This window comes from Gammaproteobacteria bacterium, from assembly GCA_021648145.1.
Lineage (GTDB): Bacteria > Pseudomonadota > Gammaproteobacteria > JAADGQ01 > JAADGQ01 > S141-38.
The window spans coordinates 115,343-230,685 of record JAKITI010000001.1 but is presented as its reverse complement, the minus strand read 5'-3'; the positions used below and the strand labels follow the sequence as shown (position 1 = coordinate 230,685).

Sequence of the window (115,343 nt, the reverse complement as noted above, 5' to 3'; positions counted from 1 at the left end):
AATATGGAATTGTTTTTCCAGTAACCATTTAGAGTGATGTTATTGCTGTCTGCGATAAACGTGCCATTAATCTCTATGTCTTGTGAGCTAACATTGCCAGACCCAGTACTGTCAGGTCGAAAGGTGTTGCCGCTTTTAATGTAAAGCTTTTCGGTGGTATAAGCTCCAAATATATCGACCGTTAAATCATTGGCATTGCTCACATCATAAAAAATATCTTCATCGCCGCTGGTGGAACTATCATACAGGCTCAGGTCGTTATTGCTTATGGTCTGATTGTCGTCGCTGCCGATGGCTAAGTGTTTTTCAAGTAGTTCAACCCCCGTGATGTTGCCTGTACCATCGTATCGTGTCACTGCTACGGCCTCACGGATGTCTGTTGCTCCATCAATAAAAATGGTAATCACATCGCCGCTAACGAGGACATCAATATCGGAAATTGTCCAGATTCCACCGACCACTGTTTGCGTTTGCGGCTGTAAGGTACCATTGACGGCGAAACGCACTGTACCCGTTTCGCTACAGTCGGTTACCTGATCCACTCGTTTACAGCTGCCGGAGAGGGCGATTGTCGGTGCAGCCTTGTAGGTGGCAATGACTGCAGACCAACCCCAAGCAACGTTACTCAAAGAACCATCAGCGCGGTAAGCACCCGTTGTGGATACGGTTTTGTATTCAATGCTGAGATTGCCTGGAAACAACCCGCCATAGATCACAGACTCCAATAGAGTGTAGCCACTGCCTGCTGTAAAAATGGGGGAGTTATCATCATCTGCACCTATCGCGCCAATCAGCAGTTCATTTGTCTGTGTCGTAATGGCAGTATCTCCAGAAGATACGGTGACGGGAGCTCCGGAACCTCCGAAATTCCCACTGGTTTGATCAAGCGGCGAAGCAGGTAACAACCCTGAAAATTCATGAATACTGACCGCCGCACCGGTAGCATTCCCGCCAGGATCAGTGGTTGTGACAGTAATGTTGTTGCTGGTGCCAAGCGCATTAACATTGTGTGCAGAACAGATAACGGTATACACAAGCGCAACAGAGCTGTAACTGCTTACATCTGTTGAATAACTGTTTCCGGCATCATCACTGCATGTAAATACCACACCGGAACCAGAATATGCCCACGATATAGAAACAATAATGCTATTGCCAACCGTGACAGAAGCCGTTACCGGAATAGTAATGGCGGTTGTGCTCCAAGAGTGATCCAGAGCATACCCACCCACCTTCTGCACATATGAAATAGCACCATTAGCCTCACGGACAGGCACCAACATAATCAGCAAAAATGCCATGGCTGCACCGTGATACCTATACTGCGGTTCGAGTGCTCGCACCAAACTTGCTATTTTTTCAACCATTGCAATGCTTCTTTGGCGCTACGCTGATCAAATTTTATACGAAATTTCACATAACCCCCTTCACGGGTGTCATTGCTACGTGAAAAATCTTCATCATAAAAGCCTGTGAAGTTATAACCGAGACTGATCCAGATGTTATCGACCATCGAGTGGCCAATAGAGATACCGCTGCTGTAGTCATAATGATTAAGTTTTCTGGCACGTAGAGCAGCACCATGAATACCAGCATCCCAATCTGACAAAATATCGTAACGCATTTCAAACCCTGTCAGATCGGTAAAACTTGTGTATCTGAGATCATTATATTGTTCGTTAACAATCTTGGCGGCATATTGAAGTGATATCTGCCAGCGATCCATTTTATAGTTTGCATTAAGACTATTAATGACCCGCCAGTTGTTTTCATCTTGAGTTCCACCACTCACATCACGCTGCTTCAAGTCAAGTTTATCAAGAATAATCCAACGGTTATGATCATATTTTAAAGCAGGTCTGTAAGCTAGGCCGAGGCGAATATCACTCTCTTTTTGACTGATTCCTGTTGTTGCTTGTTCACTGCGTGAGTGCACTAATGTCGTCAGTGTTGATAGTTGGTTATTAGGGTTGCTTTGCATTGAGGTGGCCAGTTGCCGACGAGTTTCTTTGGCGCTATTACGCGCTTCGAGTCGGGTGCTCCACATCCAGCTGCCAGGCGCATAGGTCAGACCAACGGAGCCAGCACTGAAATCATTCGCCTCAAGGGGCGTAAGTGAGTAATCAGATGAAGAGTTGAGGGTTTTAACCTCTTCAGCGCCTATATTCATGTTCCACCGATCTGTAAGTTTCCACTTTTGTCGTCCACTGACGTTGGCGCTCGTGGTGCCTCCTTGTTCATTAAACGATTGTTTGATACCGGTGTATATTTCCCCCCCTTGCCAAGGGGTTGATTTAATTCCAGCCAGAGTATTTCGTGTTTTTTTCACTTCACCATCGGTAAACTCTTGCTCAACAAATAGTGTACTTTTACGAGTGATTCTATAGTCAACACCCATGCGGGTTCTATTTGGAAAATCAAGGCTGTTGCCTCGTCTTAAGTTTTGTTCACGATCAATGCGGGTGACTATTTTACCGTCTATGAAGCGGTGGCTCATACCTGTCGTAATTTGTTGTGAATCATTTTTTCTGCCGCTGCCACGTCTATCCCGAGCGGATCGTAACCCCAAACGCAAATGGGTATCGCCAATTTTTCCCTGACCTTGTGCTTCAATCACATCTCTGCGCGACTCATTGGCGCTGCTTTCCTGACGATAGGCCAGACCTTTAATGGTCATGTTATTCGTGGCTTTCAGGAGGGTTTCAGCCCCCATTTTTCGCATATTATCTTCAGAGCTGTTGGTTTGGCCCAGACCAAAACCACTCCCCTGATCACGGTAATAAATTTTGCTGACTGTTTTATCAGTCTGATGCTCAATTTCAGCCAGATAAGCGCTGCCTTGAATATCAGAGCGTGTCTCTTTTTTATCGCGGGTGATCGCAGCTTCAATGCGTAATTTGATTTTTTCTGAAAGTTGATAAGTGATATCCGTGCCACTAAGTTTGGCTTCGCCTCCTGTGCGACCTTCGTTGATGTGTGTGATACCCATTGCCAATTTTTCATTCACATTGATCTCAGCGCGGCCACCGTAGGTCGTGCTGCGATCTGTGGCATCAAAAGATTCATATTTCACCACAATGAATTGTGGGTTAAAATTTTGATCTGTACTGAATAGAGGTTGGCGAAAAGTGATGATGCCAGTGCGATAATCAATTTGATAATCCAGGTAACGAGTCATTTCAGTGGTGGATAAAATGACTTCACTGCGAAAGCGATCACGCACCTCAATGATAATATTTTCACTATTCATCGCGATATTATTGCGTGTGAGCTGATAGGGCCCCGTGAGACCTTTACCACGAAATTCATCTTTGACAAAGGCTTGATTGCTTCGACTGCCGAAAACAACCACATCAAGGTATTCATCCTGATAGCGTGTTTTAATGCCAGTGAGGGTGCGTTGGTATTTTGCCAGTTTGACATCATTCAGCCCTGTTTGGTAATCACCAAATAGAGCATAGAACTCATCACGTTCCAGTTTCAAATAGAGTTTCTCACTGCTGGCGGCAGCAAAATCGCTGGATGCTTTATCGCCATATAGTGTGTAGTAGCGGTCTGGATTAATGGTCTGAAATAGTTCGGGGTCATTTTTTTTAGGGCGAAATTTATTGCTGTCATAGGCAATTGTCATCAACCATTTCCCCAGTACTTGGCCTTTGGCAAAAAAGGCGATACGGTTCTCTTTGTAGAGATGATCTTTGTCTGTGCTGACTGTTAATGGTGTCGAGTTCTTGCTCAATGTTTTGTAACCCACGGAGCCTTCAGCAATACCGACCAATACCCAGCCTCCACTTTTTGCTATAAGCCTGGTGGTCAACTTCTTTGTGGAGTTATTAGTCAATGGCAGTGAAATTTTAACTTTGCCAGATTCAATGGTGGGATCCAGAGTAATCAGTGCAATGCCATCTTCATGAACGAGATACTCTTGTCGATTATTTGATGCACCTGGCATAACATCAGTATTAAATTTGTTAGAGCGAATTGCTTTATAGGGTGGGGCGATTCTGTACTGACCGCTGATACCTTTACGTACGGGGTATCCACCTTTGTCGAGCAGACGAATCGCGATCACGGGAGGGGTGATGCCATCGGCAATCAAGGTTGATTTCTCTTCGACAATTTCAGCATCGACAGGATCAGTCGAAAAATGAACAGTGCGAATAAAGCTCTGAATGATCTGGCCATTTTTGTCTTTAATCGTGACATCGAAAATATTATCGCCATCCTCTAGATCGACACCTGACCAGCGGCTCATAGAGATACCGCTTTGATCTTTCAACATGCCATCAAAGTTGACTTTTTCTACAGATTTTCCGTTTTGTAATAAAGTGACTTGTTGTCCATTCAAATGTTTAATGACAATGCGAGTACTGGCAATGTCGGGCAAGTCATTTTTTTGTGGATAAACCCACTCAATTTCTGCTTTTTGTTTCGCTAGCCATTGCCGGTTAAATTGTGGTGTTTGAGTGCTTTTTTGCAGGGTATTGATGATGGGCGCTTGTACGTGGCTGCCTTGAGTGATCACCTCCATTTTTTCACCGCGCAGAGCTTTAATAGAAGTACTCTCTTTTGTTGTGACCATTTTTTCACTATAAATATCAAGTTCTACACGACGATTGGCTTTGCGGCCTGCTTTGCTTGAGTTGTCGGCAACAGGGTTGTCAGAACCTCGACCTTCAATGGTGACTTGACTGGGTGTGAGCCTGAGTATGTCGCGCAGCTCATTGGCGATGGTGAGCGCGCGATGTTCAGAGAGACCGTAGTTATCACCGAACCGTTCTTTAGCGGATCCTTTCCGAAACAGTGAATGATCTGAGTGTCCAGTGGCATGAATTTTTAAATTTTTATGCTGTTTGATTTGTTCTGCAAACTTGACAAGGTATTGCCTGTTTTCTTTGCTGATTTTGTCGTCACCCGATTCAAAACTTATATTCAATATAATTTTTTCAATAACTTGTTGTGAGCTTTGCGTTGTTTTAACTCTGATTGAGTGGTCGATCACTGGAGTACGTTGATTGTGTTTTTCCGGCGTGTTGAACATCATGAACGCCTTACTGAGTAGTTCCGATGAACTGTTTTGTGCGATGCCTTGCACACTGAAACGAAGCTTTTGGTTCCAGTCACCACTTTTAGAACCCAGGCGAAAGGTGAGCATGTTGCGATTAATATCTGGCTCAGAAATTGTTTTCATTTCCAGTGTGCTGCTGCCTGCTTTATATTCCGTGTTGGTCGGGATCATGAAAGTCAGACGTATATCGTCGGTGGCAACCGTTTCACTGTGCAGTGAAACCTGATATTCAATCTCGTCGTTATTGAGCAGTTCAGAGCTACTGATTTGCAGTGAAATATTGCCCAGTGGATTAGGTTTGAGAGCGACATGGAAATCAGCTCGCCATAGTGTGCCGCCTTGTATATCTACAAATTGTGACCAGGCGCGACCGGTAAAGCGAGTGTTCTCTTCGTGCAGCATGGCTTCATATTTCTGTGGCAGGGTATCAAGATCAAGCTGAACAACATGATTGCCTGGAGTAATGTTGTTGAAGCTGTACATCCCATACTCATCGGTGATGGCATAACGACCATCTTCCATGTAAATTCTAACTCCAGCCAGCCCCGATTTTCCTCTGCTTTTCTCCAGATCGCTTCCAATGATCACTTGCCCCATAAGAATGGCACGGCTGCGCATTAACTCCTCAATGATTTGAGTGTTAAGTTTGGCGGTATTGGAAGTGACAGCACCGCCATTGGCAATGGCGTGACTGGTGCTTGTGGCTTCACCACGCCGAGCAGCACCTACGGCAGCAATATAATCAATGGTATAAGTTTTTTTGCTCTCCATGGTTTCCAGACTAAAAATAAGCGCTCTGCCATTAGCAGAAATAGCTGGAGCTATAGTTCGTATTTTATTGATTTTTACTGAATTAGTTTTCAGTCTAAATCCGTGAGGCAAGATATCGGTCAGGGTCACGTTGTTGATGGTTTCGCTATCTACATTTTCAAGCTTCACGGTGTAGTGGATGAAATCACCCAGCGAAATGTTAGCGGTGTTGGCCGTGCGCTGTATGTATATATGACTTTTGGGCGGGTTGACTAGAATAGTACGGACAGGGCTGTCACTGCTATCAGTTTTATCGGTGTAGTTGATGTTGATTTTACTGTTACTATAAACATTAAGTACACCGTTATTTTTTGTAGGGGTGTCATCAATATTTTGTGTGATATAGCCGCTGAATATGCCGCTATTAATCTCTGTTTCAGTTAATTTCAAGCGCTCTTGTTCACCATTCACTTCTATCTTAAAATCAATCTCTATGCTCTCTTTTTTGCTCGGATCAATATTTTGATCCGCATCGCTGAGTTTGATAAATATGATTTGATTGTGTATGAAATCAGTCGCAGATTTAACAAAAATAGGGACAGATGTCGCACTGACTCCTGTCGCCTCGATCATGGGTGGCTTGATTAGGGAAAAATTGCCATCAGACTGCATAAACTCAGTTGGGTTGACCGTGAGCGGAAAGGCATCATCATCTTTTGAGTATTTCAGCAACTGTAAAACACTTTGGCTCCGTGCAGCCAGGGGCAGGGAAGTTGCCCGGCGGGTGATGTCTGCGTTATTGGCGCGATAGTCAATGATGATATCGTTGGAAGTGATGTTTGAATCAATAGGAATATTGAGTGTTACGCTGTAGGTTTGGTTCTCTTGAACAGCTATTTTTCCTATATCGTACAGGCGGGTTGTTATGCCATTATCAGTGCTTTGTGATATCAGTGTGGTGTGGTCATCCACTAGGAAAAAACTGATGTCGGCGGGATAATTGATACGTAGACGACCTTCTCTTAACTGATTGATTCCATCATTTTTGACCTCGATATTCAGAACGATACTATTGCCCGGAAAAAGGTTGATTCCATCCATACCACTCACAGTGACTGATCCTTGATTCAAGTGCTCTCGATTTAGCACGACGAACTGATTACTGTTAGATGATTTGGAAAATTGTAGCCCGGCATTGACCTGATATTTGATGTTTGCAGTATTGCTAATGACGGTATCAGCTGACGTGAATGCTGCGCTGGATGATGACAAAAATATCAACAACAGTGCCGCTATGGTTTTATTAACCCTCGTAAAATGAGCTTCCATCTCATAAATTTTTAAGTCGTTTACTGAATTTCAGCTCTGATTTTTACTGTGGCTGATTGGCCTGCCGTAAGCATGATGCCTGTCACAGTGATGTCTTGACTTGCTACTGTAGCTTCATCACCATCACTGATATCGGTCAAGGCCGTGGCATTACCGGAATAAAGATTAGGGATCGTCAATTCGATTGATCTACCGGCGGAAAACTTGCGTGCATCATCGGTTGGCATGGCTAAATTACCATTTAATGTATCGGTGATAACTATGGCATCTGCTTGCGATGCACCGGTGCCATTCGTAACAGTAATAACGTATTCAATGATTGCACCTGGAATGTGAAAAAAGGGGGCGGTCGTAGTATTCACTGGATCCCAAATAACGGAGGATGTTTTTGTGATGGTCAATACTGCTGTTTGTATGACAAAAGCCAAAGAGTCAGAGTGTTCAGTATCATTAGCAATATCACTGGAATGAGGGCCTGAACCATCTGCATAGATGTATTGTTTTGTGGTGACTACATCAGTGGCCTCAGCAGGAATGGCACTTCCGTCAGAGAGTAAGGCTGATGCCATCAGGTTGTAAATGGCGCTCTGGGTATTCGTGGCGGTTGCTGGAATTTTTCCGATCAGGAAGACTACGGCTGAGCCGTTGGCGGCAATATCATTCAGTTGTGTACCTGCTGTATCTGTTCCCACACCATCCCACGTACCATTACCATCATCAATATGAATTGCCAATTCGGTCGCTGTGAAATCTGTGGTTCCTGCCTCATAAGCAAGGTTGAAGTCAAAAATTTCATTGCCTGTGTTGGTGACTGTGAACTTCAGGGCATAAAAGTTAGCATCACCTGGGGTACCATTAATATTAACCGCACCAGTGACCGTGAGATCAACCTTGGCATCCACCATAAAAGTAACAGCGGTACTGGTGATATCTGTCTGGGAAACGCTGTTGACTGTATAGCCAACGGTGGCTTGATTGCTGATATTGGTGCCAGAAGCTGTCAAAGCCATGGCATTAGATGAACTTGCTAAAAATATCAGTACGATAATAGCGCTGATAGATATTGTTATTAATCGTTGAGCGACCATAACTCTCTTCCTTGTGTTCTATATTATCCGTGAGTTTTTAATAAATAGTGTTCGCTTATTCCAGCTTGGCACTGAACTGCACAGCCCCTTTGTCTCTCGAACCCACTGACTCGATAATCCAGCGAACATGGGTGTAGTCTTTATTGGTGGCCGCACGATGTGTTCCATCACTGTTTTTGATCATTAGTTTCTCTGCGACATCAAAACTCTTACCGCGATCAAATGAAAAAATAACTGGAGCACCACTTTGCTCTGCACTGCCGTCAATATAAATAAGATTTTTGGGAATCGGGTTGGTAATCGCGACCTGGTCGGCTGCTTGATCGCCTTTGTTGTAATACTGGGTTGTGTATACAACCTTGTCACCAGGAACAATGCTCTTTGGATCAATGAGCTTTATTACTTTTTCATTGTTCTCATTGGTGATTTCAACCTCTTCGAATACAGTCATCGTAAGTTCGATCACACCTTTTTCACCCGCCAAAACAGTGCTGGAAGAAAAAGTGAATATAACGATAAAAGTAGCGATGAATGGTAATAACTTTCCTTGTTTCATGAACATGACCTTGTTGACGAAGCTTTATCAAATAATTCCCTGACTACTATTATCGGTATTGTTTTTTATTACTTAAATAGGTGAAGCTGGGGGGGGGAGCGTCATAAAATTTTTTTAACGCAGTTGAGGTGGGAAATATGAGTTGTTCAAAGCTCTCTATACTGCGCGAATTCAGGAAACGGTTGCATCACCATATAATATCTATAATTGGAAACTTGAATTATTATGAATATGCTTTAAAATTTTTAATGTTTTTTTGTGCTAGAGGGACTTTATCTTTAAGGGTTGTTATCGGACTATTACCCTCAAAACTGCCTTTTGATACGATCATCCTTCAACAAGGAACAAACTATGACCTCGAGCAACCTTTATTACGAATACAAAATAAGAAGTGGAGACACTTTTTCCGGTATTATCCACTACATGTTTGGCTATACTCAGGGCGCTACTCGTTATGCGGAAACGGCTCAGTACCTGCTCGCACTGAACCCTCATATAAAAAACCCAGATTTCATCAGAAAAGGCGACATGTTGCGTCTGGGGGTACTGCCGCCCGTCAGCCAACTCACCACAGCAAAGCCAATCATACCCCCTCGGTTTATCGCGGAGCATGTGCATAACGATGATATGCAAAACTTTTCGGTGCTTGCCTGGATGGAACACAATGCAAATTTTTTAACCATTCCTGGCGGTATTGCCATGGGCACTGCGGGAAATTTACTTAGCCCCGGCAATGTCAGCTTGATTAATAAGGTCAGTGATCATTACGCCGATTACAAATCCGGCAATATAACCAAAGGACAATATGATTCTCGGCGCAAAGCCTCACTGAACCGGCTCAAAAAAAACATAGGGCTGTTTGAGAAAATGATATTCGGTAAACAGACCACCCACGAAAGCATCCGCATTGCCCGAGCCGGTGGTATTCCGGCAACGGCTCACATCGAACGACATGCTGGCCGCTTGCAAAGGCTGGCGGGGCTCAGTCGACACGGCGGCCTTGTGCTGATGGGCGTGGGGTTAACCGCCGCCTGTATGAAAATCGCCAATACTGCGGATACAAAAGAAAAAAACGAAGTATTTGTTGAGACCATTGCCAGCGCGGCAGCGGGGGTGGTTCTAGGCTCGGCTATTGGTCTGTTTTTAGTGTCCAATCCGATTGGCTGGGGAACCGCGATTGTACTGGCAATTGGTAGCACCACCATAAGTTATGGGGCAGGAAAGGGGGCGACACTGGCTTATGACAAATACGGCAGCCAGGTGGATTTTGTCTCAGGTACTGGAACCGACAAGATATGCCAATGATGAACTCACTGATAGACATTCTACTTGCCGTTTTCATAGTTCTGTTTTTCATGATGCTGCTCAATATTGCATTTATCTTTATCATGCACATTTTAATGCCGCGCAAGGTATTAGAAACCTACTTCAAGGAGCCCCATTTTAACGTAGTCGACCTGGAAAGTATGAGCCGTTCAAAGAGCCCTTACTGAATAAAAATTCAATATTTAAGTGACTTTACAGTCAGTATCATAGAAAATGGCGCTCATTAAATGCTGGGCGCACTTGGAATGAAAAAGTATTTCCTCCTGTTTTTTTTCTCTTTTTTTCTCATACAATCAGCTTGTTTGCAGGCGGCAAATTTTGATACTTCATTCAAATTTTCCACGATTGAGAGCGAGCACTTCAAGGTGCATTATCACGCCGGACTTGAAACCATTGCCAAGCAAATAACGACCATTGCTGAAGAGGAGCACCCGCGTTTAGTCAAAACATTTGGCTGGACTCCTGAAAACAAAACCGACATCGTGATTATTGATGAGATGGATATCACGAATGGCTCAGCCACATCATTACCGCGTAACATCATTAGAATATTTCCTGTTTTTCCATCAAGTGCTTCGGTATTAAGCGGTCATGATGATTGGTTAAGATTGCTGTTTATACATGAATACAGCCACATTCTATCTCTGGATTCAGCGCGTGGTTACTCGAAAGTGATGCGTTCCATTTTTGGAAAACCTGTCTCTTCATTCGAAGTTTTAGGGTTATCACCTTTGCTATTTTTTTTCACGGTTTCCCCCAATAACTATTTACCGAGCTGGTGGCATGAAGGCATTGCAACCTGGTCTGAAACCGAATTTACACCGGCAGGGCGAGGGCGCAGCAGCTATTTTGATATGATTTATCGCATGGCGATCAGTGAAAATAATATTCCATCAATTGATCAAATCAATGGTGATATGCCTGATTGGCCCGGGGGTTCAATGCCTTATATTTTTGGTTTGGCACTGCAAAAATATATGATTGATCAATATGGTATTGAAACTGTGGCAAAGCTCAATAAAAAACATGCAGGACGTGTTCCATATTTTATTAATGGTGCGGCTGAGCAACTGTTTGATGGGAAAAGCTACCTTGATCTATATCAGGAAATGGTTGATCAAATGCAACAAGAGCAGAGTTTACAAATTCAAAAATTGCAAACAACGCCGTTGACAGAGATGGTGGTGCTGGATTTGAAGGGGCAACAACTCAATGCGCCTCGTTACAGCCCTAATGGTAAGTTCATTGTTTATCAAAAGCAGGATCCTCACCAGCATTCATTGATTATGGTTGCCAATAGTGATGGTTCTAATGAAAAGGTGCTGACGAGAGTCCACTCAACTGAGCCGAGCCTATCCTGGTCATCAAACGGTGAAAAAATCTACTTTAGCCAGATTGAAGTCAATCATGGCTTTAATATATATCAGGACTTATACCACTATGATTTAGTGCAGGGGCGTTTAAATCGTATGACTAATGGCTTACGGCTTCGTGAGCCGGATGTGTCACCCGATGGAAAGCAACTGGTTGCTGTGATGAATTCACGGGGTCAACAATCTCTGGTGATTTTACCTGCCGATTCAAACCATCTATTAACAGATCCATCTGAACTGAAAGTTATTAGCGATGAAAAATTTACCGCGATTAATTCACCACGATGGTCACCCGATGGTCGCTCCATTGTTTATACCGCAAAGAACAACGAAGGTAGCAGTCGCCTTTTTCTTTATCATATTGATGAAGATCGACATGAACTGCTTCAAGCAGGCTATTTTGAAATTTCTCATCCAGACTGGACGGGAGATGGTCAGGAAATTATTTACAGCAGTGATAAAACCGGTGTATTTAATATTTATGTGTACCGCATTAAAACAGAACAAAATATTCAACTCACGCATCTACTAGGGGGCGCTTTTCAACCGGATATATCTGCCGATGGCCAACAAATTATTTTTTCAAATTATCAATCAACAGGCTTTTCACTTGCAACGGTGAATTTTGAGTCCAACCATTGGTCTCGTCCCACCCCTGTTACGATTCAACATGCTTGGAAGAGCGATTATTATTCAAAGCCCGATCAACTCCAGAATCAACAAATAGGACCTTTTAAAACAACACCGTACTCTGTACTCCCCAGTTTAGCGCCGACCTTTTGGTTTCCTGTGGCCAGAACAGATCATCAAGGCGATGTGTTTGGTTTATTCAGTGCCGGGCAAGATGTTTTAGGTTATAACCGCTGGTTCCTTGAGTACGCACATGGCATTGACAGCAAAGAAAATTATTACAATGCAACCTATGTAAATAACTCTTTCTATCCAACACTGACCCTCAAAACATACAATCAGTCATTTAGATACGTTGATTATTTTATTGATGGTTATGAAAAAGAGAGAAAGTCATCCGTAGCATTGAGCTTTCCATTGAATCGTTTGGAATCAAATCATTTTTTTACGTTGGGCTATGAGCAATCAAGAGCTCAATTGGTTGAATATATGGAGACGGAAATTCCTGAAAATTCTCATGATTTTAAAGAGAAGAAAAATAATTTTTTTGCATCATACTATTTTTCTAACAGAAAAAAATATCCGTATTCGATCTCTCCTGAAGAAGGTTATCAATTGAAATTCACTTTTCGAAACTATGGTGGAATTTCAGGGGGTGATTTAAAAGCAAAAGAGTATCTAGCTTCTTTTAGCAATTACTTGAAAATGCCATGGGCTAAGCACCATGTGCTTTATGCAAACGTAAAAATAAAGCGTGGACATGGTGAAAAACAATACTCTAAAATCGGTGGATCAACTGGATTTGAAGAGTTGCCTTTGAGAGGCTATCCAAGGCAGTATTATTTAGGGAAATATGCTGCAACAGGAACGCTTGAGTACCGATTGCCTCTGAGTCAATTTTTTTCAGGTTCGGGAACATCACCTCTATTTTACAAGCAGTTGCATGCTGCATTTTTTATTGATCAGGATGAGGTGTGGGAGAGTGGTTTTCCTTCGGGTGATGATATCAGAACCAGTGCAGGTTTTGAGATTGCGATGGATTTAGTGTTGGGTTATCAAACACGCATCAGTCCAGCACTCGGTTTTGCTCATGGATTTGACCGTAATGGTAAAACCATGCTCTATTTCAGATTACAAACAGATATCTAAATTTAAAAAATGAAATTTAAAATTATTCCTGTGACATCCTACGTTCAAAACTGCTCACTGTTATGGTGTGAAAAAACACTTCAAGCGGCGGTGATTGATCCCGGCGGGGACATTGATAAAATTTTAAATGCGGCAACTGATCTGGGGGTTGAAATAAAAATAATTTTAGCTACTCATGGGCATCTGGATCACGTAGGGGGTGTTGCTGAAATGGTTGATCGCTTAAAAGTGCCTGTTGAAGGGCCACATAAACAAGATCAATTTTTGCTTAACTCCCTTCCACAGCAGTGTGAAATGTTTGGCTTTCCTGTGGTCTCCAGCTTTACACCGAATCGCTGGCTACAACAAGGTGATGTTGTTGAGTTTGGGAACATAAAGTTAGAGGTCTATCACTGCCCCGGGCACACACCTGGGCATATTGTATTTTTTAATAAAAATGAAAAATTAGCCTTTGTAGGGGATGTTCTGTTTAAAGGCTCAATCGGGCGAACTGATTTCCCCAGAGGAGATCACGAGATGCTTTTACAATCAATTCGGGAGAAGTTATGGCCATTGGGTGATGAGGTTCGGTTTGTAGCGGGGCACGGTCGAATGTCTACTTTTGGATATGAACGGCGTACCAATCCTTTTCTTTCTTAGATACTCAACAACGTCCTAAACATAGTGAAGGCGCGATCTAAAGATATAAAGAATTGGGGTCAATCATTGGGCTTCCAGCAAGTTGGTATTGCCAATATTGATTTGAAACATGCGGAAGAAGATTTCTTGAGGTGGTTAAAAGCAGGTTTCCACGGTGAAATGAACTACATGGCAAAACATGGCACCAAACGCAGCCGTCCTGAAGAGTTATTGCCTGGCACGATCAGTATCATCACCGTTCGAATGGGTTATTTTCCCTACGAGGGTGCTGACCCGTTCAAGATATTAAAAAACCCTGATAAAGCCTATATTTCACGCTATGCGCTTGGGCGTGATTATCACAAAATGATGCGCCAGCGACTTAAAAAACTGGTCAATAAAATTGAAACCATCGCCAAGCCTTTTGCAAATCGAGTTTTTGTTGATAGTGCCCCTGTGATGGAAAAACCGCTGGCGGCACAATCTGGCTTAGGTTGGATTGGAAAACATACTTGCCTGATTAACCGTGATGCAGGATCATGGTTTTTTCTTGGAGAGATCTATACCGATTTGCCTCTGATGGCTGATGAACCCAGCAATAATCACTGTGGAAGCTGTACGGAATGCATTGAAGTTTGCCCTACTCAGGCGATTGTTGCACCTTATCAATTGGATGCACGCCGCTGTATTTCCTATCTCACCATTGAAAAACAGGGTTCGATTCCAGAAGAGTTCAGGCCGTTAATGGGAAATCGTATTTATGGATGTGATGATTGTTTGCTCTTTTGTCCCTGGAATCGTTTTGCTCAATTGAGTCAGGAAGCTGACTTTAATCCCCGTCACGGATTGGATTGTGCTGATTTAATCGAGCTGTTTGGCTGGAGTGAAATAACCTTTTTACAGCGAATGGAAGGGTCGCCCATTCGGCGTATTGGCCATGAACGCTGGCTCAGAAATATAGCAGTCGCGCTTGGCAATACATCATCTGATCATCCAATGGTCACCCAAGCTTTAAAGAAAAAACTGGAGCATCCATCTGAAATAGTCAGGGAACATGTTGTTTGGGCATTAAATCAGTTCGATATTTAATGACCTTGGCAGGGTTACCGACTGCAATTGCACCCGCAGGTATGCTTTTTGTAACAACTGAGCCGGCACCAATGACTGCACCCTGACCAATCGTTACGCCACTCAGCACAATAACACCGGTACCCAGCCAGGCCTCATCTTCAATCACAATCGCTCCTTTAGATGAAATGGGCTGTTCATGAATAGGCTTGTCTGGGTAGACTTCGTGATCATAAGAGTAAAAAGCACAGTTGGCTGCAATCATGACCTGCTTGCCAATAATGATTGGCTCTTTATAAGCATTCAGTTGATTGCGAGGATGGATGCTGGAGTGGGCTCCAATAGTAATATATCCACCTTTTCCTGTTTCAAGCGTGCTATTTCGGTAAATACGAACATCATCATTTAACTGAATTGAACCGCCGCCATCATTTTGAAAAATAACACAGTGCTCATCAATAAATGTTTTAGGCGCGCCTTTGAAGTTCGAATGATAAAGGATTGCGGTAGGAGCAATGTAGCCAAATTCCCCCATACCAGAGAGCGCTTCACGCTTATAGTGGGGTGGAGTCACCCAACTGGCAAGGCGCATCGCTTGCCGCCCGAAGCAACTTAAACTACTGCGTCGCATCCAGAACCCGGCCCATCTGCGTTTAAGTTTTCCAAATTTAGGTGTGCTGTTTTTACTCATGCTTTATATTATCTGGTTTGCTGTTTAATGATTTTAATGTTACATAATTTAATATTTAAAACAAACAGTCGGTATTTTTTAGCGCCATGCGAATTCAGCATTTACCTCCACAACTTGCGAATCAGATTGCTGCGGGTGAAGTGGTTGAACGTCCCTCTTCTGTAGTAAAAGAGCTATTGGAAAATAGCCTTGATGCAGGTGCGAGTCAAATTGATATCGACATTGAACAGGGGGGGCTTCGCTTAATACGCATCAGGGATAATGGCTATGGTATTCATAAGGATGATCTCAGCCTGGCATTGAGCCGTCATGCGACCAGTAAGATAGCGAGCCTGGATGATCTGATTAATGTATCTACTTTGGGTTTCCGTGGTGAAGCGTTGCCTAGTATTGCATCGGTTTCACGTTTAATTTTAACGTCGATGCAAAAAGAGGCTTCCCAAGGCTGGCAAGTTCGTGGCGATGGTCGAGAAGATCTGTTGGACTTAGCACCCGCAGCGCACAATATTGGCACAACGATTGAAGTGCGAGATCTTTTTTTTAATACACCCGCACGGCGTAAATTTTTGCGTACAGAAAAAACAGAATTCAAACACCTTGAAGCCGTTGTCAGACGCATTGCAATGGCACGTTTTGATGTAGGTTTTAATTTAACGCATAACAATAGAGTTGTTTACTCACTGCGCCCCGCTCATACGATAAATGAACAAGAGAAGCGTATCGCAACACTTTGCGGAAAACCCTTGATGGAAAGTGCGTTGCACCTTGAGTTTGAAGGCACAGACTTGCGCCTTTCGGGTTGGATTGCCCAGCCGACTTTTTCACGTAGTCAGGCCGATATGCAATATTTTTATGTCAATGGGCGTGTGATTCGAGACAAGGTGCTGGCTCATGCTGTGCGCCAAGCGTATCAGGATGTCATTTATCACGGCAGGCATCCGGCCTATGTTTTATACCTTGAATTACCTGCCTCAGAAATGGATGTGAATGTGCATCCCGCCAAACATGAAGTCCGTTTCAGTGAAAGCCGAATGGTGTATGACTTTTTACTGAGGTCAGTCAAGCAAACCCTGGCACAGGTGAGGCCTGGTCAAGAGGGTGAAGTTATTGAAAATGAATCGACGGCTTCAGAAGCCACTCGTCACCCCGTAGTGGACTATATGCCTTCTAAACAGCAATCCATGCCCCTTGCGGTCAATGAACATATCGCAGCATACAAAGCGTTCTACTCACCACGCTCATCGGGTTCATTATCCCAGCCTTCCAAGGCAGGGTCACAAATTAAAATGGAAAATTCTGGCGATGATGAAGTTCCACCTTTAGGTTTTGCAGTGGGGCAGATTCATGGCGTTTATATTTTGGCACAAAATCAAGCGGGATTAGTGATCGTGGATATGCACGCGGCGCATGAACGCATCACTTATGAGCGTATGAAAACACTGATGGGTGATGGGAAAGTAGTGGCTCAACCACTTCTTGTTCCCGTCACGTTGAATGTGAGCGAGCAAGAGATGATGCTGGTTGAAGAGCATGAAGCCATACTCAAAGCACTCGGCTTGGGTATTAATCCATTAGGAAAAACATCACTTGTGGTGCGTGAAGTTCCCGCCATGTTACGTCATGCCGATGTGGAGCAACTGGTGAGAGATATACTGGCGGACTTGAATACGTATGGCACCAGCACACGAATTAAAGAAGAGATTAATCAAGTGCTGAGCACGATGGCCTGTCATGGTTCGGTGCGGGCAAATCGACAATTAAGTATTGTTGAAATGAATAGTTTGTTACGAGATATGGAGCGCACCGAGCGCAGCGGCCAATGTAATCACGGCAGGCCAACCTGGATACAGATGGGCATGAATGATCTCGATAAACTTTTTATGCGTGGGCAATAGTTATAACTCAAAATACAATTAAATTGCACCATTGATCGCTTCTCTTACTGAGCGGTACAATACGACTAATGTTTTATCAAATACCCATTTTATGACTTCATAGGTAATTTCACCTAATTTGTATAAAACTTGCCCTGCAAATACCAACATATGCCCAAGAAGACCTGCAACTTGTTTAGAATATTTAACAGATGCTTGTGCAACTTTCACTAACGTTCTTGAAACCAGATCATAAAAGGTTAAGGATGAACCTATGGTCGCTTGTGCCAGTATCGCGCTATAATATCCCGCATCTTTTAATAGGGTGATCAAAGCTGAACTGATTTTATCAGCCCAATACGCACTATAAGAGGCTTGGTGGCGGTGGTCGTAATCAAGGCGAACAGGGGTATTTAAAAAATTATCAGAGCGCCTTTGCAATGCCCCCCAATCACTACTATTTGCTGAATTTACATAACCTGGGGTACCATTTACGCCCATTTTATGGGCGTTAGGGCTAAAGCCTTGCCCGCTATTTAAACGAAATTCGGTGCCGTTGTAAGGTGCGTGAATAAAAGGCCATAACGGTACTTTAGGCACAGGATCGGCGCCGTGTGTACAGCGAAATATGTTATCAAGCCTTGCGGTTGTTTGTGCTGAAAAACCCTGTAAACCAATGCGTGGCGCACCAAAGGTATATAAGTTAACCGGCATGTTGTATGCGTTTTTTAGCCAGTCAGCAGTTAAACCTGCTAAAGCACCACCTAAACTATGCCCAACACAATGTACGGTACGAATAGCACCCTGCGCTTTTGCTTGCTTAATATATTGCGTAAAAGCTGGCTTCATGGTGTTAAATGTTTTGTTGAAACCCGCATGCACTGTTGCACCTGTTTCAGAGCCAGTAAAACCAAAATGAGCATCCGTTAAACCATCGTGTAATGAAGCAGTACCTCTAATAGCAATAACATGATCGCCTTTGTACATGCCCTTTCCTTGACCGATCAATGCAAAACCTGTGGTTTTATTAAAAAGATGCGAAAAAAAACCACCCGACACACCTTTGATGGGGCCGTTGGATAGATCAAAATCAAAGTGTTTTTCTGATTTTTTTGCTTCCAAACTCTGAATCGTATATTTTCCAAACCGATCTGGTTTTTGAATTTGATACGCAGTTTCTGCTAACAATGAAGCTATGTGAGGGGAAATAGTTGGCATATATTAATCCTTTAGAAATGTTTTGTAGTTAAATTAATTTTTTAAAGAGTTACCAGCGACAAATACTTTTCACTAAATATCCCCATCTAGGGTCTTCAATATTTTGAAATTCTAATTCTTCTTCGGTATCATTTAAATCGCAGTTCAGTTGACTTAATCTCTGAGTAACAGCTTGGCTAGGCTTGATTCCTTTAGCTAATGTTCCCCAAAGAAAATAACGTTTACCTTCATACTCTACATCTATAATTTGTCTAATACTTGATTCGTCGAACATAGAACCTGGTTTTCTTGAACGAATATTTTTTTCCGCAAAAGAAAACTTTCCTTCTGTATCTGTTAAGGTTTTATCTATAAGTTCATTATCATCTCCATACGTTAAGCCTCGAAAAACTTCAAGACCTACAACAGCTTTTCCTTTTTCAGTAATAACACCATGAACTTCAGGCGACAAATGAACATCATATTTTTTAAATAAACCAAACATATTTCCTACTGCCTGTGTTGAAAGTAAAAGAAGAGATCCTATAACAACAAGTATCACAATAAAAGCTGTGCGTCTTTGATGAAAAAAAGTTTTGTAAAAAGAGAACACTATATTAATCCTTAAAATTAATTTTTAAAGAGTTACCAACGACAAACACTGTGCACTAGGTAGCCTGCTTGTGGATATTCATAGCTATCAAACTTAAACTCTTCTTCTGAAGTAGTTAACTCACAGCGTAAATTTGCTAGACGTTCCGTTAATGCCAAATTAGGCTCAGTACCTATTGCTTGTGTATACCACAACATATAGTCTTTATTTTTATTTTTCGCAACGACAACTTGTCGGATTCTTGATTCGTCAAACATAGAGCCTGGTTTTCTTGAGCGAATATTTTTTTCCGCAAAAGAAAACTTTCCTTCTGTATCTGTTAAGGTTTTATCTACCAATTCTTTTTCATCGCCATAGGTTAAACCCCGAAGAATTTCAAGACCAACAACAGGTTTTCCCTGATCAGTAATAACACCGTGAACTTCAGGCGACAAATGAACGTCATATTTTTTAAATAAACCAAACATATTTCCTACTGCCTGTGTTGAAAGTAAAAGAAGAGAGCCTGTAACAGCAAGTATCACAATAAAAGCTGTGCGTCTTTGATTAAAAAAAGGTTTATAAAAAGAAAACACTATATTAATCCTTAAACTAAATTTTTAAAGAGTTACCAGCGACAAACACTGTGCACTAGCTAGCCTGCTTGTGGATATTCATAGCTATCAAACTCAAATTCTTCTTCTGAATTAGTTAACTCACAACTTAAATTATCTAGACGTTCCGTTAATGCTAGATTAGGCTCAAAACCTATTGCATGGGTATACCACAAAATATATTTTTCACCTTGATAATCTACATCTATAGTTTGCCTAATAGTCGATTCGTCAAACATGGAACCAGGTTTTCTTGAACGAATGATTTTTTCCGTAAAAGAAAACTTTCCTTCCGCATCGGTTGTAGTTTTATCTACCAATTCTTTTTCATCGCCATACGTTAAGCCTCGAAAAACTTCAAGACCTACAACAGCTTTTCCTTTTTCAGTAATAACACCATGAACTTCAGGCGACAAATGAACGTCATATTTTTTAAATAAACCAAACATATTTCCTACTGCCTGTGTTGAAAGTAAAAGAAGAGAGCCTGTAACAGCAAGTATCACAATAGCGACTGTGAGCCTTCGATAAAAAAAATTTTTGCAAAAAGAGAACACCATATCAATCCTTAAGTTAAATTTTCAAAAAAACGCTAGTACCTCTTCTTAAATCTCACCAAACATTAATTTAAGTTACAAGCAATCAAGATTACCCCTGCCCCCCACAGGTTACTGTGACAGCTTACTAAATACACTAATTATTCACGTTGAATGTGAGCGAGCAAGAGACGATACTGGTTGAAGAGCATGAAACCATACTCAAAACACTCGGCTTGGGTATTAATCCGTTAGGCAAAACATCACTTGTGGTGCGTGAAGTGCCCGCCATGTTGCGTCACGCAGATGTGGAGCAACTGGTGAGAGATATACTGGCGGACTTGAATACGTATGGCACCAGCACACGAATTAAAGAAGAGATTAACCAAGTGCTGGCCACGATGGCCTGTCATGGTTCGGTGCGGGCAAACCGACAACTAAGTATTGCCGAAATGAATAGTTTGTTACGAGATATGGAGCGCAGCGGCCAATGTAATCACGGCAGACCAACCTGGATACAGATGAGCATGAATGATCTCGATAAATTTTTTATGCGTGGGCAATAGTTATAATAACTCCATATTTTTCTACTTGGCTTTATAGACTATTCCACGCTTGATTCTGATCATATCGAACAATGGATTTAACGTCGAAGGCATGCTTTCCGACGAACCGAGAATAAGGTAGCCACTAGGATTGAGTGCTTTAGAGAATTTTTTTATAATTTCTGCTTTGTTTTCCTGAGAAAAGTAGATAAGAACATTACGGCAGAATATAACATCAAATTTACCCAGCCCTACAGGGCTGTCAAGCAAGTTAAATTCTTTAAAGGTCACACGTCTGGAAATTTTATCTTTAACTTTCCATTTATTGCTGATAGGGCTAAAGAATTTTTCTTGTCGATCATCGCTTAAACCTCGTGATATGGATAATAAATCATAAGTTGCATTTTTTGCTTCGGACAGTACCGTGGACGATATATCAGTCGCGGTGATTTTGATGTTATTGGAAAAACTTCCAGGGTTACTTTTTAAATACTCTTCAATCGTTATACTGATTGTGTAAGGCTCCTGCCCTGAGGAGCAGGCGGCCGACCATATATTTAATGAGTTATTTTTTTTAATCTCGGGAAAAATTATATTTTTTAAGGATTCAAAAGGGTGTTGATCACGAAACCAACTCGTTTCATTGGTTGTCATTGCATCAATAATCTGTTTTCTTAACGGAATATTAGCTGGATTTTTCAGACGATTTGTCAGCTCAGTGATAGATGAAATTTTATGCTCACCCATTAAACCTTTGATGCGACTATTAACCAGGTAATGACGGTTATTACCTAATACAATACCGCATGATTTTTCAAGAAACTTTTGGAATTCGGTATATTCTTGTGAAGACATCTCATTGTCTGCCATAGTATTAGCTCACGTATAGTTGGGGGCATACTGCCTTATTAGCCTGTTTGTGGGTAGCTCTTTAAGCCAGAGCTTCTCTTCGAGCCAGATCAATTGCTTCACAAGCATTAAGCACTGTTTTAGCGAGTTCATCGGGGTTGTATTTAGCAATAAATTTATCGGCACCCACTTTTTCAACCATGGCATTATTAAATACACCACTTAATGAGGAGTGAAGAATGATGTACTTTCCTGCAAGCCGATCGTCTTCACGTATTTTGGTCGTAAGTGTGTAACCATCCATTTCAGGCATCTCTATATCAGAGAGTACAAGATCTACTTTATTAAACATTTCTGTGTCATTCGTATGCCAGTCAATAAGCATTTCAAGCGCTTCACGTCCATTTTTAGCTAAAGTACATTTCATACCAAGCTGCTCTAAGGTACGTTTCACCTGATTTCTTGCAACGCTTGAGTCATCAACAACAAGCACATGGATTTCATCCAACTCATCAGTGCCCCTCTCTTTTCCTTGCTCAAGAATATCATCAGAAGGCACTGTGGTTGTGGTGATGATTTCAGCTCTTACTTTTTCTACATCAATAATTTCTATCAGCTCTTTTTCAATTTGGGTCACGGAAATGACGTAGCTGTCTTTTCCTGCGCCTGCTGGAGGGGGCAGTATTTCTTCCCATGGTTTATTCACAATTTTGTCAACACTCCAGACTATGAAGCCGATCACGGCGTGGTTAAATTCACTCACAACAATAAATTTATCGGATATATTTTCAATGGGCTGCAGGCCAATGGCTTTACCCAGATCAATGACTGGAATTGTTTTTTCTCGGATCGTGGCAACACCACAAATCATTGAATGAGTGTTTGGAACATGTGTGAGAGGAGGGCACTGTATGACTTCTTGAACTTTAAATACATTAATGCCGTAGCGCTGTTTACCTTCGAGCCTGAAGAGCAATAGCTCGATACGGTTATGCCCTACAAGCTGGGTTCGCTGGTCGACACCTGCCAATAGATCTGCCATTTAATAATCCTTTATTAATATTTTTTGTTGCAATGGAATTAAGTATCGGCCTGCAGAGTATTGCCTTAAATTCTAGCGACAATTTCGTGTACGTTCCTTATCTGGCTTTAAAATTGCATGTTTGTTTGCAATGAATGAGTTTATAGAAATAGGTAAAAGAAATGAACAATATAAAATTTTTTTCTCAATACATCGCTTTTGTCATGCTTTTAATTTTTTCGGATGTTTATGCGACTGAATTTCATTCTCATGACGTAATAAAAAAATCCGTCAGTAATTTTTTGGAACTCAATATCAATAAAAATGAGTATCAGCAGCATGAAATTAAAGTGGATTCTATTGATTCACGTTTAAAATTAGTAAAGTGTGATCTTCCATTGGATATTGCTCGCTCTATGGGGCAAAGGCCGTCTGGCCGTATTACAGTCGGGGTTAAGTGCAAAGGTAAACAGCCATGGTCACTCTACATCCAGGCATCAATTAAGATCTCTGATATGGTTTTAGTCACGAGTCAATCACTGCCCGTAGGTTCAATGATTGGCATGGATAATGTGACTTTGGTTCAAAAAGATATCAGTCGTTTGACTCAGGGTTATTTTAAAAATACCCAAGAGGTGGAAGGGAGCTTTGTGAAACGCCCTTTAGCCAGTGGAGCGGTATTAACCGCATCAAATATACGCCCTCCTAACATTGCAGAGCGTGGTGAACGCGTCATTATTTTGGCGAAAGGGAATGGGGTTGTGGTTCGTATGCAAGGCCAGATATTAAAAGATGCGGTCGCAGGCGAACGAGTGCAAGTAAAAAATTTACTGTCAAACCAAATTATTGAAGGCCGCATCTATAAAAAAGGTGTGGTGGAGGTCGCAATGTAGGTCTGAACATCTTAAGTTTCCTGCAAGCACGCCGTTACGTGGAGAGGGTAAACAATAGGTAATTAAACGATGAATGTTCAGTTTTATGGCAACCAATCCATGCCGGTTTTTTTAAGAAAGAAAACGATTAATGAGCCCAGTACTTTTGATCTAAACCGTGTTAAAAGCATTCAAAGTTCCCAAGTAAATGGAGAATACCTAGTTGATTTTTTACGTGTTTCAGAAAAATTATTTTCTTTTGAAAAATTACTTAACCATACGTTTATAAAATGAAATGACTAAAAAAACTTCAAATCAATCTGTTTATCTGGCTTTTGGTGGTTTGTTGATTAAACAGTTAAAACTATCAATACGCTTATTGAAATGTTTAAACAAAGAGTATGATGAACTTAAGATTCGTTCTCTGACTCATTTGCAAAACATTGCAGAAATGAAGCAGGATTATTTGGTGGAATTAGAGCAGTTAACTCAAAGTGTTTATGAGATGATTGAAAAAAACTCATACCCTGTTAATCGAACAGGTGCGGAAGCTTTTGTTAACGAGTGTGAGGCTAATGGCATGCAGGGTGTGAAAAAACAGTGGCAAAATTTAGCTCATGTCTTGAAAAAATGCCAAAAACAGAATCAAGTGAATGGCAATATTATCCATATGAGTCGAAAAAATATTCATCATGCACTCAATATTATCTATAACGAACCGATTGAAAACTCTTCATACGAGCCTTCTGGTCAGTGTGTACCTAAGCATACTAAACGTATGATGAATGTCGTTTAGTACCCCAAAAAATATTATTCCAAACGAACATTATCAATATAGAATGTGCGTGAAGGTCTGTTTTTTTCTAAGTATAAGATAAATCGACGTATTGATTTAATATTTAAGTTTCTACTTTTCAGGCTTGTAGCAATAGTGTCAACAGGAATACGAATTTCATTCATACCTGGGTTCATTTTCTGTGAATAATTGAAACGATGTTCGTAATAAATGGGGGCACGTTCATCACTGTCATCAATGCGAATAAAAAAATTAAAATTTTGATCGCTCGGGTTAAATAGATTGAGAGTAAAGTATTTATAATTTGACCAATCTGCATCATAAGTTAAAAAATAAATGCCGCCCCAGCCTCCTTGCCCAGTAGTGATACGTAGTGCTTGATTGCCATGAGTCGCATTGTTGGCCTGTAATTCAACACGAGTTGGAGTATCCGAAGTTCCTCCTTGTGTCTTCCATAAATAAAGATCCATATCACTTTCAAAGTCCCCAAACATAGGGAACTGCTGTTGTTGCCAATAGATGCTGTAGCCTTTTATTGCAATGGGATAACTCAAAAAAATAATTATGCCCAAAGTCACAACAGCATGCCCCCAGCGGAGACGAATCTGATTTTTTTGCCAGAGGTAAATTCCAGATAACGCTAGCATAATTCCCACCAAATCAAGCATGACATCTTCCCAACTGGCCTCACGCCCGATACGTGCCTGAATCCACTCTATAGCAACTGCTAATACAACTGAGATAGTTAATGCGATCAGGTAACGGCGGTTTCCAAAATGTTTGGGGATATTAGAGAAGAGTGACAAGGTGAAAATAGCAAACGCGGGTAGATGAGCTGTATTTAAAACTTCACTTGCAAACTCATTATAGCCTCCAAAAGAGTATGGGAGAAATGCAATTATTATTGCAGAAACACAAATAATGAATAAAATCAGACGTGGCAATATATAACTTTGATGTAATGAATTTTTTTTCATTACCCAATAATGGAGTCTATAATTTGTGTAAATACATGGTAGACACCAGCATAACCCTGATGAGCGTAAGGGGATAGTTCATACCACTTTTGTGCAACAGGGTAGAAAAATAGTGAGAGTATTAATAAGGTGCCCGTGCTATAAGACCATTTCAGATAAGACGCTTTTGTATGTCGCCATATATAAATTCCAATGAGTGCGAGTGTGACACCGATGAGACCGAGTTGACTGTCTTCCCAGCTTGCAGTTCGACCCACTAACGTTTGCAACCACTCAACGGCAAAAACGAGAAGTACCGAGAGAGTCAGCGTAATGGTATAGCGCCAATGTTTGTGAAACTTTGGCACATTGAAAAAAATAGCGACCGTAAATATGCCAAATGCAGGCAGATGTGATGCATCAAGAGCACCATACGTTTCAATCTCTAGCGGTGAGAATGCAATGTATGATGCAATAATGCTGAGTAATAATAAAACTAAACGAGACAATTTTTATACTCTTTTTTTGTATGACTTCAATTAGATTGAATTTTTTTCAAAAGTTCTTCAACCGTCTGGAAGCGGTCAGCCGCTTCGGGTAACTTTTTAATGACGCGCAGTTTTTCAGCGCCATCAAGTTTATAGGTTTGCGGCTCTGTTTGAATAAGTTTTAGTATGGCCATTTGATCCATATTAGGATCTGCCCCAAAAATGATTCGGAATCCTTGGCCACCGCCATCAATTTTTTGAATGCCTATGGGCTGTGCCATGAGTTTTAATTCGGTCACTTTCAATAAATTCTTAGCCGCATCGGGTAACAAACCAAAGCGATCGATCATTTCAATTTGCAGTTCATTCAAATCATCAACATGAGCGGCACTCGCAATTCGCTTGTAAAGCACCAGTCGGCTATGCACATCGGGCAGATAATCTGCGGGCAATAACGCAGACACTTGCAGGTCAATTTCAGTTCCATGTTCCAATGAGCGCTCCAGCTCGGGCTGATTGCCTGATTTAAGCGCATTCACAGCACGTTCGAGCAGCTCCATATAAAGAGTGAAACCCACTTCATTGATTTGCCCACTCTGCTCATCACCTAACAGTTCACCCGTACCACGAATTTCCAGATCATGAGTTGCAAGTGTAAAACCCGCTCCAAGCTCTTCTAATGAGCCGATGGCATCAAGCCGTTTTACAGCATCCTTGCTCATGCTCTTTTTCGGTGGGGTAACCAGGTAAGCATAAGCTCGGTGGTGTGAACGTCCGACTCGGCCTCGAATCTGATAGAGCTGTGCCAAGCCTAATTTATCGGCACGATTGATGATGATGGTGTTGGCTGTTGGAATATCAATACCACTTTCGATGATGGTTGTGCACACCAGAACATTAAAACGCTGATGATAAAAATCCATCATCACCTGCTCCAGTTCACGCTCACGCATCTGCCCATGTGCAAATTGAACGGTCGCTTCAGGCAACAGCTCTGAAATACGAGTGACCATTCTTTCGATGGTTGCGACTTCATTATGAAGAATATAAATTTGGCCGCCCCGTTTCAGCTCACGCATGATGGCCTCCGTCAGTAAATTATCATCCCACTCCGTGATGAATGTTTTTATGGCGACACGTTTGGCCGGCGGCGTGGCAATAATCGAAAGATCACGCAGATCCGCCATCGCCATGTTCAATGTACGTGGAATTGGGGTGGCGGTGAGTGTGAGTAGGTCAATTTCAGAGCGCATGGATTTAAAACGCTCTTTCTGACGTACACCAAAGCGGTGCTCTTCATCAATAATAGCCAGCCCGAGATTATTAAATCCGATACTCTTTTGTAGAATTTTATGGGTCCCTATGATGATATCAACCTGACCTGCTGCAATCTCTGCAATTGTTTCATCCTGCTGTTTTTTGGATCGGAAACGAGACAAAACGGCAACTTTTATGGGCCAGTCGGCAAAGCGATCTTTAAAGTTTTCATAATGTTGCTGAGCCAGTAGTGTTGTCGGGGCGAGTACGGCGACTTGCTTACCATCCAGAGCGGCGATAAAGGCGGCGCGCATCGCGACTTCTGTTTTACCAAAGCCAACATCACCACAAACCAATCGATCCATTGGTTTTTGAGATGTCATATCACTAATGATAGCCAGAATGGTGCTGGCTTGATCCGGGGTTTCTTCAAATGGAAAGGCAGATGCGAAAGCGGCATACTGCTCTTCATCAAATTGATAACGATAACCTTGGCGTGCGGCACGTCTTGCATAAATATCGAGCAGTTCAACGGCCACATCAGAGACTTTTTTCGCCGCGCGTGTTCGGGCTTTTTCCCACTGATCACTGCCCAATTTATGCAGGGGTGCATTTTCAGCGCCGGTATAGCGATTAATAAAGTGCAATGATGAAACTGGCACGTAAAGTTTGTCGCCTTTGGCATATTCAAGCACCAAAAACTCTCGCTCCATATCGCCCATGTCTAGGGTTTGTAACCCTAGATAACGCCCAACGCCGTGCTCTTCATGCACGACAGGAGAGCCGATGGTGAGCTCGGTCAAATTACGAATAATTGTGTCGTTATCGCGCCCTTTATTTTTACGACGACGACGCTGCATGACCTGCTCACCAAAAAGCTGTTGTTCGGTGATAATTGCAATGGCGGGTTCGATGCTGCATAGGCCATCATCCAATACCGCCACCGTAATGCCCAGTGTTGTATTGTTCTCAAGAAAACTTTTCCAGCCATCAAGTGTGACTGGGTGTTGCTGATGTTTTGCGAAGAGTTCGAGCAGGGTTTCTCGTCGCCCCGGGCTTTCAGCAATAATCAGGCAGCGTCCATCAAAATTATCTAAAAATTGCGTGAGTGTGGCAAGCGGTTGCTCGGCTCGTGCATCGACCGTTAATGAAGGTAATGGGCGGATGCCATAGTTGATTGTATGGCCACCTTCAGGTAGTGGCTCTTGCTGAAAACGAATGCGAGGGTATTCATGCAGTTGTCCGAATAACTCCTCCACGCGTAAAAATATTTCAGCAGGCGGGAGTAGGGGGCGTTCAAGGTTATATTTGTTTTGATTGTAACGTTGGTTGGCCTCTTGCCAGAATGTTTCAGCAGCAGCGTCAATTTTTTTATCTGTTAACAGCAATGTATTGCTGGGAAGGTAATCAAATAATGTGCTTGTTTTATCAAAAAATAGAGGCAGATAATATTCAATGCCTGAAGGGGCAAGCCCTTTGTTTACATCACGATAGATCGGACTGTTTGATGTATTTCCTTCAAAAGCTTCGCGGTATGCCAGGCGAAAGTGAGTGATACCTTCTTTATGCAGTGGAAACTCTCGTGCGGGCAGTAAACGAATCTGTTTAACACGCTCAATCGAACGCTGGTTTTCTGGGTCAAAAGTACGAATGCTGTCGACTTCATCATCAAACAGATCAATGCGATAGGGCAGTTTCGAACCCATTGGGTAGAGGTCAAGAATGCTGCCACGCACTGAAAAATCACCGTGCTCTGTCACTTGAGAAACGCATTGATAACCCGCTTCCTCCAGCCGCAAGCGCATTTGATCCATATCAAACTTTTCACCTTCATCCAGCAGCAGTGTGCTGGCATCAAGAAAGCTGCGAGGTGCCAAGCGATGCATGGCGGTTGCAATCGGTACGATCAATACACCGCGCTTTACTGAAGGAAGGCGGTAGAGTGTGCTTAAGCGCTGCGAGATAATATCTTGATGAGGGGAAAATATGTCATACGGCAGAGTCTCCCAATCAGGGAAAGTTAAGATCGGCGCTTCTTCGTGATCATCTGTAAAAAAACGAAGCTCATAGGCTAAACGAGTGGCGGCTTGCATATCGGTTGTTAAAACCAGCAGCAGCCCTGAGTGTTTCTGAACCGCTGATGCAACTGCCAAGCCCAGGCTACTGCCGTGTAACTGCCCCCATTGCAGAGAGTCATTCTGTTTTTTAGGTAACGCTGGAGTAAACGGGCTCAGCGAATTTGTGCTCTGTTGATCTGCAGGTGAAGCCATAACGATTGATTGTTGGTGAGTTGGATATATTATGTGTAGTGAATCGGGTTCTGTACTGTTTGGTTTGCCAGCGGAGAACGATTGAGTATTTTACCAAAAGCGCTTGTCAATTTTGATAAAACAGGCTTTTTGGTTTTATAGGTGACTTCGTACAAATCTTTTGTTTTGCTCTGCTCCAGTAAGTAGTCATCACTGGTTTTTAGCTCATCAACTAATTTCAGTTCAATGGCACGTCGTCCGAACCAATGCTCGCCTGTGGCTACTTTTTCAATATTGACGATGGTGCGATTTTCAGTGATAAAGTCTTTAAAAAGTTCATGCGTATCTTCAATATCTTCTTTAAATTTAGCACGGGCTTTATCCGTATTTTCACCTAAAAGGGTGAGTGTTCTTTTGTATTCTCCCGCAGTGATCATTTCATAATCAATATCATATTTTTTCAATACTCGATTGAAGTTGGGAATTTGAGCGACCACCCCGATGGAGCCGAGAATGGCGAATGGAGCGGCAATGATGCGGTCTGCGACACAGGCCATCATATAACCACCACTGGCAGCCACTTTATCAACTGAGATCGTTAGTGGAATTTTCTTGTCTGTAATGCGCTGTAATTGAGATGATGCGAGTCCATAAGCGTGAACCATGCCGCCACCACTTTCTAAATGAACAAATACTTCATCACTGTGTTTTGCACAGGTGAGTATTGCCGTAATCTCTTCACGCAATGTGGTGACAGCAGAAGCTTTGATATCGCCATCAAAATTCAGCACAAAAATAGAGTCGCGTTTTTCATCACTCTTCTCAAGTGCTTTGATTTTGGCTTTTTGAGTTTTATGGTGTTTTTTCAGTTCGGCTTTAGATAAAGTATGTGATTCGAGCGCTTCTGTCATCTCTTCATATTTAGTGTTCAGTTTAGTGACTTCGATATGTGACTCTTTTGAAGCACTTTTACCTCGGCTCATTTGCATAAAAATACCACCAGTGATGATCAATATTGCGATCACAATGGTGATTACTTTTGCGAAAAAAAGCCCATACTCTAACAATAATTCAAGCACGTAAGTTCCTCTATTTATAAAATTTAATCAAGATAGCGGGATAATAACCCATTGTAAGCATCAATGCGCCGATCACGGAAATAGGGCCAGATACGCCTAACCTGTTCTGTACGACTGAGATCTATTTCAGCAGTCAGTACAGCGCATTGATCCGCTGGCGCTGCTTTAATTATTTCACCTTGTGAGCCAGCAATAAAACTGTTGCCCCAAAATTGAATGCCTTGGGTTATACCGCTTGCATCACCCTCAAAACCACAGCGATTACAACTAATTACAGGTATTCCATTAGCAATAGCATGAGCACGTTGAATGGTCATCCAGGCATTAAGTTGGCGCTGCTGTTCTTCATGATTATCCGCAAGATCCCAGCCAATGGCTGTGGGGTAAATAAGTAATTCAGCACCGGCTAATGCCATCAAACGAGCGCTTTCTGGGTACCATTGATCCCAGCATACTTGTACACCTAAACGGCCAACCGAGGTATCAATCGGCTGAAAACCAAGGTCACCTGGTGTGAAGTAATATTTCTCATGAAATCCAGGGTCGTCAGGAATGTGCATTTTTCGGTATATGCCAACGATCCCTTGTGTTGTATCGAGAACCACCGCTGTGTTGTGATAGATACCGGCAGCTCGTCGCTCAAAAATTGAAGCGACAATCACGATATTTAACTCTGCAGCAATCGTGCTGAGTTGATCGGTTGTTGAGCCTGGAATGGCTTCCGAAAGATCAAATAGCTCAGGGTCTTCTGTTTGACAAAAATAGAGTGATGTATGCAACTCTTGTAATACGATTAAATTTGTACCCTGTTTCGCTGCATCACGAATGCCCTGGATTGTAGTTGCCAAATTTTTATCACGGTCACCCGTGCAAGAATGCTGGATTGCAGCGACGCTTAAATATTGGCTCATTATAAAACCCCATCAGGCAACTGCATGGTTAAGCAGTGCAAACTACCGTATTGTAAAATAATTGCTTGGCAGGGGATGGGGATAATTTTTCTGTTTGGAAAGCACAGTTGCAGGCAAGCAAGCGCTGCTTCATCGGCAGGATCATTATACGTAGGTAAGAGCACCGCACCATTAATGATCAAAAAATTAGCATAGGTTGCAGGCAGTCGTTGCCCATCATCAGAGTATTTGGCTTTTGGCCAGGGAAGTGGCATCAAGCGATAAGGTTTTCCTCGAACTGTTTTGAAAGATTTCAACTCCTCCTCCATAGCTTTAAACTCTTTGTAATGTTCATCATGAACATCATCACACGCGACATAACAGATGGTCTGTGCATCACAAAAGCGGGCAAGAGTATCAATATGACTGTCGGTATCATCCCCAGCGAGATAACCATTTTTAAGCCATAAAATACGTTGAATGCCCAACTTTTCACACAATATATGTTCCAGCTTTGATCGATTTAGGTGGGGGTTACGATTGGGGGCAAGCAGGCAGGCTTCAGTTGTCAGCAGTGTGCCTTGACCATCGGTTTCAATACTTCCCCCTTCAAGCACCAGATCAACCGTCTCAATAGGGGTGTGACCAAAAGTCCCGCTTTTATGCTGCAAACGCGTTATTTTATTATCTTTTTCTGATTCAAATTTGTGACCCCAAGCATTGAACGTAAAATCAAGTAGATAAGGGTGGTTGTTACGGTAAATTGTTATGGGGCCATAATCACGCACCCATGTGTCATTAGAGGGGTTTAGTGTGAAAATAATTGAAGTACTATCAATCTCAGCAAGACGAAGCAAATCATTAATATATGATTGCTGTGTTTTATTAAAACAGTTAATGACTACTTTTTGGTGCTGGCTGATTGATTTTGCAATACTTACAAAAACAGGTTCAACCTGATCCAGAATGGGTTGCCAGTCACTTCGGTCATGTGGCCATGTGAGCATAACCGCACTTTGATGGTGCCATTCGGCAGGTAGTTTTGGGGTGGTATCTGTATAGCTATTTTTAATCAAACCTTATATTCATTCGGTTAGGAACGAGCACACAATGTATAAACTATTTAGTACTCGTTCCTGAAAAATGTTCCTGATTCATTGTTTTTTAATTCACTGCCGATTCAATCGTTGCCTCCTGATTGATTGGGCTGTACCAACTATTTGAAAACCTAACACAATTACGACCGTCTGTCTTGGCTTGATAAAGTGCCGCATCCGCTTTATTAAATAATGAAACAGGATCATCCTCCAAAGTGAGGTGAGAAACACCCACACTGACCGTGACAGGTATCGTCAGATCTTTGGTTCGGCAAGGCGTATTTTCTACGGCTTCACGAATCCGTTCTGATAGACGAATTGCACCATTACGATCCGTATGACTTAAAATAACTGTAAATTCCTCACCACCGTAACGGCACAGCATGTCGGTTTCTCGTATGCATTGCTTCACTGTTCTTACAAAGGTTTTGAGTACAGCATCACCACTTGAATGCCCATAATGATCGTTAACCTTTTTAAAATGATCCAGATCAAAAGAAACCAAAGAGAGAGGAGAGCCATTTCTATGTGCCAGTTTGATTTCTCTATTGATCGCATCATCCATCGCGGCTCGATTAGGGATTCCTGTCAACGGATCTTTCAATGCTGACTGTAATGCAGATTGATATGCAAGAGCATTGTGCAGTGGGTACAGAAGGCTGCGTAGAAGTGGTTCTATCTGTACCATCTCTTTTTCTTTAAACTCAGTCACTCTCGTTAAACTCAGCTCACCCATAGGCTTGTTATTGAGCGTTAGTAAATAAGTGCAAAGGTATTCGCTTTTATTTCCAGTTGAAAAAGATATTTCAGGTAGGGGGCCACTATAATGAATACTGTCGTGGGGAATAGTGCTATTAATTTCCTGGCTAAATATTTCAATAAGCTTTTGATAGTCGAGTGTTGATTGTAAAGCTTTCGTGATTTCAAGTGCTCTGATCTGGCCAGAATCATATTCTATTTTTTTTCGACCTGATTCACTTTTTTTCTGTGGAGAAAAATCAAGAAAAACAGATTTATGTGGGTGTTGATATACCATTTGTGGTGTTGCAATCATAGCTTGATCCTCACGTCCTTGAGTATTTAAAAAGTAAAATATTTTTTGAACATGTTTTAAGCTATGCTAAAAGTATGCCAGTACTATAATTTTATTTAAAATCAATAAATTATAGTAAAAACAGCAATATAATAACGCTCTATTGACAATAGTTTGACAGAATCCGTATAAAGCGTGTTTTTTATCGTCAAACAGTCGGCGCGACTGCAACAAGGAAAGTTTAAAAAGTACTATGAGAAGTCTGTGAGTGAAAATTTTTATTATCAAAAATCAACAGAATCTGGAAGCGGTCATTCAGCAACTAGGAAAAGCACGTACAAATATTTTATTTGGACAAATTTTACTTAAAGGAAAATTGCTGACTTCAACTGTTTTGGAAAAAGCTTTGAAACGACAGGCATATGAAGATAAGGGAAAACGTCTGGGGCATATTTTAACTGAGCAGGGTGTTATAGATTCATGGCAAGTCAAGGTCGCACTGGCTTATAAGTTTGGCATCGCTTGCGTTCAACTGGATGGCTTTGATATCCCACCGCATACACTCTCTCTACTTAAACCTTATATTGCATTGCAATATAAGGTGTTGCCACTTGGAGTGGTTGATGGGCGACTGGCTGTACTAATGGAAAACCCACTGGATGTAAAACGAATTGAATTACTTCGTTTTAATACCCGGCAAGCCATTGAACCACTGATGTGCTCTTCAAAAGAGCTCTCTTTAGCACTGAGTAAATATTACAGTTCATTTGATGAGACTGATGCATTGAATGATATCGAAGTTGCTTCAGATGCAGAGTTTACCGAGCTGGATTTGTCTGACAGCCATCAAACCATTGAACAACAGGCAAAAGCAAAACCCATTGTTCGTTTATTAAATTCACTGGTGCATCACGGAGTTATAAGCCAGGCCTCGGATATTAATATTCGTCCACAAAAAGACCAGATTGATGTTTATTATCGTATTGATGGAAAAATGCAATATTACCGTACACTTAATAAATCATTGCTGGCAGCACTGGTCAGTCGTATCAAAATTATAGGCCGTATGAATATTGCAGAGCGCCGGTTACCTCAGGATGGGCGATCACAAATGGTATCCGCTGGAAAATCAGTGGATCTGCGAATCTCTATTATTCCTACTATGTCGGGTGAGAGTGTGGTAATTCGTATTCTCGATAAAAACAGAGGTGTGCTTGGGTTAAATGATTTGGGGTTATCAGAAAAGGTGTACCTTCAATTAAAGTACCTATTGGAACGCCCTCATGGTATTTTTCTTGTAACGGGGCCGACAGGCTCAGGAAAATCAACAACGCTTTATGCCATCATCAAAGAGATCAGTAAACGAAAACCTCATATTTTAACGGTGGAAGATCCCGTTGAATATGATATTGAAGATGTAGAGCAGGTGCAGGTTGCAAATGATGTGGGCTACACATTTGCAAAAGCACTCAGAAACTTTTTACGACATGATCCTGATGTCATCATGGTGGGTGAAATTCGAGATGAAGAGACCGCACATATTGCAAATAAAGCGGCACTCACCGGGCACTTGGTGTTGAGTACACTGCATACCAATGATTCATCAAGCGCGATTACACGATTGATTGACATGGGGGTTGAACCTTACCTGCTGAGTTCCACTTTGCTTGGAGTCATGGCGCAGCGGCTTATACGTCTTAATTGCACAAAGTGCCTGGTAGAAGAGTTCATTGAGCCATCAATACAGAAAGCATTCAGCTTAAAAAGTGATGAGATATTCTGGAAAGGGAAGGGGTGTCTTGTCTGTTCTAACACAGGCTATAAAGGGCGCGTCAACATCTGTGAACTGTTGGTTGTTACACCGGAGATTCTAAATCATGTAAATAACAGAAGCCCCGCACGAGTCATTCGTGAAAAAGCATTATCTGATGGAATGGTCTCATTAATGCAAAATGCCATCAAACTTGCTCGCAAAGGCTTGACTTCAATGGAAGAAGTCTACGCCATCGGGCTTGAATATTAATGCTATTTTAGAGTTCTTCTGATATTTTATCAAAAACTGTGACTTATCTGCCGTGTGTTAAACTACAAGGATATCAATTAAACATAAATGCACATCAGGTATGCCCATGAAATTTCTTGACGTTAAAACTGACTTTGCTTTTAAAAAGGTTTTTGGCAGTATCGATAGTAAAGATATCTTGATCAGTTTTCTAAACTCAATGATATATGCGGGCAGTATTCAGCAGGTCAAGGATTTGACCATTGTCGATCCCTATACCATTCCCATGCTCAAAGGCATGAAAGATAGCTTTGTTGATGTCAAGGCGGTGCTCAATGACGGCACTCATGTGATTATCGAAATGCAGGTATTGAATCACAAGGGGCTTGAAAAGCGTATTCTCTACAATGCGGCAAAAAATTATTCGATTCAACTGGAAAAAGGCGAAGATTACACATTGTTGAATCCCGTTATCGCACTAACGCTGGTCGATTTTACGATGTTCCCCAACATTGACCAGGTAACCAGCCGCTTTAAACTGATCGAAAAAGAGACGATGATCGAATACAGTGATGATATTGAGATGATCTTTGTCGAACTACCAAAATTCACTGCATCCTTTGATGAACTACAGGGCATTGATGAGCAGTGGATCTACTTTGTAAAACACGCAGGTGAAATGGACTTTATTCCTGATAGTTTCAAGGCTCCACTGACCAAAGCATTTTCTCTGATCGATGAAAGCAGCATGAGCCTCGAAGAGCTGGAAGCTCAGCACAAACGTAAAGAGTTTATCTATATCCAGAAATCTTCACTGGAACTTGCCGAGGAACAAGGTATGGAAAAAGGTATGGAAAAAGGCATGCAGAAAGGGAGAGAAGAAATTGCGCGTAATTTACTGGCCTCCGGTATGTCTGTATTTAAGGTGACTCAATTGACTAGGCTGAGTGAAACCCAAGTGAACAATCTTGATTAATCACGCTGAGTCCTTAACCTGCCAGCCTATTACTCCAGCTACAGATTATAAATTTTCCAGAGGGAGAAATGTATTTTGATATAAGCGATATGCTGTCGCGGGGATCTTATCCAGCCATTCATGCTGCACTACTGTTAAGCTGTAATGCACAATAGTAGAAAACTAGGTTACTGGAGCAAAAGAACATAAAAAGAAGCTCCATTGAACGTGCCAAAGCGTCATGAATTTTCCGGAAGCTTAGCTACCGCTCTTATCTCAAACTTTTTCTTCTAATTAAAGCCAATAATAACAGTGCCAGAAAACCTGCTCCGTTCCCACCGACTCCATATTTTTCACTGATTGTTGGTGTGGTATCTTGTGCGAGTACAGGCTTTTTAAGGGCTTGGATTATTGGAATAATCGGCCCGACTGGATTGTTGATGACTCCATTTGCCACACCATCTGAATCCCCGAACCCACCATCAGTGGCCTGTATCGTAACTTTATTGCCATCAACGCTTACTGAACCTGTATAGGTTTCTAAAGTATCTGTTGCCTTATTATACTGATACCACTGGCTTTGGGCTGGCGGGGGAGTTTCAAAATAAAATATAACTTCTGTCACCTGAGTGTTGGCTGGCAGTTGTTCAATTCGAAAATCAAATAATCCGAAAGGAATTGAGTCAATTTGACCATCAGATTTTATGGCCGTCATTAACTCATCCTCACTTAAAGCACTCAGACAGCTTAATGTGCCTTGACTGGCCTGAATGCTCACGACTATTTCTTCATTTGCATCGTATATATTGCATATCCCTTCTTCTTTATCACTTTTTCCATTGTTATTAATATCAATGAATTTTGGTTTCTGAGATTGATTTTTAGCATCATCTTCTTCAGTCGTGACCGCAACAGGCTTTTTCAAAATCGTAACAGGGGTGGGTTGTGATTGTTTGTTTTCTGTTGTTGCTTTATCACTATTATCAGTTGAAGAAGGGGCATCTGTTTTTACTCTGACTTTGACAAAACGTTCCGCACTACGCCCTCGGTCATCTTTGCAAGTGAGTGTAAATATGGTGTCTTCAGTGATTGAAGCAACTGTTTCACTGTTCGTTGGAAAAGCTGATTTAGTCCCTGACCAGCCTCCAGATGCGGTGCATGAGTTAACTCGAAGCGTCTCCCAGGTCAGCGTAATTTTTTCACCTGGCTTGGCATAGGCACGATTGGCATTAAGGCGAATATCAGGCTGTGACTCAAGTACTTTTACATCGATAAAGTCAGTCGTTGTGCCTCCAGAACCAGTGCAAGTCAAGAAAAATGTAGTATCAACACAGAGCGGGCCAACGCTCAATGTGCCTTGAGTCTCCAGAGGAGATTTATGCCACTCACTCGTATTGTAATAGTTATTTTTGTTGTGTGTTGTATCCATACCCAAACCACCGCACGTGACTGGACTTGCACCTGTATCCGTACCGGAGCCTTGGCAGATTTCTGCGTCAGTGGCATACCAGTTCAGAGTGACTACACCCAAATAACCGATGGTGCTTCGGGATGTTCTGAGCATAATAACAGGGGGTTTGGCAATCATAATGTTGAGCGATTGCATTGCACTGCCACCTGCGCCACGGCAAGTCAAGAACAAGGTGATATCCTTGGTTAACAAACCAAGTTGTTCACTGCCTTGTGGTGCTTTTTCGCCCGACCAGTCGCCCGAGGCAGTACAGACGGTTGCATCTTCAACAGCCCAGGAAATAACCGGTTTGCTGTTACTGGGAAGAGTCATTTTATTAGAACTGAATGTCAATGTGGGCTGCTCTGCCGCCAGCACACTGACAGTGATAAATTTTGTAGCAGAGCCATTTGGCCCACGGCAGGTTAGAAAAAATACACTGTTTTCTTTAAGAGGGCCTATATTTCTTGTGCCACTTGTGGGCTTATAGCCTGACCATGCACCGGAACCTACACAACTTGTTGCATTCTCAACTTCCCAGCTAATACGCGCCATGTTGTTGTATTCAATCAATGCAGCATCGGCTGACAGTGTGATCACAGGAAGTGGATTGTTCGGGTCAACACTGTTTTCACTATTGCCAGGTTCGGGTGCTGAGGGTTCTGTTGGGGCGGGTCTTAAAGGAGATACATTTTCGACCACCAATGTATGCGTGTCATCTGGTGAAAGTGCAGGGGTGACTTGCAATTCAACAGTAAGATAGTCATCAGAGAGTGTCGCACTGACGATTTCAACCTCTTTAGTGATGAAGTAGTTGTCGATATTTTCTGCACTACCGGGACTCACAGGTTGATTAAATACAACATTCAAGCGACTCGGATCATCTGTCAATTGTATGCTAAACAGAGGAGGAGCCGTATCAGATTCACTGTCACCCAGTAAATTGAAAGTGAGTAATTTATATGTGCCGTTTTCGTTTAGCGGGGTTGTATCAAGCAAAACAGCGGTACGATCTGTGCTGAGCCTTGCATCAAGTGTGCGTACGCCATCACTAATGTAGTAATTGCCTGTTGCAATTGCACTCCATGGCGAAAGAGGCATATTAAAATCAATTTTTATTTGTGAAGGTTCACTGCGTGCATTGATGCTTGTAATTTCAGGTTTGACTGTCGCAGCCATAACAGAGAGTGGCACTGCACTCATGAACACGCAGAGTATGAGTTTCGAAAAACAACACCGATACTTAAATAATAGTTGATACAACATAGCCAAACCCCTCTCAAGTCATTTTATGCGAGAAGTGTCGAAAGAGTATCGAGATCATTTAAGCAGCGCATGGTAGCACTGCATGAAATGAGAATATGGAAAGTCTCACTCCCAGTTCCGTAGTCGATACTGCATTCCTTCGACAACTCCCTGGGCCAAATTGCCACTCTTGGCTGCGCCCGATTATTACTTGCCAAATCCGTAACTACTGCAAGTTTTTATTATGGCTTATATCGTACTTACTTTTATGGGTAAAAAGCAATGTTTGAGATGAATTTTATTTCATTTTTGAGAAGTGGCGCGCAATGCGAGCAGTGCTGCGCCATAGGCGGCTTCATTTTGTGTTGCTTCCAGTACAGGCACACCCAGCATATGACTTCGGATCTGTCTCCAGGCGGGGTTGCTTGCGCCACCCCCCGTAGTTTTTATTGATGTAGGGTAGGGCGCGCCGAGTTCAGCGAGTAATTCATAGCCTCGCTTTTCAATTTGTGCGATACCTTCCAGAATTCCCTGAAAAAATAGAGTGTCACTTTCGGGTCGTGGCAAGAGCTTAGGTTTTTTATCAGGATCATTGACCGGAAAACGTTCGCCATCACAGGGAAGGGGATAATAGTTCAAATGAGTGGGTTTCTCAGGCCTCACTTTTTGAGTCATTTTATTGAGTTGATCAATCGTAAAATATTTTTTCAGCACTGCACCTCCACTATTAGAGGCTCCACCCGCCAACCACAAATGACCCATTCGATGGCTGTATACTCCATACTCAGGTGCACTGATTGGCGTTTGAGTAAAAACTTTTAAAACCAGCGTTGAACCCAGTGATGTAACGGCATCACCGATGCAGTGTGCATCCGTTGCCAGTGTTGCAGCAATACTGTCAGTTGTCCCTGCAACTACTTGAGTTTCATCGTTAAATCCAAAACGGTTAATTGCCTTTCGAGAAACTACTTTAACGTTTGTGCCACGTGGAACGATTTCAGGAAGCAATTTTCGATTAATATTCAACTGATTTAACCAGTCAGGCCAAGCTCCTGTGAGCGGATCAAATCCGAGCTTAAGTGCGCTGTTTTCATCACTGAACTTGAATACTCCAATCAGTTTGCCAGCAATCCAGTCGGCTTGGTGTAATACGCGTCTGACGTTATTTAATCTGTTATTGCGTTGCATCCATAGAAATTTTGCGAGGCTGGATGATGCGCCATGCGCACCACTTTGTGGTGGAGCCCACTTTTTAATCAGAGAAGCTTCTTCAATACTGCGAATATCGTTGTACATTAATGCGGCATTAAGTGGCGTACCGTATTCATCGACTGTGAGTAACGTGCCTGACGTGCCATCAACAGCAATTGCCCGAATATTTTGCATTGAAATCTTGCTTTGCAATGAGTGCAGAACACGGCACACAGAATCCCACCATAGAACTGGATCTTGTTCTATGGTTGAACCTCGTTGTACAGGAGCAGGGATTGATGTATTCGCTTGGGCTTGAATTTGATGATTACTATCAATCACAATACCTCGACATCCTGATGTGCCGAGATCAATACCAAGAAACAGATTCATAGGGAAGCTCTGATTAAGTCATGGCAAAGTAATCGCTTGCGGTGATACCCAGTGATCTGCTTTATGTTCTGCAACTACAGAGGTGTAAATTCCACCACGCACATTAAAGTCAGCTGTCAAGCGCATGAAGCGTGGCTCACAAGCACGAACAAGGTCATTTAGAATGTCATTCGTGACCTTTTCATGAAAAGCACCTTCTTCACGGAAAGACCAGACGTACATTTTCAACGATTTCAGTTCAATACACTTTTGATCTGCGACGTATTCAAGCTTCAGTGTTGCAAAATCAGGCTGACCTGTTTTAGGGCAGAGACAGGTGAATTCAGGCACATCAATACGGATCGTGTAGTCACGCTCCGGCATTGGGTTTTCAAAGGTTTCGAGTTTTTTACTGGGTCGTGTGGACATATCTAAAAAGACTGCTTGTTGAATGAAAGCGCTGCATTATGACGCAGAGAATGGATGTTGCAAACTGTTGACAAGGATGCGGCTTGAATTGATCACTTAAAAATTTTTAAAAATACAAGTAAAAACAATTAATTATAATTTTTTATTAAAGTTAATGGTTGGATAAATTTCTTGCTTTTATAACTTGAAAGAAGGTGCGCCAGACGGTACTCTTTGTGTGCTATGCGCCTAAAAAAAATAAAACTCGCCGGGTTCAAATCCTTTGTTGATCCAACGATCGTACCATTTCCCAGTAATCTGGTGTGTGTTGTTGGGCCCAATGGTTGTGGCAAATCGAATATTATTGATGCCGTACGCTGGGTGATGGGAGAGAGTTCTGCCAAGCAGTTGCGCGGTGAATCCATGGCTGATGTTATTTTCAATGGCTCATCTGGGCGCAAGCCTGTTGGACAGGCTTCTATTGAGCTGACTTTTGATAATCGGCAAGGCATGATGGGTGGCCAATATGCAAACTACAGTGAAATTTCTGTCAAACGTCAGATAAATCGTGATGGAAAATCGAATTACATACTCAATGGCACACGTTGTCGGCGACGTGACATTACCGACATATTTCTCGGCACGGGCTTGGGGCCTCGTAGTTATTCCATCATAGAGCAAGGCATGATTTCACGCTTTATTGAAGCCAAGCCTGATGACCTACGTACCTTTATTGAAGAAGCGGCGGGCATTTCAAAATATAAAGAGCTGCGGCGGGAAACTGAAAATCGAATCAAAAATACCCGTGAAAATATTTTACGTATTAATGATTTAGTCGATGAACTTGATAAACGAATTCAGGTTTTAAAACGGCAGTCTCATATCGCTGAACGTTACAAATCACTTAAAGAAAAAGAGCGTTTATTGAAAGCCCAATTGATTGCTTTGAAACTGATTAATCAGCAGCAGCAACTCACTGATACAGACACTCAAGTTAAAACTAAAGCGCTTGAGATGGAAGCTGAAATTACCCAGTTGCGCAACACTGAAACCCACATTGAAAAAATACGTAATGAACATGTTAAAGCATCTGATGCTTTTAATCAGATTCAAGGTGATTTTTATGGTGCGGGTGCTGAAATTGCTCGCTTAGAGCAAGCCGTTCAACACGTCAATGAAAAGTTACAACAGCAACAATCTGACCTAGTGACTGCCGAACATACTTTTCAGGAAGCTTTGACACACCAAAAAAATGACCAGGAACAGATGATGCAGTTCACACAACAGCTAGAGGCTATTCAACCCCAGCAGGTTGCCGCCCGAACTGCAGAGCAAGAATCTTCTGCGAAACAAGCAGAAATTGAATCAATGATGCAGCAATGGCAGCAGTCTTGGGATGAATTTAATCGTAATGTGGCTGACGATGTCAGGCGTGTTGAAGTTGAGCGAACACACCTTCAACGGCTTGAGCAACAAATCACACAATCAAAACTTCGAAAAACCCGGCTGGAAGAGGTGTTATTGAATCTGGTTCCTGACAGTCTGGAGCATGATATTGGACTGTTGCAACAGGAAAAATTGTTGCTTGATGATGAGATTGTTCAGCACAAAGAGCGGCTACAATCACATCGTGAGCAGATTGTAGTTCAGCGTGAATATAGTCAACAATTCGGCCTGCAACTTGATGAAGAGCGTATCGCACTACAAAGTGCACAAGGGCGCATCTCCTCTCTGGAAGCGTTACAACAAGCTGCACTCGGTAAGAATAAGAGCAATGGTGAAGGTACAACCCGCCATTGGTTAGAGCAAAAAAATCTGCAAAACGCAACTCGACTGGCTGAAGGTATTGAAATTGAAAGTGGCTGGGAATCTGCATTAGAAACTGTTCTCGGCATACATCTGGAAGCGGTCTGCGTGGATGAGTTTGAGAAATTGACTCCTTATCTTGACGCACTGAAAACAGGTGTGCTCGGACTGTTTGAAACAAACACGACCACGCAACAAAAGAGTGAGACTGCTACGTTATCAACACCGTTATTAGGAAAAATACAAGCAAATTGGCCTTTGGATGGATTACTCACAGGAGTTTATGCTGTCGATTCACTTGAAGATGCACTCACTTTGCGCTCTGAGTTAAATGCGGGGGAATCCATCATCACTCAGTCGGGCATCTGGTTAGGCGTGGATTGGTTGCGAATTTCAAAAGAGAGTGATGAGAAAAGTGGGGTGCTCATCAGGGAGCAAGAGCTCAAGGCGCTTTACCAACAAATATCTGAACTTAAAGTGTTGGTAGAAAAGTACCAATACAGACTGAAGCAAAGCAATAAAGCACTAAAAAAGTATGAAGATGAGCGGGAAAGTGCTCAGGCTACCTTACAAAATATTCAGATGCGTCAAGGTCAATTAGATGCACAACTGAGCGCAAAACAGGCACGTTCAGCCCAGATGAAAGTGCAACAAGTTCAAGCGATTCAGGAGCTGGAAGAACTTCATGAGCAACTCTCTAATGAAACAGAAGAGACCAGTTCAGTTACAACGCGTTTAAATCAAACCCTTGTGCTGACAGAGCATCACACTGAAAAACGCGCTGAACTGGAATCACAACGCGACAGACTCAAACAAAATCTGGATCAGCATCGACACCAGGCACGCGCCCATAAAGATGTTGTACATAAAGTTGCGTTACAAATACAGTCACTCAACACACAACAACAATCAACACAAAATAGCCTGGATCGAATGCAGTCTCAGTTGGTACGACTAGAGCTACGTTGCAAGGAGCTTAAGAATTTTTTAGGGAATGAAGAATCCGGTTTAGAGCTAAAAGAGCAGCTTGAAAATTCACTCAAAAAACAGCTCGATATTGAAACTCGCCTGCAATCAGCGCGCATCTTAAAAGAAAAACTAGAGCATGAGGTTCGTGAAACCGAAAAACAGCGACAAGTTGTAGAACAAAAATCTCAGAAAGTACGTAGCGATCTTGAAAAATTACGTATGGATTGGCAAGCTTTAAGTGTACGTTGTCAGACTTTGGTTGAGCAGGTGGGAGAGAGCCACTTTGATATGGAAATGCTCAGCGATACGATGCCAGAAGATGCTCAGGAATCTGTCTGGAAAACAAGTATTGATCAAGTGACTGCGTCTATTAATAAATTAGGCGTAGTAAATCTTGCAGCCATTGATGAATGTAAAGAGCAAACGATACGTTGGCAATATCTTGTTGACCAGCAAAATGATCTGAATACTGCACTGGATACCCTTGAAAGTGCGATTCATAAAATTGACCGCGAAACACGAGTTCGCTTCAAAGAGACGTACGATAAGGTTGACCACGGTCTAAAGTCATTTTTTCCTCGACTATTCGGTGGGGGAGAAGCCTATCTGGAATTAACAGGTGAAGATTTGTTGAGTACCGGTGTGACCATTATGGCGCGTCCACCCGGCAAACGAAACAGTACAATTCATCTGCTCTCTGGGGGTGAAAAAGCGCTGACGGCTGTGGCATTGGTTTTTGCAATATTTGAAATTAACCCATCTCCTTTTTGCATGCTGGACGAAGTCGATGCACCACTGGATGATGCTAATGTGGGTCGCTTTTGCAAGGTCGTGAAAGAGATGTCAGAGCAAGTTCAGTTTATATTTATCTCGCACAATAAAATCACCATGGAAATTGCAGAGCACTTAATGGGGGTCACAATGCATGAGCCCGGTGTATCACGCCTCGTTGCTGTTGATGTGAATGAAGCATTAGATATGATTGAAGGTTAATCGGGATTAGGGAGCTAGAAAACTCCTCATTAAGTCATAGCAATGCATTTGTTAAAAGTCGTACTTGGACGCATCACACTTGAAGCTATTTTTGCACTTGGATGATAATACCCTTGCAGATCCACTGCGTGCCCTTGCTTACTATTTAACTCGGCAATAATTTTATTTTCATTCACGGTCAATGCTTCAGCCAGTGGTTCAAAGTGAGCTTTAAGCTCAGCATCTATAGTTTGCGCCGCTAACGCTTGCGCCCAATACATGGCGAGATAAAAGTGACTGCCACGGTTATCCAACTCGCCGACTTTACGTGATGGAGATTTATTGTTACCAAGGAGTCGGCCTGTCGCCTCATCCAGAGTGCTGGCCAACAATTGTGCTTTAGTATTCTTGAAGTTCACAGCCAAATGCTCAAAAGAGGCGGCTAATGCCAGAAACTCACCGAGAGAGTCCCAACGCAAATGATTTTCTAAGACGAACTGCTGAACATGCTTGGGCGCAGATCCACCCGCGCCGGTTTCAAACAGGCCACCTCCGTTCATCAACGGAACAATAGAGAGCATTTTTGCAGAGGTGCCTAACTCCAGAATAGGAAACAGATCTGTGAGGTAATCGCGCAAGACGTTACCCGTGACTGAAATAACATCTTTGCCTTTTTTGATTTGCTCCAGAGTGAAACGGATCGCCTTTCTGGAAGGCATCACTCGAATATCCAATCCATGCGTATCATGATCTTTCAAATATTGGCTAACTTTTTTGATGATTTCTGCATCATGAGCTCTATTTTCATCCAGCCAAAAAATTGCAGGAAGGTGAGTGGCTCGTGCACGGTTAACAGCCAATTTCACCCAGTCCTGAATCGGTGCATCTTTTACCTGGCACATCCGAAAAATATCGCCTTCTGAAACAGTTTGCTCCATCAGAACAGTGTTATTGTAATCAACAATACGAACCACACCCTGGCCAGACATTTGAAATGTCTTATCATGAGAACCATACTCTTCTGCTTTTTGTGCCATCAACCCTACATTTGGCACCGTTCCCATAGTCGTTGGGTCAAAGGCACCATGTTCTTTGCAAAAGTTGATGGTTTCCTGATAGATACCTGCATAACAACGGTCAGGAATAACGGCCATTGTATCTTGTTGTTTGCCCATTTTATTCCACATTTTGCCTGAGCTACGAATCATTGCTGGCATTGATGCATCAACAATCACATCACTGGGAACATGCAAGTTAGTGATACCTTTATCAGAATCAACCATGGCAATATCTGCCTTGGCTTCCATCACAGCATTCAAATCATCTTCAATTTCAGTTTGTTTATCTGCCGCTAAAGATTGGATCTTGCTGTATACGTCCCCTAAACCATTATTAGGATTGACACCCAGCTCAGCAAAGATGTCAGCATGTTTATTAAACACCTCTTTAAAAAATACGGAAACAGTTGCACCAAAAATAATAGGGTCGGACACCTTCATCATGGTTGCTTTCAGGTGCAGTGAAAATAAAACACCCCGCGCTTTAGCTTCATCAATGGCTTCGCTTAAAAAGTCGTGCAGGGATTTTTGGCTCATCACAGCAGTATCAATCACTTCTCCTGCAAGCAATGGCGATGTGGCCTTTAATTCATTAACTGAGCCATCGCTTCCAACAAACTCAATTTTGTATTCGGAGGCTTCAGAAATAGTTACAGACTTTTCCGAACTGTAAAAATCACCTTCTGACATATGGGATACACAGGAGTTTGAGTCGGCAGACCAGGCGCCCATTGAATGAGGGTTTTTTTTCGCATAATTTTTAACTGACAGGGGCGCACGACGGTCGGAATTGCCTTCACGTAACACAGGGTTCACAGCACTGCCCAACACTTTAGCGTACGTTGATTTAATGGTCTTTTCTTCATCACTTTGGGCTGTAGCAGGGTAGTCTGGCACAGCATAGCCATGCATTTGTAACTCTTTAATAGCATCACATAATTGAGGTATTGATGCACTGATATTGGGTAACTTAATAATATTTGCTTCAGGCTTTTTGGCCAGTTGCCCCAGCTCAGTTAATGCATCCCCGATACGTTGCTCTTCTTTCAAATATTCAGGAAAGTTGGCAATAATTCGTCCAGACAAAGAGATATCACGGCTTTCGATTACAACATTTGCAGCATTAGCAAATGCTTTTACTATCGGAAGAAATGAACAGGTTGCTAGAGCGGGGGCTTCATCCGTTAGCGTATAGATAATCTTTGCCTTCTCTGTCATGCGTACTTCCTTATTAATAATTAAATATTGAAAAAAACACCTTATTTTACCAGATAGACCTTTCACTGAACTAAATATTTTTCAACTCTATTCGATAACAATACGATAAATAAAAAGTATATAGGGTTTGCGATTAGTAAATATTTTTGGTATAAGTGCCGCCCTGATTTCAAGATAACCTTAATTAGAGTTAAGAGGAACATCTATAATGGCTTCAGCGTTGACTGATTTTAAAGGGTTTGTACCCTATCAAGAGGAGAGTCACGAAGAGTATATGGAGAGCCGTCAGGTTCAACATTTTCGTGAAATTCTAGAAGCATGGCGTCAAGAGCTCATGGAAGAAGTTGACCGTACAGTTCATCATATGCAAGATGTGGCTGCAAATTTTCCAGACCCAAATGATCGAGCCTCTCAAGAGGCAGAGTTTTCCATGGAGCTGCGTACTCGTGATCGTGAACGAAAATTAATTAAAAAAATTGATAGCGCACTCAACTCTCTGGACAGTGGTGATTATGGGTTTTGCGAGTCATGTGGCGAGGACATTGGTATTCGCCGTTTAGAGGCACGCCCTACAGCTGAAAAATGTATTGATTGCAAAGTTTTGGATGAGATTCGAGAAAAACAGCTAAGAGGTTGAGATCAATCTAAAAATTATAGTAACTCCCCTTGGTAAAGCATACCAAGGGGTCTTTAATGGCACTTATTTTTCATATTTTCGTAAATTATTGGCGTTAGAAAACTCAATAATGTAACGATAGGCCGATGGATTGTTTGTTTCCAGATCAGCATCAATCACAATACATTTAATTCCATTCCTTATAACGGGTTGAACCCCTTTGGCATAGTGCAAGCGATGATCTGAACCAAACTGTGCAAGAGTGGTAGATAATCTTTCAGCCCAGTCGCTGGGACGAAATTTGCTACCATCCTCCCTGACACCTTCAATAATGATTTGATTGTATTTTTTTGACATTACAGGTATAGAATCTCTTTTACCATTACGGACTACATCATCTACTCTTCTTGCTGTCGCTAGCATAATTTTAATAACCTTTCTTTTTAATAAACTCTACTGAGAGATTCTGCTCATCAAGGCAGATACTCCCCCTATAGCGTCTCAAAAGAGAGTCATTTTAGTCTGATCCATCACAAAAATAGAATTCAGTGGCCTACAAGGCGGCGGAGCTTAACATGCACATCATTTGAAGGCCAACGCCTATTTTATACGCTGTGCAGTCGCAATCATCTCTTCGGCATGGGCGAGTGTTTGCCCAGTAATCGTGATACCCCCCAGCATGCGTGAAATTTCTTCAATGCGGGATTCATTTTTCAGCTCAATAATAGTGGTATGGGTGCTGTCTGATTCGGATGTTTTATTAACTTGAAAATGATTCTCTCCTAATGCGGCTACTTGCGGTAGGTGTGTCACACACAGAATCTGCCGGTTCTTACCCAGCGCACGCAATTGTTGACCCACCACTTCAGCCACGCCACCACCAATCCCCACGTCAACTTCATCGAAAATCATCGTCTCAACACTGGCATTATTTGAAAGCGATACCTGAATGGCCAGGCTAATACGAGATAGCTCACCACCAGAAACTACTTTTGTTAATGGTTTTAATGGCTGCCCCGGATTTGTTACAACAAAAAATTCAATTTTTTCTAAACCAGAAGGGGAGGGCTGTTTTTCAATAGAGGTAAAACAGATTTCAATATAGCCGTGTGGCATTCCAAGTTGCTGCATTTTTTTGTTCACATGAAAAACCAGTGTTTCAGCAGATTTTTTGCGATTTTCACTTAATTTTAATGCATGTTGATGATACTCTGTTTTAGCTGCTTTTATTTCACCTTCAATTTTCTCTGCTTGGCTTTCCAGGTCACCAAGCTCAAAGAGCTCTTGCTTTAAAGTTTGATGCAGCTCGACTAACTTTTGTGTGGGAACATGGTGTTTGCGTGCAATATCAAAAATATCAGCCAAACGTTGTTCAATTGACTGTAACTCTTCGGGATTAATCTCTAATCCATCTAGGTAGTGTCGAAGATCATTCGTCATCTCTTGCAGTTGCAGTGATATGCTACTTAGCTGTTCATTAGCCACTGTCAGTTTATTATCCATCTCTGTGAGCTGCCCAAGTGAGGTTACATGCTGCGATAACTGCTGAGTGATTGAATGCTCATCGCTGTCATGTAATTGCTCCAAAAGCGTTTGAACACCAAGACGCAAACGGTTTGCATTGGCTAAGCGCTTATGTTGCTCGTCAAGTTTCTGAAGTTCATTGGGGGCTAAATCAAGATCATCAAGCTCTTTGACCTGATAACTCAACAGTTCAAATTTTGCATTACGCTCTTCATTTTTTTGGCGTAATGATTCGAGCTGTTGCTGTAGTGAGTTCCAGTGTTTACAGGTCAATATAAGTTTCTTGACCAGATCACTATTACCTGCATAAGTATCAAGAATGTCCCCTTGTTTTTCGAGCTGCATCAGTGATTGATGTTCATGTTGACCATGAATATCGACAAGCAAACTGCCAAACTCCCTGAGCTGGTTAAGAGGGATCATCCGACCATTTATATAAGCTTTTGATCGTGCTGTTTTTGATAAGATGCGACGAATCAAACATTCACCCGACTGGTCAAATTCATATTGAGAAAGCCACTCAGCGGGTGCTGAATCTGAAGCAATAGAAAATTCTGCACAAATTTCTGCGCGTTGGCAGCCATGACGAATCATACCTGGATCGGCACGGTCACCCAGAATCAACCCGAGCGCATCAATGAGTATTGATTTTCCGGCACCGGTTTCCCCCGTCATGACTGTCAAACCTTCTTTGAATGACAGCTCCAGTTGATTAATGATTGTGAAATCACGAATTTGAATATGTTCTAACATATTCTGCATTTACCCCCAACGCAATTTTGCTCGGAGCACTTCGTAATGATCATGTTCTTCTGGGTGAATAAGTTTGATGCCATGCAAGTATTTTCGAATGTTAACTCGATCGTTAGATTTTAAATTGTAGCTGTTTTGCCCATCCCATGTGATCTGGACATGCTCTTGATCTTCAGGTGTCACTATAATCTCAATATTACTGTCACCCGAAATAACAATAGGGCGGTTGCTCAGAGTATGCGGACAAATTGGTACTAAAGCCATTGCGTTAAGCGTCGGATAAAGAATGGGGCCGCCGCCCGATAATGCATAAGCGGTTGACCCAGTCGGCGTGGAAATAATCAAACCGTCAGAGCGCTGGGTATTAACATAGCGTCCATCAATAAGAGTTTCCAGCTCAATCATTCGAGCCATGTTCCATTTGTGAATGACGACATCATTGAGTGCAACACCTTCACAGAGAATTTTTTCATCTCGATAAACAGAAAACTGCAATGCACAACGCGCCTCCTCAAAATAGTTACCTTGAAGAATCTCTTTTATGCCAGCAATCACTTCGGTTGATGAAATATCAACCAAAAAGCCAAGTCGCCCAAGATTAATTCCTACGATAGGAATATTGTAATCAATCAATGCGCGCGCAGCGCAAAGCAGCGTGCCATCCCCTCCAATAACAACAATCAGATCACTTTGTTCACCAATGGTCTCTCGCGAAACAGAGTCAACATTCAACGCTGAAGAGATTTCAGCAATTGTTTCATCCACTAGAATATGGAGGTTTTGTTCTTTTAAAAAAGCCCCAAGTAGCTGGGCAGTTTCCTGTACTTTAGGATCGTTTCTTTTGCCTATCAGGCCAATAATGTCAAATGCCGAGCGTTTCATGTTTTCCCGTTCTAGTTGCTTCTAGGAGCCTGCCAAACTTACCATAGCACCTTGAAATTTGCCAACCTTCCCCCATAGTGATGGTGTGATTTTAGTTAATTGATTGGAGATAGATAAAGATGAACAACGAAGATAAGAACTCTTCGAATAATTCAACAGAAAAATCTGCTGAAATCGAAAATCATGCTGCAGATGAATTTTTGCCAGAAGAGTGTTCAAGCGAGGGTGGCAGTGAACTTGATATTTTACAAGAAAAGCTGGAAAAAGCCGAAAGCAAAGCTGAAGAAAACTGGAATAAATTACTTCGCTCACAAGCTGATCAGGAAAATATTAAACGCCGTACGGCTCGTGATCTGGAGAGCGCTCATAAATTTGCTCTGGAAAAATTCGCACTGGAACTACTTCCCGTTAAAGATAGTCTGGAGTTAGGCGCTGCGGCCGCCACTGACAGCGATGCAGATGAAACGCTCAAAAAAATACAGGACGGTATCGCTCTAACTTTGAATATACTGGATTCAGCATTTAAAAAATTCAAAATTGAAGAGGTTGATGCTGTAGGGGAAAAATTTAACCCTGAGCACCATCAAGCAATGTCAATGCAACCAAGTGCTGATGTTGAACCGAACACCGTGCTCAATGTGTTTCAAAAAGGGTACTTGCTAAATCGTCGGTTACTACGACCTGCCATGGTGGTGGTATCACAAAAAGTTCCTGACAATAAAGAAAACACAGAAATTGATGAAATGGCTTGAAAAAATTTCAAACGCCCCAATTATTCAATTCAACACGAATCAGGATCAGAGGTTATAAAAATCACGATCCTGAATTTAATTTATTTTCCAAAATAAAGCACGAACGAACGGAGAAAAAACAATGGGTAAAATTATTGGTATTGACTTAGGAACAACAAATTCCTGCGTATCTGTAATGGAAGATGGTAAAAGCAAAGTCATCGAAAATAGTGAAGGTGATCGCACCACACCATCAATTGTCGCATTTGCAGATGATGGTGAAGTGTTGGTTGGACAATCGGCAAAACGCCAATCTGTTACCAACCCTAAAAATACTCTGTTTGCGATTAAACGTCTGATTGGTCGTAAATTTAAAGATGATGTTGTTCAGCGTGATATTAAAATGGTGCCTTACACTATCGTTGCTGCCGATAATGGTGATGCTTGGATTGAAGTGCAAGGTAAAAAAATAGCCCCTCAAGAAATTTCTGCTCGTATTTTGCAGAAAATGAAAAAAACAGCAGAAGACTATCTCGGTGAAGAGGTGACTGAAGCGGTCGTCACTGTGCCCGCTTACTTCAATGACTCACAGCGCCAAGCCACCAAAGATGCGGGTAAAATTGCAGGTCTTGATGTCAAACGCATTATAAACGAACCCACCGCTGCAGCATTAGCTTATGGAATGGATAAAAAGCATGGTAACGCTACTGTTGCTATTTATGATTTGGGTGGTGGTACATTTGACGTTTCAATCATTGAAATTGCTGAGATTGATGGTGAGCATACGTTTGAAGTCCTTGCAACCAATGGTGATACTTTTCTAGGGGGTGAAGATTTTGATTTACGCTTGATTGAATACCTCTCTGGTGAATTCAAAAAAGATAGTGGTATTGACCTGCACAATGACCCACTTGCACTGCAACGCTTAAAAGAAGCGGCGGAAAAAGCCAAAATTGAACTCTCTTCAACGCAGCAAACTGATGTTAATTTACCTTATATTACGGCGGATGCTTCAGGCCCGAAACATTTGAACATCAAATTGACTCGAGCCAAACTTGAGTCATTGGTTGAAGAGTTAGTGGCTCGTACCATTGAACCATGCCAGATTGCTCTGAAAGATGCTGGGTTAAGTACATCAGAAATTGATGAGGTTATTTTGGTCGGTGGCCAAACCCGTATGCCTAAAGTTCAAGAAGCGGTTGCAGAATTCTTTGGTAAAGAGCCTAGAAAAGATGTAAATCCAGACGAAGCCGTTGCCATGGGCGCAGCCATTCAGGGTGGAGTACTTGGCGGTGAAGTTAAAGATGTGTTGTTGCTGGATGTCACACCATTATCGTTAGGTATCGAAACAATGGGTGGCGTGATGACCAAGCTCATTGAAAAAAATACGACGATTCCGACTAAAGCATCACAAGTATTTTCTACAGCAGAAGATAACCAGACCGCTGTGACGGTTCATGTACTGCAAGGTGAACGTGAAATGGTCTCTGGCAATAAGTCACTGGGGCGTTTTGATTTAGCTGATATTCCACCTGCGGCACGTGGTACACCACAAGTTGAAGTGACTTTCGATATTGATGCTAATGGAATTCTGAATGTATCAGCGAAAGATAAAGCGACTGGCAAAGAGCAATCCATCATCATAAAGGCTTCCAGTGGGCTTTCTGATGAAGAAGTTGAAAAAATGGTGAAAGATGCCGAAGCCCATGCAGAGGAAGATCGAAAATTACATGAGCTTGTTGATGCAAGGAATCAAGCTGACACCATGATTCACGCAACACAAAAATCGATGAAAGAGCTGGGTGAAGATAAACTTGAAGGCGATGAAAAACAGAGTATTGAGACTGCAATTGAGGCTTTAGAAGAAGCCATGAAAGGTGATGACAAAGCTGAGATTGAGGAAAAAACTCGTGATTTAACAGAAGCTTCGGCCAAAATGGCAGAGCGCCTTTATAGCCAGAAAACACCCGATTCTGGAGCTGAGGGTGATGTAGAGGGCTCTAAGGAAAAAGCTAAATCGGATGACAGCGTTGTTGACGCTGAATTTGAAGAAGTGAAAGAGAATAAAAAATAGATCTCGCACCTGAAAGTCTGAACTTGGGGATGGCTCGAGTGCTAAATTAGCGCTCGGGCTATACTTGTTTATAGCCAACCAATAAAGTATCACTCATGTCAAAAAAGGATTATTACGAAGTTCTTGGTGTCCAGAGAAATGCCAGTGAAGCTGAGCTGAAAAAAGCATATCGTCGCTTGGCAATGAAATACCACCCTGACCGTAACCCCGATGACAAATCGGCGGAAGAAAAATTTAAAGAAGCTAAAGAAGCTTACGAAATTTTAAATAATGCACAAAAGCGTGCGGCCTATGATCAGTTTGGGCATGCGGGTGTTGATCAATCTGCAGGCGGGGGTGGTGGCTTTCAGGGAGGAGGCTTTAGTTTTAGTGATATTTTTGATGATGTATTTGGCGGCACTGGGGGAGGGCATTCACACAGAGGAGGGCCGCAACGCGGAGCGGATCTTGCTTACAACTTGGAACTCAGTCTGGAAGAGGCTGTTCACGGTAATACAGTCAAAATCAATATCCCTACAAAGATTCCCTGCTCAACTTGCAATGGTTCCGGTGCAAAGAAAGGCAGCAAACCAAAAAAATGTACGACATGTGGTGGGGTAGGCCAGGTTCGAGTGCAACAAGGTTTTTTCTCTATTCAGCAAGCCTGCCCTAAGTGTCATGGTGAAGGCACAGTTATTACGGATCCTTGTGGTACATGTTACGGACAAGGTCGTGTTAGCAAGCAAAAAACGCTCTCTGTAAAAGTACCGGCAGGTGTTGATACGGGTGATCGTATTCGTTTATCTGGCGAAGGTGAAGCGGGTGGCGGAGCAGGGGCACCATCTGGGGATCTGTATGTACAAATTCGGGTACGCCAGCATCCGATATTTACTCGCGAAGAGAATGACCTCTATTGCGAAGTGCCGATCAGCTTTTCAAGTGCAACATTAGGCGGGAGTCTGGATGTACCGACACTGGATGGCCGTGTAAAACTGAAAATACCCTCAGAAACTCAAACAGGTAAAGTTTTCAGGCTGAGAGGTAAGGGTGTTAAGTCAGTACACAATAATCGCCTAGGTGACTTACTGTGTAAGGTCACAATAGAAACACCAGTTAATTTAAACAAAGCTCAAAAAGAGCTACTTGAAAATCTTGAAGAGAGCATGGGTGGAAGCCGAGGAAAACATAGCCCTAAAGCGGGGTCTTGGTTTGATAATGTAAAACAATTTTTTGAAGAGATGAAATCATAACTTATGATTAAAGTTGCGGTGACTGGCGCTGCAGGGCGTATGGGGAAAAATTTAATAAACTCCTGTGTTCAATCGCCTGAAACTCAGCTTAGTGCTGCGATTGAGCACTCACAGAATGAAGCTTTGGGCGTTGATGCAGGCATTGTCGCGGGTGTGGGAGCACTCAATATCAGAATTAAAGATTCAATTCAAAAAGCGGTTCAAGACTTTGATGTTCTTATTGATTTCACCCGTCCAGAAATTACTCTTGAAAATATTGAAGTGTGCCGTAAATCTGGAAAAAGTATCGTTATTGGTACAACAGGATTCACTCCAGATCAAATAGATATCATTAAATTAGCAGCAAAAGAGATCCCAGTTATTCTTGCACCTAATATGAGCGTGGGTGTGAACTTATGTTTAAAACTATTGAAAACAGCAGCTCAAGTACTGGGTAATGATGTTGATATTGAAATTATTGAAGCACATCACCGCCATAAAATTGATGCTCCATCTGGAACAGCACTTCGCATGGGTGAAGTGATTGCAGAAAGTTTAGGTCGCGATTTATCTGAATGCGCTATCTATGGGCGTGAAGGTATTAGCAAGGAACGTGATCGCCGTACGATTGGTTTTTCGACTGTTCGTGCTGGAGATATTGTGGGTGATCATACCGTTATGTTTGCCGATATCGGTGAACGAATTGAAATTACACACAAAGCATCCAGTCGTATGACTTTTGCAAACGGAGCACTTCGTGCTGCAATATGGTTGAAAGGCAAAGAGCCCGGTCTCTTTGATATGCAAGATGTTTTGGGTCTCAAATAAATCGTCTATATTTGACATAATATACATTATGCGAAGTAGAGTGCATGTAAAAAAAGCCGATTTAATTAAATCGGCCTCTCCTTTTCTATTTAAGCTGAAATCCTGAATAAGTTTCGGTTAATACCTCTGCGATTGAAACACCAATGCGTTCGGCTAACTGCTCAAAATAGTCTGGATGTCTTGTAAAATCTTCGATACGCTCTACACCAATCAATTCGCGCGCAACGTAACTGCTGCTACCCAAGCCATCAACTAAGCCAAGCTCTATACTTTTTTCACCCGTCCAGACAAGCCCACTAAACAGTTCTTCATTACCTTCTTGCAAACGATCTCCACGCCCTTTTTTCACTGTATCAATAAACTGCTGGTGAATATTATTTAACAAACCTTCTATGTGTCGCTTATCTTCAGGCCGTGCGGGTGAGAATGGATCCATAAACCCTTTGTTGTCGCCTGCAGTTAATAATCGACGTTCAACCCCTAGTTTTTCCATCGCTCCAGTAAAGCCAAAACTATCCATCAAGACACCTATGGATCCAACAATACTGGCTTTATCTGCATAGATTTTATCTGCAGCGGCGGCAATATAATAACCTCCCGATGCACACATATCGGTAATAACTGCGTACACAGGGATATCTGGATATAATTCACGAAGACGGTATATTTCATCACTGATATAACCCGCTTGTACTGGGCTGCCACCAGGGCTGTTAATTCGTAGAATGATACCAGCAGTGTTTTCATTCTCAAACGCTGATCGCAGACTTGTGATCAAATTATCAGCGCTGGCTTCAGCATTGTCAGCAATAACACCGCGTACCTCTATAAGCGCAGTATGTTGGCCTGGACTGATTCCCCCGCCCCCACCAAACTTACCTGATAAAGCAAATATCATGAGTACTATAGCCAGATAAATAAACATTAAAGACTTGAAGAAAATACCCCAGCGCCTTGCCCGTCGCTGCTCTTGAAGTGAGGCCAATGCAACTCGACTAATCAAATTGCGTTCCCAAAGCTCTTCTTTTTTAGCAGTTTTATCAACTTTCACCCCATTTTTTTCAACAGGCTTTGCTTTGCTCTCTGTTGCATTCCAAGGGGGTTCTATTTTTTGTGTTGGTGGTGGAATTTTGTCAGTCATTTTTATTTATTTTATATAGAGTTAGCCTGTCACATTATTTAACACAACCTACAGGGTTATACGGTAAAAACGTTTAGTGTACCATTTCAGTCAAAACTAATTGTTTAAATTTCTTCATTTTTCAGTTGTGTTAAGTAATTTTTTAACTCTTTGGGTAACTGAGCGACGATGTGATAATGTTTTTCCGTCTGTTTCAACTTGAATTTTAATGAGTAAGCATGTAAAAACATTCGTTTCAATCCATTTTTTCGAACACGCTTGTTAAATGAAAAATTTCCATATTTTTCATCCCCAACAACAGGGAATCCAAGTGATGCGGTATGCACTCGGATTTGGTGCGTACGACCCGTTAAAAGCGATATATCCAGCAGCGCCATTTCTCGGAATTTTTTATTCAGTTTGACGGAAGTTTTTGCTTCTTTACTCCCCTTCTCGCCTTTTTTTGCTGCTCGAACACCTTGTTGCTTCTCATCATTGATTAACGGAATATCAATAAGGCATTCATCACGATTCCAACGCCCTTTAACCAAAGCCTGGTAGCACTTCTCAATTCCATGATTGTCTTTTAATAGTTCATGTAACTCGACAAGAACCAACCTATTTTTAGCAATAATTAAACAACCGGATGTTGCTCGATCCAACCTATGAACAAGTTCTAAAAAAGGAGCATCAGGAAAAATGGAGCGAAGTATTTCAATAATACCGTATTGAACTCCACTGCCCCCATGAACAGCAATTCCAGCCGGTTTATTCAAAACGAGCAAATTACCATCTTCGTAAATCACACTTTTCAATACTTGTTCAGAGATATGCTGATTGGGTTTAATATTTTTATTAGCGACGACTTGGTGTCGAACAGGAGGGATTCGTACAACATCGCCTAGTTTAAGTTTATAAACATGCTTGATCCGACCTTTATTAACTCTGACCTCACCTTTGCGCACTATTTTATAAATATGCGTTTTAGGAACCCCCTTTAACTGGCATAAAAGAAAATTGTCAATACGCTGTCCCTGATGCTTCTCTCCAACCTCAATGTACTGCACATTATTAAATACTTTTTCTGAGATCATTTATCTAATAAATTCATCATGTTATAGAATATACTTCATCTGAAATAAAATAAATCAATAAAAAATACTGTATTTTTATTGCAATATATGCTTGAAAAGGTAAAAATGCGCTCCATATTCTGTAATTGAGCAGCACCATTATATATGTAAGATTGCTCGATAGACAGAATGCAGTTTGAACGACGTTTTCGTTAACTGACAATTTATCAGGAAGTGTACCTCTTTAAGAACAGACGACAAGAAGCCGGTGAAAAACTAATATAAAGGAATGTGTACGAAATAACGTTCCTATAGCAGGCATTATAAAGCAAACAAAAAACCAAATATTATTGCCTAGAAAGCGCCAAGTAGTTTGGTGTGACAGCTTCAAAAATTAAATTCTTTAGAGCACACAGATAAATTTAAACTAAAGGGATTTATTGGTTTAGTTACTTTCAGGGTGAATACTCTCCCTGATGAATCAATATAAATATAATATTAAATAGACTGCGCTCCCGTTAATCATTTAATTAGTCGGTTGAGCGCTTGATTGAGAGATAAAATTAAAATGAAAAGAATGCTGATAAACGCGACTCAGCCAGAAGAGTTGCGTGTTGCAATTGCTGACGGCCAACATTTAACGGACCTTGATGTTGAAACACCCGCTAAAGAACGTAAAAAATCTAATATATACAAGGGCAAAATCACCCATATAGAGCCTAGTCTGGAAGCCGCTTTTGTTGATTATGGCGCAGATCGTCATGGCTTTCTTCCTATCAAGGAGGTGGCTCCTGCCTATTATATCAATGAACCTCAAGGTGATAATAAACGCCCTCACATCAAAGATGTCCTACAAGAAGGGCAAGAGATCATCATTCAGATTGATAAAGAAGAGCGAGGCAATAAAGGAGCCGCGTTAACCACTTATATTAGTCTGGCAGGTCGTTATCTTGTCTTAATGCCAAATAATCCAGGAGCGGGCGGTGTCTCACGTCGTATTGCAGGAGAAGAGCGCAACGAATTGCGTGAAGTTTTGAGTTCACTGACTGTTCCTGAAGACATGGGGCTCATCGTCAGAACGGCTGGAGTTGGGAAGAGTGGAGAAGAACTTCAATGGGATCTCGATTATCTAGTGAGTGTATGGGCTGCCATTAAAGCCGCCACACAAGACCGCCCCGCCCCTTTTCTGGTCTACCAGGAAAGTAAGCTGATTATTCGTGCCATTCGAGACTATCTCAGTAAAGATGTCGGTGAAATTCTGATTGATGATGAAACACTTCATCAAGAGGCATGTGACTTTATGCAGCAAGTGATGCCGCAAAACCTGAGCAAATTAAAGTTTTACACAGATGAAGTTCCCCTGTTCACCCGATATCAAATCGAAAGCCAGATTGAAGGTGTTTTCCAGCCAGAAGTTAGACTGCCTTCTGGTGGAGCAATCGTTATTGATCACACCGAAGCACTGATCGCAATCGACATAAACTCTGGACGCGCAACCCAAGGCAGCGACATTGAAGAAACGGCTCTTAAAACCAATATGGAAGCCGCAGTAGAAATTGCTCGTCAATTACGCCTCCGTGACTTAGGTGGATTAGTCGTTATTGATTTTATAGATATGACTCCTGCTCGTAATCAACGTGAGGTTGAAAGCTGTATTAAAGAAGCACTTCGCCCAGATCGTGCGCGAATCCAGGTGGGAAGAATCTCCCGCTTTGGATTGCTGGAGATGTCTCGTCAACGGCTACGCTCTTCACTGGCTGAATATAGTCAAAGTATTTGTCCTCGCTGTACCGGACGTGGCCATGTACGCAATGTAGAGTCATTAGCGTTGTCTATATTACGCGTTATTGAAGAAGAGGCGATGAAGGGTGGAACGGCCAAAATTATTACTCAGGTTCCCGTCAATGTTGCAACTTTTCTGCTAAATGAAAAGCGTCTGGATATTCAAGCCATTGAATCCAGGCAAAAAATACATGTTGTTCTGGTGCCTAATACTGCGATGGAAACACCCCATTATGAAGTGAGCCGAGTCAAACAAGATGGCTCTTCAGTAAACGCAACTCATATGCCCAGCTACGAAATCGCTAAACCTGCAGAAAATGAGCTCATTACAAGCGCATTTGCTGCAAAACCCACAATCGAAAAGCCTGCTGTGGGTCGAATCAAACCAAGTGGACCCGCTCCCACACAAGGTACAAGCTCAGGGATTTTAAAACGTATTTTTTCTGGTTTTGGTCTATTTAGTGGAGATGGTAATAGTAAGCAGGAAGATACAACCAAGGCATCTGAGGCAGAATCTACAGAGAGAAAAGCAACGGCTCGCCCTAATCAACGCAATCGAGGGCGAACAGGAAATAGTCAGCGACGTAATACAAATAGAAATAAAGGTACACAACAAAAAAGACCCTCAAATAGAGCAACCACTGAGCGTGGCCAACAGACTGAAAAAGAAAAAGAAACACAAACGTCTGAAAGTGTGAAAAAAGAGATTCAAAATAAGTCTGCTCAGCCAGAGTCTGGTACGAATGAAGAGAGTCGTACAGGCTATAATCGCAGAGGTCGTCGTGGTGGTGGTGGTCGCCGTCGTCGCAACCCATCAACCGATAAAACTAATACAACAAATAGTGAACAGGAGTCGCCCACAAAAACTGTAGCAAACTCAGTGGAAACTGACAGTGCTCAGAAAATGGCACCCGCCACCAAGATAGAACCACCGAAAGAGACTTCGAAGAAGCCTGTTGCTGTTCAAGAAAAACAGAAAGTCGCACCCAAAAAATCGACACCAAAGGAAAAAGAAAAAAAATCTGAACCGGCTTCAAACTCAGTGACGAAAAAAAAATCAGACGTGACAGCGACACCTAAGCGTCGTACCCCAGCAAAAGCAAAACGCGAGGTTAAGAAGCCTGCGCCGTCTATTTCACAACCAAGAAATGAAACAAATAAAACACCTAAGTCTACTAAGACTGAAAAAGAGACACCCACTGCTCCACCGAGCACAGCAAATGATGACAAGTAAGTTTTAAAGTGACCGTTCCTTAAATCTTGCAAGTGACCGTGCTTGCAAGATTTAAATTTAACACCAAACCTTACTGCTAAGAAGCATCTAATGCCAAATCTCTACCCACTGATACGACCTTTATTATTCAAGTTTGACCCTGAAACGGCTCACGGCCTAACTTTTTTTGCCCTGGAACTGGGTGGCAAACTGGGTCTCACTCAATACACACCAGATGTTAAACCCGTGAAAGTCATGGGTTTGGAATTTCCAACGCCACTCGGATTAGCCGCAGGTCTGGATAAAAATGGGACTCATATCAATGCATTGGCTGCACTGGGATTTGGTTTTCTTGAAATAGGAACGGTAACGCCTCGTCCACAACCTGGCAACCCCAAACCACGTCTGTTTCGTATTCCACAAGCGCAAGCAATCATTAACCGCATGGGGTTTAATAATGAGGGTGTAGATCATCTTATTGCCAATATTAAAGCTGCAAAATTTAAGGGGGTTTTGGGAATTAATATTGGAAAAAATGTTGATACACCCATTGAAAAGGCGGCTGATGATTATCTCATCGGGCTGCGCAAAGTCTATCCGTATGCCAGCTATGTTGCTGTGAATATCTCTTCACCCAATACCGCTAACCTAAGAGAACTGCAACAAGCAGATCAAATTGGTGGTCTATTAGAAAAACTCAAGCAAGAGCAACTCATCTTAAATAAAGAGCACGGACGTTATGTTCCTATCGTTGTAAAAATTGCACCCGATATGAGTGAAGATGAAATTGAAGCTGTAGCCAAAGCACTGCTCTCTTATGAGATGGACGGCGTGATTGCCACCAACACCACCCTCTCTCGCTCTGGTGTTGAAAATATGGCGAATGGGGATGAACAAGGCGGGCTGAGTGGCGCACCTCTGACACAAAATTCCACTGAAACAGTGAAACAACTTTATGCGTGTGTTGGCGATAAATTACCGATTATCGCAGCCGGTGGCATCATGAACTCTACTGACGCTCAAACCAAGCTTGATGCGGGTGCAAAATTAGTACAAATATATTCAGGCCTTATTTACAAAGGCCCTGAATTGGTTAAAGAGATTACTGAGAATTTACATTATTAGGAACAAACACTAGCAGCTTTCAATACTAAACCCTGTGCCCTTTATTAATGCCTGAACTGCATCAGAAGAAGCGTCAGGGTTTGCAGCGTTCAGGTGAACCGTTAATATTTTATCCGGGTTTTTTGTATCAACGTCCCAGCTTTCGATAAAATTAGAATCATTCAGTCGTGGTGAAACTTTTGCGACACAACTGCCACAGTTAATGCTTGTTTTGAATTTTAATACTGTTTCCACTTTTGTGACCTTTTAAGTTTTTTAATTAATTGATTGCCATTTCAATCTAAGACTGTTCGATACCACCGAAACTGAGCTAAACGCCATCGCAGCCGCTGCAAGCATCGGATTCAGCATAAAGCCATTAAACGCATAAAGCACACCGGCTGCAAGTGGAATTCCGATCAAGTTATAGATAAATGCCCAGAACAAATTCTGTTTGACTGTTCTGACCGTCTGCTTTGAGAGACGCAAAGCTTTTGGGATCAAATTAAGATCTGAAGTAATCAACGCAATTTTAGCAACATCAATCGCAATATCAGACCCTTTCCCCATCGCGATGCTAACATCGGCTTGTGCCAGTGCATGAGAATCATTGATCCCATCCCCCACCATTCCCACAATCAAACCTTTTTTCTGCAACTCTTCTACAAACTTTGCTTTTTCATCAGGCATCATATTCGCTTTATAATGCAAAATGTCCACCTGATCAGCAACCACTTTGGCCGTTTGTTCGTTATCACCCGTCAGCATGTACACATCAATGCCCTGCTCTCTCAAGGTGTGTATGGCCTGCTTTGAAGTGTCTTTTATTTTATCTGTAATCGCAAAGAGTGCTAAAACCTGTTTATTGTCTGTAAAATAAATCACTGTTTTTGCATTATCTTGCAATGCGTTAATTTTAGTTTTTAAACCTTCACTCAGTGATGCATATTGCTCTTTTAACAAAGCTTGATTGCCAACAAAATAGCTCACATTATTGACTGTTGCAGAAACACCTCTTCCAGTAATGCTTTCAAAACCATCTATTTCCACTGCTTCAATTTTTTCATTTTCCAGCTTGTTGATCACTGCGCCTGCAAGCGGGTGTTCAGAACGTTTTTCTATTGAGTATAGAATCTGTTTCAGAGTCACTTCTTCCTCTTTATCAGAGAGCCAGATCACGTCAGTGACAACAGGTTTCCCCTCTGTGATTGTTCCGGTTTTATCTAACACAAGGGCATTAATTTTATGCGCTAATTCAAGGCTTTCAGCATCTTTTATCAAAATATTATTTTCAGCGCCTCGACCCACACCCACCATAATAGCCGTCGGTGTTGCCAGCCCCAAAGCACAAGGGCAAGCGATAATCAAAACGGTAATTGAAGCCAGCATCGCCATCGTTCCTGCCTCTTCACCACCAAAAATCAACCAGACAATAGAGGTAAAAATTGCAATTCCAATCACAATGGGGACAAAGATTCCAGCAATTTTATCGACCAGTTTTTGCACAGGTGCTTTACTTCCTTGCGCCTCCTGTACCATTTTTATGATTTGAGACAATACCGTCTCACTGCCCACTTTTTCAGCGACAAAACGAAAGCTACCTTTTTGGTTAATAGTGCCAGCAAATACCGCGTGACCGGCTACCGCTTCGACGGGCACAGGCTCGCCGCTGATCATGCTTTCATCCACAAAGGATGAACCATCCTGAACGCGGCCATCCACCGGAATTTTCTCACCCGGTTTAACCAACAACAGGTCACCTTTCATGACGTTTTTAATAGGAATTTGTTGCTCCGAACCATCCTGTGCGACTTTTATTACAGTCTTTGGCTGCATACCGATCAGCTTTTTAATCGCCGACGATGTATTCAATTTTGCTTTTTCTTCTAAAAACTTACCCAAAAGAATAAACGTAATAATTGCTGTTGCAGCTTCATAATAGACATGGGCTTCCAACCCTTTATGAGTCCAATATTCAGGAAACAAGGTATTAAACAAGCTAAAAATAAAAGCGATCCCCGTACTCAGTGAAACCAGAGTATCCATATTGGTCTTATGAATTTTTACCTGTTGATAAGCGCTGATAAAAAAGCGTCGCCCATAGATAAATATCACAGGAACAGACAAACCCAGCATGATCCAGTTGGCATAAGGCAAGTCCATATAAAACATGGCAATGATCATAATCGGAAAAGTAAAAATAGACGATTGAATGACATGGCTTTTAAGCTCATTCAATTCACCTATTTTTTGCCGCTCAAGCTTTTGACGAACATCGTCTTGGTCATCTTCAATCATCAAGTCAAAACCGACACCATTCAGTGCCGTTTTTAACGCCTCAGCGCTGACCTCGCTTGACTGATATTCAACAAGAACAGAAGCACTTGCAAAATTCACCTGAGCATTAACAACACCATCCTGAGCTTTGAGAATATTTTCGACACTCCCAGCACATGAAGCACATGACATACCTGTTACTGGGTAAGAGTTTTTGATGACCGATTCCATAATATTCCTCATACAATAATATTCAACAGAATATTAGTTTTCTGTTGAAAACACACCAATTATGAACTAAATAAATATACCCGCACCTAAAGAAATTGTTATAACCGTCCGAAAATCCTAATGAATACCAGGATAAATATGAATGGATAATGTGCTAAAAAAGTTTCAGGGAAATTCTTATCTTTACGGTGGCAATGCAGATTTCATTGAAACACTGTATGAACGCTATCTTGAAAGCCCAGATGAAGTCAGTCATGAGTGGCGTAAATATTTTGACCAAATCCAGGAAAACAGTGTTCAAGACATATCCCACAAAGATGCTATAAAAACTTTTGTATCATACCGTCAAGAGCATGATTCGCAACGGCTCCCCTCGCCCACCACTTGTACCTCCGCTCAAAAACAGCTGGCTGTCGCTGCCTTGATTGAAACCTATCGCTCACGTGGACATCAGCAAGCAACGCTCAACCCACTGGAGTTCCATCAGCGCCCTCCGGTTGCAGCACTGGATCCAAGTTTTCATGGCTTATCCAGCAGCGATATGTCACAAAATTTTAACACCAGTTTTCCGACAGGCCCAGAGCAGCTCTCTCTATCTGAAATTTTGCTCTATCTAAAACAAGCCTATTGCGGAAATTTCGGCGTTGAATACATGCATATTGCCAGCTCGATACAAAAGCGCTGGATTCAAGAACGATTTGAAACATTCCCAACTCACCCTGAATTTATGCCTGAAAAAAAACGCCAGTTACTGGAGAGAATCATCGCCGCCGAAGGCATTGAAAAGTACCTTCACACAAAATATGTCGGGCAAAAACGTTTCTCCTTAGAAGGTGGCGAAAGCCTGATTATAATACTCGATGAACTGCTTCAACATGCGGCTGGAATAAAGGTTGAAGAGACCGTCATTGGCATGGCTCACCGAGGACGTTTAAACGTATTGGTCAATATACTCGGAAAATCTCCACGAGAACTCTATCAAGAATTTGAAGGCTCAAAACAAGAACCCGATGATAACCGCCCTGGCGATGTCAAATACCATCAAGGCTTTTCATCCAACATAGAAACATCCGATGGCAGTATGCATCTGGCACTCTCATTCAACCCATCTCATCTTGAGATTATTGACCCCGTTGCCATTGGCTCGGTGCGTGCACGCCAGCGTCGCCGTAACGACCATAATGGCGATCAAGTGTTGCCCATTTTAATTCATGGTGATTCTGCTTTTGCCGCGCAGGGAGTCGTCATGGAAACCCTGAATATGTCACAAGCCCAAGGTTATACCGTGGGGGGAACAGTACATATCATCGTTAATAATCAGATCGGCTTTACCACCAGCAATCCACTCGATATGCGCTCAACCGTCTATTGCAGTGATGTGGCTAAAATGGTTCAAGCCCCCATTTTCCACGTCAATGGTGATGACCCTGAAGCGGTCGCATTTATTACCAAAATCGCTCTGGAATTTCGCATGAAATTTCGTAAGGATGTTGTCATTGATATGATCTGTTATCGACGACATGGCCATAACGAAGCGGACGAACCGGCCGCAACGCAGCCAATGATGTATCAAAAAATCAAAGCGCACCCGACAACAGCCACGTTGTATGCAGAGCAACTGATTCGTGAAAATATTCTCTCTTTAACGGATGTTGAAAAGATGTCGATCCAATACCGGGATGCGCTGGATCAAGGTGATGTTGTTGCTCGAAATATTTTGCCTCACCCTGATAACAAAATGGTGAACTGGGATCCTTACAGACAAGTAGAGTGGGATCACGCAACAGATACCACGCTCAGTCTGGAAAAAATCAAACAACTGGCCAGCAACCTCAATAAAATTCCTGATGGCTTTGAACTTCACCCTCGCGTTGAAAATATCTTAATCAATAGAAACAAAATGGCTGTCGGTGCCAAACTGATTGACTGGGGCTTTGCTGAAACCATCGCCTATGCTTCACTCTTGACGGAAGGTTATCCAATACGACTTTCAGGACAAGACAGTGGACGCGGTACTTTTTTTCATCGCCACGCCGTTCTTCACAACCAAAAAAATGGTGAGTCTTACACCCCACTGCAACACCTGAATGAAGAGCAAGCGCAATTTATTGTCATTGACTCATTGCTTTCTGAAGAAGCTGTTTTGGGTTTTGAATACGGCTACAGCACAACGGATCCTAACTCACTCACCATCTGGGAAGCCCAGTTCGGTGATTTTGCCAATGGCGCACAAGTTGTTATCGACCAGTTCATCACATCGGGCGAAGCCAAGTGGCGGCGTTTATGTGGGTTGGTACTATTTCTCCCGCATGGCTACGAGGGGCAAGGCCCAGAACACTCATCCGCGCGAATAGAGCGTTACCTGCAACTATGCGCGGATCACAATATACAAGTCTGTAATCCGACCACTCCAGCGCAGATGTTTCATATGCTACGTCGGCAGATGATTCGCCCCTACCGCAAGCCATTGATTGTATTTACACCCAAAAGCCTGTTGCGCCACAAGCTTGCAACATCGACGCTCGATGATCTCTCGCAAGGAGCGTTTCAAACGATTATTCCAGAGCATGAAACCCAGACAAAAAAACAAGTGCGACGCATCGTATTTTGCAGCGGAAAAATTTACTACGAATTATTGGAAGCACGAAAAACCCGCGAGATTGACAATATTGCACTCATACGCATCGAGCAACTCTACCCTTTTCCACATGATGAACTGACAAAGTTGCTCAAACAGTATCCAAAGGCAAAAGAGATTGTCTGGTGTCAGGAAGAGCCAAAAAATCAGGGCGCGTGGTATCAAACGCAGCATAATATTCAAGAATTTATGCGCCCTGAGCAGACACTTTTTTATGCAGGGCCAGATGCATCCGCCTCACCCGCCGCAGGTCGCTTTAAATTACACTTGCAAATACAGAAAAAATTGATTGATGACGCTTTGAAGGTAACTAAAAATGGAAATTGAAATTCGTGTCCCGACACTACCAGAATCAGTCTCTGATGCCGTACTGCTCAAATGGCACAAAAAAGAGGGGGATACCATAAAGCGCAATGAGAGCCTTGTGGATATCGAAACCGACAAGGTTGTTCTGGAAATACCCGCGCCTGCTGACGGAGTTTTGCAACAGATTAAAATTCAGGATGGCGCTGATGTCTCTGAAGATGAATTGATCGCACTGCTACAATCAAAGGGGTCAGAGTCGATTGATTCTTCCCCTTCGGCAAACAGCTCCAACGAACATAAATCAATCGACTCTGACCCCTTTGATTTACTGCGAATTTCACCAGCTGCACAAAGCTTAATTAAGAAAAACAGACTCGATCCAGCAAAAATTGAAGCCACAGGTAATCGAGGCCATATTATAAAAGAAGATGTGCTCAATTATTTAAAAAAACAAAAAACAGAAGCGACCCCAATATCTCAAGTAACAGAAGAAAAATCACCACCACCTGAAGAAGCTACACTCACAAACCAAAAAATCACTGAACGTGCTGAAAAACGTGTTCCCATGACACGGTTACGCGCACGGATTGCCGAACGTCTGGTAGAAGCACAACAAAACGCGGCCATCTTAACAACCTTTAACGAAGTCAACATGCAACGCATCATGTCACTGAGGCAAGAATACAAAGAGCCTTTTGAAAAAGAGCATGGCATTAAGTTGGGATTCATGTCCTTTTTTGTAAAAGCTTGCACGGCGGCACTCAAACAATATCCCGTGGTCAATGCCTCTGTCGATGCCCAAGAGATCATTTACCACAACTACAGCGATATCGGAATCGCCGTCTCCTCACCGCGTGGTTTAGTCGTGCCTATTCTACGCAACGCTGAAACCATGAGCTTGGCAGATATTGAGAAAAATATTAGTGGCCTTGCTATCAAATCACGCGAAGGCACACTCACGATGGATGATCTCAGTGGCGGTACGTTCACCATCACCAATGGCGGCGTATTTGGCTCGCTGATGTCCACCCCCATTATTAATCCACCACAAAGCGCAATTTTGGGTATGCACAAAATTCAGGAGCGCCCCATGGCTGAAAATGGAGAGGTCGTGATCAGACCCATGATGTATCTGGCGCTCTCCTATGACCATCGTATTATTGATGGGCGTGATGCCGTACAATTTTTGGTCTCAGTGAAAGCATCACTGGAAGACCCTACCCGACTTTTGCTTGAGGTTTGAGGTAAATATCATGTCTAAATCTTACGATGTTATTGTCATTGGTGCAGGCCCTGCTGGTTATGTGGCTGCCATTCGTTGCGCTCAACTTGGTTTGAATACCGTTTGTATCGACAACTGGCTTAATGAAAGTGGAAAATCCAGCCTCGGTGGAACCTGCCTCAATGTAGGCTGCATTCCATCAAAAGCATTGCTGGAATCCTCAGAGCATTATGACCAGCTATTAAACCAGTATAGCAATCACGGCATTCACGCCGAGAATATCTCTATTGATATTTCTACTATGCAAAAGCGGAAGCAGAAAATTGTCGATGAACTGACCGGTGGTATCTCTGCACTTTTTAAAGCCAATAAAATAAAAAAAATCAGTGGTCATGGGCGATTATTAGCCAATAAAAACGTTGAAATTGTACCTTCAGAAAAAGGTAAAAAAACAACGATCAGTGCTGAGCACATCATTCTCGCACCGGGATCACGCCCAGTAAAAATTGCAGCCGCTGAGCAAGATGATGAAAAAATTGTAGATTCCACAGGGGCACTTGCTTTTCAAACCGTGCCTAAACGGCTCGGCATCATTGGTGCGGGAGCCATTGGCCTTGAAGTCGGCACTATCTGGCGACGACTCGGCGCTGAAGTGGTCATACTGGAAGCCCAAGATAGTTTTTTATCCACCGTTGATGAACAGATCAGCCGCATGGCACTTAAACAATATAAAAATCAGGGGCTGGACATTCGCTTAGGTGCCTGTGTGACTGCTACCAAAACACATGCTCAAACAGTCACGATCACCTACCGTGATTCCAAAGGTGAGTCGACACTCAAGGTGGATAAGCTTGTTGTTGCGGTGGGTCGTCGCCCCAACAGTGAAAATATCTATGCATCAGAGTCAGGTTTATTAGTGAATGAAGGGGGATTTATTCACGTTAATGAACGCTGTAAAACCAATCTCCCAGGTGTTTATGCCATTGGTGATGTTGTACGTGGCTCCATGTTGGCACACAAAGGATCAGAAGAAGGTGTCGCTGTGGCAGAAACCATCGCCGGACTTCATCGACAAGTGAATTACGACATCATGCCCGCAGTCATTTACACTCAACCTGAAGTCGCCTGGGTCGGTCGCACCGAACAGACACTTCGCGCTTCTGAAGAGAACATAAAAATTGGAACCTTTCCATTTGCAGCCAATGGAAGAGCACGAGCAATGGGGGATGCGAATGGACTGGTTAAAATCATAACCCATGCAGACACCGATCGTATTTTGGGTGTTCACATTTTGGGCCCCCATGCATCAGAGCTTATCGCAGAAGCGACATTAGCCATGGAGTTTTCTGCCAGTGCTGAAGATCTTATTCACACAATCCATGCACATCCAACGTTATCAGAAGCCATGCATGAAGCGGCATTGGCCGTGGATAACCGAGCATTGCACCAAGTTAATAAGGCTATTAAGAAAGAGTAGAAACCGCAGCAACGGCTTGCTTCCACAGAGCGCTGCTGCACAGTTCATTGTGTTCCATACCTTTTCGCCCATGCAGACGCGCGAGTCGCAGGTGGGAAGCGGGGTCATTGTAATCGGGTAAATTATCCAGCAGTTCGGGAATAATATCTAACGTATTGCACACAAGAACCATATCACAGCCCGCCTCAATGGCAGCCTGCGCTCGGTCTTGAATTGATCCAGCATACCCTGCCGCTTCCATCCCCAAATCATCACTGAAAATAACTCCTTGAAAACTCAGGTTCTGGCGTAATATTTTTTGCAACCAGACGGATGAAAAACCCGCGGGTTTAGAATCAATCTGAGGATAAATCACATGCGCCGCCATCACAGCGGCCATTCCATAGTGAATCATGCGTTCAAAAGCGACCATATCTTTTTGAGCAATATCTTCAAAGCAACGCTCATCCGTTGCAATAGAAGTATGGGTATCATTCACCACTGAACCATGGCCGGGAAAATGTTTACCTGTAGCCGCCATTCCTGCTTTTTGCATGCCGCTCATATAAGCATGAGTCAGATTGGAAACCACAGAAGCATTGGAATGAAAAGCACGATCACCAATCACCTGACTCACACCGTGATCCAGATCCAGAATCGGTGCAAAACTCAAATCCACACCCACACTGCGCAGTTCAGCGGCCATCAGCCAACCCATCGTGTTTGCCAGCCGTTTGGCACGTTTTGCATCTAAATCGTACAGCTCACCCAAGCATCGTACCGGTGGCAATGAGCTGAAACCTTCTTTAAAACGCTGTACACGCCCACCTTCCTGGTCAACAGCAATCAATAAATGAGGTTCACGTAGCTGATGGATATTTGTGGTTAATTCTTTTAATTGATTGATAGAAGAGTAGTTACGACTGAATAAAATCACTCCTCCAATCAATGGGTGGAGCAATATTTCTTTCTCAATCGAGGTTAACTCTAACCCCGAGATTCCAACCATTAATGACCCTAAAGACATAATTCACCTTAATGCTGCCGCGTGACGTTAATAAGTAAAATGGATTTTAACCGAATTGAGGTGTTCGAGCTTTGAAAAAAGATAATCAACACGACCATCATTTAGAGTTGAGTGAAATAATCAAAGCACTATTCGGTGACGGCTTGATTAAAAGCACAGACCTTGAGCGACTTATTCTGAAAACACGCAGCCAAGAGCGATTTAAATTTCACCCGTTGGTGGTGATAGCCAATCAAAACCTGCAATGCGCAAAACCACCTCACAGACAGTTAACTCTGGAGACATTAACTGTCTGGCTCGCAAAGTGGTCCAAATTGCCTTATGAACGTATCGACCCATTAAAGATTGATGCCGCCAGTGCAACCTCTGTCATGTCACATGCCTACGCTGAGCGAAATAAAGTTTTACCGCTTGCGATCAAAAAAGATGAGGTCATCATTGCAACAGCAGAACCTTATGTCACACATTGGCAAAGTGAAATCACTCATATTTTAAATAAAAAAATTACCCGAGTTATCGCTAATCCCATTGACATTAGCCGCTATATTGTTGAATTTTACACCGTTTCAAAATCTATTATTGGTGCAACGAACGACTCAAAAAAAGCATCTCAAAATGAAATCACCAATCTGGAGCAAATGCTTGAACTGGGCAAAAAAGGCCAGCTTGATGCGAACGATCAGCATGTCATCAGCATTGTAGATTGGTTATTACAATTTGCTTTTGAGCAACGCGCCAGTGATATTCATGTTGAACCACGCAGGGAACAGGGCAATATTCGCTTTCGCATTGATGGTGTTTTACATCTGGTTTACCAAATGCCAACCCCCGTCATGGCCGCTGTTGTCAGCCGCATAAAAATTCTCGGACGAATGGATCTAGCAGAAAAGCGTCGCCCTCTGGATGGCAGGCTTAAAACAAAAAGTCAGGATGGCAGTGAAATTGAATTACGGCTCGCCACCCTACCCACTGCATTTGGTGAAAAATTAGTGATGCGTATTTTTGATCCTGAAATTCTGGTCAAAAATTTTAACAGCTTAGGTCTGGTTGATGATGACCTTAAATCTTGGGAGTCTATTATCAAGCAACCCAATGGCATTATTTTGGTGACGGGTCCGACGGGTTCTGGTAAAACTACAACACTTTATTCAACACTCAAACATATATCTTCACCCGATATTAATATCTGCACGGTTGAAGACCCGATAGAAATGGTTGTGCCTGAATTCAACCAGATGCAAGTGCAGAGCAATATTGATTTGAATTTTTCTGATGGTGTACGTGCATTGCTGCGTCAGGATCCTGATATTATTATGGTTGGAGAAATTCGAGATCAAGAAACGGCGGAGATGGCAATTCAAGCCGCTCTCACAGGACATTTAGTTTTATCGACACTTCATACCAATGATGCAGCATCCACCTTAACCCGCTTGCTTGATATCGGAATTCCATCCTACTTGATCAGCTCGACACTACTTGGGATTCTCGCTCAGCGACTGATTCGCACACTATGTACACATTGCAAAATAGAAGCACCTCTGGATCAAGCGCTATGGGATACACTCAAGCAGCAATGGAATATTGCTACACCTAAAACAATATCAATCGCCAAAGGTTGTCTGGAGTGCAGAAATACAGGTTATTCCGGCCGCATTGGCATTTATGAGATACTTCCCATGAGCTCTGCTTTAGGTAAGCTCATTCAAAACCATTGTGATATTGAGAAAATACGCCAACAGGCACTTCTTGATGGCATGCAACCGCTGCGTATTTCAGGGCTTAAAAAAGTGTTGGCGGGACAGTCAACATTAGAAGAGGTATTTCGTGTTTCCCCACCGTTTAAAAGTGAGTGATAAAGCACCGACTTTATAAATAAAAAAGAGTTAAACTGTCGAAATTATTTTTTATAGAAAAACAAAGGTCATTGTGAATGAAAGTCGCGTATATTCTGGATGTATTTCCCGTTTTATCTGAAACATTTGTTGTACGAGAAATGCTTGAGTTGCGCAAACTGGGGGTTGATTTATCGATCTATTCCCTACACCAACGAGATCATGAACTCACTCATAGCTTTGTTGAAGAGTTAGTGACAGATACCCACTACCTTCCCAGAAAAGACAAAAGCCATAGACCAAAAATTCTACTGTCACATGTCAAGCTATTTTTAGGTCATCCAAAACGCTACCTTTCAGCATTGGCATTAGCCCGTAAATACGGTAGAAAGACAATGGGTGAGTTTTTCTGGGGGGCCTATTTTATTGATCAGTTCAAAAAAACAGGCATCACACACATTCATGCCCATTTTGCTCTTGATGGTTCAAAGTATGCCATGCTGATCTCTGCACTCACAGGCACACCCTACAGCTTCACCATTCATGCCCATGATATTTTCCTTAAAAAACATGCCGAAACTTTGGTGGACAAATTCAATCGTGCCAAATTTGTAGCGTCTATATCTAGATTCAATAAGCGTTACGTGATGGAACACTACCCAGAGGTGAACCCTGACCGGTTCAGGTTCGTACACTGCGGCATCGAAATGGATCACTTTCCTTTACGAGACTACAAAGAACGAGACACATTAAATATTTTATCAACAGGCCGATTGGTTGAGCAAAAAGGTTTTCGCTATCTGGTTGAAGCGTGCGGCATACTCAAAAATGAAATAGGGCTCGACTTTACCTGCAACATCATTGGTGAAGGAGTTGATAGAGCCGAGCTGGAAGAGATCATTGAACAACAAAAACTAAGAGGCACTGTTCATCTATTGGGTGCAATGGAACACAGCACCGTTAAAGATCTGCTGCTGGAAGCAGACCTATTTGCGATACCTTGCGTCGTCACGCATGACGGTACGATGGATGGAATTCCAGTAGCACTCATGGAAGCCATGGCTGTTGGTGTACCCGTCATTTCCACACGTGTATCGGGTATACCTGAACTGATCAATGATCAAGTTGGAAAGCTGGTTGAACAAAAAGATGCTAAGGGAATGGCTCAAGCGATTGCTAAGTTTGCCAAACTATCTCACAACGATCGAATCAAAATGGGTCAACAGGCGCGACACGTCATTGATCAAGAGTTCAACTCAGCGACAGAAGCAGCCAAGCTACTGAGCTATTTCAAAGAGTGATTCAAAGAAACAATCTTCAAATGCAAGACTGGATTAACAAATTTATATCACACCTCGAAGGTCGTTACTTATCACCTCACACTATCAGTAATTATCGACGCGACCTATTAAAAGCATTTGATTTTTGTAAGCAGCAATCAATCACACAATGGAGTGAAATCACACCGCCACACATACGCCACTTGGTTATCACACTGCACAGCAAAGGCTTAAATGGACGAAGCTTGCAGCGACAACTTTCTGCGCTTCGCACCTTTTTTAACTATCTGCTAAAAAATGGCGAACTTGAAAGCAACCCTGCAATCGGTATTAAAGCCCCAAAAGCAGCGCGTAAACTACCCAAAGTGCTCAATACTGAACAAACCACGCAACTACTAGATAAAGAACCTACGGATAATTTAAGCATTCGTGATTTCGCCATCATGGAGCTGCTCTACTCTTCAGGTCTGCGTGTCGCAGAGTTAACTCAATTAGATTTCGAAGATGTTGACCTTATTGATGCCACAGTGCGCGTCACTGGTAAAGGTGGGAAAATACGCGTCGTCCCTATCGGTCGTTTTGCACGTAAAGCGATTCAGAGCTGGCTTATCGTCCGCAGCACTTTAATTAAAAAAGATGAAATAGCATTTTTTGTGGGTCGTAGAGGCACTCGTCTTACAACACGCGCCGTACAACTGCGACTTAAAGAGTGGGGTATTAAACAGCAACTCAATGTTCCGCTACACCCTCATATGCTACGCCACTCCTTTGCCAGCCACCTGCTGGAATCCAGCGGTCAAATTCGAGCCGTACAAGAACTGCTCGGCCATGCGGACCTTTCATCCACACAAATTTATACCCACCTCGATTTTCAACACTTAGCATCGGTCTACGACAAAACACATCCACGCGCCAAAAAAAAGAAAACGAATTCATGATGGTGTACAATCCTCCGCCATAAATATATTTATAAAAGGTAACTTTTAAAAAGTAAGGAGTTCTCATTGGAACAATATAGAGGCACCACAATTTTATCGGTACGACGAGGTAATCAGGTCGTGATTGGTGGCGACGGTCAGGTTTCACTCGGCAATACCATCATGAAAGGCAACGCTCGCAAAGTACGGCGTTTATACCATGACAAAGTCATTGCTGGTTTTGCGGGCGGTACTGCCGATGCATTCACACTGTTCGAACGCTTTGAAGGTAAGCTGGAAAAACATTCAGGCAATTTAACTCGCTCAGCAGTCGAACTGGCTAAAGACTGGCGGACTGACCGTATGTTGCGCCGCCTTGAAGCGCTGCTAGCGGTTGCCGACCATGAAACTTCTCTTATTATCACAGGTAACGGTGATGTTATTGAGCCAGAAAATAGCTTGATGGCCATCGGTTCCGGTGGTGCGTTTGCTCAATCAGCGGCTCAAGCACTTCTGGAAAATACGGAACTGGATGCTCGCAGCATTGTCGAGAAAGGATTGGCTATCGCTGCTAATATCTGTGTTTACACCAATAACAACACTACCATCGAAACACTGACCAACGAATAAATTATGTCTAACATCAATCAAAGTATGACCCCAAGAGAGATCGTCCAGGAATTGGACAAACACATCATCGGCCAAGCCGATGCCAAGCGCGCTGTCGCGATCGCATTGCGTAATCGCTGGAGACGTTCACAAGTCGATGAAGCACTTCGTAATGAGATCACACCCAAGAATATTCTGATGATTGGCCCAACTGGTGTTGGTAAAACTGAAATTGCCCGCCGTGTTGCCAATATTGCCGATGCGCCTTTTATTAAAGTAGAAGCCAGCAAATTTACGGAAGTCGGTTATGTCGGACGTGATGTTGAATCAATCATCCGCGATCTGGTTGATATCGCGATAAAGCAGACACGCGAAACCGAAATGCGTAAGGTCAAACGTCGGGCGGAAGATGCTGCGGAAGAGCGCATTCTCGATATTTTATTGCCACCGGCACGCGGTGAAGAGAGTACAGACGATGAGTCCTCAACACGCCAGCGTTTTCGTAAAATGTTGCGTGAAGGCAAGCTTGATGACCGTGATATTGACATTGAAATCAACATGCCTGCGATGGGCGTTGAAATCATGGCACCCCCTGGCATGGAAGATATGACTAATCAGTTGCAAAGCATGTTTCAAAATATGTCCAGCTCAAAAACAAAATCACGCCGCCTGCCTATCAAGGATGCTTATAAAGTACTCGTTGATGATGAAGCTTCAAAAATGATGAATGATGACGAGATCAAAACAAGAGCCGTACAAAGCGCCGAACAAAATGGCATTGTATTTCTTGATGAAATCGACAAAATTTGCAAAAGCAGCGAACGCAGCAGCGGCGATGTTTCTCGTGAAGGTGTGCAACGTGACCTGTTACCATTGGTCGAAGGCTGTACCGTCACCACCAAATTTGGCATGATCAAAACCGACCATATTCTGTTTATCTCCTCAGGCGCATTCCACCTATCTAAACCCTCTGATTTAATCCCAGAGCTGCAAGGCCGCCTGCCTATTCGAGTGGAGTTGCAAGCTCTGAACGCAAAAGATTTCACCCGAATCCTGACCGAACCAGATGCCTCATTAGTCACGCAATATAAGGCTCTGCTCGCCACCGAAGGTGTGACGCTGGATATTACCGAAGATGGCGTCGACAAACTGGCTGAAGTGGCCTGGGAAGTGAATGAGCGCACCGAAAATATTGGCGCACGTCGTTTGCATACTGTCATGGAACGTCTTCTGGAAGATCTCTCTTTTGAAGCATCTGACCGGCAAGGCGAAAATGTCCGCATTGATGCAAAATATGTAGACGATCGCTTGGGCGAACTTGTTAAAGATGAAGATTTAGGGCGCTATATTTTATAATGAGCCAGCAGCAGTCCAATACAAAGCAAGAATCCACCACGCACTTTGGGTTTGAGCAAGTAGCAACAAACGATAAGGTACGTAAAGTCGCAGGCGTATTTGATTCTGTTGCTGATCAATATGATGTTATGAATGATCTAATGTCATTAGGTGTTCACCGAATCTGGAAGCGTGTAGCGATTGAGTATTGTGGTCTGCGCCGTGGCCATCGAGTATTAGATCTAGCCGCCGGAACGGGCGATCTCACCAAACAACAAGCCAAACAGGTCGGTTCGACCGGGCAGGTGGTCTCCAGTGATATTAATCGTAATATGCTCGCCAATGGCCGTCGTCGATTAATCGACCTCGGTATTATTGGCAACGTTAATTACGCACAAGCTAATGCTGAATTCTTGCCTTTTCCAAACAATCATTTTAACTGTATCACGATTGCTTTTGGCCTGCGTAATGTCACTAATAAATCAGTGGCACTCGCTGAAATGTATCGCGTACTAAAGCCTGGTGGTCGCCTGGTGGTACTAGAGTTTTCTGAAGTAACTGTGCCCCCATTGAAGTCATTTTATGATTTTTACTCTTTCAAGATACTCCCCACTCTGGGCAAGTTAATCGCTAATGATGCGGAGAGTTATCGCTACCTGGCTGAATCAATCCGTATGCACCCCGATCAGGAAACATTAAAAACAATGATGCAAGAAGCCGACTTTGAACGCTGTGATTATATCAATATGAGTGCCGGCATTGTTGCGATACACCGAGGTTATAAACTATGAGTTTCAGTGAAGATGAAAATATTGAATACGCTGGTTTTGGTCGACGTTTAACTGCTCAAGTTCTTGACCTTATTATTATTGCTCTTTTTACTTTTGGACTATTAGCTGCGATTTTTGGTCTTGATTATTTCCATATTCAGGCAACTCCCGAAGCGCTCGATGAGCACCCCAACAGTTATTTTATTGAGCTTTTTATCAACAATATTCTGCCTGCTATTTTCGTGATTTTTATGTGGGTCAAATTCATGGCAACGCCTGGAAAAATGTTACTGGATTGTTATGTTGTTGACGCAAGAACAGGGGGAAATATTACAGTACTTCAAGCCATCCTTCGCTATATTGGTTATTTTATTTCAGCACTTCCGCTATTCTTAGGGTTCTTTTGGATGTTTTGGGATAAACGCAATCAATGTTTTCATGATAAAATTGCCAAAACAGTGGTAGTAAAAGGCAGTGAAGATACTGAAGATTCACTTGAAACTCTAGAAAATAAACTATTGTGACCTTACCAAACACATTAATTAACTTGCTGGAAAAGGCTTTTAATCACTATTTAAGCCTTGACCCGTTAACACCTGAAAAACTTACCCAACTCGACAATAAAATTATCGCGGTTGAACTGACCGATGCTAGTCAAACACTCTACTTTACTTTTACAGACCAACACGTAGAAATCACTCTCACACTAACTGAGCCTGAATCAGCGAATACCATTATAAAAGGCAGCCTGTTTTCACTGGCAAAAATAGGATTAGAAAAACCGAGCAGTGCTTCTATTTTTTCGAGCAATATTGAAATTCAAGGCGATACTGAGCTTGGAAAACAATTCCAGAAAATGCTTCAAGAAATCGACATTGACTGGGAAGAGCAGCTCTCACATTACACTGGCGATGTGATTGCTCATCAAGCAGGAAGTGCGGCTCGAACATTGCAAGATTGGGCGAAACAAACATTCGGCACATTAAAGCAAAATACCACAGAATATTTACAAGAAGAGAGCCGTGACCTCCCCCACCCCATTGAAGTCAACACGTTTCTAAGTGATGTCGATCAGCTACGCATGGATATAGATCGCCTTGAAGCACGCATTCATCGTTTACAGAATAACAAATAATGGCTCACCCAAAACAGCTTTTACGCCTGTTTGAAATTAATAGAGTATTAATTAAGCACGGCCTTGACGAAGTTTTACTCGCCACCCACCTGTTTCGTCCACTGCGATTCCTACGGTATGTACTTCCTTGGAACTGGATCAAACGAGATCACCCCCCTCATGCGGTACGTATTCGTCGTGCCCTTGAAGATTTAGGCCCAATTTTTGTAAAATTTGGCCAAATCCTCTCCACTCGCCGCGACCTGTTACCCGATGATCTTGCAGATGAGCTCGCCAAACTTCAAGATCGTGTACCTCCCTTTTCCAGCGAAAAATCCCGAGCAATTATTGAAGAAGCCTACGGCAAGCCCATCAGTGAAATTTTCTCTGAGTTCAACTCTGACACCTTAGCCGCCGCCTCCATCTCCCAGGTTCATACCGCACGTTTACATAGCGGTGAAGATGTCATTGTGAAAGTACTGCGCCCAGGTATTGAAAAAACCATTCGTCACGATATCGACCTGCTCTATACTTTGGCTCACTTGGCGACACGCTACTGGAAAGATGCTCACCGCCTGCGCCCTGTAGAAATTGTTCAAGAGTATGAAAAAACTATTTTTGATGAGCTTGACCTGATGCGCGAAGCCGCGAACGCATCACAACTGCACCGTAATTTCAAAAAATCTGACCTACTCTATATTCCTGAAGTATTTTGGCCATACGCTCGTAAAAATATTCTGGTTATGGAGAGAATTTATGGCATTCCAGTGGATGATGTTGAGCAACTTAAAGAGAAAAACATTAACCTTAAAGCTCTTTCATCACGAGGAGTCGAAATTTTCTTCACACAAGTTTTCAGTCATAATTTTTTCCATGCAGATATGCACCCTGGCAATATCTTTGTGGCTGATGATGGCCAATACATTGCGGTGGATTTCGGTATCGTCGGCTCACTGAGTTTTGAGGATCAACACTACCTTGCTGGAAACTTTCTCGCATTTTTTAACCGTGATTACCAACGTGTTGCCGAGCTGCATGTGCAGTCAGGCTGGATATCGCCTGAAACACGAGTTGATGAATTCGAGTCCGCAATTCGTAGCGTCTGTGAACCTATTTTTGAAAAACCATTAAAAGATATTTCATTTGGGCACCTGCTGTTACGCCTGTTTCAAACCGCACGCCGCTTTGATATGCAGATACAACCCCAACTGGTTCTCTTGCAGAAAACACTATTAAATATTGAAGGGTTGGGGCGACAGCTCAATCCAGAACTTAACTTATGGGAAACTGCAAAGCCATTTTTAGAAAAATGGATGCGTGATCAAATTGGACCCAGTGCTGCTTTTAAAGAGCTAAAAAACAATGCGCCCCGCTGGATGGAAGCGTTCCCCAAGTTGCCTATGCTCGCCTACGACACATTGGAACAGATCAACAAAGGAAAACTGCAAGTTAACTGGAAATCTGATGAACTGAAAAAGATTCATCAAGAGATAAAATTAGGCAATCGGCGAACCTTTTCTGCAATTGTCGGTGGAAGTTTAATCATATCCGCCACAATACTGTTAGCTCTCAATGGTTTCACACTCGCTATGTTAGGCTCCATGCCCGTACTAAGCTGGTTACTGGCTGGTGTTGGCATCATAGTTTTGTTAAATGGTCGTCGTTCGAAATAATATACGGAGACACTTGTGACCTTCAGCCATTTTTTCTGGTTTATTATTTTTGCTATCATTGCTCTGCTTTGGTGGCGTACCCATGAAATCAAACAAATCGCATATCGCTTGGCCAAACGCCATTGTGGTGAAATGGAAGTCCAGTTTCTGGATGACAGTATCGTGTTGCGGCGTATCCGATTAAAGCGTTTAACCAATGGTCAAATATCTCTATTAAGAGTTTTTCATTTTGAATTTGCCACTATCGGTGATGCACGTTATCAAGGAGAGATCATATTCAAGGGGTTTAAACTTCACAGTATTGAACTAGAGCCCTATCGCTTTTAATCTCCACGTTCTTTTCATTCGGACATAAGCCATCATCATAAAAATTAAGAATTTTTCGATAATCGTCGATATTTAACTCTGTCAATGAAAAAGTAATTGTCATTGGCTTAAGCGAGAGTGATTTCATGAACTTCTCGCAGGGAAGATGTATTAATTTTGACAACAACAAATCACCTAAAGCAATAAAAATTAAATATCAGGTGAATATCAGTGGATGAATATGAATACAAAATACCGCCAAAAACTGACTCGCATTCTATTTTTAATCACCCTTTCAGGCTACTCTATAGCTGCTAACGCTCTAGGGGTTGGTTCACTTACTGTAGAGTCCAAACTAAATCAGCCACTTAATGCACATATTGAGCTCCTCTCCACAGAGGGTGTCGAGCCATCCCAAATTACAGCTGTTATTGCAAAGTCATCCATTTTTGAACGTGCTGGAGTTGATTACTCTCCGGCACTCAATGATATTAATCTCAAAATTTCGACTAATTCAAACGGTACACCTTACATTGACATGAGTTCACAGCAGTCTCTGCAAGAGCCTCTTGTAAATTTGATTTTAGAGGTTAAATGGAAGCAGCAACGCCTACTGAGAAAATTTACAATCACATTAGAGCCGGCACCTATTGAGAAAGTAACTGAAACTCCAAAACCTGAAAAAGCAGTTATCGCACAAAATGAACCCGAGGTTAAAACACCAAAACCCATCAAAAACCCAGCCCCGACAGAAAATCAACAGCAACCCGTTGCAACGAATACATCCATTAAAGTGTATGAAGTAAAAACAAACAAAGATACATTATGGAGTATCGCCACTCAATTTCGCCCTAATAAATCCTATAGCATGGATCAGGTGATGAAAGAGATACTCAAGCAAAATCCTTCTGCTTTTCTCAATAATAATATCAATCTTTTGAAAACAGGATCTACACTGCGCTTTGATTCATCGTTGCTCTCAGACCAAACAACTCAAAAATCAACCCAGGCAGTGGTTAAAAAAGTGGCTCAAAAGCCACTAAAAACCCTACCATTATCATCCTCCAGTGAGGTTAAAACTTATAAAGTCAAAAATAAAGAAACACTTTGGAGTATCGCCAGTAAACTCCGTCCTGACTCAACTTACAACATGAATAAGATCATGAGCGCGTTGTTAAAGCAAAACCCGGAAGCATTTCTTAACAACGATATCAGCCAGTTGAAAAAAGGTGCCATACTGAGTTTGAATATTCATCAACTTGGTAACACAACGATCACAAAAGCACCTTCCCCTGAAAAGAGATCAACAACACCTGTCATTAAACACACCGAGCACGTTCAAACCACACCATTAACATCACCTTTAGACAAAAATTCTGAGCATATTTCTGCTCAGAAAGATTTGAACGAAGATCAGGTGAAGAGTGCAACTATAGAATTATTAATGAAAAAAATTGATAGTGTTCAACAACAGATTGTAGAAATTCAGAATTTACTGATGGATAATCAGAGTGAATTAACACAATTAAAAAGTGAAGTTCAAATTCATTTGGCAACAGAAACGGCTATTACACCTGAAACGACACAACTCAAATCGGATCTTTCCACAGCACCCCCCACATTAGAAACATTTACAGATCATTCACAGCAAGTGATCGCTGAAGCGCCTGAAGTCAGCCATGAAAATTTTTCGACGGAGCCGCTGACTCCACTCGTTGATGTCATTGAGCATGAAAATACTCAAGAAGGAGGTCTCTTTAGTAGTCTGATGAGTAATCTAAAATTAGTTCTGATCAGTTTGGGAACAATATTATTAGGGATCGCGGGTTTCTTTTTATATCGCCATTTAAAAAGTAACAAAGAAGATACAGAGGTCAATGATGAGTATCTGGAAGATACAACTCTAACTGATCAAGCACCTACTTTTGATCAGGAGTTAAAGCAGTATCAAGAGCCAAAAACAATCACTGATATGGAGACAGGTGAAGATGTACCCCTGGATTCTGACCTCCGAGCTCTTTATGAGGCGGATATTTACATTGCTTGTCAACGTTACTCTCGTGCTGAAGAGTCACTCATGAGTGCGATTGAGCTTAACCCGGAACGTATCGAAATTAAACTCAAACTGCTGGAAGTTTATCTCGTTTCACAAAATCATGAAAAATTCATTAAAGAAGCAGGAATTTTCCAAAGCAAAATAGGCGAACACGATCCCAAATGGAAAGATGTTGTTGATATGGGGCGACAACTCTGTCCTGATCACCCACTATTTTCTGGAGAAATCAGTTCAGATGAAATTATTTTGTCTGAAGAGTCCGTACCCTCTAATGAATCCATAATTCAGAGTGAAGAGTTGCAGGATAATGATCTGCCACCTGATCTAAGCCCATCTGAAGATATATTTAAAGCTGAGCATAGCTCATCAATAGACCTAGATGAATCAGATCTTTTTGCAGGCCAAACCAATGAAATAGAAGAACAAGATATTGATCTGTCTTCTATACAGATGGATGACGATGACGATAAAAACAGTTCATTAGATATCGGTGCTGATGATTACAATAAAACTAAAACTAACGCTATTTAGCCATACTCTGTGCAGTTTCAGCCACACGCCGCCCAAGCGCACGACATAGTGCTTGCTCTTCGTCAGTCAGCACAGGTGGTTTGCCATATTCAGATAAATGGCTGGCACCATAAGGTGTTCCACCACTATTTGTATTCAGCAGCGCTGTTTCAGTATAGGGTAAACCCATGATGATCATGCCATGGTGAAACAGTGGTAACATCATGGAAAGTAAGGTACTTTCATGACCTCCATGCATACTGGAGGCTGAAGTAAATACGGCAGCCGGTTTATTCACCAATGCCTTTGCCATCCAGAGGTCACTGTTGCTGTCAATATAATATTTTAGTGGCACAGCCATATTCCCAAAGTGCGTCGGACTGCCTAGCAGCAGACCTGCACAATGCTTTAGATCGTCCGATGTTGCGTAAGGCGCTCCCTCTTTTGGAATATCTTCATCAATAGATTCACACACAGCCGACACATCAGGCACTGTTCGCACCCGAGCCTCCATATTAGCCACCTCTTCCACTCCACGTGCCACACGTTGAGCCATTTCAGCAACATTGCCATGACGGCTGTAATATAGAACTAAAATATAAGCCATTAAATTAATTTTCCTTTTCTTCTTGTTCTAGAACCATTTTTACAAATGGAATCGTCATACGACGTTTGGCGACTAAAGACGCATGATCCAGGCGATCTAAAATTGAAAACAATGCAGCAGTATCTCGCGAGTAGCGTGATAGTAAAAAGTACCCAACCTCATCAGGCATATTGAAACCACGCCGATGCGAACGTAACTGTAACGCTAAAAACTTATCTTCATCACTCAAAGGGTGCAGTTGAAAAATCAATCCCCAAGCTAAACGGGAACTTAAGTCAGGAAGTGCAAGTAACAAATTGCCAGGACTTGCATCACCACTGACAATCAACAAAGTATTATTCGCTCTAACTCGATTGTATAGATGAAACAGTGCAGTTTCCCACTCTTTTTTTCCTGCAATAAGATGCACGTCATCAATACACACCAAAGAAAGTGCCTCCAAACCATCGAGTATTTCTGGAGAAAATTCATCTGCTTGTTTTAAAGTCAGGTAAGTGCACGATTCGCTCTGTTCGCTCACCACTCGGCAAACGCTTTGTAACAGGTGTGTTTTACCGACACTACTCCCCCCCCACAAATAGATGAATCTTTCACCCTTCATTTTCGATAAATTTTTTACAGCCTGCACTGCTTCAAGGTTTAACCCGGTCAAATAATTTTCAAATGAAACTCCATCTTGCAAAGTAACGGCCAATGGAAGTTGGGGATGCGATAACCCTCCCGTACGATGAGTTGTTTGGTTCATTTAAAACGTCCTGAAACAGACCGATGCCTCCAGGCACGTATACCCCAATGATAGATATAGTCAAAACCACTCAACAACGTGGTGATCATCACAAAATAAAAAGTGTATTGAATCAGTAGAGAGTCAATATCCACGATACTCAGTGCAGATACCACAACCAATACAAGAGAAATTTGACTGACCGTATTCAATTTACTTAAATAGCTAGGCTTTAATTCATACTCACCAATAATACGGTGGTAAGCATACGCACCTGCCACAATCACTACATCACGCACAATCACAGCAACCACCAACCATAGAGGAATCTCTCCCATCCACCCCAGTGCTAAAAAAGATGAGACCAACAGGAATTTATCTGCAATTGGGTCAAGAATCGAGCCTAAACGTGAAACCCAGCCATAACGCTTTGCCAGAAAACCATCTAACCCATCAGAAAAGCCCGCAATAAAAAACAGCACTAAAACATTCGCATACTGTGCCTCTAAAACCTGCCAGACCAAAATAGGCACAAGACATATACGAAGTACACTAATAATGTTGGGAATATCGCTTCGTGTCACTTAAGGAGCCCCTGATTAAGTCGATCCACACTGCCCTTACACCCGTATATTTTCACTATACAACCCTTCCAGCTCTACCGCAAAAAGTGAAAGTAGTAATCATAATACGCATATTATCAAAAAAAAAATCAACATTTTTTTGGCCTCCTTGCTTGTTTCAGTTGCGGCAGCAACAGTGTACAGGATACTATTTCGCGCAGATAACATCATCCTATTACTAAAAATACAAGACACACGCTATGACCTCAAACTCCAAACCATCAAAAACGACCCAAAATACCTCTTTAAGCTATCGTGATGCAGGTGTCGATATTGACGCTGGAAATCAGCTCATTGAAAGAATAAAACCTCATGCTGCTCGCACCAAACGGCCAGGTGTCATGGATGGTCTTGGCGGGTTTGGTGCCCTATTTGAATTGCCAATCGATCGCTATAAACAGCCGATTCTTGTCTCGGGCACAGATGGTATTGGTACAAAACTCAAGCTCGCCATTGATACCAATAAACACGACACTATTGGTATTGATCTTGTAGCCATGTGCGTTAACGATATTATTGTGCAAGGGGCAGAGCCCCTGTTTTTCCTTGATTATTTTGCCACAGGCCACCTCAATATTGATATTGCCAGTGATGTCATCAAGGGTATTGCCACAGGTTGTGAACAAGCAGGTGCGGCCCTCATCGGAGGTGAAACGGCTGAAATGCCGGGTTTGTATCAAAAAAATGACTATGACGCTGCTGGATTTTGTGTCGGTATCGTTGAAAAATCAAAAATTATTGATGGCAGTAAAACACGCCCAGGTGATGTGCTGATCGGCCTAGCCTCATCTGGTCCACACTCTAACGGCTACTCTTTGATTCGTAAAATTATTGAGGTCAGCGGCGCAACGTTAGAAACACCTTTTGAAGGATCAACACTCGGCGAAATACTGCTGACACCCACCCGTATTTATGTAAAACCCCTGCTTAAACTTCTGGAGCAGATCAAAGTTCATACCATTTCACATATTACAGGCGGTGGCTTACTTGAAAATCTACCCCGTGTTCTACCCCAAGATTGCTGCGCCAATATTGACACACAGGCTTGGCAACGCCCCGCTATTTTTGATTGGTTACAAGAACAGGGCCAAGTGACTAACAACGAAATGCACCGAACCTTCAATTGTGGAATAGGCATGGTCATCTGTGTTTCCCAGGAAAATGCAGATGATGCTCTAAGAATTTTGAACCAACAAGGAGAGCATGCAACTATTATTGGAACAATCATCCCGACACAAGCTGACCAAGAGCGCACGATACTCACCTATTAGCTTTTCAAAGGTTTAGAGCTGTTGTTGAGTATATTCTAAAATGAAACAAAAAAAACTATCCGTTGTTGTGTTGATTTCAGGCAGTGGCAGTAATCTGCAAGCCATTCTTGACGAAATGCAAAAATATGACTTGCCTTTTGAAATTCGTGCCGTCATAAGCAATCATGAAACAGCTTATGGGCTTGACCGTGCGCGTATCGCCAACATTCCAGCCCATACCCTTAACCATAAAAATTTTCCCGACAGAGAGAGTTACAGTCTTGCGTTACAGAGATTGATTGACCAGTTTGAACCCGGGCTCGTGGTACTCGCCGGATTTATGCGTATATTACCTGAAACCTTTGTTAATCATTACATGGGAAGAGTGCTCAATATCCATCCATCATTGTTGCCCGAGTTCAACGGCCTTCACACCCATCAGCGTGCATTGAAGGCAAACGCTATAGAACATGGAGCGAGTGTGCACTTTGTCACCAATGAGCTGGATGGTGGGCCATTAATCATCCAAGCACGTATCCCTGTCAACGAAGAAGATACTCCAGAAACCTTGGCCGCACGCGTTTTAGAAAAAGAACACAAAATTTACCCGTTAGCAATTAAATGGTTCGCACAAAAACAGCTCATAATGAAAGACGGCCAAGCCGTTTTGAATGGAAAAATTCTTGAAAACCCCATTGAATATTCGGACTCACCCGACCATGATTAAGATAAAGATAAAGCAATTTTTCCTGTTTTTCCAAAAAACCCTCTGGCGACTTGATTTAACCCAACTACCCAAGTGGAAAGCAGTTTTATTTAATGCCCTGCGCATAGTTTTAGCTGTAGGCCGTGATGTTGTGGATGGACAGCTTAACTTTCGCGCCATGAGCCTGGTCTACACCACACTGCTCTCTCTGGTTCCCCTACTCGCCGTCAGCTTTTCTGTACTCAAAGGCTTTGGTGTTCACAATCAAATCGAACCTGCGTTGCTCAATTTACTCGCCCCACTGGGTGATAAAGGCCTTGAGATTACAGATAAAATTATCGAATTTGTTGATAATATAAAAGTGGGTGTGATGGGTGCCGTCGGTTTAGGTTTGCTTTTTTATACCGTTGTCGCATTGATGCAAAAAATTGAAAGTGCATTCAACTACACATGGCACGTTCAAAAAAACCGCCCCTTCTCGCAACGCTTCAGCACCTATCTCAGCGTTGTTATCGTTGGCCCAGTTTTAGTTTTTAGTGCGCTAGGCATTACTGCAACAGTGATGAGCCACTCTGTCGTACAACAAATGGCAGAAATCCAGCCGCTGGGTGATTTAATTAGAATCAGTACTAGGCTAGTCCCCTACCTGCTCATTATTCTGGCATTCACCTTTGTTTACAGTTTTATTCCAAACACCAAAGTAAAAATTAAACCCGCTCTCATTGGTGCATTCGTAGCGGGTATTCTATGGCAAAGTACCCATTGGGCATTTGCCACATTTGTCGTCTCCTCCACCCAATACACGGCCATCTACTCTGCTTTTGCAACTCTGATACTCTTTATGATCTGGCTCTACCTTGTGTGGCTGATTCTATTGGTCGGATCAAGCATTGCTTTTTATTGCCAGAACCCTACATTTTTGACAATAGAACGACAAAAACTTCATCTCAGCGCTCGCATGAAAGAACAGCTTGCATTAAGAATTATGTATTTGATTGGTAAAAAATATTATGCCAACCAGCAAGGGTGGTCGGCGACACACCTTGCTGAAAAGCTGAATATGCCGATGGATCGAATTTCACAAGTGCTGGATGCTTTAGAAGAGAATGGTTTACTCACACAAAACTGTGACGATGAACCTATTTATCTACCTTCACAACCATTGGATACCACATTGGTTCTGGATGCATTGAAAGCCGTACGCAGTGCCGGTGAAGGCCATCTACTCAGCCCCAAACGGCTACCAGAGCAACCCGCCATCAGTGCATTGTTAGAACAAGTAGAGTCGTGCCGAAATAGCACATTTGAAAACTATACACTTAAAGATTTGGCTTTGAAAAATACCAGTTCAAAAGCAATCAAAAAAATGTAAAAGTTGTTTGGCAATGATTTTTAGGAGGCTGCCCGAGAGGAGCCTCCTAACAACGTTCCAATTTAATCATCACCAAACAAATCACGCGTATATACTTTATCTTGAACGTCTTTAATATCATCTGCCACCCGGTTTGTGACAATAATATCTGACATTTCCTTAAACTCTTTTAGACTCCGAATGACACGAGAATTAAAAAAATCTTTTTCATGCAGCTCTGGCTCATAAATAATGACCTCAATCCCTTTGGCTTTAACTCTTTTCATGATCCCTTGAATTGATGAGGATCTAAAGTTATCTGACCCACTTTTCATAATTAATCTATAAATACCCACCACTTTAGGGGCAAGTTTTATAATAGAATCAGAGATAAAATCTTTTCGAGTTCTATTGGCTTGCACGATGGCTTCAATCAAGCTGTTTGGCACATCCTGATAGTTCGCTAATAACTGCTTGGTATCTTTAGGCAGACAATATCCACCATAACCAAACGAAGGGTTGTTATAATGATTACCAATACGCGGATCAAGGCCAACGCCCTCTATAATCTGACGTGTATCCAGGTTATGGATCTGTGCATAGCTATCCAGTTCATTAAAATAGGCAACACGCATCGCCAGGTAGGTATTAGAAAAAAGCTTGATGGCCTCTGCTTCCGTTGAATCTGTAAACAGTACTTCAATATTTTTTTTATGTGCACCTTCGAGCAGCAAATTAGCAAATACTTTGGCACGCTCTGAACGTTCACCTACGATGATACGTGAAGGATAGAGGTTATCGTGAAGCGCTTTACCTTCACGAAGAAATTCAGGTGAGAATATAATATTTTTACAGTTGAGTTTTTGCTTGATATTTTTTGTATAACCCACTGGAACCGTTGATTTAATAATCATTACAGCATCGGGATTAATTGCCATCACATCTTTAATTACAGCCTCTACTGAGCGAGTATTAAAGTTATTTTTTTTCGAGTCATAATCTGTTGGCGTGGCAATAATAACAAAGTCAGCTGATTGGTAGGCTTCGTGTTTATCTAAAGTTGCCTTAAAATTGAGGTTTTTATTTCTGAGAAATTCTTCGACTTCTGTATCAGCAATGGGTGATTTTCCAGCTTTTAAATCTTCAATTTTCTCTTTTATTATATCTAGAGCGACCACCTCGTTATGTTGCGCCAACAACATTGCATTTGAAAGCCCGACATAACCTGTTCCCACTACGGTAATTTTCATAAATTAATAAAATTTAATAAGTTAAGTCACTGTCACAAAATGGCGGAGAAGGAGGGATTCGAACCCTCGGTACGGATTAACGTACACACGCTTTCCAAGCGTGCTCCTTAAGCCACTCGGACACTTCTCCAGCAAGGGCGCAAGATTAAACCAGAACCCGATCGCTTGCAATCCCTTTTTATGCTCTAAACTGCCTGAACTAAATAGTTGTGCTTAGATCACTTTAGAAAAGCGTACATCTTTTTTATTACGCATATATTTATCAAATGTCATACAGATATTGCGAATAAGAAAACGTCCGGCTGGAAGCACTGTGATTTCTTGTTCATCATATTGAATTAAACCGTCTTTTTCTAATTGAGCAAGTTCATTTTGTTCAATTGAAAAGTACTCTTTAAACTGGATTGAATACTGTTTTTCGAGCGCAGTTATATTCAAGCTGAACAAACAAATTAATTGAGTAATGACATCACGACGTAACTGGTCATCATCAGAGAGCTCCATGCCGCGAAATATGGGTAGTTGGTTCGCATCAATTTTTTGATAATAGCTTTCGATATCTTTTTCATTTTGGCTGTAAGTATTTCCAACCATACCAATAGAAGTCACACCTAAACCAATAAGATCACAATCGGCATGTGTTGAGTAACCTTGGAAATTTCTATAAAGCGTACCTTCGCGTTGCGCAATGGCTAACTCATCATCCGGCTTGGCAAAGTGATCCATACCAATATAAACATACCCTGCCGCTGTCAGGCGCTCATTAACCATCTGCAATATATCCAGTTTTTCAGCAGCGGATGGCAGGTCAGCTTCATTGATACGACGCTGAGGTTTGAAAAGTTCAGGCATGTGAGCATAATTAAATACCGACATTCTGTCGGGGTTCAGATCAATTGCTTGATCAATCGTTGAAGAAAAGCTTTTAACTGATTGAAAAGGAAGGCCATATATCAAATCAAAACTGATCGATTTATAACCTAGACGACGTGCTTCTTTCAAGGTGCTTAACGTTTGACTGGTCGGCTGAATACGATTCACTGCTTTTTGTACCTGAGGAACAAAATCCTGCACCCCCAGACTCATCCGGTTAAAGCCGATTTCACGCAACAAAGCCATGGTATCGTGCCGAACTTCTCTAGGATCAATTTCAATAGAGTACTCCCCACTGTCATCATCACATAGATTAAAGTGCTCCCCCGTCACGCGCATTAACTCACGCATTTCATCATGACTGATAAAAGTCGGTGTACCACCGCCCCAGTGTAGCTGGGTAACTCGGCGTGAACGATCAAACAGTTTCCCTTGCATAGCAATCTCTTTATGCAGGTACTCCAGGTATGGAGCTGCTTTGGAACGATCTTTCGTGGCTATTTTATTACAACCACAAAAAAAACAGATCGTGTCGCAAAATGGAATATGAAAGTAGAGTGATAAAGGACGGAGTGTCGTTTCATTATTTGTTTTTTCAATACAAGCAAGGTACTCAGACTCACCAAACCTTTTATGAAATTCGATTGCTGTTGGATATGAAGTGTAACGCGGCCCCGATTTGTCGTAACGACGAATCAATTCCAAATCAAAAACAAGTGATTGGTCCATTGTTATACGCCCTGCTTAAAACTAGCTAAAAAAACAGAACTATACCACAGCAAAATGAATATTCACCTGTCCAGAGATCAAACACAATTCACTCAATCACCGTATATATATACTTCGTAAGCTACTCACTCCCCAGCCTGATTTTTGTTACACTTAAAATTTAAATCTCAGCTAAAAACAACATAGGGTCATGAAAAAAAATAAATTTATCGGTGTTATATCTGATACCCATGGCCTCGTTAGGCCTGAAGCCATTTCGGCCATGCAAGGGGCTGAGCTGATTATTCATGCTGGAGATATTGGTGGAGAAAATATTATTCAGCAATTCTCAGAAGTGGCGCCCATGATGTATGTACGTGGAAATACGGACTGCTGCTCTTGGTCACATCAACATGCTCCTGAAGTTGATGTCATTCAATATGAGAATTTTTATTTTTATGCCATTCATATTCTAAGAGAAATTGATGTTGACCCTGCCGCGGCCGGTTTTGATGTTGTGATCAGCGGGCATACTCATACACCACAGATTGAATATAAAGATACTGTGCTTTACATCAACCCTGGAAGCTGTGGCCCTCGGCGCTTTGACCTACCCGTTTCAGTCGGGCATATTGAGATCACACCCACAGGTTTAAAAGCTCAAATTCTCGAGTTGCTGCCATGTTAAATAGACTGTTCAAGAAAACGGACAACCAGAAAAGGATTAAAATAAATAGAGAAAACAGTGTAAAAATCTCTCTTAAACCATTGATTAAACTAAGCCATCAAGCACGGTTTTTATCGCTTGGTACTCGTCGAAAAGTCAGTAGTTCATTATCAGGAAACTACGCTTCTTCATTTAAAGGGCGTGGCATGGATTTCGATGAAACACGTATTTATCAGCCAGGGGATGATATTCGCAGCATGGACTGGCGTGTGACTGCTCGCACAGGTAAGCCACACACCAAAATATTCAAAGAAGAGCGTGAACGCCCCGTTTTTTTTGTTACAGACCTCAGTGCCTCCATGCACTTTGCAACACGCGGATCATTTAAGTCAGTGATTGCAGCACAGGCTACCGCTTTATTAGCATGGGCAGCCGCAGATCATGGTGATCGTGTTGGAGGTGTTATTTTTACAGATGAGCAACACATTGAGTTGCCTCCAAAAGCTCGACAGCATGGCGTATTATGTTTACTGAAAACGCTGGAAAAACTAGACTCAACCACAGACAACGACTCATCAGCTATACAAACACAAAACTTAACCAAAGCACTCAACCGGTTAAGAAAAATTACCCACCCTGGCAGTTTGATCTTTATTTTGAGTGATTTTTATCATCTCAATGAAGATGCTGAACGTCATTTCAGCGACCTGTCTCGGCATAATGATATTGTTGGCATATTAATACGTGACCCACTGGAAATGAGCCCCCCTCCGCCCAATTGTTACAGTATCAGCAATGGCCAAAATATATCTGTGTTTGATACCAGCAATAAAAACCTTCAAGAGAAATATCGTACTTACTTTCAAGATAAACATGACTCTGTTAAGCGTATTTTTCGAAAACATCGTGCGCGTTTAATTGAGCTTTCAACTCACGAAGATGTTTTTGAAACTTTGCGTCGAAAACTTAATGCCTGAATTTAACCCATAATTCCCAACAAATTTATTCAGGTTAAATATTTCAGACGTATATCACACTAAGCAAGGTTTACCCTGATATAATCAGGGTAATTAAACTATGCACCAAGGAATGTGATCATGCTTAAAAAAACGGCGACCACCATTGTAATATCAATTCTGTTGTCTCTCTTTTTTTATTCATCCACTGTATCTTCAGCTAACAAGGCTCTTCGCTTTCAGATGCCTGGAACCGAAGGGACTGTAGATTTAGCCAATTTTCATGGCAAAGTTGTCTATCTCGATTTCTGGGCATCATGGTGTATACCGTGTCGCAAGTCATTTCCCTGGATGAATACACTTCAAGCTCGTTACAAAGATAAAGGGCTGGAGGTTATTGCCATTGCCCTTGATGAGTCTCCTAGAGATGCGATTGCATTCCTAGAGACATACTCAGCTAATTTTACCATTGGGTTTGATCGGGAAGGGAAATCTGCCGAAGCTTATGGAGTCAAAGTAATGCCCACCTCGTACCTGATTGACAAAAAAGGTTTTATCATAAAAACCTATCAGGGTTCACCTAAAAAGTACCAGAGAGAAATTGAGGCCACCATTGAAAAATTGGTGGCAGAATAATGATGAATATATTTAGAATTACTTTGGCAGGCATGCTGCTGACAACATTGCAAGCCTGTGCGGCGTTTCAAACTGAATCTGTAAAACCATGGCAAAAAGGAGTGCTGACTGAAGAAGCCATGCAGCTGGATGCCGACCCTATTGAGAGTTATGTTGATGATCATATTTATTTCAGCAAAGAGGCTTCTACTGGCGGCAGAGGTATCGGCGGTGGTGGCTGTGGGTGTAATTAACAAGGACTGTTAAAAATAATCATGAAATCAATTCGTAATAAACTGGCCATCGCCGCTTGTACGGTATTATCCCAAGGTGCGCAACAGGCAAATGCTACTGAAATAGATACATCTTATCTTTTTTATAGTGAAGCTGATGATCGAGTCACCGTTAATAAAATCATCACCAAAACCAAAACACCTCTGGGAGATAATGACGTAATATCGCTGGAAGCTGTTTACGATACTGTGACCGGAGCCACGCCCACGGGAGCTGTTAAATCAGTGAGCACCGTGTCGGTCACCACCCCCTCTTCTGGAGGCAGTGGTTTCAAAACAGCCGCCGGCACACCTGATCTGGTTGAGTTTAATGATACTCGTGTAGGCATTGACGTAGGCTGGGTGCATCGCCACAGCAGAACATTCAAAATGAACTACGGTGCCAGCGTGTCTCTTGAGAGTGACTATGAATCTTACGGTGGTAGCCTCATATTTGATAAAGAAACATCTAACCGCAACCTCACCTTCAGCGCCGGTATTGCAGGCGCCTATGACACCATTTCCCAGCGTTCAGGGCAAACCCCCAAACCGATGGGTGATGTCCAGGAAAATTCGGGCAACCCAGAATTTTTTGGAAAGGGAAATAAACGTAGTTATGAGGCACTGCTGGGCATCTCTTCAATCACCAATCGTCGCACCGTAACACAACTAAACTACACCATCAGTTCCACAGAAGGCTATATGACGGACCCTTATAAATTAATCAGTATGACAGATAGTGGTGGTGTTGAAGAGAAACGTTATTACGAAAGTCGACCTGAAAACCGTCTGCAACAGACGCTGTACAGCGCCTTGGTGCATCAACTGAAAAATAAAAACACTATCCACTTATCCTATCGTTTTTACCTGGATGATTGGGATATTACCTCTCATACTTTTGACTATAAGCATCGTATAAAATTCACCAAAAATTACTATCTGGAGCCTCATATACGCCTCTATACTCAGACGGCTGCTGACATATTCCAGAGCAGCCTGGATAATAATCAACCGTTACCAGAATATGCGAGCGCCGACTATCGCCTAGATGAAATCAACAGCGTAACTCTGGGAACTAAATTTGGCATGCCAGCCTGGGGAGGCACTCTGAGATTCCGTCTGGAATATCTCTATCAATCATTTGCTGAGGCGGAATTTAATACTAACAAGGCGGTAATTTTTCAGGCCAGTTACAAGAAAGAATTTAATTAGAGAGAGTCTTGCCTCCTAGACTGACTAAAGAAAAAGGTTACTGGCGCGGATTTTTCCACGCCATGGCCAGCCCCTGTGAAATCCTGTTCGCAACTGAAAATCGCTCTCTAGCCAGAGAGCTTTTACAACAAAGCTATACCGAAGCAAAACGCATCGAAAAAAAATTCAGTCGCTACCGTGCAGACAACTGTATTTACCAAATAAATCAAAGTAACGGCACCCCCGTTTTAGTGGATAAAGAGACTGCCCATTTACTCAATTTTGCCGAGCAATGTTATCAACTCAGTGAACACAAGTTTGATATCACATCTGGGGTGCTGCGTGAAGTCTGGACGTTTGATGGCAGTGACAATATTCCCGACTCAACCGCTGTTGAAGCCATCTTGCCACGTATCGGTTGGAGTAAGGTCAAATGGTTTGAATCAACAATCACCCTCCCCACTGGAATGGAAATTGACCTGGGTGGTATTGGTAAGGAATACGCTGTCGATCAGACGGCCAAATTGATCTTCAAGAGACTAAAGACGGGAGTACTCATCAACTATGGCGGGGATTTATACGCTCTGGGCCCACAACAAAATGGAGAGCCATGGGGCGTAGGAGTTGATGATCCAGAAGCAACCGGAGTCAAGCAAATTGGCGCAGTCAATCTATCAAAAGGCGGACTGGCAACCAGCGGTGATGCACGGCGCTACTTGCTTAAAGAGGGTGTTCGTTACAGTCATATTCTGGATCCAACGACTGGCTGGCCGGCTCCGGATACCCCCAAAGCCATTACCGTTATTGCTAATACCTGCTTGGAAGCTGGAATGCTCTCAACCATGGCGATGTTGCAGGGCAGCCAAGCTCGTAGTTTTCTTGAAGCTCAGGAGGTTGATTTTTGGTGCCTTTAAGAAAACATTGGATCCTCTCCAGCAACGTTTTCGTCAATTTTATTCACTCCATCAGGATAATGTTCATCATCTCGAGTCAATACTTTAGGATTCTGCACACCAAAATATGAGTACATCGTTGCAGCAATGGCAGTCGGTTCAAAATCATAACTATCTTCAGTCGGCCTGGTAAACTGGCGGTTCTGTTTTGAATCACCAAAACGCTCTGTTTTTCCAACAATTTTACCTAACGTACCCGGACGAATATCCTTACCACCAAAGGTATAAAGGTTTTGATTATTGCCATGATCCCAACCCCTGGAATTGTTCAAGTTAACATTACGACCAAAATCACCGAATACATTGATAATAATGTTTCCTGTGCTGGTGCCATCAGGACGAGTTGCGTATTTAATATGTTTGGTTGCAGCGCGCAGGGTTGTCATTAAAGACTCCATTCGGTCGGTATACTCATCAATGGCAGAGTCATGATCATCCCACCCCCCCAAGCCACCACCCACTGTAATAAACAAACTATCAGGGTTAGCAATAGCCAATGTGACAGCCGCTTTCACCCTATCTCTATGGGGGGTATCAGGGTATTGCAAAACCCCGTCTTCTCCCGCATCAACATCCCCCTCGGGAAGCCCCGGAAGCGGCGTATCATTAAGCGCTGTGGCAAACTCTCCAATAAGTTCTTCCATATCCCTGCGTGTTTTGAAGCCATCAAATGCTTTAGAGTAGCGCTTGTTAATACCCTCAATGTTCATCTGTGAAACCAGACTTTCCAGCTCAGCATCAAAATTATTTCGATTATAACGAGTATCACGACTATAGGGGTTATCAAACCTTTGGTTCAAGCTGATATAACGCATTGCCAATGGCAGTGGGTTGTTTTTATCGCTCATAAAAGCGGTCGAAGCCCCCTCAAATGAAACAAATGGCAACCTATACTCATCTATTGGTTTATTAAGCAAATTGTCGCGATTTTTGTACAAAACTGCGGCGAGGGTAGTGCCCATACCTGGGCTATTATTGATATCCAGATTTCCCGTAAGACAGGAAAAAATGCTGGGTCGGTGTGAGCGAGTATTATTTTTACGGCGATAAACAGTTCGGTAAATTGACATATCTTCTGAGGCCAACATATCTTCCATGGCATCACCCCCTGCATCACTCCACAGTCCATTACGCGTTATTCCCCTCACTTCATCCGTTGTCGGCTCTAATAATCTGCTCGGGTAACGGTTCTGTGAGTTAGCATCAATATCTTCAATATTGGTCAAATTACCTGCCAGTTCGGAAGCCCCTCCATAAAGAAAGATATTAATAACCTGTGGCATAACAGCTGGGGCTAAAAAGTTGACCTCATCAAGCATCGGTGCTGCCGCTGCTCGTTTGATGAATGAGTCATTGAAAAACATTGCAGGCAGACTGGCAGTCGCACCCAATGCACCCATTGATTTAATAAAGTTTCTTCTTCTCATGGGGGTGTCCTTAGTTAATCACTTTGAAATAATAGGATTCAGGCAGTCTGGAAATGTAATCAAAAGTCAGTCTGGCAAAATCATCAATAGCCCAACTTTTAAATGCCTCATTACCATTCTCCATGATTAGATACTCGGCATCACGGGCAATATTGGTCAATGCAGTCTGTTCAGCACTACTTGCTCGGCGTGAAGCCACAGTTAAAAACAGATAATCAATATACTCATTGATGCTCATGCCCTCTACAATGGCAAACATTTTTTGTGTTTTTTCGTACTGAAGCTGCTCTTCAGTTGTTGCACTGTCATCCCGCTCACCTACGGCAACAACCCCCAACCCTTTATTCCAACGCCCTATTTCAGAAGTAAGCAGCGTCTCCCTGTATCCTTTGTGATGGTTGGAAAAACTCAGTGAATCCATCGGAATACCAAACAACCGACCCAGCTTTAACGACATAGTAGGCCAGCTCATTTCATTCAAATAAGTATTACTCACAAACTCTCCTGCTTGAGCTGATACCATCCCTCGAAATATATTTATGTGTGGATTCCATTTAAGTCGGTGCGCAGTACCGAAAAAATTCTCTTCAAATGATTTAGGGCGCTCCGTATTCAATAGGTATTCACGAGAAAACAGTATTCCCATGAAAATTTGCTGGAACGTCACAGGATTAGCATCAGCAATGGACTTCACTATTTGTAAGCGATCCGCATTGCTGCGCCCTGCAAAGAAATACTCCACCAGAACAGTGATCACCCGCCCAATCACTAATGGGTGATTTGCAATCACACTATAAAAATCTTTACAGCTGGTCACATAATAGGAATCAAGCACTAACTGGGGTTCGGTATTGGGGTCACCTGTGAGCTGCAGTTCATAGTTGTTAGCTTCATCTGTAAGATACCAATCTTGGCAAGCAATAGAAGCCCGTGCAACATCTTCATCCCGGTCGAACAATCCCAGATAAATCTCAATCATTTCACGGGTATTATCTTCCGGCGAACGGAAACGACGCCAGTTTTCCTGTGTGAGCTGATGGCGTAAAATAGTCTGCCGAATTGTGACATCATTGCGCAGGTCATAGATCAGTTTGTCATAGACTTTTTTAACATCATTAATACCAGCACTCTCAATTTCCTCCGCCGGAGAGAACAATATCGTGTTAGCAAGGTGCCAGGCAATCCAGTGATCGAACATATCCTTACTCAGGGGGTACTGATATATCTGAGCTAACGGACGTTCCTTAGCTTCTCTATTCCTGCTAAAATTGAATCGTGCTTCTATTCCAGCCTCGTTATCACCATTGATCAGCATGTCTTGCTGCTTTTTAACATCCTCTTCTAAAGGTTCGGATAGCGCTGTTTTTGTGGAAGATATAAAACCACGTTCCTCCTTCAGCGCCAATGTACCCATCCCTTTGGAAATATCAAAAAAATCAGCAACAGCAACACCACGATACATGGTGCCCAGTAATTTATTAGCCACCCGATATTGCTCTTCGGCATCAAGACTGGAAAACTCCTGATCAGAAAGCGGAGTGGCATAACCGACGATCTGAAACTCCTCTTGCAAAACCTTGCTAGGAAGCTCTACTTCACAGCCGGACATCAATACAGCTAAAGGTAAAAGGCTGACAAACAAATATTTAATGCGCATGTGATTCCTTTATTAATAATTTAACCATCTACACAACTAATTATGTAACTATGAATAACTATAACTATGGAATACTAAAAATTATGTGTATGCCCTCACAAATTTCAAAAATACATTATTCATATTCTGGTCAGCGAATATTCATATTGAAAGAGGTAAAGCTATGGAGCTAAAGTCGGCTGATTTTAGTTTTTCTTTATATATTTAAGATCAAGATCAGCGGCGGAGTATCGACCTACTGGGATTCATCAATCGGTTGCAAATACTTCATAGACACCCACCCGATATTTCCAGAAGGAAGTTCTACTTTAACCCAACCTAACAGTGAGGATATCTTTGTTAAAATGTGACCTTTTTTTACTTTTTCAATGATATCAAGTCCTACTACCGGAGCTTTTCTGACATTCAATGTGTCTGCTGTAACGATATAACTTTTTGTTAAAAAATCTGTCTTGTTTGATTTTACACCAGGTAAAATAGCTTCACGTTCTTCGGCTAACATATTGCTTTTATTAGCCAATAATCCTTTATCTTCTTTGAGTTCTTTGATAACTTTATTTGAGACCGTTTGAAGTGCTTTTGACCGATCCTTGCTGTTGTACATATCACCTTCAGCGTGCCCGCTAAAACTTCTTTTCTCTTCTCCTGTAACAGAATCTTTAAATAAAACAATTAACTGACTTTTTTCTGTTTTATTATCTAAATAAATTTTCGTAAAAAGTGTTCTTTTTTGGTTTTCCGACACCATATTTTCATATTCATTTACAGTGATAACTTTCATATTGTAAATTTTCATCAAGTCACCAAACTCAATATCAATATCAGATAGTGATGTACTCTTTTTTACAACTAAAAAGTCATAGTTTTCAAAGGTAAAATTATTGGGCTCCGCTAATTTGTTCTGCGGAGTACTCGCACAAGAGAGAGTTAAAAACGCTGTTACCAACATTGTTATCACTCGTGCCATAAAATGATTCATTATTGATCGATTTTTCAACATAACTTTCTCGTTTTCATTGGAAGTATTGCCTTTAAGATAGCTGAAAAATAGCTTTGTTGCTATGAATTCCAGAGTAAGAATATTAAACACTTATTTTTTCAGGTCGATATCAAAGTATTAAGTTCAGATGAAACAATCAAAAAGGAGTGTATCAGTTATGAAAAAAACAGTGTGGGACAGACTTCACTATTACGATTTTTTCTAAGTTTGAGTATAGAACTATAACGAGTTACTCATATTCATGATAAAAGAATTCGATATATCAAGCCTTGCGACCGACCCTAAAGGTTTGCAACAATTAAGGCAGAGCAACGCAAAAGAACAAACCCCTGAAACACTTAAAGCAGCCGCTAAACAGTTTGAATCCATATTCATGAATATGATGCTGAAGAGCATGAGATCTGCAAGTTTGGGGGATGGAATTTTTGATACTGATCAGAGCAAACTTTTTCAGGGAATGCTCGACCAGCAACTCAGTTCATCATCGAATAGTGGTTACAATCTGGGGTTGGCTGAGATATTAATCAGACAACTCTCAGTGACTGCGGGTTTCGATACACAGGTATCACCAAATTCAACACATGAGCTTAAACCCCCACAGCGGCCTCCAGCTTCAGTCACACCCATCGATCAATCTAAACCTGCCCCTGCCCCTGCATCTAAAATCACAACAGCGGCCTTTGAGTCGCCCGCAGAATTTGTTCGTGATTTATGGCCATTAGCCCAGCAAGCAGGAGAGAAGCTAAACATTTCACCACAAGCAATTTTGGCACAAGCCGCTTTAGAAACAGGCTGGGGAAAATCGGTTATCAAGCATTCAGATGGCAGTAACAGCTTTAATTTATTTGGCATCAAGGCCAATGCTTCATGGCAAGGAGAGAGAGCCACTGTTTCAACGCTGGAATATAAGGATGGCATCGCCGAGCGTGAACGAGCACAGTTTCGTTCCTATTCGTCGTATAACGAAAGTTTTGACGACTATGCAAAATTTTTAAAAGAAAACCCTCGATATGCCGAAGTATTAAAAGTGGGACGCAGCTCACAAAGTTTTGCGACTGCGTTGCAGGAGTCCGGTTATGCCACTGACCCAGCCTATGCCCAAAAAATTATGGCAGTCATGAAAAACAGCGCGTTTTCTGCAGTTTTATAATATAGTGGGGTCAGATGTATGGCGAGCATTGGAATGTTTGGTGCGGGTATTGCGGGGCTAAATGCAAACCGGCGAGCCCTCGACATCACAAGCAATAATATTGCAAATGTAAATACTGAAGGCTATAGCCGTCAGCGTGCTAACTTTTCTCTGGAAGGCGAGCTGCCGGAGGTTAATGCCAGACGCTCTTATGATAGCTTTATCAGCAACCAAGTCCGTAGCAATACTTCAAGCACCAGTTATCTAAAAAGCTTTTCTGAACTTTCAGGCCAGGTTGATAATAACCTCTCCGATGCACAGGCTGGAATTATGCCGGGTATGCAGCGATTTTTTAATGCCATACAAACCGTATCAAATGATCCCGCATCCCCCACCGCACGCCAAACATTATTAAGTGAAGCAGAAACTCTGGCCGGTAATTTTAACTCGCTTGGTGAGCGATTGGATCAACTTAACAATGGCCTTAATGGCAAGTTAAATACCTTAACGGGGAAAATTAATAGCTTGTCTGGCGGCATTGCTGATATTAATCAACGAATTTTTAACACTCAGGCAAGCGGACTCTCCGAGCCTAATACTTTACTCGACCAACGAGACCAGATGATTCAAGAGCTGTCAGAACTGACTCAGGTGACAACTGTTATACAAAAAGATGGAGCCATGAATGTATTCATCGGCAGCGGTCAAGCCGTAGTGGCTGGTTTTGATTCTTTTAATTTAAGCACAGAACGCAACGGTTTTGATCCATCTCAGTCAGAAATTATGATTGATTCTGCAGGCGGAAAAGTAAATATCTCTGACTTGATGAGAGGCAGCGGAGAGATCGGGGGTGTCCTTGATTTTCGCAGCCAAGTACTCAACGACACTCGCAACACACTGGGTATGATGGCCATAGGTGTGACCTCTGCATTTAATGAACAAAATCGGGCAGGTATTGACTTGAACGGTCGAGCAGGAGGTGATTTTTTCACACCAATCGACCTATCCAGCATCAGTGTATTAACGCATGAAAGCAACCGAGGCAGCGCAATTATTGATGCTTCAATTTCTGACCCTAATCAGCTGACAGGCAGTGATTATTCACTGGAACGAACGACTGAAGGCTATCAACTGACTCGTATGTCAGATCAGCAAGTTACAAAGCTAAGTCAATTTCCTGCCAATCCAGAAACAATTGATGGCGTTGAGTTGAGTCTCAATTCGGGTGGTATGGCGATCGGTGACCGCATGTTGATACAGCCGACTCGCAATGCAGCGACGACTATGGGGGTCGCTATCACTAATGTGAACGATATTGCAGCGGCGGCACCTTTAGTGAGTGCCGCTGCGTTTGAAAATACGGGCGCAGGGGTTGCAGGCGATGCAAGCATTGCTGATTCAACAACATTTATTGCCGGTAATTACACGGTACAGATGGCCACTCGTTCAGGTGCAGTTGCAGATGCGGGCGCAACACATGGCACGATTGTGGATAATGGTAACGATAGCGATCTACAGTATGAATTAAAAATTAATGATGTTCCCATTTATATTCAAAATGAAGCGGGAACCGCATTGGCAGACCTGGGTGCACTCAGTGCTGAGATTAATCTTGATACAGCCAATACAGGCGTAAAATCTTATGTTGATAATGGTCAACTTTTTCTAGCCAATGATCCCCCCTCCCCTCGTGCCATCAGCGTAACAGAAACTTTATCCACCACAAACGGTACTATTGAAGATGGCGATACCATCACAGGTTATTTCGGAGCGACTCTGACAGGACAAAGCAACCCTGAAGTCACTACGACTTTCAACAAAGATGCAGACAGTTATATTGTATTTGATGACACAAACACTCCAATCACAAGCAGTGCATACGTAACGGGATCAGAGATCACGTTCAATGGCATATCAACATCTGTCACGGGGTTTCCAAATTCGGGAGATACTTTTAGTGTAAACCTCAATCAAAGTGGCGTAGGTGATAACCGCAATATAATGAAAATGGCAGACTTGCAATCACTTCAAATGATGAACAGCGGCACCACAACTTTTGGAGATGTTTATGGCCAAATGGCCAGTAAAGTGGGCTCCAATACACAACAGGCCAATATAAATTTGGAGACACAATCCGCCCTGCTTGTTCAAAGCCAGCAAGCCAGAGATGCCAAGTCAGGTGTTAATCTGGATGAGGAGGCGGCAAACCTGATGCGCTATGAGCAAGCCTACCAAGCTTCTGCCCAGGTCATCAGCGTAGCTAATTCGATGTTTGATACTTTACTTAATGCAGTCAGGTGATCGCAATGCGCATATCTACCCCTCAATTTTATCAACAACAAGGTCGAACAATCAGTGACCTTCAATCAGCATTAAATCAAACACAGATGCAGCTCAGCACGGGGCAAAAATTTTCGAAAGCCTCAGATGATCCTATCGCTGCCGCAAGTATTCTTAAACTCAATCAAGCCATTGAGTCAACCAACCAATATCAAACCAACTCAAATCTTTTAAAAAACCGCCTTTCATTTGAAGAGAGTGTGCTTGATAGCGTGGGAAATAATTTACTGCGGGTAAAAGAGTTGACGTTGCAAGCCAACAACGCCACACAAACACCTGAAACGCGTGCAATGATTGCAACAGAGCTTCGCGAAACCCTTGATGCACTTCTTGATTTAGCCAACAGTAAAACAGCCAATGGTGAATACCTGTTTTCAGGATTCAAGAGCCAAACACTGCCTTTTAGCCGTGAAGCCGATGGCTCATTTAAATATAATGGTGATGAAAATCAGCGTTTCTTACAAATCAGCAATACACGACAAATTGCAATCGGCCATAGTGGTAGCGAGGTTTTTCGTGCCATAGATACTGGCAATGGTACTTTTGAAGTCGGTGCTGCGGCATTAAATCAAGGATCCGGTATCATTGACCCGGGCACCGTTGTCAATTCATCTGCGTATGATAGTGATCGTTATCAAGTCACAATGGCAGTCAATGCATCAGCGACTGCCGATGGCGCAGTGGGCACGATTACTGACGGTAATGTCGGCAATACATTAGAGTATGAACTACGAATTAATGGCTCGCTTGTATACAGCCAAAATGAAGGCTCTGCCCCACTGAGCAATTTATCAGAGCTTGCTGATTTTATTAATGATGAGAGTGCCACCACGAGTGTTAGAGCCTATGTTGATAATGACAAGTTGCTACTCTCAAACATTCCTCCTCGCTCAGAGCCGATCGAACTCAGTGAAACACTCAATACAACGGCCGGAGCGCCAGAAGATGCAGATCGCATGACCGGCTATTTCGGATCAATACTCACAGGGGCATCTGGAGCAAGTAATACAATTACTTTTGAAAATGAAGCCAACAGCTATGTTGTAACCAGCAGTAGTGGCAACGTTGTTTCAAGTGGAGATTATCAATCAGGGCAGGCCATATCGTTCTCAGGAATTCAAACAGAAATTAGTGGCCAACCTGAAACAGGTGACCAATTCACCATCAATCCATCTTCCAGGCAAGATATTTTTACAACCATTGACAAGTTAATTACAACACTTGAAAGCTCAGAAGGTGCAACACTGAATAACGGTGTTAACAGTGCACTCACCAGCCTGGATAAAGCCATGACCAACATCAGCATGGTTCGAACCAGCACAGGCACTCGCCTTTCAACGGTTGAAAATCAGCAAAGCAGTAATGAGGATTTTCTGCTCAATATGAAATCTCAGGTGTCAGAACTAAAAGATATTGATTATGCTGAGGTCATATCGCGCTTTCAAGCACAACTGACAGGGCTTGAAGCGGCTTACCAATCATTCACAAAAGTTCAGGGGCTGTCACTGTTTAACTATATTCGATAGCCCCTTTTGGAAATAGGTTTTACTTGGTTTGTTTCTGGTCCAGACTATGAATCATTTTAATTAACTCTGCCTCTTCTCTGGCCAAGTGACATTGCGAAATCAGCTCATCAACTGATGCTCCCTCTTTTACTCGGACAATTGCAGATTGATAGAGCTTTTCAACATCACCAATAACAAGAGGAACAGAGGCACGTTGTGTCGCTTGTTGTTCAATGATCTTTTGCTGTTTTTGAGACATAGCATCCAGATGCTGACTCATGCCGAGCGCTCCCAGACTCAAAGCGCTCATATCACTTTGTAAACTCTTTATGCGCTCCTCTAAACGCTGCCCTTTTTTCCACTGGACATAAAGTCCTCCCAGAAGTACGGCCAGTGATACAGCGAATAAAATACAAATAAAACTATGCATAATTTAGGCTAAACATATTCATCAATAGCATGGTTGCTTTTATTGATTTTCTTTTGGCCTTTTTCAGGCTTGGGTCCAGATCGTTTTTTAAGTGGACGGTCGTGCAGTTTTTTACGAGGCCCAGTTTTTTGCCCAGGGCGCTTAGGCCATACAGGCCCCACAGCATCGACTTCACCTGCCATTACATATCCGCCATATCACTCCACTCTTCTGTGGTCAGCAACTTACCAAGATCAACCAGAATCAGCAACTTATTTTCATGGTTGCAAACACCCTGAATATATTTTGCACTATCGTCATTACTGACTGAAGGCGTACTTTCTATATCCGAGGCATGCAGATAAACCACCTCTGCAACACTGTCCACTAAAATACCCACCACTTTTTTGCCCGTCTCCACAATAACAATTCGTGTTGAATCATCATTCTCTTTTTGCATCAAGCCAAAACGCTGACGTGTATCAAGCACCGTGACAACATTACCGCGTAAATTAACAATTCCTAATACATAGGCAGGCGCGCCTGGAACGGGTGCAATATCCGGAACACGCAACACCTCCTGCACTTGCATCACATTAATACCGTAGGTCTCTCCATCCATACAGAAAGTCACCCATTGAGTAACAAGGTCATCTGATGCATTTTGTGTGTTATTTGCTGTGGTTGCTGCCTGATTCATTTTTTACTCCTGATTTATGTAAAAACTTAGTACATCGTAATCACTCATAAGGAACGATCACGAAATAATTGATTCCTTCTCATGCTTGTTATTTGATAAGGAACGTGCAAACTCATCGGGATCCAGCAATGCACACATCTGCTCGATGGCGGTGCCACAGAGCCAGGGGCGCTTGCTTTGCGTTGTTCGCCATTGCACCTGATCAGGCTGCAATGTCAATGTACCTGCAATAGAATCACAAGCAAGCCCCCAATTAGCATCATCAATAAGTATAATATTCTGTAATCGGTCTTTAATGGGTTTAACTTTATAGTGCATCGGTGTCACAAAATTAAGAACATCAATAATTTTCACATGTTTGCCTTGATGAATCATGACACCAAGGTACCAAAGCTTATGACCAGGCATCGGTGTTAAACGTACTGAGTTCCAGGCCAGAATTCCATTTGACTTAATCAATGGAATTGATAGCTTTAGCCCACCCGCCATAAACAGCAAACTTTCAAACTGTGTCTGAGCCCATGAGGGAGTCACTGTTTTTCTTTCGACTACCAGTTCTTTTTTTTCTACGCTGGATGGCTCTAAAACCTGACGCAGGTTTAGATCAACCGGCTCCAGGCCTGCCCTGTCGGGTTCAGGAAAAACTTCTTGCAACAAAGAGTCAAGATAAACTTTGAGCACATCCTTTTGAGCCACTGGTTTCATCCGGCTTTGCGCATGTTTATTGACTTCAACAATGCCTGAAATGCGATCACCCCTTTTGCTCTGGGCACCATAAATGAAAGAGGCTGACCTGCCTGGCTTGCTTCACGAAACAAGGTATCAATGGGGATAACTTTATTCCATAGGTTTTTCTTAAAATTGTCACGTAACACTCTTAATGTTTTGACAGAAGCTCGTGTACGACGATCAAACATCGTCGGCACAATGATGTATGGCAAAGATTTTTTTCTTGATTGATTAATCATGGCCAATGTGCGCTCCATACGCTCAAGACCCTTGACAGCCAAAAATTCAGTTTGTACCGGAATTAACAGTAAATTGCAGGCGGCTAGTGCATTCACCATCAACAGCCCCAGGATGGGTGGACAGTCTATTAAGACGTAATCGTAATCTGATTCAACGGTTTTGATGGCATGCTGTAAAATCAACCCTTTTCCAGGCCGAGTTCCCATCTGCCTCTCTAAAGTAGCTAGTGCCGGTGAGCCACAAAGAATATCAATTTGCTCAAAATCAGTTTTGTTGACTAACGGTTTGATGCAAGCTTTTTCGTCAATAAAGAGTGAATAACATCCTGTCTCTATTTCATCTGGCTGATAGCCAAGATAGGCAGTTAATGAAGCATGGGGATCCAGATCAACTAATAAAACACTCTTTCCCTGTTGAGCCAAAAGCCCTGCTAAAGAGATCGTTGTTGTGGTTTTCCCGACCCCTCCTTTTTGATTTGCAATCGCCCAGACGATCACAGCTTAGTCCTTAGTTGTTCCGTTAAAATTCGCTGAACCCGTTCATCAGCTAAAACAACTAATACGATCCGACGGTTTTTACTACGCCCTATAGCAGTATCATTTGAAGCAATCGGGCGATAGGGCCCGTAACCAATAGCGGCCATTCTTGAGGGGTTCACCCCAGTTTGTGTCAGTAGCTGAACAACACTCGCGGCACGTGAAGCCGACAACTCCCAGTTAGATGGAAAAATAATTGTTTTTATTGGAATAGAGTCGGTGAAACCCTCAACATGAATTGGATTTTGATAGCTTTTCAATATAGAAGAGAGTGATTTAAGAATTTTTACTGCAGCAGGCTGAAGAGTTGCCATTGCACTGGGAAAAAGAAGGCTGCTTTTTATATCAATTTCAATCCATAAATCATTACGGGTAATCTCGATATCACCATTTTCAATAAAGTCACTTAATGTCCCCTCAATCAGACTTGAAATATCGTTTAATGCTTCTTTTCCTTTTTGATGATCTGCTTCTGTCTGGTTTTTATCAAGATTTGGAATTTGAGGCAGTGATAACAGGCCGCTGCCTTGACCGTCACCTATAGTGGAAATACTGCTCAGCCCTTCTCTTGAAACTTGTCCAACCTGAATCGGCTCCATAGAGCGCTTAGGGTCACTGAAAGCGGCCGATAACGAATCAGATAACACACGATATTTACCTTCATTGACTGAAGATACAGAGTACATCACTACAAAAAAAGCAAAGAGTAGCGTTATAAAATCAGCGTACGATATCAACCAGCGTTCATGATTTATGTGTTCTTCCTGTCTTTTTTTACGTGCCATAACATCCTTGCTTGGCTTTTAACCAAGCTCTACTTAAGAGCTTAATCAAACAACATAGCCTTTTAGTTTAGTTTCAATATTCCTTGGATTCTCCCCTTCAGAAATTGCCACAATGCCATCAATAAGCATTTCCTGAAACTGGGAGCGCTGACGAATTAAACTTTTCAATTTGTTCGCCATCGGTAAAAACACAAGATTGGCTAGCCCGATTCCATAAATTGTTGCCACAAATGCAACAGCAATTCCAGGACCGAGTTTAGTTGGGTCAGCCAGGTTGTTCATCACATGAATCAACCCCATCACTGCCCCGATAATACCGATGGTCGGAGCATACCCTCCACACCCATCAAATACTTTAGCCGCTTCAATATCTCTATCTTCTTTGGCGGTGAGTTCAACTTCCAGAATTTTACGTATCATTTCAGGCTCACTGCCATCCACAAGCAACTGCAGGCCTTTACGTGCAAACAGATCAGGCTCTGACTCTGCTAAAGCTTCAAGCCCCAGAAGCCCCTCTTTTCGTGCAATTGTGCTCCATTCCGTCATCTGCTCAATCACACTAATATAGTCAAATCGAGGGGGGGAAAAAATCCATGGAAAAATTTGTAATGCGCGCATAAAAACAGCAACAGGAGATTGAATCATAACCGCTCCAATCGTACCGCCTGTCACGATCACAAAGGCCGTAAATTGCATCAAAGAACTGGTATGCCCTCCCTCCATGATATTGCCACCCACAATGGCACCTATACCAATAATTAATCCTGCAATACTGAGAATATCCAAGGATTAAACTGCCCTGGCCAAACGCACTCCAATTTCCGAGAGTGGTATCACCTGATCAACCAGCCCTGCCTTGGATACAGCCATAGGCATACCATAAACAACACAGCTCGCTTCATCTTGAGCCCAGACAGTTGATGCTGCAGCTTTTAATTTACGTGCGCCGGCGCAGCCATCAGAGCCCATGCCAGTCAATATAATTGCCAAAACTTTTTTTGGAAAAACTTTGGCTAGTGCTGTCAATGTAAAGTCAACACTAGGGCTATACTGCATAGAGGGTAACCCTTCTATAATACGTACGACACCACTTTCAACTGTCATCTGTTTCCCACCGGGGGCTAATAGTGCCAAGCCCGGTTTTAGGCAGTCACCATCAACGGCTTCTTTAACCTCAATGGCACAAAGCTGATTTAAGCGCTGTGCAAAAGCAGATGTAAAAGTAGAGGGCATATGTTGCATTAATAAAATAGGCAAAGGAAAATCTGCTGGAAGTGCCGACAACACTTTCGGCAATGCAGCAGGCCCTCCTGTAGAACAACCAATAGCCACAATTTGATAGTGCCCCTGTTTTTTTGCATCAACTTTCTGAGGTTTTATAGCAATTTTTTTTTCTGTAACTCGTTGCTTACCCAAAACACGCACTCGAGCACACAGCATTCGATACGCGACTTCTGATGATGAGTTATCTTTTTCAAAGCTCTTGGAGATAAAATCAACAGCACCTGCTTCCAGTGCATCCAGAGTTGATTGAGCACCCTCGGTCGTATGTGTTGAAAGCATTAGAATAGGGACAGGATTCAATTTCATGATGCGACGAACGGCTTCAATACCATTCATGACCGGCATCTCAACATCCATGGTGACCAAATCAGGTTTTAATAATGCAACAAGTTTTACGGCCTCTTCACCATTAGATGCTTGGCCAATCACTTTAATATGGCTGTCTACATTTAGAATTTCGATAATTCTGCGACGAAAAAACCCTGAATCATCAACAACTAACACACTAACCATGAAGTCTCTCCCTACATCGACTGTGCGTGTGAAGAGGTCAATCCGGGAATATCCAGTATGAGAGAAATTCGGCCATCACCTGTAATCGTTGCACCAGCTAACCCAGAAACACCTTGAAGAAGCGCACCTAACGGCTTGATAACGACCTCTTCCTGACCAATTAATTGATCTACCACAAACCCCATATGACGCGTGCCAATATTCATGATAACCACAAACCCCTCACTTTTATCCATGGGTGATTCATCATAAGGAATAAGCCATTCTCTCAGGTAAAAAAGTGGAATCGACTTGCCTCTCACTTGTACAACTAATTTGCCATCGACAACATTTGTTCTGGAAAGATCAAGATTAAAAATCTCACTCACATTCACGAGTGGCAATGCAAAAATATGATCAGATAACATCACCATTAGTGTTGGCATGATTGCAAGGGTTAGAGGCACCTTAATTTTAATTGTACTGCCTTTGCCTTTCTCAGATTCAATAGTAATTGAGCCATTTAGCTGAGAAATACGGGTTTTGACAACATCCATACCCACTCCACGACCTGAAATATCTGAAATTTCAGCTTTAGTTGAGAAGCCGGGGGCAAAGATCAGGTTATAACAGTCGGTATCATCCAGGCGGGCGGCTGCATCTTCATCCATCAGCCCTTTATCAACTGCTATTTGGCGCAATATATCGGCATCCATACCGGCACCATCATCGGCAATTGAAAGTAAGATATGATCACCTTCCTGTACGGCAGACAAGTTAATTGTTCCTGTCTCAGGTTTTCCTGCTGCCTTACGTATTTCGGGTATTTCAATTCCATGATCCACTGAATTTCGGACTAAATGTACCAATGGATCAGCAAGTGCTTCGACCAGGTTTTTATCAAGATCGGTCTCTTCGCCCTCCATTTCCAGCCTGATATCTTTATTCAGGCTACGTGCTAAATCACGCACAACACGAGGAAAACGGCCAAATACCTTTTTAATGGGCTGCATACGAGTCCGCATGGCAGACGTTTGTAAATCACCTGTCACGACATCCAGACTGCTGATAACCTTGGAGAGCTCTTCATCATTGCGCGAACCCTCCAAAGTTTTAAGCCGATTTCGGACCAAGACCAGCTCACCCACCATGTTCATTATTTCATCAAGACGTTTAGTCGCAACGCGAACCGTCGTTTCTTGTTGTGATCCTGCCTTGCTGGCATCATCTTTTTTAGCGGGCTTTGGTTGCTCTTTTGGAGCCGCCACAGTCTGGGCAGGTATCGCCTGCTCTTTTGAAGGTTCTGAGGGTGAGACTGTGGAATCAGAAGCGGGCGCTTTATCTGGAGTGGAATGTTTCCCTTTGCCATGGATTTCATCCAGCAAATGATCAAACTCTTCATCATTAATTTCATCTGAGGCATTGGATGACAAAGCGTTATTCTCTGATGTTTTTTTACCTTGAAGATCATCCAGAAGAGATTCAAACTCATCGTCTGTAATTTCATCCGTAGAGGAGGCGCTGTCATCACTTGTCGCACCATCCAGCATCGCATCAAACTCGACATCAACCTCATCAACTACGGCTTCAGGGGCAGCCTCTTCTTCAGGCACCTCACCCGCCATCAGTGATTCGAGCTGGCTTAATAGTTCAGCAGGAGCAGCAGAAGGTTCATTACCCGAAGTCAGCTCTTCAAACATCCCGTTAACCACGTCAAGCGACTTTAAAATAACATCCATCAACAAAGCATCAACTTTGCGTTCACCTTGCCTTAACAAATTAAAAATATCTTCGGCACAATGACAAACCTTGACCATGGAGGTGAGTTCAAGAAACCCAGCACCGCCTTTAATCGTATGAAACCCACGAAAAACTGCATTGAGAAGTTCATTGTCATCAGGCGTTTGCTCTAACTCCACAAGCTGTTCACCCAAACTCTCCAGTATCTCTTGCGCTTCAACAAGAAAGTCCTGGAGTATTTCGTCATCCATATCAATCGCCATATCTAATTCCTTTAGAAGCCGAGGCTCGACAGTAAATCATCCACTTCATCTTGCCCATTAACTGCGCTGCTTGATTTCATTCCCGGTATTTGGGGGCCTTCAAGCGCATCATTATCATCTTTTTTGCTTTCAGCAGGCGCAATCCGTGCCCCTGAAACTTTAATTAAATTAACCAAACCTTTTTCTACACTATCAACCAAACCAATGACTTTACGGATAATCTGTCCCGTCAAATCCTGATAATCCTGTGCCATTAAAATATCATTAAGCTGTTCTTTAAGCTTTCCTGAGTCTTCATGAGACGCATCAAGAAAACCATCAATATCTTTAACCAAAGATCTAAACTCACTGGCTGATAACTCTCTGGACTGAAAGCATTTCCAGCGTAATTTAAGCTGCTCTGTGTTTTGAGTTAGGCTGTCACATAAAGGGAGCGCGTTTTCGACCGAATTCAAGGTGCGATCTGCAGCTTGTTGAGTCATGGTAATGACATAGTTCAGACGCTCTTTGGCATCAGGAAACTCTTGTTCTGCCATATTGGCCAGATCAACATCCTGACGAAAACTATTCAGCGTTTCGTGAAACTCTCTTGTGAGTTTTCCCAGCTCTTGAAACAGACTGGTTTCACGTATGTTGGCCAGATCTTCAAATACTTTAGTGACTTCATCACTATCACCTGATTTTATGTGATCAACGAGTTGCTGAGCTAACTCCAGCTCCTGGTTTGGCGCATCGACCGTCTCTATCATGAGTAAATCCCTTACCGTTGACGTATATATAGTGTTCGACTAAAAAATTAAGACTATGCACTTGCTTCAATGCGTTCAAAAATCTTATCGATTTTTTCTTTTAATGTCGCCGCTGTAAATGGTTTTACGATGTATCCATTCACACCCGCTTCTGCCGCGGCAACAATCTGCTCTCGCTTGGATTCTGCCGTCACCATTAATACCGGTAAAGAAACCAGATTTTCATCTGCCCTGACCGCTTTGAGCAGATCAATTCCAGCCATACCGGGCATATTCCAGTCCGTGACAAGAAAATCAAAATCACCTGACTGCAGCATAGGAAGCCCCGTATTGCCATCATCAGCTTCAGATGTATTATTAAACCCTAAGTCGCGTAACAAATTTTTAATAATGCGGCGCATCGTTGAAAAGTCATCTACGATTAAAATTTTCATATTTTTATCCACAACCACCTCCGTTTCGTGTAGAAAGCATTAATTGACCAGTGACCTGTATTATTCGGCCGTTTTTTAAATCTCTTTATCTTTACGCCAAAAACTCATTCTTGATTGCAAGCGAATCAGTGCCTGGCTGTGTATCTGGCTGACGCGTGATTCACTCACACCCAAGACCGATCCAATTTCGCGCAAGTTCAACTCTTCATCGTAATAAAGCGTAATCACCATGCTTTCTCGCTCTGGCAACCCTGCAATGGCTTTAGCTAACGAACGTTTGAAGTCGGCTTTTTGAATATTGTCCTGAGGCCCCGGTAGATTATCTGAAAGCCCCACCGCAACACCATCACCTTCATTGGTCATATCATCAAAGCTTAAAACACGATAACCACTGGCATCCTGTAACATCTTGTGATATTCACGTAGAGTAATTTCAAGCGCTTCTGCAACTTCATGATCACGTGCATCACGTCCGGTTTTGTTTTCAATTTCACTGATAACTGCGGCCAATTGACGCGCTTTACGGTGAACCGAACGAGGTGCCCAATCGGCTTTTCTAATCTCATCCAGCATCGCACCACGAACACGAATACCAGCATAAGTTTCAAAGCTTGCCCCTTGGTTTGGATCGTAGTTACGCGCCGCTTCCAGCAAACCAATCATTCCTGCTTGTATCAAATCGTCCGCTTGCACACTTGGAGGCAGACGACTCATCAAATGATAAGCAATACGCTTCACCAATGGTGCGTGTTTAATAACGGTATCATTAAGTGTGCTCTCTTTAATTGGTGCCCTGACTTTCATTGCAGCTCCATTCATTATTTCCCTCTCCCTTCTTTTGGTTTTCCAGCCTGAATCAAACGCTCAACAAAAAATTCCAGGTGCCCGCTAGCTACAGTAGGCGCGACCCATTTATCGATATTTTTTGCCAAACTTTTAAATGCCAATGCGGCTTTACTTCGTGGATAAGCCTCCACAACAGCGCGTTGTTTACGTACGGCTTTCCGTAAACTTTCGTCATATGGAACAACGCCCATAAAATCCAATGTCACTTCCAGATATGTATCGGTTACTTTAAGCAGTTTATTATACAATTTGCGCCCCTCTTCAATACTTTGCACCATATTGCTTAATACTCGGAAACGCTGCAAGCCATGCTCTCTATTCAAAAGCTTTATCATGGCATAAGCATCCGTCATTGATGCCGGTTCGTCACAGACAACAATAATGACTTCATGAGCCGCTTTGCTAAACGAAATCACACTGTCAGAAATACCCGCTGCAGTGTCGATTAATAAAACATCAACACTCATGCTGAGCTCACTAAATGCTCGAATAATACCCACGTGTTCCATTGAGTTCATTTCAACCATTTTCTGAATACCTGAAGATGCTGGAATAATCTGTAAACCATTCGGGCCTTCTACAACCACATCTTCCAGCGAGCACTCTCCATTCATAACATGTGAAAGGT

95 protein-coding genes, 1 tRNA gene and 1 pseudogene (2 of these 97 running past the window's edge) are annotated in these 115,343 nt (G+C 42.4%); 45 read left to right on the top strand and 52 right to left on the bottom strand.

The features are described from left to right. The 4 genes in view from L3J70_01040 to L3J70_01025 are tightly spaced (at most 55 nt apart) and all read right to left on the bottom strand, a layout consistent with a single transcriptional unit that may run on beyond the window. Positions 1-1,367: the 5' portion of a hypothetical protein gene (locus L3J70_01040; GenBank protein MCF6234958.1), read on the bottom strand. It extends 1,744 nt beyond the left edge of the window; the window shows 1,367 of its 3,111 coding nt (coding positions 1-1,367); its start codon is at positions 1,365-1,367; its stop codon lies beyond the left edge, outside the window. Then, a complete protein-coding gene (locus tag L3J70_01035) occupies positions 1,352-7,147 on the bottom strand; it encodes an OmpA family protein (GenBank protein MCF6234957.1) in 5,796 nt (1,931 codons plus the stop codon). Before L3J70_01035 ends, L3J70_01040 begins: the two co-directional genes overlap by 16 nt. Positions 7,148-7,167: 20 nt before the next feature. Continuing rightward, entirely contained in the window at positions 7,168-8,235 is a 1,068-nt protein-coding gene (locus L3J70_01030; GenBank protein ID MCF6234956.1) for a hypothetical protein, read from the bottom strand. 55 nt (positions 8,236-8,290) lie between these two features. Next, a complete protein-coding gene (locus L3J70_01025) occupies positions 8,291-8,791 on the bottom strand; it encodes a hypothetical protein (protein MCF6234955.1) in 501 nt (166 codons plus the stop codon). A 351-nt stretch (positions 8,792-9,142) separates the two neighbouring features. Here L3J70_01025 and L3J70_01020 point away from each other — a divergent pair, with 351 nt between their 5' ends. The 4 genes from L3J70_01020 to queG all read left to right on the top strand — a co-directional run bounded on the left by L3J70_01020 (position 9,143) and on the right by queG (position 14,976). Continuing rightward, the gene (locus L3J70_01020; GenBank protein MCF6234954.1) at positions 9,143-10,096 is read left to right on the top strand and encodes a LysM domain-containing protein; all 954 of its coding nucleotides are present in this window, start codon (positions 9,143-9,145) and stop codon (positions 10,094-10,096) included. A gap of 266 nt (positions 10,097-10,362) precedes the next feature. Continuing rightward, positions 10,363-13,269 (top strand): peptidase S9, encoded by a 2,907-nt coding sequence (locus L3J70_01015; GenBank protein ID MCF6234953.1) that lies wholly within the window; start codon positions 10,363-10,365, stop codon positions 13,267-13,269. A gap of 9 nt (positions 13,270-13,278) precedes the next feature. After that, positions 13,279-13,908 (top strand): MBL fold metallo-hydrolase, encoded by a 630-nt coding sequence (locus L3J70_01010; protein ID MCF6234952.1) that lies wholly within the window; start codon positions 13,279-13,281, stop codon positions 13,906-13,908. 24 nt (positions 13,909-13,932) lie between these two features. After that, positions 13,933-14,976 (top strand): tRNA epoxyqueuosine(34) reductase QueG, encoded by a 1,044-nt coding sequence (queG, locus tag L3J70_01005; protein MCF6234951.1) that lies wholly within the window; start codon positions 13,933-13,935, stop codon positions 14,974-14,976. Here the strand turns inward: queG and L3J70_01000 are convergent. Continuing rightward, a pseudogene (locus L3J70_01000) lies at positions 14,933-15,106 on the bottom strand (acyltransferase). The gene queG and the pseudogene L3J70_01000 sit on opposite strands and share 44 nt — an antisense overlap. Positions 15,107-15,732: 626 nt before the next feature. On the opposite strand from L3J70_01000, the gene mutL reads away from it, so the two are divergent. Further along, the gene (gene mutL / locus L3J70_00995; GenBank protein ID MCF6234950.1) at positions 15,733-17,541 is read left to right on the top strand and encodes a DNA mismatch repair endonuclease MutL; all 1,809 of its coding nucleotides are present in this window, start codon (positions 15,733-15,735) and stop codon (positions 17,539-17,541) included. Positions 17,542-17,559: 18 nt separating this feature from the next. Here mutL and L3J70_00990 read toward each other — a convergent pair whose 3' ends face one another. From L3J70_00990 to L3J70_00975, 4 genes are read right to left on the bottom strand one after another with little or no spacing between them, the layout of a single operon-like run. After that, positions 17,560-18,738, bottom strand: coding sequence for a lipase family protein (locus tag L3J70_00990; GenBank protein ID MCF6234949.1), 1,179 nt, complete (start codon positions 18,736-18,738; stop codon positions 17,560-17,562). Between the two features lie 49 nt (positions 18,739-18,787). After that, on the bottom strand, positions 18,788-19,330 hold the full coding sequence (locus L3J70_00985; protein MCF6234948.1) for a hypothetical protein: 543 nt from the start codon (positions 19,328-19,330) through the stop codon (positions 18,788-18,790). Positions 19,331-19,362: 32 nt separating this feature from the next. Then, the gene (locus L3J70_00980) at positions 19,363-19,905 is read right to left on the bottom strand and encodes a hypothetical protein (GenBank protein ID MCF6234947.1); all 543 of its coding nucleotides are present in this window, start codon (positions 19,903-19,905) and stop codon (positions 19,363-19,365) included. A gap of 59 nt (positions 19,906-19,964) precedes the next feature. Continuing rightward, positions 19,965-20,483, bottom strand: a complete 519-nt coding sequence (locus tag L3J70_00975; protein ID MCF6234946.1) for a DUF4198 domain-containing protein — start codon at positions 20,481-20,483, stop codon at positions 19,965-19,967. A gap of 152 nt (positions 20,484-20,635) precedes the next feature. Between L3J70_00975 and L3J70_00970 the strand changes: the two genes are divergently transcribed. Continuing rightward, positions 20,636-21,025, top strand: coding sequence for a hypothetical protein (locus L3J70_00970; GenBank protein ID MCF6234945.1), 390 nt, complete (start codon positions 20,636-20,638; stop codon positions 21,023-21,025). Positions 21,026-21,046: 21 nt separating this feature from the next. On the opposite strand, the gene L3J70_00965 is transcribed toward L3J70_00970, so the two are convergent. After that, the gene (locus L3J70_00965) at positions 21,047-21,859 is read right to left on the bottom strand and encodes a protein-glutamate O-methyltransferase CheR (GenBank protein ID MCF6234944.1); all 813 of its coding nucleotides are present in this window, start codon (positions 21,857-21,859) and stop codon (positions 21,047-21,049) included. A gap of 76 nt (positions 21,860-21,935) precedes the next feature. Further along, a complete protein-coding gene (locus tag L3J70_00960; protein MCF6234943.1) occupies positions 21,936-22,895 on the bottom strand; it encodes a chemotaxis protein CheV in 960 nt (319 codons plus the stop codon). A gap of 161 nt (positions 22,896-23,056) precedes the next feature. Between L3J70_00960 and flgA the strand changes: the two genes are divergently transcribed. The 3 genes from flgA to L3J70_00945 all read left to right on the top strand — a co-directional run bounded on the left by flgA (position 23,057) and on the right by L3J70_00945 (position 24,542). Beyond that, a complete protein-coding gene (flgA, locus tag L3J70_00955) occupies positions 23,057-23,767 on the top strand; it encodes a flagellar basal body P-ring formation protein FlgA (protein ID MCF6234942.1) in 711 nt (236 codons plus the stop codon). Between the two features lie 69 nt (positions 23,768-23,836). Then, positions 23,837-24,040: a hypothetical protein gene (locus L3J70_00950; GenBank protein ID MCF6234941.1), complete on the top strand. Its 204-nt coding sequence runs from the start codon at positions 23,837-23,839 to the stop codon at positions 24,038-24,040. A 1-nt stretch (position 24,041) separates the two neighbouring features. Beyond that, positions 24,042-24,542: a flagellar protein FlgN gene (locus L3J70_00945; GenBank protein ID MCF6234940.1), complete on the top strand. Its 501-nt coding sequence runs from the start codon at positions 24,042-24,044 to the stop codon at positions 24,540-24,542. Positions 24,543-24,556: 14 nt separating this feature from the next. On the opposite strand, the gene L3J70_00940 is transcribed toward L3J70_00945, so the two are convergent. From L3J70_00940 to L3J70_00910, 7 genes are all read right to left on the bottom strand, one after another. Further along, positions 24,557-25,519 carry a CIA30 family protein gene (locus tag L3J70_00940; protein MCF6234939.1) on the bottom strand — a complete coding sequence of 321 codons (963 nt, stop codon included), beginning with the start codon at positions 25,517-25,519 and terminating at the stop codon, positions 24,557-24,559. Further along, a complete protein-coding gene (locus tag L3J70_00935) occupies positions 25,519-26,007 on the bottom strand; it encodes a VanZ family protein (protein MCF6234938.1) in 489 nt (162 codons plus the stop codon). The genes L3J70_00940 and L3J70_00935 overlap by 1 nt, the downstream gene beginning before the upstream one ends. A 26-nt stretch (positions 26,008-26,033) precedes the next feature. Continuing rightward, the gene (gene mfd, locus L3J70_00930; protein ID MCF6234937.1) at positions 26,034-29,513 is read right to left on the bottom strand and encodes a transcription-repair coupling factor; all 3,480 of its coding nucleotides are present in this window, start codon (positions 29,511-29,513) and stop codon (positions 26,034-26,036) included. Positions 29,514-29,542: 29 nt separating this feature from the next. Beyond that, positions 29,543-30,571 (bottom strand): protease SohB, encoded by a 1,029-nt coding sequence (gene sohB / locus L3J70_00925; protein MCF6234936.1) that lies wholly within the window; start codon positions 30,569-30,571, stop codon positions 29,543-29,545. Between the two features lie 23 nt (positions 30,572-30,594). After that, positions 30,595-31,482 (bottom strand): carbon-nitrogen hydrolase, encoded by an 888-nt coding sequence (locus L3J70_00920; GenBank protein MCF6234935.1) that lies wholly within the window; start codon positions 31,480-31,482, stop codon positions 30,595-30,597. Next, on the bottom strand, positions 31,482-32,468 hold the full coding sequence (locus L3J70_00915) for an agmatine deiminase family protein (protein MCF6234934.1): 987 nt from the start codon (positions 32,466-32,468) through the stop codon (positions 31,482-31,484). The genes L3J70_00920 and L3J70_00915 overlap by 1 nt, the downstream gene beginning before the upstream one ends. Positions 32,469-32,625: 157 nt before the next feature. After that, the gene (locus L3J70_00910) at positions 32,626-33,612 is read right to left on the bottom strand and encodes a GGDEF domain-containing protein (GenBank protein MCF6234933.1); all 987 of its coding nucleotides are present in this window, start codon (positions 33,610-33,612) and stop codon (positions 32,626-32,628) included. 247 nt (positions 33,613-33,859) lie between these two features. Between L3J70_00910 and tadA the strand changes: the two genes are divergently transcribed. Together tadA and L3J70_00900 are read left to right on the top strand one after the other, a co-directional pair. Further along, positions 33,860-35,614 carry a Flp pilus assembly complex ATPase component TadA gene (gene tadA, locus L3J70_00905; GenBank protein ID MCF6234932.1) on the top strand — a complete coding sequence of 585 codons (1,755 nt, stop codon included), beginning with the start codon at positions 33,860-33,862 and terminating at the stop codon, positions 35,612-35,614. A gap of 106 nt (positions 35,615-35,720) precedes the next feature. Continuing rightward, positions 35,721-36,569 (top strand): Rpn family recombination-promoting nuclease/putative transposase, encoded by an 849-nt coding sequence (locus L3J70_00900; protein MCF6234931.1) that lies wholly within the window; start codon positions 35,721-35,723, stop codon positions 36,567-36,569. A gap of 250 nt (positions 36,570-36,819) precedes the next feature. On the opposite strand, the gene L3J70_00895 is transcribed toward L3J70_00900, so the two are convergent. The 3 genes from L3J70_00895 to queF all read right to left on the bottom strand — a co-directional run bounded on the left by L3J70_00895 (position 36,820) and on the right by queF (position 41,235). After that, on the bottom strand, positions 36,820-39,201 hold the full coding sequence (locus L3J70_00895; GenBank protein MCF6234930.1) for a hypothetical protein: 2,382 nt from the start codon (positions 39,199-39,201) through the stop codon (positions 36,820-36,822). A 345-nt stretch (positions 39,202-39,546) separates the two neighbouring features. Then, positions 39,547-40,827 carry an FGGY-family carbohydrate kinase gene (locus L3J70_00890; protein MCF6234929.1) on the bottom strand — a complete coding sequence of 427 codons (1,281 nt, stop codon included), beginning with the start codon at positions 40,825-40,827 and terminating at the stop codon, positions 39,547-39,549. A gap of 18 nt (positions 40,828-40,845) precedes the next feature. Then, positions 40,846-41,235, bottom strand: a complete 390-nt coding sequence (queF, locus tag L3J70_00885; GenBank protein ID MCF6234928.1) for a preQ(1) synthase — start codon at positions 41,233-41,235, stop codon at positions 40,846-40,848. A gap of 222 nt (positions 41,236-41,457) precedes the next feature. On the opposite strand from queF, the gene smc reads away from it, so the two are divergent. After that, on the top strand, positions 41,458-44,982 hold the full coding sequence (gene smc / locus L3J70_00880) for a chromosome segregation protein SMC (protein ID MCF6234927.1): 3,525 nt from the start codon (positions 41,458-41,460) through the stop codon (positions 44,980-44,982). A 29-nt stretch (positions 44,983-45,011) separates the two neighbouring features. Here smc and L3J70_00875 read toward each other — a convergent pair whose 3' ends face one another. Further along, a complete protein-coding gene (locus tag L3J70_00875) occupies positions 45,012-47,237 on the bottom strand; it encodes an NADP-dependent isocitrate dehydrogenase (protein MCF6234926.1) in 2,226 nt (741 codons plus the stop codon). 208 nt (positions 47,238-47,445) lie between these two features. Between L3J70_00875 and dksA the strand changes: the two genes are divergently transcribed. Then, positions 47,446-47,874 carry an RNA polymerase-binding protein DksA gene (gene dksA, locus L3J70_00870; GenBank protein MCF6234925.1) on the top strand — a complete coding sequence of 143 codons (429 nt, stop codon included), beginning with the start codon at positions 47,446-47,448 and terminating at the stop codon, positions 47,872-47,874. 63 nt (positions 47,875-47,937) lie between these two features. Here dksA and L3J70_00865 read toward each other — a convergent pair whose 3' ends face one another. The 3 genes from L3J70_00865 to L3J70_00855 form a co-directional block, all read right to left on the bottom strand. Beyond that, complete coding sequence (locus tag L3J70_00865; GenBank protein ID MCF6234924.1) at positions 47,938-48,210, bottom strand: DUF3579 domain-containing protein; 273 nt, start codon at positions 48,208-48,210, stop codon at positions 47,938-47,940. Between the two features lie 243 nt (positions 48,211-48,453). Continuing rightward, positions 48,454-50,130: a DNA repair protein RecN gene (gene recN, locus L3J70_00860; protein ID MCF6234923.1), complete on the bottom strand. Its 1,677-nt coding sequence runs from the start codon at positions 50,128-50,130 to the stop codon at positions 48,454-48,456. 9 nt (positions 50,131-50,139) lie between these two features. Continuing rightward, positions 50,140-51,012 carry an NAD(+) kinase gene (locus L3J70_00855; GenBank protein ID MCF6234922.1) on the bottom strand — a complete coding sequence of 291 codons (873 nt, stop codon included), beginning with the start codon at positions 51,010-51,012 and terminating at the stop codon, positions 50,140-50,142. Between the two features lie 119 nt (positions 51,013-51,131). Here L3J70_00855 and grpE point away from each other — a divergent pair, with 119 nt between their 5' ends. The 4 genes from grpE (at position 51,132) to dapB (ending at position 55,853) form a co-directional block, all read left to right on the top strand. After that, entirely contained in the window at positions 51,132-51,764 is a 633-nt protein-coding gene (gene grpE, locus L3J70_00850) for a nucleotide exchange factor GrpE (protein MCF6234921.1), read from the top strand. 121 nt (positions 51,765-51,885) lie between these two features. After that, a complete protein-coding gene (gene dnaK, locus L3J70_00845) occupies positions 51,886-53,817 on the top strand; it encodes a molecular chaperone DnaK (GenBank protein MCF6234920.1) in 1,932 nt (643 codons plus the stop codon). A 95-nt stretch (positions 53,818-53,912) separates the two neighbouring features. Continuing rightward, entirely contained in the window at positions 53,913-55,046 is a 1,134-nt protein-coding gene (gene dnaJ, locus L3J70_00840; protein MCF6234919.1) for a molecular chaperone DnaJ, read from the top strand. A gap of 3 nt (positions 55,047-55,049) precedes the next feature. Continuing rightward, positions 55,050-55,853, top strand: coding sequence for a 4-hydroxy-tetrahydrodipicolinate reductase (gene dapB, locus L3J70_00835; GenBank protein MCF6234918.1), 804 nt, complete (start codon positions 55,050-55,052; stop codon positions 55,851-55,853). An 85-nt stretch (positions 55,854-55,938) separates the two neighbouring features. On the opposite strand, the gene L3J70_00830 is transcribed toward dapB, so the two are convergent. Next, positions 55,939-56,994 (bottom strand): S49 family peptidase, encoded by a 1,056-nt coding sequence (locus tag L3J70_00830; GenBank protein ID MCF6234917.1) that lies wholly within the window; start codon positions 56,992-56,994, stop codon positions 55,939-55,941. A gap of 104 nt (positions 56,995-57,098) precedes the next feature. Then, a complete protein-coding gene (locus tag L3J70_00825; GenBank protein ID MCF6234916.1) occupies positions 57,099-58,067 on the bottom strand; it encodes an RluA family pseudouridine synthase in 969 nt (322 codons plus the stop codon). Between the two features lie 547 nt (positions 58,068-58,614). Here L3J70_00825 and L3J70_00820 point away from each other — a divergent pair. Next, complete coding sequence (locus L3J70_00820; GenBank protein ID MCF6234915.1) at positions 58,615-61,062, top strand: Rne/Rng family ribonuclease; 2,448 nt, start codon at positions 58,615-58,617, stop codon at positions 61,060-61,062. Positions 61,063-61,152: 90 nt separating this feature from the next. Further along, positions 61,153-62,166, top strand: coding sequence for a quinone-dependent dihydroorotate dehydrogenase (locus L3J70_00815; GenBank protein MCF6234914.1), 1,014 nt, complete (start codon positions 61,153-61,155; stop codon positions 62,164-62,166). Between the two features lie 9 nt (positions 62,167-62,175). On the opposite strand, the gene L3J70_00810 is transcribed toward L3J70_00815, so the two are convergent. Next, positions 62,176-62,400 carry a hypothetical protein gene (locus L3J70_00810; GenBank protein MCF6234913.1) on the bottom strand — a complete coding sequence of 75 codons (225 nt, stop codon included), beginning with the start codon at positions 62,398-62,400 and terminating at the stop codon, positions 62,176-62,178. Positions 62,401-62,421: 21 nt separating this feature from the next. Next, positions 62,422-64,653 (bottom strand): heavy metal translocating P-type ATPase, encoded by a 2,232-nt coding sequence (locus tag L3J70_00805; protein MCF6234912.1) that lies wholly within the window; start codon positions 64,651-64,653, stop codon positions 62,422-62,424. A gap of 142 nt (positions 64,654-64,795) precedes the next feature. Between L3J70_00805 and L3J70_00800 the strand changes: the two genes are divergently transcribed. The 3 genes from L3J70_00800 to lpdA are packed head-to-tail and all read left to right on the top strand — an operon-like array spanning position 64,796 to position 70,296. Next, entirely contained in the window at positions 64,796-67,618 is a 2,823-nt protein-coding gene (locus tag L3J70_00800; protein ID MCF6234911.1) for a 2-oxoglutarate dehydrogenase E1 component, read from the top strand. After that, positions 67,608-68,840: a 2-oxoglutarate dehydrogenase complex dihydrolipoyllysine-residue succinyltransferase gene (odhB, locus tag L3J70_00795; GenBank protein ID MCF6234910.1), complete on the top strand. Its 1,233-nt coding sequence runs from the start codon at positions 67,608-67,610 to the stop codon at positions 68,838-68,840. The genes L3J70_00800 and odhB overlap by 11 nt, the downstream gene beginning before the upstream one ends. Before the next feature lie 10 nt (positions 68,841-68,850). Then, positions 68,851-70,296 carry a dihydrolipoyl dehydrogenase gene (lpdA, locus tag L3J70_00790; GenBank protein ID MCF6234909.1) on the top strand — a complete coding sequence of 482 codons (1,446 nt, stop codon included), beginning with the start codon at positions 68,851-68,853 and terminating at the stop codon, positions 70,294-70,296. On the opposite strand, the gene nagZ is transcribed toward lpdA, so the two are convergent. Further along, complete coding sequence (gene nagZ / locus L3J70_00785) at positions 70,283-71,302, bottom strand: beta-N-acetylhexosaminidase (GenBank protein MCF6234908.1); 1,020 nt, start codon at positions 71,300-71,302, stop codon at positions 70,283-70,285. The two genes, lpdA and nagZ, sit on opposite strands and share 14 nt — an antisense overlap. A gap of 71 nt (positions 71,303-71,373) precedes the next feature. Here nagZ and L3J70_00780 point away from each other — a divergent pair, with 71 nt between their 5' ends. The 11 genes from L3J70_00780 (at position 71,374) to L3J70_00730 (ending at position 83,725) form a co-directional block, all read left to right on the top strand. Continuing rightward, a complete protein-coding gene (locus tag L3J70_00780) occupies positions 71,374-73,155 on the top strand; it encodes a GspE/PulE family protein (GenBank protein ID MCF6234907.1) in 1,782 nt (593 codons plus the stop codon). Between the two features lie 77 nt (positions 73,156-73,232). Next, positions 73,233-74,435, top strand: a complete 1,203-nt coding sequence (locus L3J70_00775) for a glycosyltransferase (protein ID MCF6234906.1) — start codon at positions 73,233-73,235, stop codon at positions 74,433-74,435. A gap of 20 nt (positions 74,436-74,455) precedes the next feature. Continuing rightward, positions 74,456-75,352, top strand: a complete 897-nt coding sequence (gene xerC / locus L3J70_00770) for a tyrosine recombinase XerC (GenBank protein ID MCF6234905.1) — start codon at positions 74,456-74,458, stop codon at positions 75,350-75,352. 66 nt (positions 75,353-75,418) lie between these two features. Further along, positions 75,419-75,961: an ATP-dependent protease subunit HslV gene (gene hslV / locus L3J70_00765; GenBank protein MCF6234904.1), complete on the top strand. Its 543-nt coding sequence runs from the start codon at positions 75,419-75,421 to the stop codon at positions 75,959-75,961. A 12-nt stretch (positions 75,962-75,973) separates the two neighbouring features. Next, positions 75,974-77,296, top strand: coding sequence for an ATP-dependent protease ATPase subunit HslU (hslU, locus tag L3J70_00760; protein MCF6234903.1), 1,323 nt, complete (start codon positions 75,974-75,976; stop codon positions 77,294-77,296). Beyond that, positions 77,296-78,066 (top strand): bifunctional demethylmenaquinone methyltransferase/2-methoxy-6-polyprenyl-1,4-benzoquinol methylase UbiE, encoded by a 771-nt coding sequence (gene ubiE, locus L3J70_00755; GenBank protein MCF6234902.1) that lies wholly within the window; start codon positions 77,296-77,298, stop codon positions 78,064-78,066. The genes hslU and ubiE overlap by 1 nt, the downstream gene beginning before the upstream one ends. Further along, entirely contained in the window at positions 78,063-78,569 is a 507-nt protein-coding gene (locus L3J70_00750; GenBank protein ID MCF6234901.1) for an RDD family protein, read from the top strand. Before ubiE ends, L3J70_00750 begins: the two co-directional genes overlap by 4 nt. Next, a complete protein-coding gene (locus L3J70_00745; GenBank protein ID MCF6234900.1) occupies positions 78,566-79,180 on the top strand; it encodes an SCP2 sterol-binding domain-containing protein in 615 nt (204 codons plus the stop codon). Before L3J70_00750 ends, L3J70_00745 begins: the two co-directional genes overlap by 4 nt. Continuing rightward, a complete protein-coding gene (gene ubiB / locus L3J70_00740) occupies positions 79,180-80,832 on the top strand; it encodes a ubiquinone biosynthesis regulatory protein kinase UbiB (GenBank protein ID MCF6234899.1) in 1,653 nt (550 codons plus the stop codon). The genes L3J70_00745 and ubiB overlap by 1 nt, the downstream gene beginning before the upstream one ends. Before the next feature lie 15 nt (positions 80,833-80,847). Next, positions 80,848-81,159: a DUF3301 domain-containing protein gene (locus L3J70_00735; protein ID MCF6234898.1), complete on the top strand. Its 312-nt coding sequence runs from the start codon at positions 80,848-80,850 to the stop codon at positions 81,157-81,159. Positions 81,160-81,373: 214 nt separating this feature from the next. Then, positions 81,374-83,725 (top strand): LysM peptidoglycan-binding domain-containing protein, encoded by a 2,352-nt coding sequence (locus L3J70_00730; GenBank protein MCF6234897.1) that lies wholly within the window; start codon positions 81,374-81,376, stop codon positions 83,723-83,725. Here the strand turns inward: L3J70_00730 and wrbA are convergent. From wrbA to L3J70_00715, 3 genes are read right to left on the bottom strand one after another with little or no spacing between them, the layout of a single operon-like run. Then, positions 83,718-84,311 (bottom strand): NAD(P)H:quinone oxidoreductase, encoded by a 594-nt coding sequence (gene wrbA / locus L3J70_00725; GenBank protein MCF6234896.1) that lies wholly within the window; start codon positions 84,309-84,311, stop codon positions 83,718-83,720. The two genes, L3J70_00730 and wrbA, sit on opposite strands and share 8 nt — an antisense overlap. Before the next feature lie 4 nt (positions 84,312-84,315). Beyond that, positions 84,316-85,056 carry a DnaA regulatory inactivator Hda gene (gene hda, locus L3J70_00720; protein MCF6234895.1) on the bottom strand — a complete coding sequence of 247 codons (741 nt, stop codon included), beginning with the start codon at positions 85,054-85,056 and terminating at the stop codon, positions 84,316-84,318. Continuing rightward, positions 85,053-85,619 carry a CDP-alcohol phosphatidyltransferase family protein gene (locus L3J70_00715; GenBank protein MCF6234894.1) on the bottom strand — a complete coding sequence of 189 codons (567 nt, stop codon included), beginning with the start codon at positions 85,617-85,619 and terminating at the stop codon, positions 85,053-85,055. Before L3J70_00715 ends, hda begins: the two co-directional genes overlap by 4 nt. Positions 85,620-85,858: 239 nt before the next feature. Between L3J70_00715 and purM the strand changes: the two genes are divergently transcribed. Genes purM through L3J70_00700 form a run of 3 tightly spaced genes read left to right on the top strand, consistent with a single transcriptional unit; the run spans position 85,859 to position 88,986 of the window. Continuing rightward, positions 85,859-86,929 (top strand): phosphoribosylformylglycinamidine cyclo-ligase, encoded by a 1,071-nt coding sequence (gene purM, locus L3J70_00710; protein MCF6234893.1) that lies wholly within the window; start codon positions 85,859-85,861, stop codon positions 86,927-86,929. A 40-nt stretch (positions 86,930-86,969) separates the two neighbouring features. Next, positions 86,970-87,635, top strand: coding sequence for a phosphoribosylglycinamide formyltransferase (gene purN / locus L3J70_00705; protein MCF6234892.1), 666 nt, complete (start codon positions 86,970-86,972; stop codon positions 87,633-87,635). Then, positions 87,628-88,986, top strand: coding sequence for a YihY family inner membrane protein (locus L3J70_00700; protein ID MCF6234891.1), 1,359 nt, complete (start codon positions 87,628-87,630; stop codon positions 88,984-88,986). Before purN ends, L3J70_00700 begins: the two co-directional genes overlap by 8 nt. Positions 88,987-89,048: 62 nt before the next feature. Here L3J70_00700 and L3J70_00695 read toward each other — a convergent pair whose 3' ends face one another. The 3 genes from L3J70_00695 to hemN form a co-directional block, all read right to left on the bottom strand. Beyond that, positions 89,049-90,215, bottom strand: coding sequence for a nucleotide sugar dehydrogenase (locus tag L3J70_00695; protein MCF6234890.1), 1,167 nt, complete (start codon positions 90,213-90,215; stop codon positions 89,049-89,051). A 40-nt stretch (positions 90,216-90,255) separates the two neighbouring features. Then, positions 90,256-90,345: transfer RNA gene (locus tag L3J70_00690), tRNA-Ser, on the bottom strand. An 83-nt stretch (positions 90,346-90,428) separates the two neighbouring features. After that, positions 90,429-91,817, bottom strand: a complete 1,389-nt coding sequence (gene hemN, locus L3J70_00685; GenBank protein MCF6234889.1) for an oxygen-independent coproporphyrinogen III oxidase — start codon at positions 91,815-91,817, stop codon at positions 90,429-90,431. 190 nt (positions 91,818-92,007) lie between these two features. On the opposite strand from hemN, the gene L3J70_00680 reads away from it, so the two are divergent. From L3J70_00680 to L3J70_00655, 6 genes are all read left to right on the top strand, one after another. Then, positions 92,008-92,484 carry a metallophosphatase family protein gene (locus tag L3J70_00680; protein ID MCF6234888.1) on the top strand — a complete coding sequence of 159 codons (477 nt, stop codon included), beginning with the start codon at positions 92,008-92,010 and terminating at the stop codon, positions 92,482-92,484. Continuing rightward, complete coding sequence (locus tag L3J70_00675; protein MCF6234887.1) at positions 92,478-93,440, top strand: DUF58 domain-containing protein; 963 nt, start codon at positions 92,478-92,480, stop codon at positions 93,438-93,440. The genes L3J70_00680 and L3J70_00675 overlap by 7 nt, the downstream gene beginning before the upstream one ends. Positions 93,441-93,560: 120 nt before the next feature. Next, the gene (locus L3J70_00670; GenBank protein MCF6234886.1) at positions 93,561-94,055 is read left to right on the top strand and encodes a TlpA family protein disulfide reductase; all 495 of its coding nucleotides are present in this window, start codon (positions 93,561-93,563) and stop codon (positions 94,053-94,055) included. A gap of 32 nt (positions 94,056-94,087) precedes the next feature. Beyond that, positions 94,088-94,288 (top strand): DUF4266 domain-containing protein, encoded by a 201-nt coding sequence (locus tag L3J70_00665; GenBank protein MCF6234885.1) that lies wholly within the window; start codon positions 94,088-94,090, stop codon positions 94,286-94,288. A 21-nt stretch (positions 94,289-94,309) separates the two neighbouring features. Further along, complete coding sequence (locus tag L3J70_00660) at positions 94,310-95,518, top strand: DUF3570 domain-containing protein (GenBank protein MCF6234884.1); 1,209 nt, start codon at positions 94,310-94,312, stop codon at positions 95,516-95,518. 8 nt (positions 95,519-95,526) lie between these two features. Next, positions 95,527-96,411, top strand: a complete 885-nt coding sequence (locus L3J70_00655) for an FAD:protein FMN transferase (GenBank protein MCF6234883.1) — start codon at positions 95,527-95,529, stop codon at positions 96,409-96,411. On the opposite strand, the gene L3J70_00650 is transcribed toward L3J70_00655, so the two are convergent. The 3 genes from L3J70_00650 to L3J70_00640 all read right to left on the bottom strand — a co-directional run bounded on the left by L3J70_00650 (position 96,408) and on the right by L3J70_00640 (position 100,501). Next, entirely contained in the window at positions 96,408-97,877 is a 1,470-nt protein-coding gene (locus L3J70_00650) for a twin-arginine translocation signal domain-containing protein (GenBank protein MCF6234882.1), read from the bottom strand. The genes L3J70_00655 and L3J70_00650 overlap by 4 nt on opposite strands. Before the next feature lie 10 nt (positions 97,878-97,887). Beyond that, positions 97,888-99,534, bottom strand: a complete 1,647-nt coding sequence (locus tag L3J70_00645) for a hypothetical protein (GenBank protein ID MCF6234881.1) — start codon at positions 99,532-99,534, stop codon at positions 97,888-97,890. Between the two features lie 235 nt (positions 99,535-99,769). Beyond that, positions 99,770-100,501 carry an SH3 domain-containing protein gene (locus L3J70_00640; protein MCF6234880.1) on the bottom strand — a complete coding sequence of 244 codons (732 nt, stop codon included), beginning with the start codon at positions 100,499-100,501 and terminating at the stop codon, positions 99,770-99,772. A gap of 274 nt (positions 100,502-100,775) precedes the next feature. Here L3J70_00640 and flgJ point away from each other — a divergent pair, with 274 nt between their 5' ends. Genes flgJ through flgL form a run of 3 tightly spaced genes read left to right on the top strand, consistent with a single transcriptional unit; the run spans position 100,776 to position 105,529 of the window. Next, positions 100,776-101,684 (top strand): flagellar assembly peptidoglycan hydrolase FlgJ, encoded by a 909-nt coding sequence (gene flgJ / locus L3J70_00635; GenBank protein MCF6234879.1) that lies wholly within the window; start codon positions 100,776-100,778, stop codon positions 101,682-101,684. An 18-nt stretch (positions 101,685-101,702) separates the two neighbouring features. Further along, the gene (flgK, locus tag L3J70_00630; protein MCF6234878.1) at positions 101,703-103,964 is read left to right on the top strand and encodes a flagellar hook-associated protein FlgK; all 2,262 of its coding nucleotides are present in this window, start codon (positions 101,703-101,705) and stop codon (positions 103,962-103,964) included. Between the two features lie 5 nt (positions 103,965-103,969). Next, positions 103,970-105,529, top strand: a complete 1,560-nt coding sequence (gene flgL / locus L3J70_00625) for a flagellar hook-associated protein FlgL (GenBank protein ID MCF6234877.1) — start codon at positions 103,970-103,972, stop codon at positions 105,527-105,529. Between the two features lie 19 nt (positions 105,530-105,548). Here the strand turns inward: flgL and L3J70_00620 are convergent, their stop codons facing one another. The 13 genes from L3J70_00620 to L3J70_00560 form a co-directional block, all read right to left on the bottom strand. Then, entirely contained in the window at positions 105,549-105,938 is a 390-nt protein-coding gene (locus tag L3J70_00620) for a DUF2802 domain-containing protein (protein ID MCF6234876.1), read from the bottom strand. 8 nt (positions 105,939-105,946) lie between these two features. Continuing rightward, positions 105,947-106,120: a hypothetical protein gene (locus tag L3J70_00615; GenBank protein MCF6234875.1), complete on the bottom strand. Its 174-nt coding sequence runs from the start codon at positions 106,118-106,120 to the stop codon at positions 105,947-105,949. Further along, positions 106,120-106,617, bottom strand: a complete 498-nt coding sequence (locus L3J70_00610; GenBank protein ID MCF6234874.1) for a chemotaxis protein CheW — start codon at positions 106,615-106,617, stop codon at positions 106,120-106,122. Before L3J70_00610 ends, L3J70_00615 begins: the two co-directional genes overlap by 1 nt. A gap of 57 nt (positions 106,618-106,674) precedes the next feature. After that, positions 106,675-107,313, bottom strand: coding sequence for a chemotaxis protein CheW (locus L3J70_00605; protein MCF6234873.1), 639 nt, complete (start codon positions 107,311-107,313; stop codon positions 106,675-106,677). A gap of 5 nt (positions 107,314-107,318) precedes the next feature. Continuing rightward, positions 107,319-108,083 (bottom strand): ParA family protein, encoded by a 765-nt coding sequence (locus L3J70_00600; GenBank protein MCF6234872.1) that lies wholly within the window; start codon positions 108,081-108,083, stop codon positions 107,319-107,321. Continuing rightward, the gene (gene motD / locus L3J70_00595) at positions 108,080-108,907 is read right to left on the bottom strand and encodes a flagellar motor protein MotD (GenBank protein MCF6234871.1); all 828 of its coding nucleotides are present in this window, start codon (positions 108,905-108,907) and stop codon (positions 108,080-108,082) included. Before motD ends, L3J70_00600 begins: the two co-directional genes overlap by 4 nt. Before the next feature lie 45 nt (positions 108,908-108,952). Next, positions 108,953-109,693, bottom strand: a complete 741-nt coding sequence (locus tag L3J70_00590) for a flagellar motor protein (GenBank protein ID MCF6234870.1) — start codon at positions 109,691-109,693, stop codon at positions 108,953-108,955. A gap of 3 nt (positions 109,694-109,696) precedes the next feature. Then, positions 109,697-110,704: a chemotaxis response regulator protein-glutamate methylesterase gene (locus L3J70_00585; protein MCF6234869.1), complete on the bottom strand. Its 1,008-nt coding sequence runs from the start codon at positions 110,702-110,704 to the stop codon at positions 109,697-109,699. A gap of 11 nt (positions 110,705-110,715) precedes the next feature. Next, positions 110,716-112,686 (bottom strand): chemotaxis protein CheA, encoded by a 1,971-nt coding sequence (locus tag L3J70_00580; protein ID MCF6234868.1) that lies wholly within the window; start codon positions 112,684-112,686, stop codon positions 110,716-110,718. Between the two features lie 11 nt (positions 112,687-112,697). After that, positions 112,698-113,435 (bottom strand): protein phosphatase CheZ, encoded by a 738-nt coding sequence (locus L3J70_00575; GenBank protein ID MCF6234867.1) that lies wholly within the window; start codon positions 113,433-113,435, stop codon positions 112,698-112,700. 53 nt (positions 113,436-113,488) lie between these two features. After that, positions 113,489-113,881: a chemotaxis response regulator CheY gene (gene cheY, locus L3J70_00570; GenBank protein ID MCF6234866.1), complete on the bottom strand. Its 393-nt coding sequence runs from the start codon at positions 113,879-113,881 to the stop codon at positions 113,489-113,491. Between the two features lie 63 nt (positions 113,882-113,944). After that, complete coding sequence (locus L3J70_00565; protein MCF6234865.1) at positions 113,945-114,673, bottom strand: RNA polymerase sigma factor FliA; 729 nt, start codon at positions 114,671-114,673, stop codon at positions 113,945-113,947. 14 nt (positions 114,674-114,687) lie between these two features. Continuing rightward, positions 114,688-115,343 carry the 3' portion of a MinD/ParA family protein gene (locus L3J70_00560; GenBank protein ID MCF6234864.1) on the bottom strand. It continues 226 nt past the right edge of the window, so only the last 656 of its 882 coding nucleotides appear in the window; its start codon lies off the right edge, out of view; the stop codon is at positions 114,688-114,690.

Bases quoted from the DNA above. Each gene is read 5' to 3' on its own strand.
- L3J70_01030 (MCF6234956.1), bottom strand. From the start codon at position 8,235: ATGGTCGCTCAACGATTAATAACAATATCTATCAGCGCTATTATCGTA.
- flgL (MCF6234877.1), top strand. From the start codon at position 103,970: ATGCGCATATCTACCCCTCAATTTTATCAACAACAAGGTCGAACAATC.
- L3J70_00990 (MCF6234949.1), bottom strand. From the start codon at position 18,738: ATGCCAACTATTTCCCCTCACATAGCTTCATTGTTAGCAGAAACTGCG.
- L3J70_00960 (MCF6234943.1), bottom strand. From the start codon at position 22,895: ATGGCAGATCTATTGGCAGGTGTCGACCAGCGAACCCAGCTTGTAGGG.
- L3J70_00895 (MCF6234930.1), bottom strand. From the start codon at position 39,201: ATGAGTGCAGTGCCACTCTCTGTTATGGCTGCGACAGTCAAACCTGAA.
- L3J70_00695 (MCF6234890.1), bottom strand. From the start codon at position 90,215: ATGAAAATTACCGTAGTGGGAACAGGTTATGTCGGGCTTTCAAATGCA.
- L3J70_01035 (MCF6234957.1), bottom strand. From the start codon at position 7,147: ATGGAAGCTCATTTTACGAGGGTTAATAAAACCATAGCGGCACTGTTG.
- smc (MCF6234927.1), top strand. From the start codon at position 41,458: ATGCGCCTAAAAAAAATAAAACTCGCCGGGTTCAAATCCTTTGTTGAT.
- odhB (MCF6234910.1), top strand. From the start codon at position 67,608: ATGGAAATTGAAATTCGTGTCCCGACACTACCAGAATCAGTCTCTGAT.
- L3J70_00670 (MCF6234886.1), top strand. From the start codon at position 93,561: ATGCTTAAAAAAACGGCGACCACCATTGTAATATCAATTCTGTTGTCT.
- hemN (MCF6234889.1), bottom strand. From the start codon at position 91,817: ATGGACCAATCACTTGTTTTTGATTTGGAATTGATTCGTCGTTACGAC.
- L3J70_00800 (MCF6234911.1), top strand. From the start codon at position 64,796: ATGGATAATGTGCTAAAAAAGTTTCAGGGAAATTCTTATCTTTACGGT.
- xerC (MCF6234905.1), top strand. From the start codon at position 74,456: ATGCAAGACTGGATTAACAAATTTATATCACACCTCGAAGGTCGTTAC.
- L3J70_00575 (MCF6234867.1), bottom strand. From the start codon at position 113,435: ATGATAGAGACGGTCGATGCGCCAAACCAGGAGCTGGAGTTAGCTCAG.
- L3J70_00975 (MCF6234946.1), bottom strand. From the start codon at position 20,483: ATGGTGTTCTCTTTTTGCAAAAATTTTTTTTATCGAAGGCTCACAGTC.
- dnaJ (MCF6234919.1), top strand. From the start codon at position 53,913: ATGTCAAAAAAGGATTATTACGAAGTTCTTGGTGTCCAGAGAAATGCC.
- hda (MCF6234895.1), bottom strand. From the start codon at position 85,056: ATGAACCAAACAACTCATCGTACGGGAGGGTTATCGCATCCCCAACTT.
- L3J70_00920 (MCF6234935.1), bottom strand. From the start codon at position 31,482: ATGAGCCAATATTTAAGCGTCGCTGCAATCCAGCATTCTTGCACGGGT.
- L3J70_00640 (MCF6234880.1), bottom strand. From the start codon at position 100,501: ATGGCACGAGTGATAACAATGTTGGTAACAGCGTTTTTAACTCTCTCT.
- L3J70_00660 (MCF6234884.1), top strand. From the start codon at position 94,310: ATGAAATCAATTCGTAATAAACTGGCCATCGCCGCTTGTACGGTATTA.
- lpdA (MCF6234909.1), top strand. From the start codon at position 68,851: ATGTCTAAATCTTACGATGTTATTGTCATTGGTGCAGGCCCTGCTGGT.
- L3J70_00665 (MCF6234885.1), top strand. From the start codon at position 94,088: ATGCTGCTGACAACATTGCAAGCCTGTGCGGCGTTTCAAACTGAATCT.
- L3J70_00565 (MCF6234865.1), bottom strand. From the start codon at position 114,673: ATGAAAGTCAGGGCACCAATTAAAGAGAGCACACTTAATGATACCGTT.
- L3J70_00700 (MCF6234891.1), top strand. From the start codon at position 87,628: ATGATTAAGATAAAGATAAAGCAATTTTTCCTGTTTTTCCAAAAAACC.
- purN (MCF6234892.1), top strand. From the start codon at position 86,970: ATGAAACAAAAAAAACTATCCGTTGTTGTGTTGATTTCAGGCAGTGGC.
- L3J70_00750 (MCF6234901.1), top strand. From the start codon at position 78,063: ATGAGTTTCAGTGAAGATGAAAATATTGAATACGCTGGTTTTGGTCGA.
- ubiB (MCF6234899.1), top strand. From the start codon at position 79,180: ATGGCTCACCCAAAACAGCTTTTACGCCTGTTTGAAATTAATAGAGTA.
- L3J70_00940 (MCF6234939.1), bottom strand. From the start codon at position 25,519: ATGAAAAAAAATTCATTACATCAAAGTTATATATTGCCACGTCTGATT.
- mfd (MCF6234937.1), bottom strand. From the start codon at position 29,513: ATGGCTTCACCTGCAGATCAACAGAGCACAAATTCGCTGAGCCCGTTT.
- L3J70_00610 (MCF6234874.1), bottom strand. From the start codon at position 106,617: ATGAATCAGGCAGCAACCACAGCAAATAACACACAAAATGCATCAGAT.
- L3J70_00615 (MCF6234875.1), bottom strand. From the start codon at position 106,120: ATGGCAGGTGAAGTCGATGCTGTGGGGCCTGTATGGCCTAAGCGCCCT.
- wrbA (MCF6234896.1), bottom strand. From the start codon at position 84,311: ATGGCTTATATTTTAGTTCTATATTACAGCCGTCATGGCAATGTTGCT.
- dnaK (MCF6234920.1), top strand. From the start codon at position 51,886: ATGGGTAAAATTATTGGTATTGACTTAGGAACAACAAATTCCTGCGTA.
- flgJ (MCF6234879.1), top strand. From the start codon at position 100,776: ATGATAAAAGAATTCGATATATCAAGCCTTGCGACCGACCCTAAAGGT.
- L3J70_00830 (MCF6234917.1), bottom strand. From the start codon at position 56,994: ATGACTGACAAAATTCCACCACCAACACAAAAAATAGAACCCCCTTGG.
- L3J70_01025 (MCF6234955.1), bottom strand. From the start codon at position 8,791: ATGAAACAAGGAAAGTTATTACCATTCATCGCTACTTTTATCGTTATA.
- recN (MCF6234923.1), bottom strand. From the start codon at position 50,130: ATGTTAGAACATATTCAAATTCGTGATTTCACAATCATTAATCAACTG.
- L3J70_00585 (MCF6234869.1), bottom strand. From the start codon at position 110,704: ATGGTTAGTGTGTTAGTTGTTGATGATTCAGGGTTTTTTCGTCGCAGA.
- L3J70_00805 (MCF6234912.1), bottom strand. From the start codon at position 64,653: ATGGAATCGGTCATCAAAAACTCTTACCCAGTAACAGGTATGTCATGT.
- L3J70_00865 (MCF6234924.1), bottom strand. From the start codon at position 48,210: ATGTCAAAAAAATACAATCAAATCATTATTGAAGGTGTCAGGGAGGAT.
- L3J70_00915 (MCF6234934.1), bottom strand. From the start codon at position 32,468: ATGCTCACATGGCCACATGACCGAAGTGACTGGCAACCCATTCTGGAT.
- L3J70_00775 (MCF6234906.1), top strand. From the start codon at position 73,233: ATGAAAGTCGCGTATATTCTGGATGTATTTCCCGTTTTATCTGAAACA.
- L3J70_01015 (MCF6234953.1), top strand. From the start codon at position 10,363: ATGAAAAAGTATTTCCTCCTGTTTTTTTTCTCTTTTTTTCTCATACAA.
- L3J70_00855 (MCF6234922.1), bottom strand. From the start codon at position 51,012: ATGAAACGCTCGGCATTTGACATTATTGGCCTGATAGGCAAAAGAAAC.
- L3J70_00910 (MCF6234933.1), bottom strand. From the start codon at position 33,612: ATGATTGCAACACCACAAATGGTATATCAACACCCACATAAATCTGTT.
- L3J70_01010 (MCF6234952.1), top strand. From the start codon at position 13,279: ATGAAATTTAAAATTATTCCTGTGACATCCTACGTTCAAAACTGCTCA.
- L3J70_00680 (MCF6234888.1), top strand. From the start codon at position 92,008: ATGAAAAAAAATAAATTTATCGGTGTTATATCTGATACCCATGGCCTC.
- mutL (MCF6234950.1), top strand. From the start codon at position 15,733: ATGCGAATTCAGCATTTACCTCCACAACTTGCGAATCAGATTGCTGCG.
- L3J70_00900 (MCF6234931.1), top strand. From the start codon at position 35,721: ATGAAATTTCTTGACGTTAAAACTGACTTTGCTTTTAAAAAGGTTTTT.
- L3J70_00675 (MCF6234887.1), top strand. From the start codon at position 92,478: ATGTTAAATAGACTGTTCAAGAAAACGGACAACCAGAAAAGGATTAAA.
- nagZ (MCF6234908.1), bottom strand. From the start codon at position 71,302: ATGTCTTTAGGGTCATTAATGGTTGGAATCTCGGGGTTAGAGTTAACC.
- L3J70_00730 (MCF6234897.1), top strand. From the start codon at position 81,374: ATGAATATGAATACAAAATACCGCCAAAAACTGACTCGCATTCTATTT.
- queF (MCF6234928.1), bottom strand. From the start codon at position 41,235: ATGTCCACACGACCCAGTAAAAAACTCGAAACCTTTGAAAACCCAATG.
- L3J70_00875 (MCF6234926.1), bottom strand. From the start codon at position 47,237: ATGACAGAGAAGGCAAAGATTATCTATACGCTAACGGATGAAGCCCCC.
- L3J70_00620 (MCF6234876.1), bottom strand. From the start codon at position 105,938: ATGCATAGTTTTATTTGTATTTTATTCGCTGTATCACTGGCCGTACTT.
- L3J70_00645 (MCF6234881.1), bottom strand. From the start codon at position 99,534: ATGCGCATTAAATATTTGTTTGTCAGCCTTTTACCTTTAGCTGTATTG.
- L3J70_00650 (MCF6234882.1), bottom strand. From the start codon at position 97,877: ATGAGAAGAAGAAACTTTATTAAATCAATGGGTGCATTGGGTGCGACT.
- L3J70_00945 (MCF6234940.1), top strand. From the start codon at position 24,042: ATGACTAAAAAAACTTCAAATCAATCTGTTTATCTGGCTTTTGGTGGT.
- L3J70_00950 (MCF6234941.1), top strand. From the start codon at position 23,837: ATGAATGTTCAGTTTTATGGCAACCAATCCATGCCGGTTTTTTTAAGA.
- flgA (MCF6234942.1), top strand. From the start codon at position 23,057: ATGAACAATATAAAATTTTTTTCTCAATACATCGCTTTTGTCATGCTT.
- L3J70_00815 (MCF6234914.1), top strand. From the start codon at position 61,153: ATGCCAAATCTCTACCCACTGATACGACCTTTATTATTCAAGTTTGAC.
- L3J70_00825 (MCF6234916.1), bottom strand. From the start codon at position 58,067: ATGATCTCAGAAAAAGTATTTAATAATGTGCAGTACATTGAGGTTGGA.
- grpE (MCF6234921.1), top strand. From the start codon at position 51,132: ATGAACAACGAAGATAAGAACTCTTCGAATAATTCAACAGAAAAATCT.
- L3J70_00820 (MCF6234915.1), top strand. From the start codon at position 58,615: ATGAAAAGAATGCTGATAAACGCGACTCAGCCAGAAGAGTTGCGTGTT.
- L3J70_01020 (MCF6234954.1), top strand. From the start codon at position 9,143: ATGACCTCGAGCAACCTTTATTACGAATACAAAATAAGAAGTGGAGAC.
- purM (MCF6234893.1), top strand. From the start codon at position 85,859: ATGACCTCAAACTCCAAACCATCAAAAACGACCCAAAATACCTCTTTA.
- motD (MCF6234871.1), bottom strand. From the start codon at position 108,907: ATGGCACGTAAAAAAAGACAGGAAGAACACATAAATCATGAACGCTGG.
- L3J70_00965 (MCF6234944.1), bottom strand. From the start codon at position 21,859: ATGTCTTCACAAGAATATACCGAATTCCAAAAGTTTCTTGAAAAATCA.
- flgK (MCF6234878.1), top strand. From the start codon at position 101,703: ATGGCGAGCATTGGAATGTTTGGTGCGGGTATTGCGGGGCTAAATGCA.
- L3J70_00580 (MCF6234868.1), bottom strand. From the start codon at position 112,686: ATGGCGATTGATATGGATGACGAAATACTCCAGGACTTTCTTGTTGAA.
- ubiE (MCF6234902.1), top strand. From the start codon at position 77,296: ATGAGCCAGCAGCAGTCCAATACAAAGCAAGAATCCACCACGCACTTT.
- L3J70_00890 (MCF6234929.1), bottom strand. From the start codon at position 40,827: ATGAATCTGTTTCTTGGTATTGATCTCGGCACATCAGGATGTCGAGGT.
- dksA (MCF6234925.1), top strand. From the start codon at position 47,446: ATGGCTTCAGCGTTGACTGATTTTAAAGGGTTTGTACCCTATCAAGAG.
- dapB (MCF6234918.1), top strand. From the start codon at position 55,050: ATGATTAAAGTTGCGGTGACTGGCGCTGCAGGGCGTATGGGGAAAAAT.